73 protein-coding genes and 1 pseudogene are annotated in these 80,841 nt (G+C 36.2%); 31 read left to right on the top strand and 43 right to left on the bottom strand.

Features of this window, described 5'->3' with window-relative positions; genetic code table 11:
• Positions 1–275: pseudogene (locus A2530_RS09100) on the bottom strand (flagellin); the annotation flags it as partial.
• 179 nt (positions 276–454) lie between these two features.
• Here A2530_RS09100 and topA point away from each other — a divergent pair.
• Genes topA through A2530_RS09075 form a run of 5 tightly spaced genes read left to right on the top strand, consistent with a single transcriptional unit; the run spans position 455 to position 5,648 of the window.
• Positions 455–2,680 carry a type I DNA topoisomerase gene (gene topA / locus A2530_RS09095; RefSeq protein WP_294882871.1) on the top strand — a complete coding sequence of 742 codons (2,226 nt, stop codon included), beginning with the start codon at positions 455–457 and terminating at the stop codon, positions 2,678–2,680.
• 4 nt (positions 2,681–2,684) lie between these two features.
• Positions 2,685–3,209 carry a YfcE family phosphodiesterase gene (locus A2530_RS09090; protein WP_294882874.1) on the top strand — a complete coding sequence of 175 codons (525 nt, stop codon included), beginning with the start codon at positions 2,685–2,687 and terminating at the stop codon, positions 3,207–3,209.
• Positions 3,202–4,047 carry a biotin synthase gene (locus A2530_RS09085; RefSeq protein ID WP_294882877.1) on the top strand — a complete coding sequence of 282 codons (846 nt, stop codon included), beginning with the start codon at positions 3,202–3,204 and terminating at the stop codon, positions 4,045–4,047. Before A2530_RS09090 ends, A2530_RS09085 begins: the two co-directional genes overlap by 8 nt.
• 17 nt (positions 4,048–4,064) lie before the next feature.
• Positions 4,065–5,225, top strand: a complete 1,161-nt coding sequence (locus A2530_RS09080) for a cation:proton antiporter (protein WP_294882880.1) — start codon at positions 4,065–4,067, stop codon at positions 5,223–5,225.
• A 39-nt stretch (positions 5,226–5,264) separates the two neighbouring features.
• A complete protein-coding gene (locus A2530_RS09075; RefSeq protein WP_294882883.1) occupies positions 5,265–5,648 on the top strand; it encodes an AMMECR1 domain-containing protein in 384 nt (127 codons plus the stop codon).
• Here the strand turns inward: A2530_RS09075 and A2530_RS09070 are convergent.
• The gene (locus A2530_RS09070) at positions 5,629–6,582 is read right to left on the bottom strand and encodes an NAD(P)-binding domain-containing protein (protein ID WP_294882885.1); all 954 of its coding nucleotides are present in this window, start codon (positions 6,580–6,582) and stop codon (positions 5,629–5,631) included. The two genes, A2530_RS09075 and A2530_RS09070, sit on opposite strands and share 20 nt — an antisense overlap.
• Before the next feature lie 135 nt (positions 6,583–6,717).
• Between A2530_RS09070 and A2530_RS09065 the strand changes: the two genes are divergently transcribed.
• Together A2530_RS09065 and asnB are read left to right on the top strand one after the other, a co-directional pair.
• A complete protein-coding gene (locus A2530_RS09065) occupies positions 6,718–7,308 on the top strand; it encodes a class I SAM-dependent methyltransferase (RefSeq protein ID WP_294882888.1) in 591 nt (196 codons plus the stop codon).
• Positions 7,308–9,113, top strand: coding sequence for an asparagine synthase (glutamine-hydrolyzing) (gene asnB / locus A2530_RS09060; protein ID WP_294882890.1), 1,806 nt, complete (start codon positions 7,308–7,310; stop codon positions 9,111–9,113). Before A2530_RS09065 ends, asnB begins: the two co-directional genes overlap by 1 nt.
• Here asnB and A2530_RS09055 read toward each other — a convergent pair.
• From A2530_RS09055 to A2530_RS09010, 10 genes are all read right to left on the bottom strand, one after another.
• The gene (locus A2530_RS09055; RefSeq protein WP_294882891.1) at positions 9,105–9,767 is read right to left on the bottom strand and encodes a carbonic anhydrase; all 663 of its coding nucleotides are present in this window, start codon (positions 9,765–9,767) and stop codon (positions 9,105–9,107) included. The two genes, asnB and A2530_RS09055, sit on opposite strands and share 9 nt — an antisense overlap.
• A gap of 88 nt (positions 9,768–9,855) precedes the next feature.
• Positions 9,856–10,737, bottom strand: a complete 882-nt coding sequence (locus A2530_RS09050; protein ID WP_294882892.1) for a cyclopropane-fatty-acyl-phospholipid synthase family protein — start codon at positions 10,735–10,737, stop codon at positions 9,856–9,858.
• Between the two features lie 58 nt (positions 10,738–10,795).
• Positions 10,796–12,112 (bottom strand): aminotransferase class V-fold PLP-dependent enzyme, encoded by a 1,317-nt coding sequence (locus A2530_RS09045; RefSeq protein WP_294882894.1) that lies wholly within the window; start codon positions 12,110–12,112, stop codon positions 10,796–10,798.
• The gene (locus tag A2530_RS09040) at positions 12,105–13,664 is read right to left on the bottom strand and encodes a nitrite/sulfite reductase (protein ID WP_294882896.1); all 1,560 of its coding nucleotides are present in this window, start codon (positions 13,662–13,664) and stop codon (positions 12,105–12,107) included. The genes A2530_RS09045 and A2530_RS09040 overlap by 8 nt, the downstream gene beginning before the upstream one ends.
• Before the next feature lie 8 nt (positions 13,665–13,672).
• Positions 13,673–15,079, bottom strand: coding sequence for a sulfate adenylyltransferase subunit CysN (cysN, locus tag A2530_RS09035; protein WP_294882898.1), 1,407 nt, complete (start codon positions 15,077–15,079; stop codon positions 13,673–13,675).
• Between the two features lies 1 nt (position 15,080).
• Complete coding sequence (cysD, locus tag A2530_RS09030; RefSeq protein WP_294882901.1) at positions 15,081–15,992, bottom strand: sulfate adenylyltransferase subunit CysD; 912 nt, start codon at positions 15,990–15,992, stop codon at positions 15,081–15,083.
• Between the two features lie 22 nt (positions 15,993–16,014).
• Positions 16,015–16,716, bottom strand: a complete 702-nt coding sequence (locus A2530_RS09025) for a phosphoadenylyl-sulfate reductase (RefSeq protein ID WP_294882903.1) — start codon at positions 16,714–16,716, stop codon at positions 16,015–16,017.
• A gap of 12 nt (positions 16,717–16,728) precedes the next feature.
• Complete coding sequence (locus A2530_RS09020) at positions 16,729–16,959, bottom strand: DUF2061 domain-containing protein (protein ID WP_294882906.1); 231 nt, start codon at positions 16,957–16,959, stop codon at positions 16,729–16,731.
• Positions 16,960–16,964: 5 nt separating this feature from the next.
• Entirely contained in the window at positions 16,965–17,888 is a 924-nt protein-coding gene (gene cysK, locus A2530_RS09015) for a cysteine synthase A (protein WP_294882909.1), read from the bottom strand.
• Complete coding sequence (locus A2530_RS09010; protein ID WP_294882911.1) at positions 17,885–18,331, bottom strand: DUF4395 domain-containing protein; 447 nt, start codon at positions 18,329–18,331, stop codon at positions 17,885–17,887. Before A2530_RS09010 ends, cysK begins: the two co-directional genes overlap by 4 nt.
• Positions 18,332–18,562: 231 nt before the next feature.
• Here A2530_RS09010 and A2530_RS09005 point away from each other — a divergent pair, with 231 nt between their 5' ends.
• Positions 18,563–18,967: an Rrf2 family transcriptional regulator gene (locus A2530_RS09005; protein ID WP_294882914.1), complete on the top strand. Its 405-nt coding sequence runs from the start codon at positions 18,563–18,565 to the stop codon at positions 18,965–18,967.
• Positions 18,968–18,983: 16 nt separating this feature from the next.
• On the opposite strand, the gene upp is transcribed toward A2530_RS09005, so the two are convergent.
• On the bottom strand, positions 18,984–19,613 hold the full coding sequence (gene upp, locus A2530_RS09000) for a uracil phosphoribosyltransferase (protein WP_294882917.1): 630 nt from the start codon (positions 19,611–19,613) through the stop codon (positions 18,984–18,986).
• A gap of 107 nt (positions 19,614–19,720) precedes the next feature.
• Here upp and A2530_RS08995 point away from each other — a divergent pair, with 107 nt between their 5' ends.
• The gene (locus A2530_RS08995) at positions 19,721–20,146 is read left to right on the top strand and encodes a DUF4395 domain-containing protein (protein ID WP_294882920.1); all 426 of its coding nucleotides are present in this window, start codon (positions 19,721–19,723) and stop codon (positions 20,144–20,146) included.
• Between the two features lie 3 nt (positions 20,147–20,149).
• On the opposite strand, the gene A2530_RS08990 is transcribed toward A2530_RS08995, so the two are convergent.
• The 4 genes from A2530_RS08990 to A2530_RS08975 form a co-directional block, all read right to left on the bottom strand.
• Complete coding sequence (locus A2530_RS08990; RefSeq protein WP_294882923.1) at positions 20,150–20,545, bottom strand: hypothetical protein; 396 nt, start codon at positions 20,543–20,545, stop codon at positions 20,150–20,152.
• 258 nt (positions 20,546–20,803) lie between these two features.
• Positions 20,804–21,346, bottom strand: coding sequence for an iron-sulfur cluster assembly scaffold protein (locus A2530_RS08985; RefSeq protein ID WP_294882926.1), 543 nt, complete (start codon positions 21,344–21,346; stop codon positions 20,804–20,806).
• A gap of 2 nt (positions 21,347–21,348) precedes the next feature.
• Positions 21,349–21,786 (bottom strand): dCMP deaminase family protein, encoded by a 438-nt coding sequence (locus A2530_RS08980; protein ID WP_294882929.1) that lies wholly within the window; start codon positions 21,784–21,786, stop codon positions 21,349–21,351.
• Positions 21,787–21,788: 2 nt separating this feature from the next.
• Entirely contained in the window at positions 21,789–22,625 is an 837-nt protein-coding gene (locus A2530_RS08975; RefSeq protein ID WP_294882932.1) for a SurA N-terminal domain-containing protein, read from the bottom strand.
• Positions 22,626–22,714: 89 nt separating this feature from the next.
• Between A2530_RS08975 and gltX the strand changes: the two genes are divergently transcribed.
• A complete protein-coding gene (gene gltX / locus A2530_RS08970; protein ID WP_294882935.1) occupies positions 22,715–24,112 on the top strand; it encodes a glutamate--tRNA ligase in 1,398 nt (465 codons plus the stop codon).
• 87 nt (positions 24,113–24,199) lie between these two features.
• The gene (locus A2530_RS08965) at positions 24,200–25,240 is read left to right on the top strand and encodes an SO_0444 family Cu/Zn efflux transporter (protein WP_294882938.1); all 1,041 of its coding nucleotides are present in this window, start codon (positions 24,200–24,202) and stop codon (positions 25,238–25,240) included.
• Between the two features lie 11 nt (positions 25,241–25,251).
• Here A2530_RS08965 and A2530_RS08960 read toward each other — a convergent pair whose 3' ends face one another.
• Positions 25,252–26,640, bottom strand: a complete 1,389-nt coding sequence (locus A2530_RS08960) for an HD domain-containing phosphohydrolase (protein WP_294882941.1) — start codon at positions 26,638–26,640, stop codon at positions 25,252–25,254.
• A 113-nt stretch (positions 26,641–26,753) separates the two neighbouring features.
• Between A2530_RS08960 and A2530_RS08955 the strand changes: the two genes are divergently transcribed.
• The gene (locus tag A2530_RS08955) at positions 26,754–27,287 is read left to right on the top strand and encodes an alpha/beta hydrolase (RefSeq protein ID WP_294882945.1); all 534 of its coding nucleotides are present in this window, start codon (positions 26,754–26,756) and stop codon (positions 27,285–27,287) included.
• On the opposite strand, the gene A2530_RS08950 is transcribed toward A2530_RS08955, so the two are convergent.
• From A2530_RS08950 to A2530_RS08935, 4 genes are read right to left on the bottom strand one after another with little or no spacing between them, the layout of a single operon-like run.
• Positions 27,280–29,415 (bottom strand): alpha/beta fold hydrolase, encoded by a 2,136-nt coding sequence (locus A2530_RS08950; protein WP_294882947.1) that lies wholly within the window; start codon positions 29,413–29,415, stop codon positions 27,280–27,282. The genes A2530_RS08955 and A2530_RS08950 overlap by 8 nt on opposite strands.
• Before the next feature lie 9 nt (positions 29,416–29,424).
• Positions 29,425–31,812: an acyl-CoA dehydrogenase gene (locus A2530_RS08945; protein WP_294882950.1), complete on the bottom strand. Its 2,388-nt coding sequence runs from the start codon at positions 31,810–31,812 to the stop codon at positions 29,425–29,427.
• Between the two features lie 3 nt (positions 31,813–31,815).
• On the bottom strand, positions 31,816–33,924 hold the full coding sequence (locus tag A2530_RS08940; protein WP_294882953.1) for a 3-hydroxyacyl-CoA dehydrogenase NAD-binding domain-containing protein: 2,109 nt from the start codon (positions 33,922–33,924) through the stop codon (positions 31,816–31,818).
• A complete protein-coding gene (locus A2530_RS08935) occupies positions 33,924–35,213 on the bottom strand; it encodes a thiolase family protein (RefSeq protein ID WP_294882956.1) in 1,290 nt (429 codons plus the stop codon). Before A2530_RS08935 ends, A2530_RS08940 begins: the two co-directional genes overlap by 1 nt.
• A 176-nt stretch (positions 35,214–35,389) precedes the next feature.
• Between A2530_RS08935 and A2530_RS08930 the strand changes: the two genes are divergently transcribed.
• Positions 35,390–37,222 (top strand): ABC-F family ATP-binding cassette domain-containing protein, encoded by a 1,833-nt coding sequence (locus A2530_RS08930; RefSeq protein WP_294882957.1) that lies wholly within the window; start codon positions 35,390–35,392, stop codon positions 37,220–37,222.
• 17 nt (positions 37,223–37,239) lie between these two features.
• On the opposite strand, the gene A2530_RS08925 is transcribed toward A2530_RS08930, so the two are convergent.
• The 3 genes from A2530_RS08925 to A2530_RS08915 are packed head-to-tail and all read right to left on the bottom strand — an operon-like array spanning position 37,240 to position 40,378.
• Positions 37,240–37,752 (bottom strand): YgjP-like metallopeptidase domain-containing protein, encoded by a 513-nt coding sequence (locus A2530_RS08925; RefSeq protein ID WP_294882959.1) that lies wholly within the window; start codon positions 37,750–37,752, stop codon positions 37,240–37,242.
• Entirely contained in the window at positions 37,740–39,110 is a 1,371-nt protein-coding gene (dbpA, locus tag A2530_RS08920; protein WP_294882962.1) for an ATP-dependent RNA helicase DbpA, read from the bottom strand. Before dbpA ends, A2530_RS08925 begins: the two co-directional genes overlap by 13 nt.
• Positions 39,098–40,378 carry an EAL domain-containing protein gene (locus A2530_RS08915; protein ID WP_294882965.1) on the bottom strand — a complete coding sequence of 427 codons (1,281 nt, stop codon included), beginning with the start codon at positions 40,376–40,378 and terminating at the stop codon, positions 39,098–39,100. The genes dbpA and A2530_RS08915 overlap by 13 nt, the downstream gene beginning before the upstream one ends.
• A gap of 98 nt (positions 40,379–40,476) precedes the next feature.
• Between A2530_RS08915 and A2530_RS08910 the strand changes: the two genes are divergently transcribed.
• Positions 40,477–41,706 (top strand): DNA recombination protein RmuC, encoded by a 1,230-nt coding sequence (locus A2530_RS08910; protein WP_294882967.1) that lies wholly within the window; start codon positions 40,477–40,479, stop codon positions 41,704–41,706.
• Here A2530_RS08910 and A2530_RS08905 read toward each other — a convergent pair.
• From A2530_RS08905 to A2530_RS08885, 5 genes are all read right to left on the bottom strand, one after another.
• On the bottom strand, positions 41,703–43,361 hold the full coding sequence (locus tag A2530_RS08905) for a GMC family oxidoreductase (RefSeq protein WP_294882969.1): 1,659 nt from the start codon (positions 43,359–43,361) through the stop codon (positions 41,703–41,705). The two genes, A2530_RS08910 and A2530_RS08905, sit on opposite strands and share 4 nt — an antisense overlap.
• Positions 43,358–43,861 (bottom strand): gluconate 2-dehydrogenase subunit 3 family protein, encoded by a 504-nt coding sequence (locus A2530_RS08900; RefSeq protein WP_294882970.1) that lies wholly within the window; start codon positions 43,859–43,861, stop codon positions 43,358–43,360. The genes A2530_RS08905 and A2530_RS08900 overlap by 4 nt, the downstream gene beginning before the upstream one ends.
• 89 nt (positions 43,862–43,950) lie before the next feature.
• Positions 43,951–44,235, bottom strand: coding sequence for a hypothetical protein (locus A2530_RS08895; protein ID WP_294882971.1), 285 nt, complete (start codon positions 44,233–44,235; stop codon positions 43,951–43,953).
• 101 nt (positions 44,236–44,336) lie between these two features.
• Positions 44,337–44,786 carry a DoxX family protein gene (locus tag A2530_RS08890; RefSeq protein WP_294882972.1) on the bottom strand — a complete coding sequence of 150 codons (450 nt, stop codon included), beginning with the start codon at positions 44,784–44,786 and terminating at the stop codon, positions 44,337–44,339.
• A 55-nt stretch (positions 44,787–44,841) separates the two neighbouring features.
• Positions 44,842–45,138, bottom strand: a complete 297-nt coding sequence (locus A2530_RS08885; RefSeq protein ID WP_294882973.1) for a hypothetical protein — start codon at positions 45,136–45,138, stop codon at positions 44,842–44,844.
• A gap of 100 nt (positions 45,139–45,238) precedes the next feature.
• Here A2530_RS08885 and A2530_RS08880 point away from each other — a divergent pair, with 100 nt between their 5' ends.
• Positions 45,239–45,469 carry a hypothetical protein gene (locus tag A2530_RS08880; RefSeq protein ID WP_294882974.1) on the top strand — a complete coding sequence of 77 codons (231 nt, stop codon included), beginning with the start codon at positions 45,239–45,241 and terminating at the stop codon, positions 45,467–45,469.
• Positions 45,470–45,511: 42 nt separating this feature from the next.
• On the opposite strand, the gene opgB is transcribed toward A2530_RS08880, so the two are convergent.
• Complete coding sequence (gene opgB / locus A2530_RS08875; RefSeq protein ID WP_294882977.1) at positions 45,512–47,830, bottom strand: phosphatidylglycerol--membrane-oligosaccharide glycerophosphotransferase; 2,319 nt, start codon at positions 47,828–47,830, stop codon at positions 45,512–45,514.
• A gap of 132 nt (positions 47,831–47,962) precedes the next feature.
• Between opgB and A2530_RS08870 the strand changes: the two genes are divergently transcribed.
• From A2530_RS08870 to A2530_RS08860, 3 genes are read left to right on the top strand one after another with little or no spacing between them, the layout of a single operon-like run.
• Complete coding sequence (locus A2530_RS08870; RefSeq protein WP_294882980.1) at positions 47,963–48,877, top strand: DUF234 domain-containing protein; 915 nt, start codon at positions 47,963–47,965, stop codon at positions 48,875–48,877.
• The gene (locus A2530_RS08865; RefSeq protein ID WP_294883481.1) at positions 48,873–50,969 is read left to right on the top strand and encodes a Tex-like N-terminal domain-containing protein; all 2,097 of its coding nucleotides are present in this window, start codon (positions 48,873–48,875) and stop codon (positions 50,967–50,969) included. The genes A2530_RS08870 and A2530_RS08865 overlap by 5 nt, the downstream gene beginning before the upstream one ends.
• Before the next feature lie 6 nt (positions 50,970–50,975).
• A complete protein-coding gene (locus A2530_RS08860; RefSeq protein ID WP_294882982.1) occupies positions 50,976–51,527 on the top strand; it encodes a GNAT family N-acetyltransferase in 552 nt (183 codons plus the stop codon).
• Positions 51,528–51,532: 5 nt separating this feature from the next.
• On the opposite strand, the gene A2530_RS08855 is transcribed toward A2530_RS08860, so the two are convergent.
• The 10 genes from A2530_RS08855 to A2530_RS08810 form a co-directional block, all read right to left on the bottom strand.
• Positions 51,533–52,285 carry a TIGR04219 family outer membrane beta-barrel protein gene (locus A2530_RS08855; RefSeq protein WP_294882985.1) on the bottom strand — a complete coding sequence of 251 codons (753 nt, stop codon included), beginning with the start codon at positions 52,283–52,285 and terminating at the stop codon, positions 51,533–51,535.
• 100 nt (positions 52,286–52,385) lie between these two features.
• Positions 52,386–52,889 carry a thiol peroxidase gene (tpx, locus tag A2530_RS08850; protein ID WP_294882988.1) on the bottom strand — a complete coding sequence of 168 codons (504 nt, stop codon included), beginning with the start codon at positions 52,887–52,889 and terminating at the stop codon, positions 52,386–52,388.
• Between the two features lie 114 nt (positions 52,890–53,003).
• Entirely contained in the window at positions 53,004–53,981 is a 978-nt protein-coding gene (gene tsaD, locus A2530_RS08845) for a tRNA (adenosine(37)-N6)-threonylcarbamoyltransferase complex transferase subunit TsaD (protein ID WP_294882990.1), read from the bottom strand.
• 2 nt (positions 53,982–53,983) lie between these two features.
• Complete coding sequence (locus tag A2530_RS08840; RefSeq protein ID WP_294882993.1) at positions 53,984–54,982, bottom strand: DNA adenine methylase; 999 nt, start codon at positions 54,980–54,982, stop codon at positions 53,984–53,986.
• A 21-nt stretch (positions 54,983–55,003) separates the two neighbouring features.
• Entirely contained in the window at positions 55,004–56,605 is a 1,602-nt protein-coding gene (locus A2530_RS08835) for an Eco57I restriction-modification methylase domain-containing protein (RefSeq protein ID WP_294882995.1), read from the bottom strand.
• Positions 56,605–57,705 (bottom strand): AccI family restriction endonuclease, encoded by a 1,101-nt coding sequence (locus tag A2530_RS08830; protein ID WP_294882997.1) that lies wholly within the window; start codon positions 57,703–57,705, stop codon positions 56,605–56,607. The genes A2530_RS08835 and A2530_RS08830 overlap by 1 nt, the downstream gene beginning before the upstream one ends.
• A 108-nt stretch (positions 57,706–57,813) precedes the next feature.
• Positions 57,814–58,875 carry a 1-deoxy-D-xylulose-5-phosphate reductoisomerase gene (gene dxr / locus A2530_RS08825; RefSeq protein ID WP_294883000.1) on the bottom strand — a complete coding sequence of 354 codons (1,062 nt, stop codon included), beginning with the start codon at positions 58,873–58,875 and terminating at the stop codon, positions 57,814–57,816.
• A complete protein-coding gene (locus A2530_RS08820; RefSeq protein WP_294883003.1) occupies positions 58,876–59,631 on the bottom strand; it encodes a phosphatidate cytidylyltransferase in 756 nt (251 codons plus the stop codon). It lies immediately after the preceding gene.
• Positions 59,632–59,669: 38 nt separating this feature from the next.
• Positions 59,670–60,095 carry a hypothetical protein gene (locus A2530_RS08815; RefSeq protein ID WP_294883005.1) on the bottom strand — a complete coding sequence of 142 codons (426 nt, stop codon included), beginning with the start codon at positions 60,093–60,095 and terminating at the stop codon, positions 59,670–59,672.
• A 14-nt stretch (positions 60,096–60,109) separates the two neighbouring features.
• Positions 60,110–61,435, bottom strand: coding sequence for an NFACT family protein (locus tag A2530_RS08810; RefSeq protein WP_294883008.1), 1,326 nt, complete (start codon positions 61,433–61,435; stop codon positions 60,110–60,112).
• 211 nt (positions 61,436–61,646) lie between these two features.
• Between A2530_RS08810 and A2530_RS08805 the strand changes: the two genes are divergently transcribed.
• From A2530_RS08805 to A2530_RS08785, 5 genes are all read left to right on the top strand, one after another.
• Positions 61,647–62,927 (top strand): nitrate/nitrite transporter, encoded by a 1,281-nt coding sequence (locus A2530_RS08805; RefSeq protein WP_294883011.1) that lies wholly within the window; start codon positions 61,647–61,649, stop codon positions 62,925–62,927.
• A gap of 210 nt (positions 62,928–63,137) precedes the next feature.
• The gene (locus A2530_RS08800; protein WP_294883013.1) at positions 63,138–64,517 is read left to right on the top strand and encodes a CmpA/NrtA family ABC transporter substrate-binding protein; all 1,380 of its coding nucleotides are present in this window, start codon (positions 63,138–63,140) and stop codon (positions 64,515–64,517) included.
• A 285-nt stretch (positions 64,518–64,802) separates the two neighbouring features.
• The gene (gene ntrB / locus A2530_RS08795; protein ID WP_294883015.1) at positions 64,803–65,618 is read left to right on the top strand and encodes a nitrate ABC transporter permease; all 816 of its coding nucleotides are present in this window, start codon (positions 64,803–64,805) and stop codon (positions 65,616–65,618) included.
• Complete coding sequence (locus tag A2530_RS08790; protein ID WP_294883017.1) at positions 65,618–66,412, top strand: ABC transporter ATP-binding protein; 795 nt, start codon at positions 65,618–65,620, stop codon at positions 66,410–66,412. The genes ntrB and A2530_RS08790 overlap by 1 nt, the downstream gene beginning before the upstream one ends.
• A 57-nt stretch (positions 66,413–66,469) precedes the next feature.
• Complete coding sequence (locus tag A2530_RS08785) at positions 66,470–68,107, top strand: bifunctional protein-serine/threonine kinase/phosphatase (RefSeq protein ID WP_294883019.1); 1,638 nt, start codon at positions 66,470–66,472, stop codon at positions 68,105–68,107.
• On the opposite strand, the gene A2530_RS08780 is transcribed toward A2530_RS08785, so the two are convergent.
• Together A2530_RS08780 and A2530_RS08775 are read right to left on the bottom strand one after the other, a co-directional pair.
• Positions 68,100–70,004, bottom strand: a complete 1,905-nt coding sequence (locus A2530_RS08780) for a ferredoxin--nitrite reductase (protein WP_294883021.1) — start codon at positions 70,002–70,004, stop codon at positions 68,100–68,102. The genes A2530_RS08785 and A2530_RS08780 overlap by 8 nt on opposite strands.
• 86 nt (positions 70,005–70,090) lie before the next feature.
• Positions 70,091–72,070 (bottom strand): molybdopterin oxidoreductase family protein, encoded by a 1,980-nt coding sequence (locus A2530_RS08775; protein ID WP_294883024.1) that lies wholly within the window; start codon positions 72,068–72,070, stop codon positions 70,091–70,093.
• Between the two features lie 184 nt (positions 72,071–72,254).
• Here A2530_RS08775 and A2530_RS08770 point away from each other — a divergent pair, with 184 nt between their 5' ends.
• The 8 genes from A2530_RS08770 to A2530_RS08735 all read left to right on the top strand — a co-directional run bounded on the left by A2530_RS08770 (position 72,255) and on the right by A2530_RS08735 (position 80,839).
• Complete coding sequence (locus A2530_RS08770) at positions 72,255–72,845, top strand: cytochrome C oxidase subunit II (RefSeq protein ID WP_294883026.1); 591 nt, start codon at positions 72,255–72,257, stop codon at positions 72,843–72,845.
• Entirely contained in the window at positions 72,845–74,482 is a 1,638-nt protein-coding gene (locus tag A2530_RS08765; RefSeq protein WP_294883029.1) for a cbb3-type cytochrome c oxidase subunit I, read from the top strand. Before A2530_RS08770 ends, A2530_RS08765 begins: the two co-directional genes overlap by 1 nt.
• Positions 74,483–74,492: 10 nt before the next feature.
• Positions 74,493–75,089: a hypothetical protein gene (locus A2530_RS08760; protein WP_294883032.1), complete on the top strand. Its 597-nt coding sequence runs from the start codon at positions 74,493–74,495 to the stop codon at positions 75,087–75,089.
• A 157-nt stretch (positions 75,090–75,246) separates the two neighbouring features.
• Positions 75,247–75,825: a GNAT family N-acyltransferase gene (locus A2530_RS08755; protein WP_294883035.1), complete on the top strand. Its 579-nt coding sequence runs from the start codon at positions 75,247–75,249 to the stop codon at positions 75,823–75,825.
• On the top strand, positions 75,826–77,898 hold the full coding sequence (locus tag A2530_RS08750) for a TonB-dependent siderophore receptor (protein WP_294883037.1): 2,073 nt from the start codon (positions 75,826–75,828) through the stop codon (positions 77,896–77,898).
• Entirely contained in the window at positions 77,899–78,522 is a 624-nt protein-coding gene (locus A2530_RS08745) for a hypothetical protein (RefSeq protein ID WP_294883038.1), read from the top strand. It abuts the gene before it with no gap.
• Between the two features lie 16 nt (positions 78,523–78,538).
• The gene (locus A2530_RS08740) at positions 78,539–80,470 is read left to right on the top strand and encodes a bifunctional diguanylate cyclase/phosphodiesterase (protein ID WP_294883040.1); all 1,932 of its coding nucleotides are present in this window, start codon (positions 78,539–78,541) and stop codon (positions 80,468–80,470) included.
• Positions 80,471–80,518: 48 nt separating this feature from the next.
• Positions 80,519–80,839 carry a hypothetical protein gene (locus A2530_RS08735; protein WP_294883042.1) on the top strand — a complete coding sequence of 107 codons (321 nt, stop codon included), beginning with the start codon at positions 80,519–80,521 and terminating at the stop codon, positions 80,837–80,839.
• The last annotated feature ends 2 nt before the right edge of the window (positions 80,840–80,841 follow it).

Raw genomic sequence — 80,841 nt, 5'->3', positions numbered from 1 at the left:
ATTCTTTTCATGATATTGCCATACTCTTCCATAGCACCGTCAGCCGTTTGAATAAGACCGATACCGTCGTTTGCGTTTTTAATTGCTTGACCTAAACCTTGAGACTGAGCAGAGAGTTTATTTGCGATAGCCAAACCTGCAGAATCATCAGCAGCTTTATTGATGCGAAGACCTGAACTCAAAGAGTTAAGACTTTTATCAAGTCCCACATTGTTCATAACCGAATTTCTATGTGCGTTCATCGCACCTATATTTGTATTTATTCTAAATCCCATCTTAAATCCTTTTCGGGTAAGAGCCTTTTGCTCTTTTAAAAAATTTCAACAGCTTCCATGCTGAATACTACTATATCGTCAATGCAAAATTTTACTTTAACGATATTTTCATTATTTATACTTTTTTTGATACACTTCCAAACTTAAAACAACTATACTACTATATATAGGAAAACTATTTGAATTTAATTATCGTCGAGTCACCTGCTAAAGCAAAGACTATTAAAAACTTTTTGGGCAAAGATTATGAAGTCGTTGCATCTAAAGGACATATAAGGGATTTACCTAAATCCCGCTTTGGAATCAGTGTGGATGAAGAGAATCATCTTGTACCTGCGTACAGCGTTGCAAAAGAAAATGCTGCAACCGTAAAAGAGATAACGGCATTAGCTAAAAAGAGTGACACGATATATATAGCGACCGATGAGGACCGCGAAGGAGAAGCAATAGGATGGCATATAGCTCATGCGATAAAAAAAGATCCGCAGACACTTCCCCGCATTGTTTTTCATGAGATAACAAAAACTGCAATAAATAATGCCCTTTTAAATGCAAGAAAAATTGACATGAACATGGTAAACGCACAGCAAGCACGCCGTATCCTTGACCGTGTCGTAGGATATAAACTCTCTCCGCTTCTTAGTTCAAAAATACAAAAAGGGCTTTCAGGAGGACGTGTTCAATCCTCAACTCTTAAACTTGTCGTTGACCGTGAGAGAGAGATAAGAGCGTTTGTTCCCGTTGAGTATTGGAGTATCGATACGATTTTTAAAAAAGATATAGAAGCTACTCTAATATCGCACAAAGAAGATAAGCTCTCAAAACTCTCTATTACAAACAAAAATAGTGCAGATGCTATAACGCAAAGCGTAAAAAACGACTCATTTATTATCTCAAGTATTGAAACAAAAGAGAGAAGAAGCCAAACACCTCCACCGTTTATGACTTCAACTCTTCAGCAAGTTGCTTCAAGCAAACTGGGTTTTACTCCTAAAAAAACTATGATGGTAGCACAAACTCTTTATGAGGGCGTAAAAACACCAAGCGGAACAAGCGGTGTTATTACCTACATGAGAACAGACTCTCTAAATTTAGCACATGAAGCACTTAGCGCTGTTCGCGGCGTAATTGAGAGCAGATTCGGCAAAAAATATCTACCAGACGAGCCTAAAGTATATAACAAAAAAGCAAAAGGTGCGCAAGAGGCTCACGAAGCTATCCGACCAACAATGTTGCAGTTTACTCCGGAAGTAGCATCTTCATTTTTAAAACCCGATGAGATTAAACTTTACCGTCTAATTTATGAGAGATTTATGTCATGTCAAATGAACGATGCCGTTTTTGAGCAACAAAGTATTCTCTTTAGCAGTAAAGAGAACGAATACAGAGCAAGCGGGCGAAAACTAATATTTGACGGTTTTTATGCACTTACCGGAGCTGAGGACAAAGATAAACTTTTACCTGTGTTAAAAGAGGGCGATACGATAGATATACAAAGTATCAAACCTGAGCAGCATTTTACTGAACCGCCTGCTCGCTACTCTGAAGCTTCTTTAATTAAAAAGCTTGAGTCTGAAGGCGTTGGACGCCCTTCAACATATGCTCCGACTATTGCAACCCTAAGCGGACGTACATATGTGACTATCGAGAAGAAACAGATTATTCCAACGGATATGGCATTTACGGTTACCGAAATACTGGAGAAAAATTTTGCAGATATAGTAGATATCTCTTTTACTGCAAATATGGAAGAAAAACTTGATGAAGTAGCCGAAGGAATCAATGATTGGCAAAAACTTCTAAGTGATTTTTATTTTCCGTTCTCAGAACAAGTAGAAGATGGCAAAAAAAATATAGTTTCACTTAAAATGGCAAAACCTCTGGGTCGTGCTTGTCCTAATTGCGGAGAAGAATTGCTTCTTCGCTCTGGAAGATTCGGAGAGTTTATAGCATGCAGCGGTTTTCCAAAATGTAAATATACAGAACAAGTCGAAGGTGCAGAGAATAAAACGCAAGAAAATACAGAGCCAAGCGGAGAAGTTTGCGATAAGTGCGGCAAGGATATGATTGTAAAAAGCGGTAGAAACGGGCAGTTTTTAGCATGTAGCGGCTACCCTGAGTGTAAAAATACTAAAAGCATAAATATTGAAGAGAAGATAAGTACAACTCCATGTCCTGAGTGTGGCGGAGAAATAAGTCTTAAAAATTCAAGAAGAGGAGCTTTTTGGGGATGTGCCGGTTATCCTAAATGTAAATTTATCTCTAAATTTGAACCTACTACTATAAGGTGTAAAGCTGAAGGATGCGGCGGTGTTTTAGCCCAAAGAGTATATAGAGGCAAAGATGTTTATGAGTGTATCAAATGTAAAACCCGAACACCTATAGAAGAGATACCTGCTAAGTAATATTATGAAAATAGGCATACTATCAGATACACATACAAAAGCTAAAAAGACTCTGCGTGCAATTGACACTCTAATAAAAAACGGTGCAGAATTTATAATACATGCAGGTGATATAGTCGAAGTTGAGACTCTTGAAGCGCTTCATAACAGCGGCGTTAGGTATGTCGCGGTTTACGGTAATAACGATTCGCATCTAGCTGAGCATCATGAGAGATTTAATTTAGTGCAAGAACCTCACTACTTTAAAATAGCAAATACAAAATTCAAACTTATGCACCTTCCCTTTTACATGTTGCCGGATGCGGAAGTCGTTATATACGGTCATACTCATCAATTTTCTATAGAGTTTTTAAACGACACTCTTTTTTTAAATTCTGGCGAGGTGTGTGCAAGAAACAAACCTCTATCAGAGTGGGCAATGCTTGAAATTAAAGAGGATGAATTTTTGGTTACAAGATACACAAGAGCAAATAAAAGCGATGAAATTAAAGAAGAAGAGTTTCGATATAAACGAGAATCAAATGATTAAAGAGATTTTTTTATGTTCTATCTGTAATATAAACAGCGGTACATGTAACGAGGATTGTAAGTTTTGTTCTCAAAGTGTTAGGTATAAAGCTGATATAGAGCGCTATAAACAAAAAGATATGGCTCTTATTTTAAAAGAAGCTATCTCGGCGAGAAACAACGGAGCGCTTGGTTTTTGTCTTGTTAGTTCGGATAAGGGGCTAAATGGCAAAACTCTTGATTTTGTATGCAGTGTTGCTGAAGTTTTAACTAAAGAGGTGCCGCAACTTCGCCTTATAGCTTGTAACGGAACGGCAACAACTGAGCAGCTTTTAACTCTAAAGGCAGCAGGCATAAAAGCATACAATCATAATCTTGAAACTTCAAAAGAGTTCTATCCATCTATCTGTACAACTCACTCTTGGGATGAGAGATATGAGACATGTAAAAATGTAAATGAAGCAGGACTAGTTCTTATTAGCGGTGGCATATTCGGACTTGGAGAGAGCCAAGATGATAGAATCTCTATGCTTGAATCTCTAAAATCTCTAAACCCATCGTCCGTACCCATAAATTTTTATCATCACAATGAAGCTTTAGAGCTAAAACCAAACTCGCTGAGTGTTGATGAAGCATTAAATCTTATAAAGCTCTCTCGCGAAATGATTCCTGAGGCACAAAGAATAATGGTTGCAGGAGGAAGAGAGATAATGTTTGGAGATAGACAAAATGAGATTTTTGCTTATGGAGCAAACTCTATTGTAATAGGAAATTATCTTACTACAAACGGACAAGATTCAAGCAGAGATTTAGAGATGTTAAATTATCTCAACTTGAGTGTTGCAAAAAAAGTAAAATAGATTATAAGGAGAGATAGATGAGTGAAAATGTCGTACTAATCATAACAATTTCGCTTATAATCGTCTCTTCGCCTTTTTTTGCAAAACTTTTAAGAATCCCTGTTACGCCCGTTGAGATTATCTTTGGCGCAATTTTAGGTTATTTCGGTTTCTTACATGAAGAGCATCTTTTTAGAATAGTCTCTGAGTTTGGATTTTTATATCTGATATTTATAGCCGGAACAGAGATAAACCTCAAAAACACACTCAAAACTCCCAAAGATTTGATAAATAAGGTAATTATATATATCATCCTTTTATACGCCTTTTCTATTGCTCTCTCGCTCTATCTCAACCTCGGAAAGATATTTATAGTTCTTCTGCCGCTCATCTCGGTGGGGCTGATTGCCACTCTCTCAAAAGAGTACGGAAAAACTCCATGGCTTTCAATATCAATGACCGCAGGAGCTATAGGCGAGATTGTGAGCATAGGATTCCTTACGCTTACCTCTTCTGCGCTTCATTCCGGTCTTGGCTTCGCACTTGCAAAAACAATATTTGCGCTTGCCCTGTTCTTGCTGTTTATGTTTTTGCTATTTCGTGCAATGGAACTTATATTTTGGTGGTTTCCTGAAGTTTCAACATCTTTGATGCCACATGAGGACAACAAAGAGCAGGACATAAGACTCTCAATGGGGATATTTTTTCTTCTTGTAGGAGCCATGCTCTATTTGGATTTAGAACTTGCCTTTGGAGCATTTTTGGCAGGTATCTTTATACCTACTTTTTTTGAACATAAAAAAGAACTGCCAGAAAAGCTCTCCTCTTACGGTTTTGGATTTTTAATACCTATCTTTTTTATTCACATCGGAAGCTCATTCAATCTCGAAGCTCTTTTTATGGACGGTCTTATAGTCAAAGCTCTCTTTATAACAATAGCCATGACTGCTATGAGAGTTATAGCATCACTTGTATTTATCAAGGAGCTTCGCCTTATAGACTCTATACTTATGGGACTCTCCCACTCTATGCCGCTAACACTTTTAATTGCGATGGCAACACTCGCCTTTCATGCGAAAAGCATAGATGAACTCCATTACTATGCGCTTGTCCTAGCATCTCTTTTTCAAGCAATCTCCATAATGATAGTTATTAAACTGATAAACAATTACAAACTTAAAAAAGAGCATTTAAAATAGTGTATAATATAGCAGAGTGAATATAATAGGGGGTTTTGAATGTCTCGTTCCGTTTTACTGCAACTTGCTCGCGACTCCATACAAGAAGTTTTAGAATCTGCAAGAACGATAAACAAAAGAAAACTTTTGGACGAGCATCCTCTTTTAAACGACAAAATAGCCACAACGGTAAATATTTATCTTGATTCTAAATTAAGAGGCTCATCATCAACAAAAATTCCATCCTTCTCACTGCTTGAAGATATTATAAGAAATGCTAAAATAGCCGCTTTTGAAGATAAAAACTTTACACCGCTCACGACTTCCGAGTATCTTCACTCTGAAATAGAGTTGATTATCACTACTCAAGAGGGTATTATGAGCGAAAAAGACCCCTCTATTCTTAGAAATAAAACCCCTCTTCCTAATGATGCTTCTGAATAAAACAAGCTATCGCATATCCGTGATTTAGTCCAAGAGCAATACTTCCGCCGGATTCTTGAGTTATGTCGCCTGCAACAAAAAGACCTTTGATATTTGTCTCATAGTTATCGTCATGAACAGGCCTTCCGTCCTCTTCATTTATTCCTGAATTTGCCAAAAATGCACTCGGAGTCGTTCCGCCTATCGCGTAAATAACTCTATCGTAAACGCGAGGTTCTATATCGCTAAAGATTACTTTTACTTTATCTCCTTCAACCGCCTCTAGCGAGTCTATATCAACTCCTAAAATAGCCTCTACCTCTTTATGCATAATGGCATTTGCTATATCTCTTTGATTTGTCGGGTTTGCACGTCTAAAGGTCTCTCTTCTGTAACAAATTGCTACCTCATTGGCAACGCTTAAATCAACGGCGTACTCTATAGCGCTGTCTCCGCCGCCTACTACCAATACTTTCTCGCCGCCCATGCAGTCATCAAGCGTATATCCTACTCTTTTTCTTATTTCCGGCGGTATCTTATAGTCGGGTTTATTAGGCTTGCCCATTCTTCCTATCGTAACTACTACATATTTAGCGGTTATACTTTTTCCTGCCATAAAAACCTCGAAATAACCGTCCTTTTTCTCTATACTTTGTACTTCTACATGTGTTTGAAGTTCAACCGAATGGTTATTTAAAATCTCGTCAAAAAAGTCTAGAGTCGTCTCTTTTGTTCCGTCAACAAAATAGATTCTGCCGTCAAGCTCAACTTTTTGACCCTTCCAGTCTTTATCTACTCTTTTGTTATCTTTATAATATTTTCGTATGGTGGAGTTATGATTTTGATCTTTTTCCAATAAAACTATATCTCTTATCCCTTGCATATAACTCTCAACCGCAGTAGCGATTCCGGCTGGTCCTGCGCCTATGATAGCAAGATTGTACATGTGACTCATAACAACTCCTTATTAATAACTGCGGCTATTTTACCACACCAAAAAAGAATCTAAATATAATTTATATTATAATTCAAAAATTAAATCTATTATTTTGGAAAACTATCTTATGAACTTCTTTGGTACTCTTTAATTATGTCCCGTGTCGATAATGAAAAATTTTATTCAACCGCAATAGACAAATACGGCATTACTGCAAAAGGGGTAAACTGGCACTCAAAAGAGTCTCAAAAAATAAGATTTGATATTATTTTAAAGATGCTGCCAAATAATATAAATAAATACAGCATAGCGGATGCGGGATGCGGATTCGGTGATTTATACATCTACATGTTAAAAAAGAAAAAAGCCCCAAAAGAGTATATCGGTATAGACTCTCTGATTGACATGTACTCTATCGCTTCAAACAGAACAGGGTGTAAAATTGTACTGGCGGACATTTGCAAAGATACGCTTCCGATGAGCGATTACTATATTTGTAGCGGCGCTATGAATGTTCTTGATAGTTTTGAGACTCATCTGTTTATGCGAAACTGTTTTACTTCATGCAATGTCGGTTTTATATTTAACATCCTTCACGGCGAACAAGAAAGCGAAACATACAACTATCTTACAACAGCGCAAATAGAGAAGATTGCAGCCGATTTGGGCGTTAAAAAAGTAATCTTTAAAGATGACTATATGCAAGGTGATATAACAGTCCTTTTTCTAAAAGAAACTATTTAATGTGTGCTGTTTTTGGCATAATCGGGGAATATGACGAAAAAGTCGCAAAAAAAGCACTAGCACTTTTAGCTCACAGAGGACCCGACTTTTGCGGTCTTATTCAAAACAAAAACCTTTTTTTTGCACATCAAAGATTAAGTATAATAGATACTGATTTTCGCTCAAATCAGCCTCTTTCTCATGAGAAAATTTTACTCTCGTTTAACGGGGAAATTTACAACTTCAAAGAGTTAAGACAAGAACTTACATGTGAGTTTGAGTTTAAAACAAACAGTGATAGCGAGGTTATAATCGCCGCATATTTAAAATGGGGAGTGGAGTTTGTATCTCATCTTCGCGGAATGTTTGCCATAGCCCTGCTTGATGATAAAACACTCTATCTCTTTCGCGACAGACTGGGCAAAAAACCGCTCTTTTATATGCACAAAAAATCTTTTATATTTGCTTCGGAGATAAAAGCGCTTGTACCTTTTTTAAACAAAATAGAGATGGATGAAGATGCGCTCCTTAGTTATCTCTCTTTTTTAGCTCCCACACCGCCCTTTACTTTTTTTAAAAATATCAGAAAATTAGCAGCGGGAGAGTATCTTACATTTAAAGATAACAAAATAGAAATAAAAAGATATTTTGATTTGCTTGATGCAAAACCAAATCTTATAACAGACAAAAATGAAGCGCTTTACATGTTAGAAAATCTGCTTGAAGAGTCGATAAAAATCAGACTAAACTCTGATGTACCGATGGCTTCGCTTCTCTCAGGCGGAATAGACAGTGCGGCTATAAACGCCTACTCGCTAAAAAACGGTGTAAACTTACAGACTTATACACTTGGCTACAAAGATTTTGCAAAATATGACGAGAGGCAAAATGCCAAAGAGAGTGCAGAACTTTTAGGAGTAAAAAACAGACAGATAGAAATATCTCAAAATGAGTTTTTAGATGCTATGGATAAGACGCTTGACACACTTGACGAGCCGTTAAACGACCCTGCTTCAGTTCCTCTGTATCTGCTTTTTGAGCATATTAAAAAAGAGGGTTATAAAGTCGTATTAAGCGGAGAGGGAAGTGATGAGCTATTTTTAGGATATAGACAATATTTTGAGTTTCTAGACATTGAAAACCTAAAAAAACTCAAAAACAAAAATTGGCTAAGCGGCTATTTTCACTCAAACTTTTCAATGAACAGAGAGTGGGAGAGATATAAAAGAGTTTTTGACGATACCCTGCTCTTTAGAACCTCCGGCGAAAATTTTACCGATTTGCAAAAAAACGTCTCTATGCGAAGAAATGTAAGAGACAATGAGTCATTAAAATATCTAAAAAGTTACAGAGATAGGTTTGAAAACTCTCTACATGTAGATGAGAGTATCTGGTACAGCTATATAGATTTGCATCTTTTTCAAGCAGAACACTTCTTGACAAAACTAGACCGCGTAAGCATGGCTCACGGCGTCGAATCGCGAACACCGTTTTTAGACCATAAACTTTCATCTGCCGTCTTTAGCATTGACCCTAAATTGCGCTATGAAGACGGTGTTACAAAAGCACTTTTAAAATCAATATTAAAACCACATGTAGATGAAAAGATACTCTCTCGCAGAAAAAAAGGTTTCTCAAATCCATACATGGAGTATCTCATAGAGAGTAAAAAGATAAATCTTATAAAAGAGGTAAATGAGCAAACTGGTATTTTTAAAAGAGAGATTTTAGAACAGCATATACAAAAAGCCTCATCGGGAGGCTTTAAACAACATATCTGGGGTTTATATGTTTTGAGCGTATGGATTAAAAAATATCTACTCTGATTTCTCTTCCCTAAGTGAACTAAGAGGAACAAACTGTGAAATTTCAGGGTCGTAATACTCTATTTCACCGCTCTCTATATCATATATCCAGCCGTGAACCGATATTTCGTTGCTATCGATTCTTGTTTTAACAGATGGATACGTTAAAAGATTTTCTATCTGGGAAATTACCGATAATTTTTCGGTTAAACGATATAAAATATCTTTATCGGCATTTAGTCCAAGAGCCAGCAGAGCTTGAGATTTTGCACTGTCTCCAAGAGTAAGCCATGTTTTAGTATGAACCAGTTCCGGGTCGTCTGAACAGCTTTTATTGTGGATAGCCTCTATCGCTCCGCATTTTGTATGTCCGCATACTATTATATTTTTTACTTTTAAAACACTGACTGCGTACTCTATCGCCGATGCGGTCGAGTGAAAATCCTCATCTGGTTTATAAGGAGCAACAAAATTCCCTATATTTCTAACTACAAACAAATCCCCCGGCGCGCTATTCGTCATCAAGTCCGGTACGACTCTTGAGTCAGAACAACCTATGTAAAGAGCTTTTGGCGTCTGACCTTTTTCTGCAAGCTCTAAAAATTCTTTTTCATGAGCTTTAAAATAGCTCTTTTGAAACAGTTCATTTCCTAGCATCAGATTATAATTGTCCATATATAAACCCTCAGAAATTTAATTTCAAAAGTATATCCCAAAACAAACAACATAAATGAAATTAGTTAAAGATATATATGGGATAAGTTTAGACTATTTTTCTAGCCGTTAAAAATAGATAATCCTTGCCTGTAACCGTTACTCTGTATCTCTTTTGCTGAAGATATTTTTTACAAAAATGTATATCTTTTAGAACTAAACTAAGTTCACTAAAACCGTAGTTGGGAGCTTTTGCTCCATAAATCATTTCACTATCAATCCATCTGCAGTTTGGAAATCCAAGTATCATGGCTCCGCCGTTTTGCAGATGATTTTGATATATGGACATAAACGTAGAATTAAACTCAATATTTGAACTTTGAAGCGTACCTATTGATATTATCAAATCAAACTTACCCAAATCAAGCTCATCAAGCTTATTTATATCATGGCATATAAACTCTACATTATTTGTATCTAAAAAATTTTCTCTAGCATACTCAATTGCAGAAGATGAGTAGTCAATCCCTACGAAGTTGATATTTTTAAACTCTTTACATGTAAGCATATTTTCTATGACTTTAAACTCATCGCCTCTGTTTACGCCCAGATTTAAAACTCTTTTTTTACTCTTAATATCTATAAATTCCAACGCTTTTTGATAATGGTACAAAAAACTAAACTGCATGGTTTTGTCAATATTAAAAAACTCACTCTCTACACCGTATTTTTCACTGCCGCTATCACTTTTATGAAAAGAGTTCTCGGTATCGAGTTTTTGGAATCTTAAAAGAGTAGTTGTCTCATCTTTTTTTATCGGTGTTAAAAGTTTCATAAAAAATAGCTGTGCCAAATCCGCATAGGCTTTATATCCAATGCTATCAACATCGGAGTCCAAAACCTCAACCTCTACTATTTCTTTGCTGCTAATCTTCAGCATTTCAAAGCGGTTTAGAACTTCAAAAGATTTTTTTCCTCTTAAATCAAGCATAACAATCCTACAAACTACTTTTACTTGTGATTGTACAGTTGTACCAATTTAAGAAGACTTAATTTTCAAGAGTTTTAACCCCTTTTTTTATCGCCTCAAGAAGATTTTGAATATCTGATTTTTTCTGAGTAAAATGCATACCTATCCTAATCCAGCCAGGTTTTTCTCCAAGAACAAGCTGATCTTTAAGTCCAAGTAAATCATGCCCGTAAGGACCTGCACACGAACATCCAGCCCGTGTCTCAATACCGTATCTTGATGAGAGTGCTTTGCATAAATCGTATGGATCTAAATTCCCGATATTAAACGAGACTATACCTATATTTTTCTCTCTTTTATTTCCGTATATTTCACAGTTTGGTATCTTTTGAAGCTCGTCTAAAAAAAACTTTAATAATTTATCTTTCTCTTTTTTAATAAAGTCAAAACCTATCTCGTTTCTTAGCTGATATGCCAAAGAAGCTCTAATAAACTGCAAAATACCTGGTGTCCCTGCTTCTTCTCTTACATGTAAATCAGTGTCGTAGGTATGTGTTGTTTTGCTCACGTACGAAAATGTTCCTCCGCCGGCAAAAGTAGGAGGCAGTGTGTCGTCTATTATGTTTTTTCTTACTATCAATAATCCGCATGAGCCTGGGCCGCCTAAAAGTTTATGAGCAGAGAGAAACATTGCATCATAAAGAGTACAATCAACATTCATATATGCAGATGATGCCGCAGCGTCAAAACATACTATAGCACCGTATTTTCTTAAAAGTTTTGATATCTTTTTATATGGAGTTATAATGCCTGTTACATTTGAAGCTATGCAAAAAGAGCCTATTAATTCTCTATGTGAATTCTCCCTTAAAAGCTCTTCAAACTCAGCAAAGTCTATAAGCCCATCCTTGTCAAGTCCTATTCTTACCACATCGCAAAAAGCCTCTCTGTAACTTATCTCATTTGAGTGGTGCTCGTATGGTCCTACAATGACAAGAGGCATATCATCTTTTTTTACATCTATTTTATATCTTTTTGCCGTCGCCGGAGGAATATATATTCCGACAAGCTCTTGAAAACGTTTAATAGCCGCCGTTGCTCCGCATCCGTTTGGAATAATAACAAAGTTATCGTCTATTTCTAGATTTTCATAAAGCTTCTCTCTTGCTTTCTCGTAATACTTACCGGTCGTAGCCGCCATACCAGCCTCTTTTGAGTGCGTATTAGCGTAAGTTTGTAAAACTTCCAAGATTCTATCTTCTATAATTTCATAGGCAAGACCTGAAGCGGTGTAATCAAAATAGTTTTTTTTATGCAGACCTATCGTGTATATGCCAAGCTCCTCTTTTACATCGCCTCTGCATAGTAAAATAGGACGAAATATATTTTTAGCCATCTGTTTTTTCCAAAGCATAATCATGAAAATTTCTATGAGAACTTAAAATATACTCTTTGATAATTCCCTCTACTACGCTCTTTGCTCTATCTGGAGTAAATTTTATACCGCTTTTCTTGCCAAAACTACTTTTCTCGCCACAAAGACGACCTCCTAAAATAAGCTCAAATCCCGTGCGGATTCCATCTTCTGTTTCGACTTTACACCCCATAAGTCCAATATCTACAATATGTGGATGTGCACATGAGTTTGGGCATCCGTTTACGCTAATTGATATTGGTTCATTAAAATCAGCAAACTTCTCTTCTAAATGCTCTACAAGAGCATCAGCTAAAGCTTTTGTCTCAACAATCGCAAATTTACAAAAATCAACTCCCGTACATGAGAGTTTTTTTGCCCTAAATGAAGATGGATTTGCCAAAATCCCAATCTCTTCAAGCGCATCTGACATTTTGGATGCATTTTTACTATCTACATCCGTTATAACAAAATTTTGTGAAACACTCGCTTTTATGCTAGAAGCGTTATACTTTTTCATGATTTTTACAAGTCCAAAAAGCTTATCCGCCCCCAGTTTTGCTCCTTTGCTAACACATCCTATATAGCTATCTTCATCAGAGATACTTTTATGAATACCCAGATGCCCTCTTTTTTCATGCGGCGTACAAATCGGTTCTTCACTCTTTTTTATAACAAAATCAATGTTTTCATGCAAAACTTCAACAAATTTTTCAACCCCAAACAAATCTAAAAGATGTCCGAGTCTTGCCTTATTTCTATTGTCTCTGTTTGCATAAACTCTGTAGATATTTGTCACGGCTTTAACAACCGCCAAAACATGTACTGGTCTTACATATCCTATATAAGAAGCTATACGCTTGTTTGAAGCGAGCCCGCCTCCTACGCTCACGTCAAAAAATACTTCACCGTCCTCGGTCTCTCTTGCGTTAAAACTCAAATCCTGTATCTCATGTGAAATACAATGCTTAGAGCATCCACTAATACCGACTTTATATTTTCTTGGAAGATTAGATAGCTCTTTATCTGTCTCAAAATATCTGTTTACGTTTTGGACAATTGCGTTTACATCATATATCTGCTCACTATCAATTCCGTTTAGGGCACATGTAACCACATTTCTTGGAACGTCTCCTGCCGCAAAATATGTACTCAACCCCACATTTTGCAAAGATGCGAATATTTCCGGCAAATCTGCAATTTTTATAAAGTGAAACTGTATGTCCTGCCTTGTCGTAAACTCTGCCGTACCTCTTGCATACACTTTTGAAATCTCTGCTATCGTCTCTAGTTGCTTAATATCAAGCTTACCTTGCATAAGCTTTACGCGAAGCATAAAATAAAGCGTAGAATCTTCTTTATCTTGAAGATTTCTGTTTTGCGTATAAAGTCCATACCATTTAAAACGATCTATATCTTCTTGATCTATCTTTTTTTTTGTCTGTGCATAACGGTATATATCGTTTAACACCTCTTGAGGTTCTTTCTCTTTTTTTATCCGCTCAGCTCTTTGAGCTTTTGTCTCTTTTGCCATTTTCTTTCCTAAAAAATCTCTCTGCTTTGCCAATGAGGAAAATGTTTTCTCACCAGTGCATTTAACTCAACTTCAAATTCACAAAATTCAAAAGACGTCCTACTATCTTGCGATTTTTGCACAATCATTCCAGCTCCAAGCGTATTATTTGTTACTCTGTCTATGATGATAAAACTTCCCATTGATTTGTTTTTACTGTACGAATCATAAGCAAAAGTACTCTGAAGCTCAAGTTTTGCATGTCCTATCTCGTTTAGATTAAGCACTTCTGCACCTTGTTGTTCTAGCGTGTTTACATCTGTTTTGTAGTAAAATTTATCTATCCTTCCGACACTCAAAGACGAAGCTCTTTTTATAAAATACTGTTTATGTTTTACCAGAGGTTCTTCACTCATCCAGACTATATTAACATCAAAAGCGTCGTTGATATCTGGTTGTTCATCGCTTTTTACTATGATATCGCCCCTGCTTATATCTATCTCATCTTCCAAAGTTATAGTAACTGCCTGTTGTGCGTATGCGTAATTTAAGTGTCCATCATAAGTCACTATCTCTTTTACCTTTGAGCTCTTTTTTGAAGGCAAAACAGTAATATTATCTCCGACACTTACAATGCCCGAAGAGATAGTTCCGCAAAAGCCTCTAAAATTGAGATTTGGTCTGTTTACATACTGCACACTCAGTCTAAAGTGAACTAAATCTCTGTCGTTTCCTATCTCTATATTTTCTAGCAGATGCAAAAGTGTCTCGCCTTTATACCAAGGAGATTTTTGGCTTCTCTCAACAACATTATCGCCATTTAGCGCCGAGAGCGGTATAAGCGTAATATCATCACTAAGCCTAATCTCTTTTGCAAAAGAGAGATAATCTCTTGATATCTTCTCATAGACATCTTGACTAAAATCGACTAAGTCCATCTTATTTACAGCAACAACTATGTGTTTAATTCCAAGCAGTTTTGCTATAAAAGAGTGCCTTTTTGTCTGCGTCTGTATGCCATATCTTGCATCTATTAGAATTATCGCCAAATCTGCCGTGCTCGCACCTGTCGCCATATTTCTTGTGTACTGTTCATGCCCCGGTGTGTCGGCAATGATAAATTTCCGCTTATCGGTTGTAAAATATCTGTACGCAACATCTATGGTAATACCCTGTTCACGCTCACTCTGAAGACCGTCAACAAGCAGCGAGAGGTCAAACTCTCCCTCAGTTGTGCCGCTTTTTTTGCTATCTTTTTTTATGGCTGCTAGCTGATCTTCAAAAATCATCTTTGAGTCATGCAAAAGTCTTCCTATTAGCGTGCTTTTGCCATCATCAACACTTCCACATGTAATAAATCTCAAAAGCTCTTTATTCTCATGCTCCCTTAAATAACTCTCTATATCCGTTGCTATTTTTGTCTCTAATACCGACATGTTAAAAATACCCCTCTATTTTTTTCTTCTCCATTGAACCCGTTGAATCATTATCTATGACTCGTCCTTGCCTCTCGCTTGTTTTTGTCAAAAGCATCTCTTGAATAATCTCTGGCAGAGTCGTTGCATTTGACTCAACCGCTCCAGTTAGAGGATAACAACCAAGAGTTCTAAAGCGAACACTCTCTTCTTTTATCTCTTCGCCCTCTTCAATCGGCATTCTCTCATCGTCCACCATTATCTTGACTCCGTCTTTTTCAACGATTGGTCTTTTTTTTGCAAAATAAAGAGGAACAATAGGAATACTCTCTAAGTATATATACTGCCAAATATCAAGCTCCGTCCAGTTTGAAAGTGGGAAAACCCTTATACTCTCGTCTTTATGGACTCTTGAGTTATACAAATTCCACAATTCAGGTCGCTGATTTTTCGGGTCCCATCTATGGTTTTTATCTCTAAAAGAGTAGATTCTCTCTTTTGCTCTGGACTTCTCTTCATCGCGTCTAGCTCCGCCAAATACAGCGTCAAACTTGTATTTGTTTAACGCCTGCTTCAGCCCTTCGGTTTTCATAATGTCGGTATGAACCGCCGAACCGTGAACAAAAGGATTTATATTTTTCTCTATTCCCTCGGGATTGGTATGAACAAGAAGCTCAAAACCCTCCTCTTTTGCCCTTTTATCACGAAACTCTATCATCTCCTTGAACTTCCATTTAGTATCTACATGTAGAAGAGGAAATGGGAGTTTTGCCGGGAAAAAAGCCTTAATCGCAAGGTGTAACATCACGGCAGAATCTTTTCCTACCGAGTACATCATTACCGGATTGTCAAACTCTGCAACTACCTCTCTTAATATATGAATCGATTCAGCTTCAAGCTGTTTTAAATGTGTCAATCTTTTTGTATCTAACACTGTTTTGTCTCCTTTTTATAACTTATTGTTTATGCAGTCCGCACTCTTTATGCTCTGGGTTTTCCCACCACCATCTTCCGCTTCTTATATCCTCGCCATCTTTTACGGCTCTACTGCAGGGCGCACACCCAATGCTAGGGTAGCCTTTGTCGTGCAGAGCGTTGTAAGGAACTTTATTTTTTTTGATGTAATCCCAAACTTCTTGTTCGCTCCATAAAATAAGAGGATTGAGCTTGATAAGATTATTTCCCTCATCCCACTCGCAAAGATACATATCTTCCCTTGTTGGGCTCTGCTGGGCTCTTAAACCTGTAATCCATAAATCAACACCTTTTAGGGCTCTTTTTAGAGGTGCTATTTTTCTAACATAACAACACTCTTTTCTATTTTCAATCGACTCGTAAAAACCGTTAATTCCCTGTTTCTTGTAGAGCTTTTCAACATCGCTGCTCTTTGGAAAATAGACCTTTATTTTTGTATTGTATTTTAAATTTGTTCTTTCCATCACATCATATGTTGATTGTGGAAGTCTTCCCGTATCTAATGTAAATATTTTAGCTTTTTTGTCAAGTTTGCAAATCGTGTCTGTTAAAACCTGATCTTCAGAACCAAAACTTGAAGATAGTGCAATACGTCCCCTATACTCTTTTAAAAAATACTCCAGAAGCTCTTCAAGCGAAGTATCTTTAAATTTTTCGTTTAATTTTTTTATTGTCTCTTTCATAACTTATCCTTGCTATATATGATAATCGTTTACACCAAGCTTGTGTCTTCCGAAATCTGTTTTATTCCATGCTCTTTCATGGTAATAATACAAAACCATTTTTGTAAAAAGTTCGATGGAACCTATTGATGCCGCCATTGTAAGACTTCCCGTTATTATGTACGATATGACCATCGTATCCAGAGTTCCTAGCGTCCTCCATGAAATTGTCTTTACTATCGATCTGTATGCTTTTTCTTGCATAAAATTTATCCTTCACTCTCATACAATCCACAACTCAAATACCTCTCTGCAGTATCACATAGAATCGTTACTATTGTTTTAAACCTATTATTAGGTCTCTTAGCCACTTTAGTTGCGGCAAATACGTTAGCGCCCGACGATATTCCGACAAGCAAACCCTCTTCTTTTGCAAGATACCTTGAGGTATTTATCGCATCTTCATTGCTTACTGCTATTATCTCGCCGTATATTTTTGTATTTAAAACATCAGGAACAAATCCTGCCCCAATCCCTTGAATCTCATGCGCTCCCGCCTCTTTGCCGCAAAGTACCTGCGAATTTAGCGGTTCAACTGCAATTATTTCTATATCTGGATTGTGAGCTTTTAGAATCTCTCCTATTCCTGTTATAGTTCCGCCTGTTCCAACACCTGCAATTAGTATGTCAATTTTCCCCTCGGTATCTTTTAGTATCTCAAGAGCCGTAGTTTTTCTGTGCACATCAGGGTTTGAAGGGTTTGAGAACTGTTGCAAAATAAAACTGTTATTTGTAGCGGCACTAAGCTCTTTAGCTTTTCTGACTGCACCTAACATTCCCTCATTGCTGTCTGTTAAAACAAGCTTAGCACCTAGTGCTTTCAAAAGTGTTCTTCTCTCCATGCTCATGGAATCAGGCATGGTTAAAATAAGCTTTAAACCTAAACTTGCACATACGCTTGCAAGCGCGATGCCGGTGTTTCCGCTTGTTGGCTCGATAATCGTGCTATTTTCATTTATCAGCCCCTCTTTTAGTGCCGTCTCAATCATATTTTTTCCGATTCTGTCTTTAACGGAGTGTGTAGGGTTCATAAACTCACATTTACCCAATATCATGGCATACTCGTTTGCTATCTTTAACTTTATCAAAGGCGTATTGCCTATAAGTTCCGTGACGTCTTTTGCATATTTCATAATGATTCCACCTCTATTTTATTTCTTGCAAGCATCTCATAAAACCTGCATGCAAAACAGATATCTTTAAGTGCTTCAAAAATCTTCCATACGGTAAATGAAACAAAAAGTAAAAGTGCGACGCTGCTTTGAAAAACAAGCTCTGTAAAAAGTGCTACCAAAAGCATTGTCAAACCTACATGTAAGGCAAACTCTTTTGCTCTTGTATCTGCAACCCTTTTTTTGAATTCAATAAGATTTACTAATATCAAAGATATTATGTAAATAGGACTTAAAAAAGGTGTCATATATATTCGCACTAGCAAGTCATAAATCAATATATAAATAACCTGCTCATTCGTGCTAAACAAGTATGCGCACATTAAAACAACAACCAATGCGGCATCTATTTTCGTCTGATTTTCATCTACTTCATTTTCTATTTGATGTTTTATCTGTGACATCTTCTCTCCTCTTTTTAATTAGTTGAGCGAAGTATAATGAGTTATTTTTATAATGTCAAGTGATTTCGTCGTGTTTATCTATACTGATTTAATCAAGATACTTAATAAGCCCCAAAATCTAGGCTTTTTGTCTTTTAATAAAATATTTCTAATTACAAGTAAATTACTTTACATTATTTATATGATTAGTGTATACTCTCTTTTATAGAATAGTTTTACAAAGGATTTATAATGTCGCTTTTATCAACCAAGGGGTCTTACGGTTTGGCTGCAATATGCGAACTTACCAAACACAAAGATGATTCTCCGATGCATATTAAAGATATTGCTCAAAATGCAAATATTCCGCAAAACTATCTTGAGCAGCTGTTAGGAAAACTAAGACGTGCCGGAATCGTAAAGAGCATACGCGGTGCAAAAGGTGGTTACGTTCTTGCAAAAGATCCAGAAAATATAAAAATACTAGATATTTTAGTAGCACTCGAAGATGAGCTTAAAATTGTGGACAAACAGGTTGATCACCCTGTTATTAATCTATTTTTTGGAGATATGCAAGATAGCATAAAAGAGCTTTTTGACATAAATATACTTAAGCTTGCAGAATATAAAAATAGATTTTTAAACTATACAATATAAAATAAACATTAAGGGTTCAAGAACGTTTTAGCGTGTTGTATGAACGGTCTCCTGCATCGCCAAGCCCTGGTATTATAAATTTGTCGCTGTTTAATTTCTCATCTATCTGCGCTATGTATATATCAATATCCGCATAAGTAGAACTTACGACTTCAAGCCCTTGCGGTGAGCCTATTATGTTTAATGTGATTATCTTTGACGGCTCTCTTTGTTTAATAAGCTCTATAGCATCAACCATTGAGCCTCCGGTTGCAACCATCGGATCAACCAAAATAACGGTTTTACCTTTGCAATCAGGCAATCTGTCGTAATACAAAACGCTTTTATGCGTTACTTCATCTCTCTTCATTCCCAAAAAACCAGCCGACGCTCCGACTAAAAGGTCAACCGCGCTATCTAACATCGGCATACCTGCTCTAAGAACCGTTGCAACGACTATATTATCTTCGTCAATAACATTAAAGCTCTCTTTTCCTCTCCATGTAGTAATGCTTTTTTGAACTAATTCAGAGTTTTTAAGAGCTTCATACATAAGCTGTTTTGTAATTTCTTCAACGGTATGTCTAAAACGAAGTGCATCGCTACTATAATCCCTAAGATGAGTTACGAGTGTTTTTGTAAGAGGGTTTGAAAGTTCATATATCATAAGTAACCTTTATACTATAAAACAAAATTCTTTTTTTAATTGTACTCTGTTTTTTTCAAGATGGCAGTATAATTGCGAAAAAGAGATATCAAAAATTTTGGAGTATAATGAAATCATGTCCTGTCGTATTTAAAAAAGTTGATGAGAACGTCTTAAGAATTTTAGCAGGATTTATATCTGCACTCGGAATAATATTTATAGCAAGTTCGCAAATCTTTGTTCTATTCCTACTTTTGTACGATTTTTTTGTTCGCGTATTTAACTGCCATAAAATAAGTCCGCTTTTTTACATAAGCATACTTGCTACAAAGGTTTTAAAACTTAACAAACGCGAAGTCGATGCAGGGCCGAAGGGATTTGCTTCAAAACTTGGACTGATTCTTGTTTTTTGTGCACTAAGTGCATCTGTTTTAGGATTTTCACTAACTGCGGCAACACTTATAGCAATTCTTGTCATTTGTGCTCTCTTAGAAGCGCTTTTTAGTTTTTGTATTGGATGTCAAATCTACTTTATCATTAAAAAATTTATGTAGCTCTTAAGAGAGGATTTGTCTTAGCTGCATAGCAAACCATAGTATTGCTAGATTTAAAAAAAATATCATTAAAGAACTTCCGCGCGATACTATTTTTTGTATTATTGAGCGTTCTTGTTTATGTGTTTTAAATGCTATTTTCATATGAATAATGGTTAAAATTGTAATTGCACCGACATAAAAAAGTTTATGACTCATCATGTATCCCAACCGAGATTCATTGATATCAAGTGTCAATACATCAATTAGGTTAAAATGAAAAAACATAAAAGAACCCGTAGCCAAAAGAACTGCAAGCCATACGCTCTCAAAATAACCGTAAAGCGGTCCTAAATGCTCATAAGTTTGAGCTTGAGCCTCTTTGCCTTTTAAAAATATTCCAAGTAAAAACAGTAGCAAGGTACCGCCTATCCATGCTGTTGCAGCCAATATGTGTATATATAAAACTATATCTATAATGTTATCTTCTTTAATTGGTTTTTAATTTTTAGATTATATTGTAAAATAGCAACCATACAAATTGTCTTTATCAAGTTAATTGACAAATTTAAAAAAATCAGGATTTAAAAATGAATAAAATTACAATATGGCACAACCCAAAATGCTTAAAATTGAGCCAAGAGAGCTTATGAGAACAAAAGAAGAGTTTATAAACTCTTAAGCCTCTTTAGAAGCTTTTTGAACAAAATGACATTCGGTAGTAGAGTATGGGCATGTCTTTGATATGCTCAGTTCAAACTGCTCCTCTTCTATACCGCCTTGTTTTCTATCATAGTGACGCATTGCCGCTCTAAAGGCAGTAAGAACCATATTTGCACTGTCTTGATGCTCGGTTGAAACTCTCTCAACCTGCTCGCCTTCGGGCTTTGACGTATCGACTTTCGGTACAGGTATAGCCGCATAACTATCATGTAAATTTTTTTCTAGGTTTGCAGTAGTTTCAAGAGCACTCTTTATCTCATCGCCTTTTATCATCTCGGTAAAAAGAGAGCCTAAAGTAGTAGTATCTTGAGTTCCGTTTGTACCGAATTTTACATCGACTATAGACTTCTCGTCTCTTTTGATATACATAATCACATAACTTTTTGTCGCATGGTCTATACCGACTCCGATACAATCCGCATCTTCAAGCTTGCCGTAATTTTCAGGCTGCATAAGATGTTTTCCTATTTCAGCTTTTAAATCTTTATCTTCGCTCATTTTTATTCTCCAAGTTGTTCAATGCTTACGCCGTTATCTTTGATAAATTTTGAGATGATAGCGGAGTGGTTGTGTTCGTATGGTTTAAGATATACGATTCTCTTTATTCCGCTTGCTATGATATTTTTGCTACATTCACTGCAAGGCTCAAGAGTTACGTATATCGTGGCATCTTCGATACAGATTCCTTTTCTTGCCGCCCAGATTATTGCATTCATCTCTGCATGTATTTCATAAGTTTTTGACCACTCATGATGATTGGATGTATATTCGCCGTCCCAATGTTCACGGCAGTTTATATATCCGGCAGGTGTGCCGTTATAGCCGGTACTTAATATTCTTCCGTCTTTTACAATAACTGCGCCTACTTGTTTTGAGACACACTTTGAAGCGGTAGCTAACTCTTGTGCTATATTTATAAAATTTTTATCACTTAGCATCTCTACTGGGCATCTCTTATAATTTGGATATCTGCGTTATTTCTTAGTCTTGCAAAATAATCGCTTAAAACCTGCTCTCTTTTTTGAGCCATTAGAAGATTTGTTATCTGCTCTTTTAAACTATTGTAGTCTGTTTTTTCATTACTATATGTCTGTTTTAGGTAAAAAGTCGTATAAAAACCCTTTCCTTCAGAGAAAATCGAAGTAAAGCTGTTTGGCGCTGTTTTTTCCAAAAGCTCTGCTAATTCTGGAGAAATTTTATCATAAGGAAGAGTCTGCTCATCTTTTTTAATATCTAGTGAGTAAAATATAGGATTTGTTATTTTTTTTTCAAGTGCCTCTTTGTTTCTTGAGGTATAGATTACTACTTTAAATGCACTCGGATGTAGAAATTCTGCTTTGTGCAGCTCATAATACTCTTTTGTTTCATCATCACTGGAAGGCTCCATAGAGGAGTAGGCTATTGCCGCATACAACTTTTGAGACAAAAGTCTCTCTTTTGTTTTCTCTTTAAACTCTGCAGAATTTAGTCCGCTAGAGTTTCTAACAACTTCATAAAACTCGTTTATATCCATTTTGTTCAAAGATGCCGTTTTTTTGATTTCATCATAAACATCACTATTTGAGACACTTATTTTTCTCTCGTTTATCTCTGCAACTTCAAGCTTTTTTCTTATTAAAATATCTGTTGCTATATTAGCACTTGCATTTGTTTTTCGCATCTCTTCTTTGATATCGTAAAGAGTTATGACTTCTCCCTTTACCACGACGCTAACGCCGTTAATCAACTCTGCACTAAGCAAGGTACCGAGAATAAGGGATAAAAATATTTTATACATCTGTTTTTCCTATAAATTAAAAATAGTATTTTACCCGCTTTTAACAAATGATAGCCTAAAATTCGACAACTATTTTATAAAGGCTTTTTATGATTGTCACTCGTTTCGCACCAAGTCCTACGGGCTATCTACATATCGGCGGCTTAAGAACTGCTCTTTTTTCATATCTTTGGGCTAGAAAAAACGGCGGCAAATTTCTTCTTCGTATTGAAGACACCGATAAAGCTAGAAACTCGCAGGAGGCTGCAGCGGCAATACTGAAAGCTTTTGAGTGGCTGGGTCTTGAACATGATGGAGAGATAACCTACCAATCACAAAGAGACGATATTTACGCAATCTACATCAAACAACTTTTAGACGAAAAGAAAGCCTACAAATGTTACATGTCAAAAGAGGAACTTGCAGAACTTCGTGAAACTCAAATGGCAAATAAAGAACGTACCAAATATAACGGCAAATATCGTGATTTTGAAGGAGAAATGCCTGATGACGCAGAGTGTGTTATCCGTATAAAAGCACCTCTTAGCGGCGATATAATCGTTAGAGACGGCGTAAAAGGCGATATAACTTTTAAAGCAGAAGACATACTTGACGACTTTGTAATAGCTAGAGGAGACGGTTCGCCTACATATAACTTTGTCGTGGCGATTGATGATCATTTAATGGGAGTAACGGAAGTTATCCGCGGAGACGACCATCTCTCAAATACACCTAAGCAGATTGTTGTTTACGAGGCTTTGGGATTTGAAGTGCCTAAGTTTTATCATGTACCTATGATTCATAACTCTGAGGGCAAAAAACTTAGCAAACGTGACGGTGCAACGGATGTTATGGCTTACAAAGAAATGGGCTACACTCCCGAAGCTCTGCTAAACTTTTTAGTACGTCTTGGCTGGAGTCACGGGGATCAGGAAATTTTTTCAATGGATGAGATGAGAGAACTTTTCAATCCAAAAGACATAAATAAATCTGCATCGATTTACAATACCGAAAAACTTGACTGGCTAAACTCTCACTACATAAAAAATAGCCCAAATAACGCTCTTGCAAAACTACTTGAGCAGTACGGTTTGGTTCTGACTTCACATGATAAAAAAGAGATTTTACTCGATGCTCTTAAAGAACGTGCAAAAACATTAAAAGAGATGGCAACACTTGTAAATGAAATAATTTTGGCTCCGCTGTCTTATGATGAAAAAGCGGTTGAGAAGTCATTTAAAGCAGATGCGATAGAGATTTTAAATGCTTTTAAAGAAAAAGTAATATCATCAGATGAACTTCATCTGCCAAGCGATTATCATCATCTTATGCAAGAAGTAGTTAACGAGATGGCAATAGGCTTTGGGAAAATAGGTCAACCTCTACGCGTTGCACTTTTAGGAAAAATGAGCGGCCCGGGACTTGATAGCGTCATGGCGATTATCGGCAAAGATGAAACTATCCTTAGGATTTCAAACGCCATTGCCGCAAACACTGCTAGTGTGTAAAAGGAACTCGTTCCTTTTACTTTGCTAAGGTCGCTCTGCCACTAAAGCTTAATTTCTTACGAAATTAGAAATATGTAAGGAAAACAAATGGAACTTATCACTCTTTTTTTTATAGCACTGCTTGAACTTAGCAATGCCATGTCTTTGTATATTCTCTTAGGTTTGTTGTTTGCGGGTATTTTGCATGAGCTGGTATCCGAATCACTTGTTACAAAGCATCTTGGTCGCGAGAACATAAGTTCAGTTATCAAAGCAACCGTTTTTGGTATCCCTCTTCCGGTATGTTCATGCGGCGTAATACCTCTTGCCTCAAGCATCAAAAAAAGCGGAGCGAGCAAAGGCTCTACTCTCTCTTTTCTTATCTCTACACCCATAACCGGAGTCGATTCTATCCTTGCTACATTTGGCATGTTTGGATGGATTTTTACGATTTACAGAGTCGTAACCTCTATGATAATTGCCATGGTTGCCGGAATATTAACAAATATTTTTGATAAAGATATAGTTCAAAAAGATATAAAACTTACAGAAGAAGAAACCCACTGCTGTTGCTCATCGGAGTCATGTTCTACAGATAATAAAAAAACAAAATTCTCATTAACCAAAGCTCTGCATTATGCTTTTGTGGATTTGCTTGAAGATATAGCAAAACCTCTTTTTTGGGGTTTGATTTTAGGCGCATTGATAACGATAGCCATACCTCAAAATTTAAGCACTATTTTAACAGACAACGCTTGGATATCATACTTTATTGCTATCATTATAGCCGTACCGATGTATGTTTGTGCAACCGCTTCACTACCTATTGCCGCGGCACTTATGTTAAGCGGAGTTAGTGCGGGTGCTGCTTTTGTATTTTTAAGTGCCGGTCCTGCCACAAACACTGTTACTATAGGTGTAGTTAAAAAAATGTTAGGTACAAAATCTCTGTATATCTACTTATCAAGTATAATTCTGGGAAGTATTATTTTTGGTCTAGGGCTTGATTATATATTTGACATTAACAGCATCGATGTAAAGTCTTTAATTCACACACATGAAGAATCGGGTATTTTAGAGATACTAAGCAGCATTGTTTTATGGGGGCTTATGCTATTTTTTATAACAAAATCATACTTGAAAAAATAACACAAACTATACTACGATAAACTTTTAAGCGCTTCTACGTATTTATCTATATTTTTTAACAATATATCTACTAACTTAGGGTCAAAATGTTTGCCTCTCTCATCTTTAAAAACAACAACAGTATCAGCTATCGACCACTCTTCTTTATATACTCGTTTAGACAAAAGAGCATCAAAAACATCAATAATAGCAACAATACGTGCATATATGCTAATATCTTCTCCTTTTAACCCTTGCGGGTAGCCTGTTCCGTCATATCTTTCATGATGTTCATATGCGATAATAGCAGCAATTTTTAGTATCTCACGTTTTGAATTTTTTAATATACCGTATCCAAAAAGTGCATGTTCTTTCATATTTTCATACTCTTCTTGCGTTAATTTTCCCGGCTTATTCAAAATAGCATCCGCAATCCCTATTTTTCCTATATCATGAAGAGGCGATGCTATCTCTATAAGCTTAAGTTGTTCATCGCTTAAACCATACTCTTTTGCAAGCATCCTGCTAAGTACAGCAACGCGTTTAGTATGCATTCTTGTAGAATTCGAGCGAATCTCCTCTATCTGCCCTACTGCAAGCATTGTCTCTTTTAGAGTCAATTCTATCTCTTCGTTTAAAAGCTCCAACTCTATATTTTTCTCTTTTAGTTCATTCTCTTTTTCTATAACTGTTTTGTTAAATTTATTTACGCTTGATGCAACATCTTCAAACTCTTTGCTCTCATATTTTTTACTGTCTATATTTTTATGCGAAAAATATGCCATCCTTGCTTCATCAATAATACTTAAGAGAGGTTTGCTGATATAACGCTCTATTACATGGAACATATTAAAAACAACAATCAAAGCAAATAGAAGTAGAGCCGTAACAATCATATAACTGTTTTTTAGTACAAATTTCTGATATGAATCAATATCCATGCCTATTTCTACCGCACCCAAAACACTACCGTCTTTTACACGATGACACTGCAGACATTCTGTATTTGCAATGTATGGAACAATAGATTTAACCTTACCGAGCCTGTCGTTCCAGCTTGTATAAACCTCTTTTTTTTCTAAAATAGCTCTAATATTATCATCTAGTTTTTTCTCAGATAAAGTAGCCTCGCCATACTCTTTTATAACAGCATCGGCGCGGATTATTTTAATAGTTTTTATATCATGAACAGATGAGATTTCATCTAAAAAATATCCGCGTTTGTCCATTATGCCGGCTTTCATATGTGACGTGAGACCTGCTTGTATGATTTCTGCAATTGAATGAATTTTATTTTCTACGATAAACTGAAAAAAAGCTCTGTAGCTTAAGAGTATTATAGAGATAATAACCAGTGTGGAGACAATAAATACTTGCAGTAAGCGAGTTACCGTTATAGTTTTAATACTTCTCTTTTGCAAACTGTCGCCTCAAGTTAAAATAGTTTTTCGTTTTTGATTATAGGCTTCTTTAGCTTATCTTGTTCTTTTATTATATTTGCTATACTTTTTACAGATTTTAATAGGAGCATATAGTGAAAAAAAGGGTTTTAGTTTTACACGGCTTAGGCGGAAGCGATTTCCCTCACTGGCAGAGCTGGTTATCGGCGGAAGTTGCGAAAGATTATGGATGTGTAAGTTTTCCAAAACTACCAGATTTCAATTCTCCTAATAAAGATGCATGGATGGAGCAATTAATTAAAGAGTTAGAGGATTTTAAACCTGATATTGTTATTTGCCACTCTTTAGCAAATATTCTATGGTTTCATGTTTGTAATCAATTTAAACTACATGTAGTAGAAAAGCTCTACCTTGTAGCTCCGCCTAGTTTAAAATGCGATATGGATGAACTAAAGAGTTTTTACCCTTGTGAAGTACCGAAAAATCTATATGCCAAAGCATCATTGCTTATTACTTCTACAAATGACAATTATATGAAGAAAGAAGAAGCGATATCGCTTCAAAAAATGCTCAATATCCCTATGAAAATCATGGAAAATGCAGGACATATTAATGCTTCAAGCGGATATGGAGAGTGGTCATGGATATTAGAAGAAATTACTAGTTAGATTTTATGAACTCTGTGATTTTTTCAAAAACTTCCTGATTCACACTGTCATCTAAAATGACAACATGCTTACTACTGTTTACTAAATACTTCTCTTTTTGAGTTGAGCCGACTCTATCATAAATTAAATCAGCACTCTTTGGATTAACTATAGGGTCTTTATCTGCTTGAATTATAAGAGAAGGTATAGAGATATCCTTTAATTTTTTTTCTGTAGCGTCAATTAACTCTTTCCACTCCCCTATTGATGAAGTATAGTGTTTTTTATAGCTTATCTCAGGGTATTCAGGTTCACTCTCATACATGTCATATTCAGAATCAAACAGCGATAAAAAACTATCAATTACATTATGATTAGGCGAAATATAATTTGCATGTATATCATCAAGCGATATAGCACTGTTTATGCAGACCACTCCGTTTATTTTTCTTGTTGAGTTAGCTGCTTTTAAAAGAGCTATTAAACCACCTGTTGAAAAACCGCATAAAAATATCTTTTTGCTTACACAAGATAGTGCCGTGTAACCTATATCAAATGAGTCATACCACTCCTTATAAGTTGTATCTCTTAAATCTTCGGGCATAGTTCCGTGCCCTTTTAATCTTATGGCATATACATTAATTCCGTTTGCAAAAAGATACTCAGCCAAAGGTTCTACCTCGCGTGACGCAGACTTGTAACCGTGAGATAAAACACATCCCGTAGTGTTTTTTTCATCATACAAAATAAAGGGTTTTCCTATCTCCTTAGGCTTAGTGTCAAAAACCGAATAAAACTTATTATAGTCATGATTGAACTGTGCCGTATCACGATTGTAAATAATATAAAAAACCTCTTTATAAACTATATGCATATCTTTTTGAACATTGTGTTTTGCACACTCGTGAAGCTCATGCAGTATTATCGTCTCGTTTATTAAAACACGAAGAATATTTTTAACTCTTATAGTATGAAATGTATGCTCATTTTTAAAATTATCCCTATTTATAGTATATTTATCACTATCGGCAACGATAATATTCTGTTCTAGCGCCACTTTGAAAATATTATCAAACAGTACATTTGGCTCATCATTTAATAATTTGCATAAACTTGCATCCAAAGAGCTATCAAGATGATATATCGCCAACCTCTCAAGTTCTCTTGAGAGAAGATATATTTTTGCTTTTAACTCTCTAATGCTAAACTCATCATTTAACATGTACTCCAAACAGAGTCCAAAAAGATGGTCAAAAGTAATTAGAATATTTTTATATACCTCATTCATCATCATATTAGTCAAAGCTACTCTGCCTCGCTCAATAACACTCTCCTCATTAATCTCTAAATTATCTTTCTTTAAATCCCGTTTTATATGAAATAAAAAAGCTTTAACGTCAATAGGCTTTGAAAAGTGTACATGTACTTGAGAGTTTAGAAGCAGATTGCTCTCTATATCAATCTCCTCTTCTACGGATTCTCCTTTTGCGTCTATATATTTATGAGCAAAGTTAGAAATACTGTTTTGTCCTTTTCTTATAGGAAAATAAGATACGTTTATCGGGATAATCAGCGTATTGTTATATGAGAGTTCCTCTTTTTCGTCAATAAAATAGTTCTCTTTAAACTCTCTTATAGCTTCAACATCGAAACGGTTATTTGCTTCAAAATATCTGCTTTTTTCAAGCTCACTTTTAAGCGCTAAAACTGCCGAACCGGTAAAAATATCGTGAAGCCCTTTTGGATTTTCCACCATAAAGGTATCTTTGGATAGAAGCACTTTTTTACTCTTTATCATAAATCCTTCAGGATAAATCAGCCAATTATCACGTCCTGTAAGCAAATCCCCCAATATTTTCTCATTTCTATATCTATCTTTTGTAGATACCGTACCGACTGCATTTAAATAATCTATCGTTGCGGTTGTAAAGATAGTATGATCCGCCAATGAACGCACTTTAAAGCCTAGTTTTTTATAAATAACATAAGGCAGTAAAAAAGTTTCTATTCTTGTAAAATGGTTAGCGACAAAGAGAGTCGGGGCATTTGTATTTAGATTTTTCTCACCGCTAAAAGTGATTGAGTTTGCCATAATTTTTTCTACTATGCTTAAGACAAATTGAGAAGCTTCATACATTTTATTTCCCATAACAGACCTTTATATTTCTCTTTTTAAATACTCATCAATCATAAAACCATCAACTTGAACTACCGCTTCTTTAGCATCTTTTGCTCTCTCTAATAGATTTTTCTCATCCGCAGTAATTATGCCTGTTTTGAGTGCCTCATCTATAAGTGAGTAAACACTCTGCTTTGGAAGTTTAGCGTTTTTGATAGCATTTTTTATTTTTTGTACTATACCTGCCGACTCTTCATTCAATCTCATAGCATCTTCAATCTCTTGATATCTTTTTGAGTAATAGATTCCATCTATCAACCTATCTCTTATCTCGCCTCTTGAAGCGATACTATGAGCCAAATCACGAGATAGTTTATCACTGACACCTCGCCCAAGCGAATTAATAGTCATATACCATTTAACCGGTTTAAACAAAAAGTTTACTAGTGGATTTGTAAAGAGATTAGCCGCTATTTCATTATAGGCATTTTGCATAATTCTTAACTGCCAATCGCCGATATAGCTGATAAAAATATCATCGGCTTTGTCCGCATCCGCTTTGTAGCGGCGAAGAGTAGCACTTAGAAGATACATGCTAGAGAGTATATCCCCGAAACGCCCCGTAATTTTTTCTCTTTGTTTTAGACTTCCGCCGTAATATGCCATGATAAAATCGGATAAAAAGGCAAAAGTAGCACTGCTCCACGCAAGTTTTTTCTCATAATAACATCCGACTCCGCTAGAAGTTGATTTATGCAGATAACCTCTTGTTAAACTCAGCAGTGTCATCTTAAGCATATTTCTAAGAGTCAATCCTACATGTGAAAAAAATGCTCTATCAAATGCTTTTACGTCTCCTGATTCAACAGCCGTTATTTCACTATAAACGTGAGGATGACATCGTATAACACCTTGTCCGTATAAAATTAGCGTACGAGTCATAATATTTGCACCCTCGACCGTAATGGCTATAGGTGCTCCCATATATGCATGTCCTAAAAGATTTCTCTCTCCTAAAGATATTCCTGCACCGCCTACTATATCCATAGCATCGTTAATAGAGCGTCTAAACATCTCCGTTGAGTGATATTTCATAACCGCATTAATTACTGAGGGTTTTTTACCGCCATCTATTGCTCCAAGCGTAAAAATTCTTGCCGCATCTAACATGTAAGCATTAGCGGCAAGTCTTGCCAAAACATCTTCAATACCCTCAAACTTTGAGATAGACAACCCAAATTGCTCTCGCACGCTCGAATATGCACCTGCGACCGCGGCAGAGAGTTTGACTCCGCCGCAGCTTACCGAAGGAAGCGATATCCCGCGCCCGACGGAGAGTGACTCCATCAGCATCTGCCAACCTTTAGATACTCCGTTTATCCCTCCTATAACATCATCTATCTTTATTATCACGTCTTTACCGCTAATTGGAGAGTTTATAAACGGAATATTCAGCGGATCGTGGCGTTTTCCTTGAACTACACCCTCTAGTTTGGCATCTATAAGAGCACATGTAATTCCAAGCTCTTTGCCTTTTTTAAGCAGCTCTTTGGGGTCTCTTAACACAAATGCCAAACCGATAACGGTTGCAACTGCTCCCAAAGTAATATAGCGCTTATTAAAATTGAGTTTTATAAATATCTCGCCGTTTTGCTCGAATAGCTCTCCGCTTGAGGAGATAGAAGTAGCATCACTTCCTGCAAGCGGTTCGGTAAGCGCAAAACACGGTATTTCTCTACCGTCGGCAAGGCGAGGAAGATAGTAATCTTTTTGTTTTTGCGTGCCGTAATGAAGAATCAACTCTGCAGGTCCAAGCGAGTTTGGAACCATGGTAGTAATAGAGAGAACTTGAGAACATGATGCCTGTTTTTGTATAACGGCAGAGTGTGCCAATGCAGAGAAACCAAGTCCTCCATACTCTTTTGGAATAATCATTCCAAAAAATTTGTTATCTTTTAGATATTGCCAAACTTCAGGACTCAAATCTCTTTGTGCAAAAACCTTAAAATCATTTGTTATCTCACAAACACGCTCGACTTTTGTATCTAAAAACTCCTTCTCCTCATCCGTTAATTTCGGGTATGATTCACTGAGTATTTTTTCAAAATCGGGAGAACCGGAGAAAAAATCTCCCTCTATCCAGACATCCCCTGCACGAAGAGCAATTTTTTCGGTATCTGATATGCTCGGCATAAGACGTAATTTTTTAACAGCTAAAAGTAAAGGCGATGATATGATCACAATCCTCAACAAAGGAATAAGCAAAACAAGATTAAGCGGAATATATATCATCCAAAAAACCAAAGTCGGTGTAAAACAAACGGCTATAACGCCTATCATAAGAGCGGAAATTATCCAAAACGACATACCTCTATACCAACTAACAAGCAAAGCGGTTACAAATACAAATATTAAAATTAGTTGCATAAATTATCCTTTATAAAATGCTTCATTATTTGCTGCCATATTTACAATCAGCTCACACGGTTCAAATCTTTTTCCGTATTTCTCTTCTAAACCTACCAAAGAGATATAAACCTTTTCTATTCCAAGTGAGTCGGCATATTTAAGCAATCCGCCGCGAAACGGAGGAAATCCTGTTCCCATTATCATTGCCATATCAAGCTGCGAGGCATCTTTTACGATGTTCTCTTCCAAAGCTCTGGCTGCTTCATTTATCATTATCATCATTGCTCTATCTATAATTTCAGGTTTGCTGTAAGCTCTTGAGCGAGGCTGAATGGCAGTTACCTCTTTGTTTATCTCTTTTTCTTTGCCGCTATAAGTATAAAAACCTTTTTTATTTTTTTTGCCTATAAGTTTCATATTTATAACCTCTTCCAAAATAGGCGCTACCTTCATCCTCTCGCCGTATGCCTCTTCTAATACCTTTGATACTTTATACCCGACGTCAAGTCCCACCTCATCTGCAAGAGAAAAAGGACCCATCGGCATGCCGAACTCCTCTATGGTTTCATCTATAAGCAAAATACTAGCACCCTCTCTAAACATCCTAACAGATTCATTTATATATGTTATAAGAATTCGGTTTACTAAAAAACCTGCGCAATCTCCGACTAAAATAGCAGTTTTACCTGCATCTCGTGCCAATTTAACTACAGTTGCAATTGTTTGATTGGAAGTTTTTTCTCCTGCAATAACCTCAACAAGCGGCATACGTGGCACGGGATTAAAAAAATGCATTCCGATAAAACGTTCAGGCTTTTTCATACCCTCAGCTAACATCGAAATAGATAGCGATGAAGTGTTTGAGGCTATAATGCACTTCTCATTTACTACACTCTCCAAATCTTTATAAACATCTTTTTTAGTCTCTATGTTTTCAACAACCGCTTCGACTACCAAATCAATATTATTAAATCCGTTATATTTATCCGTATAACTTATATGCCCTATTTTTAACTCAACTTCGCGCTTAGTTATCCGCCCTCTCTTTAAAACATCATCATAAAACTTACTAATCGACTTAAACGACTCTGCAATAGAATCGTAACTTCGCCCCTTTAATCTAACGGCTTTATCAATTTTACTAAAAAGCCACACTATACCTCCGCCCATTACGCCAGAACCTATAACTGAGATGTCATGTACATCAAGAGGCAGCACCTCTTTTTCGACAAAGGTGTCATGCTTTAACCTCTCGGAAGCAAAAAAAATAGAAATTAGATTTTTTGAAACATTGCTAACGCAAAGTCTTGCAAAAGCGTAAGCCTCCAAAGAAAGCGCCTCGTTTAGCGGAATCTTCTCCGTTTTTTTAAACAGCTCTATTACCTCTAGCGGTGCAGGATAACGTCCTTTTGTCTTTTTCATAACCTCTTTAAGAGCAAACTTATAGATAAGTGATGGAGCGAACCTCTCAAGCAGATTCATCTTGTAACGCGTTGCATCTATTTTAGCACGCTCTTTATCATCTAAAATAGCTTTTATAAAACTCTCTAGCTTAAACTCCAAATAACCTTCCGGTACACAAGAGTCAACCATTTTAAGTTTTTGGGCTTTTAAGCCGTTAATAAGTTTAGCACCAAGTATAAGCTCAAGTGCTTTTTGTTTGCCGATAAGATGTTTTAGATTTTGCGTTCCGCCAAATCCGGGTAAAACCCCCAAATTAACTTCAGGAAGACCTATTTTGGTTTTGGGATTCTGTGTTGCTATGCGATAATCACAGTTAAGAGCTAACTCAAAGCCGCCTCCAAGACAAGCTCCGTTAATAACTGCAACAGTATAAAAAGGCAACACTCTGATTTTTGATAGAATAATCTGTCCGTTTCTAACTACATCATGCGAGGTCTGTTCGTCTGTAAGAGACTCTATCTCAGATATATCGGCTCCTGCTATAAAAACACCCTCTTTAGCGCTTTTAAAGAGCATTATATCTATGTCTTTGCGATTCTTCAACTCATCAAGTTTAGCTTCAAGTTCCCTCATAACCGATATTGAGAGAAGATTAACGCTAGAGTTTGGCATATCAAACAATAAAGTAGCTATTTTATTTTCTACATGTAAGCTAAAAGCACTCATTATTCTACCTCCAGTATTAAAGATGCACCCTGTCCGCCACCAATGCACAGCGTTGCTAAACCTACATTTTTATTTCTGCGGCGCAACTCTTTTAGTGTGTGAATAACAAGCCGTGTACCAGTCATTCCTACCGGGTGTCCGAGTGCAATTCCTCCGCCGTTAACATTTAGTATATTTGTATCGATTGCACCCAAAGCTTCATCTCTGCCAAGATGAGTCTGTGCATATTTTTTCGACTCAAATGCAGCCATGTTTGCTAAAACCTGCGATGCAAAAGCTTCATTTAGCTCAATTAGCTCAAAATCACTCATCTTCATTTTTGTCATTTCTAAAATCTTTGCAGTAGAATACGCAGGTCCAAGCCCCATTCTAGCAGGTTCAAGACCTGCATAAGCATACTCTCTTAAATATCCAAGCGGAGTTAAGCCCATCTCTTTTGCCTTTGATTCACTCATCAAAACAACCGCCGCCGCCGCATCGGAAATTTGGGCAGAGTTACCTGCAGTAACAGTTCCGTTTCTCTTATCAAAGAAGGGTTTTAACCTTGTTAAAGCTTCAATACTCTGAGCATAACGAATACCGTCGTCATCGCTCATAATAAGTCCGTTTTTTGCGTCATATACAATAGGTGCTATTTCTTGCGCAAAGATACCCTCTTTTTGGGCGCGTTCTGCTTTTTGATGTGAAGCAAGTGCAAAATAATCCTGCTCTGCTCTGCTTATGCCGAAGTCTTGAGCCAATATTTCGGCGGTTGAGCCCATAATAAGCCCTGAGAGAGGGTCGGTTAAACCCTGCATAAGTCCGACGATAGGTTTTAAATACGAGGGAGTAAAGCGTGAGAGAGTTTTTATTTTATCTATAAGTGATTTTGAACGAAGCATCGCTTCAATGATATCTGACATCCCTTTGGTAAAAAGAAGAGGAAGATTACTCATCGACTCCGCTCCGCCTGCTAGATAAATCTCTCCGTGACCCGATAGAATTTTACTAGCAGCCGTAGTGATCGACTCCATTCCGGATGCGCAGTTTCTATGAACCGTGTAAGCCGACGTTTTATCGCTAAAACCTGCCCTTAGAGCTATGACACGCGCAATGTTTACGGCATCTGAGGGCTGCCCGACATTGCCGATTATTACCTCATCGTACATGTCAAAATCTATACCCGTTCTAAGAACAACCTCTTTGACTATATGCGCACCCAGCAAGTCGGCACGCAAATCCTTTAATTTACCCGAAGCTTTGGCTATCGGGGTTCTAAGACCGTCTATTATTGCAACTCTTTGACTCATTATTCACCTCTTCATAGCAAGTTAGTTTTTATAATTCAACACTTTTTTTAAGGAGACACAACATTTAAGTTTCAAATACTATATCACAAATTTACCTAATATTGTATTTAGTTATATTTACCATATAGAAGGTAAAAGAGTTATAATACGGCAATTAAATCAATTGAAAGAACTCTATGATACAACTCACAAATATCTCAAAAAATTTCGGCAAACAAGAGCTTTTTAGTAATCTAAACTTTAAGCTAAACTCAGGCAACAAAGTAGGTCTAGTAGGTCGCAACGGAAGTGGAAAGTCAACGCTTTTTAAGCTTATTTTAGGCGAAGAAACACCCGATAGCGGAGAAGTAATTATCCCTCGCGGATATAAAATAGGCGCGCTTAAGCAGTATCTTGAGTTTAGCGAGGAAACGCTTAGAGAAGAAGCAGCGCTGGCACTTGAAGAAGATATGAAATATGATATTTACAGAGTCGAGAAGATTCTCTTTGGTCTCGGATTTACACAAGAGGATTTGGAGAAGAGTCCTCTTTCATTTTCAGGCGGATATCAAATAAGAATAAACCTTGCAAAGCTTTTGGTGACAGAGCCGAATCTACTTCTTTTGGATGAGCCTACAAACTACCTTGATATTCTATCTCTTAGATGGCTGAAAACTTTTTTAAAAGCTTTTGAAGGAGAGATTATTTTAATTACTCACGATAGAGATTTTATGGATGCCGTCACTACTCATACAATGGGAATAGTGAGAAAAAATCTAAGAATAATTCAAGGAGATACCCATAAATATTACGAGCAGCTTCAAGCCAATGACGAACTTTACGAAAAACAAAAAATTGCACAGGATAAAAAAGTAAAAGAGCTTGAAGATTTTATCGCCCGCAACAAAGCGCGTGCTTCAACGGCAGCTCTTGCTCAGTCAAAAGTAAAACAACTTGAAAAGATGGATTTGCTTGATGATTTGGGATATGACTCGACTTTGAAATTTAATTTTAACTACAAAGAGACACCTGCTAAAGTTTTGCTTGACGTTAAAAATCTAAGCTTTGGCTATACGCCTGAAAATATTCTTTTTAAGGATATCTCTTTTGTACTGCAAAAAGGCGAACGCGTAGGTATTATAGGTAAAAACGGTAAGGGTAAATCAACTCTTTTAAACAATATCGCAGGAGAGCTAAAGCCGCTTAGCGGAGATATTCACATGCACCCAAGCACCGCTTTTGCACACTTTGGTCAAACAAACATTGCAAGGCTGCATCCAAGCAGTACAGTGCTTGATGAAATTCACTCGGCAAACACAAAACTATCGGCTCAAACCATACGTGCTATTGCGGGTTCTATGATGTTTAGCGGAGACAGTGCAGACAAAAAAGTATCTCTTCTATCAGGTGGAGAAAAAAGCCGTGTAATGCTCGGTCAGATTTTAGCTCGCGATGTAAATCTTCTCTTTTTGGATGAGCCTACAAATCACTTAGACATGGACTCAATCGAAGCTCTAACCGTAGCAATTCAAGATTTTCAAGGCTCGGTTATCATTGTAACCCACTCCGAAGAGCTTCTTCGCCGTACATGTGACAGGCTTATCATCTTTACAAGAAACGGTGCCGAATATTTTGACGGCGGATATGACCTCTTTTTAGAAAAAATGGGCTGGGAAGAGGAAGACGGCGAGGAAAAAGTTAAACAAAAACCAAAGACTTCATTCAAAGACAATAAAAAACTAAAAGCCGATTTAATCAGAGAAAAAAGCAAGCTTACCTCACCTATGAAGAAAAAGATAGAGAAACTTGAAGCTTCTATTATCAAATCAGAAGAGCTTTTAGCCTCTCATCAAAAAAAATTGCTTGACGCTTCAAGCAAAGGAGACAGCTTTAAAATAATAGAGTTTTCAAAACTTGTCTCATTAGAGCAAAAAGAGGTTGAGAAGATGTTTGAGCTTTTGGAGATTATACAAAATGAGTTTGACGAAATTACAAATGATTACGACAAAAAAATTGCGGATTTTGAATAATAAAAACAGCAGTGTAGTTAACTATACTCCTCTATCTTTCCAAATATATCTACATGTGTAAGATAGAGTCTTAAATCAAACTCTACTTGATGGTAAGAGGGCTGCATATACTCACAAAGTTTATAAAAAGCTTTGTTATGCTCTTTTTCTTTAAAGTGGGCAAGTTCATGCACTACTATCATCTCTAAAAATTCCAAAGGCACATTTTTAAACATAGAAGCTATACGGATTTCATTTTTGCTCTTTAGTTTGCCGCCTTGCACCCTTGAGATAAAATGATGAGTTCCCAAAGCATTGTGAATAACGTTTATTTTTCCGTCATATACCACTTTGCTAAGCGAAGGGGCATTTTTTATATGGGCATTTTTTAATTCGTTCACATAATTAAAGAGTGTTTTGTCCGTTTTTTTATCATGTGAAGAGGGGTATTTTTTAAGAATATGCTCTGCTAGTTTTTTCTCTTTTATCAGCTCTAGCACCTGCTTTTTTATACCCTCAGGATAATGCTTTATATATTTTAAAGAATCCACACAGAGAACTTTTTACCCTTGATTTTTCCGTTTTTGAGCTTCTCGTAAGCTTCATCTATTTTAGCACTTTTGATTGCCACATAACTCTGTCTGTCGTAAATATCTATCTTACCGATTTGGCTTCCTTGCAACCCTGCTTCACCCGTAAGTGCGCCTAAAACATCTCCTGCACGAATCTTGTCTTTTTTACCGCCCTCAATAACAAGCGTTATATTCTCTGGTCTCATTTCAAAGCCGTTTACGATTTTTAACAAAGATGCATCTTCAAAAAGTGCAGTACCGTTATTATACTCATCTGCATCTCTTGCCTCGTTCGGCTCATAAAGCGTAAATGCCAATCCTTCGGCTCCAGCGCGTCCTGTTCGTCCGATTCTATGAGTGTAAGTCTCTTCTGAATGAGGGATATCATAGTTGACTACCATTGAAAGTTCTTTTATGTCAAGCCCTCTTGCCGCCACATCCGTTGCCACTAAAACACAACAGCTTTTGTTGGCAAATTGAACCAGAACGTCGTTTCTGTCATACTGTTCCAAATCTCCGTGAATCGCCAAAGCATCTATCTTTTTATCTTGAAGAGTTTTTGCGATTTCATCTGCTTCAACTTTCGTATTGCAAAAAACTATAGCATTTTGAGGTTTAAAATTACTAAATATCTTTACAAGAGCCGCCGTTTTTTCTCCGTAACCCACCTCGTAAAAACGCTGAATAATTTTGTTTGCGACTTCGGTAGAGACCGTTTTTATGCTTATAGCATCTTTTTGGATTTTGGCACTTATGTCTAAAATCTCATCGTTGTAAGTAGCCGAAAAAAGAAGTGTTTGTCTCTCCTTTGGCACAAAACCCAAAACCTCGTTTATCTCCTCGCTAAAGCCCATATCAAGCATTCTATCGGCTTCATCAAGAACAAGAATCTCCATATCGCTAAGCGATAACGACTCCTTTTTTAGGTGTTTTAAAATTCTACCCGGTGTTCCTACAACTATATGCGCACCGTGAGCAAGTGAGCCTAACTGCGGACCAAAGGCAGTTCCGCCGCAAAGAGTCAAGATTTTGATATTGTGAATTGAGCGCGCCAACATACGAAGCTCTTTTGCTACCTGGTCGGATAGCTCACGTGTAGGACAGAGTATAAGCGTCTGAACTCGAAACTTCTTTACATGTAGTCTGTGAAGCACTCCTATACCAAACGCCGCTGTTTTACCGCTCCCCGTTTTTGCCTGAGCTATTACGTCTTTGCCCTCTAAAATATGCGGCAAACTCTGAGTTTGTATAGGCGTCATCTCTTTATAGCCTATCTCCTCTAAATTATGGAGCATCTCTTTTGAGAGAGGAAGTGTTGAAAATTTTACAGCATCCATGTTGAATCCTTAGTTGAAGATGAAGAGAGTGCATTTTCAAATGCGGTAACTTTTCTCATACTTTCTAAAAGTAGATTATCAAGCACACCGCTTTGGAGATTATGCTTTTTTTCAAAAAGAGCTACGCTTTTTGTATTAAACTGCTCAACATCTCGAATCAACATGTAGATTTCTCCTAAAATACCCTCTCCCTTTAAGAGTGCGTTTCGCACTTCGTCTTCTATATTCATACTGTTTAAAATTTTCACAAGAGGCGTACTGAAAATCGTATCTATCAAGGATAAAACTCCTACAAAATATGCTTTGCCCAGAGTATTGCTCCCCGAGTCGTGTTTTACTTTTTTTAGTATAGAAACCATTAGTTCAGTACGGTTTTTTATCATAAGCATAATAGGAGACACATCACTCTCTTTTGAAACCGATTTTGCATAAATCATAAGCATAAGCCATTGCGCAAGAGGCTTTCTACCTACAAGCGTTAAAACATGGTGTATAGAAGATATAGTGTTTGTAAACTCAAAAGCTCCCGAATTTATATAGCGTAACAGCTGAACTGTCAGTGCATGGTTTCTCTCAAACTCCGCAGTTATCTCATCTATATTCGTATCTTCCATCAACAGACTGTATAGTCTTAAAATATTTGCTCTTGTCGGGTCATACTTTGTGTTTTCTAAAATTTTCGGTTTTGAAAAGAAGTAGCCCTGAAATAATACGCATCCGAGAGCTTTAGCGGTATCGTACCTTTTTTCATCCTCTATTTTCGTACCTATTACCTTGATTCCTCTGGCTTTTATCGTCGTAAGAATACTTTTAGAACTCATATCTTTTACAAAATCCGCATGAAGATTAATTTTTATAAACGATATCTCATTCCATGCATCTTTATACTTTGTAATCGTGTTTCTATCGATTTTTATCTCATCAAGCGCCAATACGTAGCCTTTTTCTTTTAACTGCTGAAGCCTCTCAACGACTCTCTGGCTCATCTCTATCTCTTCTAGGAGCGAAAAGATAAAAAATTCACGCGGTATCGTAAAGATGATATCGCTTAGAAGAAATTTTTCGCCTACTTTAACAAGTGCGCGGCGAGAACCCAAAACCTGATTTGTGCCGAATTTATTTAACAGATTGCTTATTATTGCCGCGGGTATAAAATCATTCTCCCCGTAACTGTTAGCTTTGTCTTTTTGACTGTATAAAACTTCATAAGAATCAAGATTTCCGCTTATATCAAGAATCGGTTGACGTCCTAAATATATATTATCCACGCAAAATTCCCTTTTTTATAATAATTGAGCAATTGTATTATATTTCTACTTACACTCTGTTTCTGCTACAATACATCAATGGTTTTTTTGGAGAATATATGGGAATATTTGAGGCTGTTTATGTGATAATAGGGCTATTGTTCGGTGCTTTTGGAGTATGGATTACGACGGTAAAAAGTTTAAAAGATTCGCTTAATAAAACAATTGAAAAAGCCTCAAGTCTGTTAAATGAAAATGCAGTTTTACATGAACGCATAAACGGCATAAACGAAAAAAATCAAGAGAAATTTGAACTGCTTGAAAAAAATAAAGAGCAGATGAGACTTGAGTTTAAAGAGCTTGCAGACAAAATACTAGAATCAAATTCACAAAAATTCTCCGCTCAAAACCAAGAAAATATAAGCAAGATGATAAACCCGATGAGGGAGCAATTTAACGAGTTTAAAAAGCAGATAGACGATGTTTATATAAAAGAGGCAAAAGAGCGTTCAATGCTTCAAGCGGAGATAAAAAGCATAAAAGAGATAAATCATCAGATGAGTCAAGATGCAAAAAACCTTACAAAAGCACTAAAGGGCGATAGTAAAAAGCAGGGCGTCTGGGGAGAGATGATTTTAGAGAGAGTCCTTGAGACATCAGGGCTTAGACCTGGACTTGAGTACAAGCGTGAAGTAACACTCGAACATAACAGCAATAACAGCCGCTACCGCCCAGATGTTATTGTTCATCTTCCAGATACGAGAGATATTATAATTGACGCAAAAACTTCACTTGTAGCTTACGAACAGTATGTCTCATGTGAAGATGAAAAAGATAAAGAGCTTTTTGCCATAGAACATGTTGCTTCTATTAAAAAGCATATAAAAGAGCTTAGCGAGAAGGATTATATAAATCTAAAAGGTATCCAAACACTTGATTTTATCTTTATGTTTGTACCTATAGAGAGTGCGCTGCTTATGGCGATGGAGTATGATTCTACACTGTTTGACCATGCTTTTAAAAAGAGTGTTATTTTAGTCGGGCCTACGACCTTGATGGTTTCGCTTCGCGCCGTTGAAAACAGCTGGAAATATGAAAAACAGCAGCAAAATGCGCAGGAGATAGCAAAAAGAGCAGGTCTTTTGTTTGATAAATTTTCAGGTTTTTTAGAGAGCGTAGATAAACTCGGAAAACAGATAACGACCGTTCAAAAAACCTACGATGAGACTTTTTCAAAAATGCACTCGGGAGCAGGAAGCATCACAAGCCAGTTTCAAAAACTAGAACAGCTAGGAGCAGCAAGTAGCAAAAAACTCCCTGAGCATATTATAAGAGCGCTTGAAGATTAAGACTTTAACTTTTTAAGAATTACATCCGCTACTCTAAAAGAGTTTGCGTATATCGTCCATGTATATGGAACACTCCCGCCTGTGGGCATAAAAGAGGCATCCGTTACATAAAGATTATCCAATTCATGTGCTTTGCAGTTTGAATCAAGTACAGATGTTTTTGGGTCGTCTCCAAACCTACATCCACCTGCAACTAGATTTGGAGGCGGGTCTGATGAGATATTTACGGAGATTTCAGTCGCTCCCATATCTTTTAAAACGCTCTTTGCTTTTTCTGATAGATACTCGCCGACTTTTATATCATGCGGATGTCCAAAAAGATTTATTGCCGCCACATTTACACCGTATTTGTCTTTTACGGTTTCATCTATCGTTACATTGCAATAATCACTCGGTAGCCAATCATTAAAAATCTCAAATACTATAACTCTTGAAGTTGTGAGATTTTTGTGAATCTTTTCTTGAAGTTTTGTACCCCAGATAAGATTGCCCTCTTCATCATACATCTCTCTTGCCGTGCGGCTTATAATGTTTGAGTGCTCAAATAAAAAGTCTATCGTTCCGCCTTTATATTTTTTGCCATCTTGCTCATACTCGTACCACTCCTGCAAAGAGCGGTTAAAAAAAAGTCCCGGTTGCATCAACTCTTCTTGCTGTTTTTTAATTAGAGTCTCAAACCTCATACGTCCTTCTCCGCTTCCCCCTGCCGAGAAGATAAGATTCTTTCCTACTTGAGCATTGTTGTTCGTCAAACCGTTTGGAAAATAGCTGTTTTTAGAGTTTAAAAGAAGTCTGGAACTCTCTATCGCCTGCGCCGCAACTACAAATATTTTTGCCTCAATTACATGGCTTTTTAACTCTTTATTGTAATAATAAGCCTTTGTAACTCTCTTCTCATCACTATCAAGTTTATAGACAAAAGCGTCTGTTATTATTTTTGCATCACATTTTTGAAGTAGAGCGGCTCTGGCACTCCCTTTTGCTCCTGTTGAGCATCCGTAGCTTCCGCAAAAATTTGAGTATGAACACCCTTTTCTATTAAGTGCATTATGAGGCAAAATAGCCCGCGGTGTAGGAATACTCTCGTAACCTAGAGCTTTACATGTAGCGTCAAACCACTTTGCCGCAGAGTTGACTTCAAGCATAGGATGGGGGAAATTTTTTGTTGAACGAGGCTCTAAAAATTTATGCTCTACAACATCCCCGGATACTCCGACAACCTTTTCAACTTTTGTATAATAAGACTCCAAATCTTCGTAAGCTATAGGCCAGTCAGCAATATTTGCACCGTCTATTTTTCCGTATTTGCTCATAAGATTAAAATCATCAGGCTTTAGACGATGAAAATAACCGCTCATCAAATTTGACGACCCACCAACCATTGAGCCGTTCCAAAAACTCCAGCCGCTCTCTTCGCCACTGTATCTAGTCGTAACACCATCTTTATCCCGCTCATTTATTACATGTTGTTCATCTTTTAAAAGAGGAGTAAAAAGTTCTCTTCTACTGACTCCAATCTCATCTTTACTGAAATCTTCCTCTTTATAATTAGCACCTTTTTCCAAAACTACTACTTTATATCCGGCGCGTGAGAGTTCATAGGCAATGGGTGCCCCGCCTGCTCCGCTTCCTACTATACAGACGTCATACATCATAAAATAGCCTTTGTCGGTCTTGGAAGTCCTGATGTATGATTTAACCATTTCCAGCCGCTTTGATTTTTATTTCCACCGTAAATCGGGTCGCCGAGCATCGCTTCAAGCAGGTATGTCATTATTGTTATAATCCAATTCTCGCCCCATCCGTTCTGAGATATCTCTTTGAGTATATTTTGCCGCTCTTTTGCCGAGAGTTTTGTATAGATTTTTTTGTATTTTTCTACAGATGCTTCATTTAGCCATTTTGCACCGTCTTTGATAAAAGATTTTGTTTTATCTGTAACTCGAGAATGATTAAGAATTGTATAGAGATAGTAAGATGCGTTTATATCGCTGCTTTGGGGGGTATGAAGAGTATCTGGAAATAGGTCTTTTTGAACGAGGGCAATTGTCTGCATCGGTGTAACTGCCGCAAAAAGTTCGCCTGAACATGTTATAAATATAACAGAAGTAAGAAAACTATTTTTTAAAAAAATTCTGCGGGACTTGAAAATCATCTCTTATTATACTTCTTTTAAAAAATAGTTTTTAAAACAGTCTCAAGTTAAAACCCAAAAAGAGTTTTAACTTTTAATGTTGTTTAATATCAACTGCACTTAGACGGTTTTTTTGACATATCCATTTTACCGTCACATTTTGACGATTTGTCCATCATCTTCTTTTCACCGCTACATTTTGCAGATTTATCCATCATATTCATTTTTCCGTCACACTTTGAAGATTTGTCCATCATCTTCTTTTCACCGCTACATTTTGCAGATTTTTCTTTCATCTCCATTTTTCCGTCACACTTAGCTAGCAACGACGTAGTACCTAAACCCGTAAAAAGTGCTGCACCTAAAAACAAAACCGCCATACTCAACTTTCTCATTTTTTATCCTTTAGTGTATAAGTTCAAGTTATTATATAACTTATACATAAGTTAATTCTTTATAAGTAAAACTAATTTTTAAAAGCAATGTGATATTAAGCTTAAGCTACCTGATTTTTTTTGTTAAATATAACTTCATCAAGACTAAACTTTCCTGCTCCATGCGATAAAAAAATGAGTAAAAACAACATGTAGTAAAACGGTATTTCAAAACCGTTATCCCCTGCCGAAAACCCGTTTGGAAGGTGTACTGTAACTATGGCAACAATCATAACAACGATAAGAGGTATAGAGATAACTCTTGTCAGAAATCCAAGAGTAAGCAAAACAACACCTGTCATCTCTGTTGTTGCCGCCATATACGCATTTAACAAAGGCATCGGTATTCCAAGAGAGCTAAACCACTCCGCTACGGAGTTTATATCTGCCCACTTATTCATAGCAGGCTGATAAAACCCGTAAGCAATAGTTAACCTCGCAAAAAACAGTGCAAACGACTGCAAATAAGAACTGATTCTGGAAAATTCCAGATATATTTGTTTAACTTTCATAACACACCTCTTCATAATTTCAAATTACATATTTAGAGCGTATTCAGTTTTTTAATTAGTTGTTTACGGGAGCCTTCATTGAACTTCCGCATTTACCGGAACCGCATTTCATAGCTTTGTTTTGAGCTTTTTTAGACTCCTTCTTATGTTCACAGTTACAATCGGCTCCGCAAGTACACTTACCGTCTTTATCTTTTGTGCATTTTTTTTCATCACAAACTTTTGGAGATTTCATTGAACTCCCGCATTTTCCTGCACCACACTTCATAGCCTCTGCATTTACGGCTACAGCACCTACGCTTAAAAATAAAACTGCACCTAAAAACAGCGACGACAACTTGATTCTTTTCATACATTTTCCTTTTTTTGTTAATTTACTAGATTATACTAAAAAAATTTGTATAATTTCAAAAAATTAATAAACTAATGTTAAAATCTAAAAAAGGAGTCTTATGATTGATACGACAGATGTGTTTGATACGGTAGAAGAGCTAGAAGAGGCACTAGAAGCGACATTTAGTAAAATGGAAAATATTGCCGCAAGAGTATATGAAAAAGAGATAGACGCATATCAGGGCTTTATGGAGTCCGAGAAGTATAAAGATGAAATCGTAACAATAGGTAATAAGCTTAAAGAAAAAGGGATAGATATCACTAAAAGAATCAGTGATACTTTAGAATAGTTTAAACTAAAATACAAAAAGGGCTATCTTAAGAGGACAAAATTAAAATCTATCTTCAAGATTGATTATTTTTAAACTCACCAAAGAGAGTCCGACTTCTCTCTTATTTTTTCCCTCTAATTTTTCTTCTAAAACAAACGATTTTGGCGGTACTATCTCTATCGTGTTTGAGCTATTTACATTCTCAAACGTAAGCACATATTTTCTGGGATTTTTATGTTTTGGTATAAATTTCTTCTCACTATCTCCTACTATGACCTTTACCGCATTTCCTACATTTTCGCCGTATGCTCCGCAAACTATTTCAAGTTTAAATTTTTTAGGAAGCGGATTTACAAATGTTAGCAGTGCACTCGGATGCAACCATGCGTCAGTCCATCTTCCGACTTTATCTTGATATGAGACACCCTCTACATTTTTTAAAAAGCTTGGAAAACCCTCTTTTTTAAATATTATGGCATCGCTTATAGCGGCACTGTATCTTAATCCGTTATTTTTTATCATATTGATATTTTCAATTATCTTTTGGTTATCATAATTATTATTCAAACCGTTTCCAAGGCTATCTATTTTATAGTCCGTTGGTAAATTAAGTTCTTGAACTCTAAAGCTAGAACCGATTGCACCCTCAACCGCACAATATTCACCTGATGCATTGTTATCAAAAATATAATTTAAAAGATTGCACTCATCAATCCATAAAAACCTATCATCCTTACTGAAATGTTCTAGCTGTTCGTAGAGCCTCCAAGCGTTGTTAAATTGAAAATAAGGCTCTAAATTGTTTTCTAAAATCTTAAATAATACAGGAAGCGTATAGTGATTTTCTCCGACACTTACCGACATCTTTTCAAAATTAGGTTTAAAACTCTCCGACATCTTTGGAAATTTCCAAAAACTAAGGATATCCTTTCTCCATTGATTTAATCTCTTGCCAAAATCATCAAATGAGCCATAAATAGACTCTTTTTCCGTTAGATTTCTGCCTAGTCCCAAATCTGTATTTATATTGAGAAAAGATAAAACTGTTGACGCAACATCAAAAGGGGTTCCTATGTTATCCACCGACTCATATTCACTTTGACTAGGTTCAAAAACAACGAAAAGGTTTTTTCTGTTTTGTGATTTGTTAAGCTTGTCCGATGCCGTATTTTTCATAGCCAAATGATCGGATGTAACCACAATAATCGTGTCCTCTGCATATTTTGAGTTTTTGACTTTTTTTATAAACTCCGATATCAAAATATCCGCACATTTAACACTGTTTAAAATCTCATTAGAACCATCCATATATAAATCTTTTGAACAAGAGTTGGATAGATGTCCGTTTGGATGATGTGTGTCCAGAGTGTGTGAAAACAGAGCAAACCTCTCTTTGGATGAGGATAAATTTTCAAACTTTTTATATGCTATATCAAGAAGCGTGTCATCATATAAACCCCAACCGTTAACATATCTTTTGTTTTTTACTTCTTTTAAGAGTTCTTCCCTTCCTATTACACTATCAAAACCATGAGTTTTGTAAAACTTGTCAATACCTGAAAATTTAACACTGCTTCCCTGCATCATACTTAAATAGTAGCCCTCTTTTTTTAGAACATCTCCGATACACACTGCCTTTGGATAAAACTTATCTATTCCCTCCATAGAGTTACCGCCTGAAGTTGTAAAAAGAGGGATTCCGCACTGAGTAGAGACAGTACCTGCGATTGTGTAGTCTGTTCCGCTAGTTTGAACAATATTTGTAAATTCTATACCGCTTTCATCTTGTATAAGCTTTCTAAGATTGGGCATTAAATTAGGAAAAATATTTTCATCAAAATATGTTCTCTCAAGACTCTCTGCATATAAAAAAATTATATTCTTCTTATATACGCTAGAGCTTGAATTATTGGGAACTTTATAATATTCATAAAAATCATTTGCTTGTTCCATAGTCATAGTTAAAAAAAGATTTTTAAAATTATTCAAAGCAGGATGAGTTAAAAAAGCTAAAATCAAAAATCCGTTATGCAAAAAAGCTTTTATTTTTTGCGGCTTTGCTGCTACTACGCTACTTAAGTGACGATGGTAAAAAAAAGCTGCCGCAAAAAGAGTGACAAAAGCAAAAAATGCACCAAAAATAAGCAATAGATACTCTTCAAATCCGGCTTCGCCTAGTCCTAAATTTAAAGTAGCAATAATGGTCTCGTTTATTCCTGCACCCGTAAAGTAGCTCGCTACAAAATAGATTATACTAAATAGCCCATATATAAAAAATACAGAAGCATCAAAAAAGAGTCTTCTTGGATGCTTCTGTTTGTGCTTCATCGTAAAGATTGCAAAAATAAAAAAGAGAAGGGATAACAAAATCATATTCATATATAAGAGTTCCAATAAAATATTTAGCTACTAATTTTTATATGATTGTAGTGCTAAAACCATTAGTATGAGATAAAGCCCTATTTTTCTTTTATTGAAGTATAATTTCAAAAATGACTTCAAGGCTTTTACATGTCAAAAAAAACAACACTATTGCAACAGTTTCGCTCTTTTTACTTTCAAAACAATCCTCAAGATATTGAACGGGCTATAGAATATTTTGCGGTTTTTGGCGGCATGAGTTGGAGTATTGACATGTCAAAAAATCTTGAAGAGCTTATAGAGAGCAAAGTTTTAAAAAACTACACTTATATTCACGGCGATATTACAAAGATAACCCAAAGCGATAAAATAAGCCACTCACTTTTGAGTGCCGTAGCAGTTGGAGACGGACGAGTTCACTCTGCATTAAAAAGAGCGCGTATTTCAAGAGCAGAAGGCGAGAGAGCAATTGAGACTCTTGAGAGCAAAAACATTATAAAAGCCGAATATTCACTAGAGTCTCCGCCAAACTCCGAAGATAAAATTGATGAAAAGCTAAACTTCAACACCCCTTTTATGCGTTTTTGGTTTGCTTTTGTATCTCCATATTTTAAAACCATAAAAGATGGCGATTTTAAAGAGGCAAAAGAGTCGTTTGCCAATCGTAAAAGTGAGTTTTATGAACTTATGTTTTTAAAACTCTCACATGAACTTATAAAAAAGAGTTTTAAAGATGACCCTATAGTTGAAATCGGAAGCTACTGGGATAGAAATACACAGATAGATATTTTGGCAAAAACAAAAAGTGGAAAAATTGTTGCGGGTACATGTAAATACTCAAACCAAAAAGCAAAAAAGAGTGAGCTGAGTAAACTACATGAGCAGTGCCACCAAGCAGAGCTAACCCCAGACATAAGCGTTATCGTCTCAAAAAGCGGTTTTTCAAATGAGCTAAAAGCACTAAAAGGCGAGGATGTTAAATTATTTGCGCTTAAAAACTTTAAAACACTTGTTGAAGAATTAAGCAAAAAAGATTTCATAGAGTGTGAAGGAAAAAAATATTAATAATCTAGTAAATTTACTAACAAAAAAAACAGCTCTTAAACGTGAACATGTAGAAAATATTTTAAAGCTTTTAGATGAGGGTTCAACCATTCCTTTTATAGCACGTTACCGCAAAGAGATGACCGGTGGAGCCGATGATGAAGTTCTTCGTGAGTTTGAGACAATTTATGTGAGCGCAAAAAAACTGCTTGAGCGAAAAGAGGAGATATCAAGGCTGATTGCCGAGAGAGCGACTTTAACCGAAGCAATCAAAAAGAGCATAGAAGAAGCTGACACTCTGCGAATTTTAGAAGATATATACCGCCCGTACAAAGAGAAAAAAAGTTCTCGTGCGGCAACTGCCATTGAAAATGGACTCACACCCCTTGCAGATATTTTAGAAAAAGCACGACTTAGCGAAGCCGAGTTCAAATCAAAAGCAAAAGAGTTTGTAAAGGGCAATATTGTTTCAGTGGATTATGCCGTACAAGGGGCGCAGGATATTTTAGCAGAGCGTTATTCAGATATGCCCAAAGAGCGTGAAGCAATCAGAAACAATATGTTGCGCCATGGGGTTTTAGAAGTTAAAAAAACAAAAAACTTTGATGAAAACGGAGTCTTTAAGAACTTTGTCGGCAAAGCAGAAAAAGTTGCTTTTATCCCGTCTCACCGCTATTTGGCAATTATGCGCGGGGTAAAAGCCAAAGAGCTAAGCGTAAAAATAACGCTTGATATACAAAAGATTGAAGCAAATATAAAAGAGTACAAAATCCCGCGCAACGCTTCATCTTCAAAAGAACTCCTTTTTGAGGCTTACAAAGACGGTCTTATGAGACTTCTGCTTCCGTCACTTGAGAGAGAAGTTCATACCGAGCTAAAAGAGAGAGCAGACACTGCGGCGATATCTGTTTTTGGCAAAAATCTAAACCAGCTTCTAATGACTCCGCCTGTTACTTCAAGAGTTATTTTAGGAGTTGACCCTGCTTTTAGAACGGGGTGTAAACTAGCGGTAATTGATGAAAACGGCAAATATCTTGAGTCATGCGTTATCTATCCTACAGAGCCTCAGAGGGATTATGAAAACTCCAAAAACAAGGTACTTCTTCTTGCAAATAAGTACAACATTAAGGGTGTAGCTATCGGAAACGGAACCGCCTCACGCGAAACACAGGAGTTTTTTGCACGTCTAAACCAAGATGAAAATGCAAAGCTAAACTACACGGTTGTCTCGGAAGCGGGGGCATCTGTTTATTCTGCTTCAAAAATTGCCTCACAAGAGTATCCAAACCTTGACGTAACCATTAGAGGAGCAATACAAATAGCTCAACGCTTGCAAGACCCGATGGCGGCACTTGTTAAAATTGACCCAAAATCTTTAGGAATCGGACAGTATCAACATGATGTTGACCAGAGGCTTTTGGAGAAAAAACTCACAGACGTAACGGTTGATTTGGTTAACCGTGTCGGCGTTGACATCAACTCGGCATCTGCCTCACTCCTATCTTACGTTGCGGGAATCGGTGCAAAAATCGCCCAAAATATCATCGCTTTTAGAGAAGAAAACGGCGTTTTTAAGACTAAAGAGCAACTCTTAAAAGTAAAAGGGTTAGGCAAAAAAGCTTATGAACAAGCTGTTGGATTTATCCGCATAAAAGATGCAAAAAATCAATTTGATAACAGCGGAATCCATCCTGAGAGCTATGAAGTTGCAAAAAAACTCATTGGCATTGATTTGGCAAATATAGATATAGAGGCAAAAGCAAAAGAGTTACATGTCGGAGTAGAAACTTTAAAAGATATCATAAGAGAGCTGCAAAAACCGGGTTTTGACCCCAGAGAAGAGTTGCCGCCTATTCCGTTTAAGGATGGCATAACCGATATAAAGATGCTTCGTGTTGGAAGTTTTGTCTCGGGAGTCGTTAGAAATATCGCGGATTTTGGCGCTTTTGTCGATATAGGACTAAAAAATGACGGCATGATTCACATCTCAAAAATAAGCAGTTCAAGAATCTCACATCCGCTTGAAGTTCTTTCGCTAAACCAATATTTACCGCAAATAGAGGTAATCTCAATAGATGAAGAAAAAGGAAAAGTCGGACTTAGTCTGATATAAAACACAATGAAACCAATACTATATTTTCTAAGATCATCCGAACAAAAAATCGCAACCGACATGCTCCACTATGCCTACCGTCTTGATGAGCTAGGCAAGAGTCTTGAAGATTTTTCACAACTTGAAATCTTTAGCAGATTTTACGCCTTATCTTCCAAAGATTTAGGGCTTTATGCTTTGGATGAGCATACTATAGCAGGTGCTGTGTGGATAAGATTGTTAAAAAAAGATGATAACGCAAACGGTTTTGTGAACGAGACAACACCCATTCTTACAATAGCAGTAAAACCTGAATTTAGAAACAAAGGCATAGGTTCTGCTATGCTTGAACAGCTCTTTTTAGAAGCAGGAGCAATTTTTGAACAAATAAGTGTTAGTGTTTTAAACAGTGAAAAAACAGTAAATTATTTTAAAAAATTCGGATTTGTTGAAGTTGAAAACTCCCAAAAAACAAGCCCTGTTGATGAAAGCGAAGTTATAACAATGGTTAAAAAAATATCAAACGAGAGAGTCGTAAGACCGAGTGACGGCTACGACCCAAGAAAATGGATGGACTAAAAAGCTTAAAAACGAAGCATCAAACCTGCATAAAAACCTGAAAAGTCGATATCTAGTTTTGCATCAACACTGCTCTCATCAATATCTAGTTTTTGAACTCTGTAACCTACCTCCAAAGCAGGTTTCACAACAGAAACAAAATCAAACGTATAATCAACTTTCGCTCTAACATCATACACGGTAGAATCACCCGTCGTAATGTACTTTATATCGGCTTCTACTCCTATTTCAGTCGATGGAATTTCAACTCTTGCTCTTGCATACAGAAGCGGTATCGGAAATACTGCACTATCGCTATATCCGGTAAACGGCACTAACGGTGCGGCAGTATATGAAGCATCGACTATTTTAATATCCAAACCTAAATCAAAAGTAATCCAACCAGTGTTATCCAAAATATTATAATACGGAATAATATCGTACTGTTTCATATCATAAGAGAGTGAGGTTGTAACAGCACCGATATCAAAATCTTTAAATCTTCCAGTTGCAGTACCATCGTCCTCTATACTTACATATTCAAGTCTTAAATTTGGAAGAGCAGGAAGAGGATGTTTAATTATTGCCCAAATATAAGGCTTTGTATTATCTTTTTTTGCCGATACATAGCTTCCGTTAGCTCCACTCTCAGTATAAGTTGCACTGCCATTTGGAGTCTGCATCCAAGCTCCCGTACCCACCTCAACTCGCGTAAAATCAGCCATAGCACAAGAAGCTAAAAGAGACATACATGTAAGTGAATATAAAATCTTTTTCATAATAAAAACCTTTTAAATAGATGTGGTAATTATATCGGAAGTAGGCTTGAATAATAAAGGGCGCGAAGCCCTTAAGAAAGAAGGAAAATTATTAAAATATTTAGCTAACTGCAGCGATTGCAGCATCGTAGTTTGGCTCTTCAGTGATTTCAGGAACAATCTCTTTATAAGTTACGATACCTTCTTCATTTACTGCAAAAATTGCTCTACATGTAACACCTGCAAGAACTGAACCGCCAAGTAATACACCGTAAGCATTAGCAAAATCTTTGTTTCTAAAGTCAGATGTAACAGTTAGGTTAGTGATACCTTCAGTTGAACAAAAACGCCCCGCAGCAAACGGAAGGTCAAGAGAAACTATAGTCGGTCTAACACCTTTTAAAGAAGATGCTCTTGCATTAAAGTTACGAGTCTCAGCAGCACACACACCAGTGTCAAGTGAAGGAACAACGATAATTAGCTGCTTATGCCCTTGAGCACCGCCAACTACAACGTCACCTAGTCCGTCTGAATTTACAACAGTAACCTCCGGCGCTTTATCACCGACATTAACTTCATTTCCTAAGAGTTGCACTTGCGTACCTTTAAATTTTGTAGTTGCCATTTAAATTCCTTTTGTTTGTTTTGTTTTATTTTTTTATATGTAGCAGTATATTTGAAATCGGATAATTTTACTCTTAGTTAGAAAAAAAGGGCTTTATGCTAAGAACTTCTTAAGCTAAATGACACTTTTGGGACAAACTTCTAAATCATCCAACGAACTAAACATCTTCTTATCATACATCTCAACTGCTACCCGACCAATCATCGCAGCATTGTCCGAACAATATTTTAACTCACTTAAAAGTAAATCTGCCTTATACGGTTTTAAGAGTTCTTCTATCTGAGAACGAAGGTAAAGATTTGCACTTGCACCCCCTACTATGGCAAAGGTTTTGGGAGGAACTTCTTTAAAATATTTTTTAAGTTTTTGGATAATATGAGCAGATGCGATATGCTCAAACGAAGCGGCAATATCTCTGTAGTCACTCTCATCGGCTTTTTCAACGGCAAGCCTTACCGAATTTTTTAGCCCCGAATATGAAAATGCGATAAGCGGAGACTGATGAAGAGGAACCGTAAAGTTATATCTTTTTCTGTCTCCGTCCTTTGCAAGTTTCTCTATAAGCGGTCCACCCGGATAGCCCAGATTCATCATTTTTGCCACTTTGTCAAAGCTCTCTCCAAAGCTGTCGTCCATACTTTTTGCGATCGTCTTTATATCATCTAGGCTTTTTACTTCCATAACCTGCGTATGTCCGCCCGATACCAAAAGTACGGTAAGCGGAAACTGTGTCTCTTTTTCTATAAAAAGCGAGTATATATGGCCTATAAGATGATTTACCCCGATGATGGGAATACCAAGTGCGATAGAGATAGCTTTTGCCATAACTACACCCTCAACTAGAGTAACCGCAAGTCCAGGAGATGAAGTAACCGCAACCGCTTTTAAACCTGCAAAGTATGGTTTACACTCCTCTAAAATCTTAGGAAGAGCCTCTGCATGAAGCCTAGCTGCGAGTTCAGGGACAACTCCGCCGTAAATGCTATGCTCTAACTCCTGAGATATTTTTTTGTGGAAAATAAGCTTTTTTGTAGCAATCTCGGTAATTGCTATGGCGCTGTCGTCACATGAGCTTTCAATAGAAAGTATCAACCCTAATCCTTTTGTAAAATATGCAAGTACTCATAAGTCAAATCCGACTTTTGTTTTATACTCTTTTTATCGGTCTTAAATTTTTTGTATGCTTTTACTTTTAAATCGTACTTTCCGTACTTTGACATGATGTATTTTACCTCATCTTTGCTCATAATCCCCTCATTGTTATAGCTCAAGAAGATATACTTAAAGTCTGCATTTTTTATAAGCTCTTCAAAACTTTTTCGCACTCTGTTTTTTTTGCAATACACGGAGCGGTTATAGACTCTCATGCCTGTTTTTCCCTTTGGCGCAAAGTCGTCATAAAGAGCTATCGTGTTTAAAATATGATAGTTTGCACCGTATTGTCTGTGGTTGTAGGGCGGGTCAAGATAGAGAATATCGCCTTGTATCTTATTAATAAGAGAGTTGCCGTCTTCTTGATAGACATCATGTCTGTTGTGGCTTTCTTGAAACTCTGCGGGTTCTAAAATAAGCTTCCTTTGTGCAGGTTTTTTTAGGGTTTTTAAAAATGCGGCGTACATTGAAGCTGTATTTGCAACTCTGTCCGCACTCTCGATAAGCGAAGCAAGTAAAAAATAATACATGTCATTGTTTATCTCTTTAGTGCTTTTAAACTCTTCTATTTTTGTCCTTATGGCATCTATCTTTTTTCCGTTATCATCGCTGAAATATTGCCTGCCGCTTCCGCTTCCCATACAGTAATGGCTGTAAATAAACCCTTCTCGCAGAGGCAACTCGTTTAGCTCTTTGATGTAACTCTCTTTATCCGAAAGTTTTGCGGAGTTTTGTATATAGTTTTTGTTCAGCACATAACTGTAATGCTCCAAATCATTGCTGATAACCTTTTTGACATGTTGTTTAAAAATTCGCCCTACGACTCCGGTTCCCGCAAACATATCGCAAAAGACTTTATCGCCCAAAGAGCCGCCGACGGCAGCTTTTATCTCCTTTTTTAAAAAAGCTGAAAGTCTGTGTTTTGAGCCGATGTAGTTCATTTGTTTTCTTCTTGATTTTTTTTATTGATAAGATGAAATGGTGAAATTTTCTATTAAAATTTTATCGATTTCACCGATACAATCAAATCCTTGTTTATATAAGTTATAAAAATATAAAATTTTATTTACAGAATCATTATCTAACAGATTTATATTTAGCATAAGTGCTTTGTTTAGATCATTAGGCTCAAACTTTTGCAAACCGTTTCCATACTCTCTTGCTTGATCTGTAAAAATAAGTTTTGCCGTATTGCTCAATAGATAAGCAAAAAGCAAATCAATATTTACTTTAGAAAATAAATCAGATTCTTTTAAATAAACACAATGGAATGAAGTCAAATTGGAAATATTTGCTTCATTTCTAATAAATCGCAAACCTGTTCTATTAAACACAGAAACCCAAATTGGCGCCGGTTGTCTATTTTCAATTGAGTGCCAAGGCTTTCTGCTCGCTGTTAAATACTTTTTATCTATTTTATCACTTTCACCTTTTTTAATATAAGATACAACATTTTTATCATTCAAATTTTGAGCATTAAAAAGAAAAATAGCTTTATCATTTAGTTTTAACTTTTCAAAATCTTGCGATGTAAAAAAAGAATTTTTTACATCTTTTGCACTGCATATGCAAGGCAATAAATTTTGTTCATCAATGGAATACTCTTTTGCTTTTGATATATTGAAAGTAAAATATCCATTTGAGCCTGTAGCAATGCCACGCACTACTTTTGCATAAGTTGAAAAAGGAACGAGGTTTTTAAAATTTATGCTATTTTGTTTTTGATAGTAAGCTTTCCATTTAATATCTGGATTTAAATCTGACAATAAATAAACTTGTTTTGTATCTGAAAGGTTTGGATATTCTCGAATAAGTATGTCTATTTTATTTAAATCTTGCATGGATTTAATATTACTAAATTGCACTTTCTCTGTTAAATTATCATTTGCACAGAGTATAATTGAGGCAGTCGTTAAAGCATCATCAAAAATATTTTCTTCAAAATCAATAACAATAATATGCCTTAATGTTTTACTTTTTATCAAATATTGTTTTACTAATTTGCCATAATCAGAATTTAAAAACTCAGAAGGAACGATATAAGCACAACGACCATTTTGACTTAATTGATGAATTGATTTTAATAAAAAAAGTGTGTAAAGATTTGTAAAACCATTTAATTTGCATTTTAAATTTGTTTCTATTTCTTTTAAAATATTTTTATTGTCATAATCATGAAATTTAAAATAAGGAGGATTACAAATAATTCCATCATACTTATTTTTCCAATCATTATACATATAATCTTGTAATATCAGATTGCAATTTTTGGTATTATTAAAATACTGTTTTGCATTTTTAAAGATAATTGAATCAACCTCAAATCCCTTAATCTCGACATCTTTCTTACGGTTTAAAATTGCCCTTGAAAATACACCGAGTCCAAAAGCAGGTTCTAAAATTGTTTTTAGATTATCATTGCCTAAAATCCATTTTGCCATTAAATCCGCAATAGGAAAAGGTGTGAAAAATTGTGCAAACTCTTTACGATGAAGAGTTGAAACTGACTCTGAATAACTATTTTCTATTGAGTTATCAGTAATATAACGTTTATTGGTTATCATTAAAAATCATTATCTTGAATATCTAAAATTGTTTTTAAACTCTCTATATCAAGGTAAGCAGTCCCGCCTTTGAATGTTACATAAAATAATAACCTGCCTCTATCCATCTCCTTTCTAACGCTTTCATGTAGGGGTTCATCAACTTTTGAAGCAATTTGGATACCTGATTTTGAGTTAATCTTTATAGTTGTTTTATTTTGATTTTTTGTATCTGTCTCAACTGAAAATACTACACCGTCATTATCAGGATTTGAAATGATTTGCAAAATTTGTTCAAATGAAATACCATAAACTTTGTCGAAAAATACTTGAAAATAAAAATGAGGAACATTGAAAGTTTCAATCCATTTGTAAACCACTTTTATATCTTCAACTTTTGGAGTTATTGAAAGATAATCTCTTTTTTGAATCTCTTTTATAGCAGTTTTTAATTCTTTAAAAAGATTCTTAACTTCTATCAACTGAGGCGATGAACTCCAACTAGGAACTCTAAAATCTGTTACATTTAAAGTTCTTATATTAATGTTTTTTAAAATTTCAATGTAGCTTTCTCTAGCAGGATGTTGTAAAACATCTAAAAATTCAGTAAGTATTTTATTTTTTGTTTCTAATGCAATTTGAACAAACTTTTCAGTTCTTGCTTGCATCGCTTCTTCGTATCGGTCAATTAAAAAAGCACTTGAACGAACTTCAATTCCTGCAATGGCTTTTTTTACATATTCCGTGATTTCATTATGTGGAATTTGACTAATATCAAAACCTAAATTGGTGTCGAAATTAGTTTTGTGAAAAATTAGTAAGTCAGGTCTTTTACCAATGGCATCAAGCTCATTTTGAAACTCTTGATAAAAAGTATCAAAACCATCTTCTCCTGCAACTAAATCATCTGATTTACCATATTTTACTGCTACGAAATAATTGGAAGTTTCATTTATTGCTCTTATAATAAGATTTTCAGCCCAATCGCCCTGCTCTTTGTTAGTGATAAAATTTGAAGATGCTTGAGTGGGTGTTCTTGCTTTATCTCTTAGTTGTTCAAAATCAACTAATTCTATAGGAACTTTTTTTGTTAATTGTCTAATATTTTCATAATATGTCATAAACATTTCCTTTTTGTCATTTATAAAAATTCTCTAAACATTATTAAAACTAAAAAAGTACAATATTTCAAGATTTTATATGATACCATAGTATAAAAATAAAGCTTTTTATACTATAAACTCCCTAACCTCTCTATCTAACGCGAAAACATCATCCACATTTTTTGGCAGAGTATCAAATTTCTCATACGCTTTTATGATAGTTTTTGCTATATCCATAAAGCCTATTTTTTTATCTATAAAAAGTTCTATCGCCGCTTCGTTTGCGGCATTTATGATTACGCCTCTTGCAGGATTTTTTAGAAGTTCCTCTTTTATCTGCCACACAGGGTATCGCTCACATGTAATCTCTCGAAACTCCAAAGAGCCGACTTTTAGCAAATCTACATGTGGGAGTATATTCTCATCCATCTTAGCGTTGATTGCGAAAGCTATGGGGAGCTGCATACTAGCATTTGCGAAGTGAGCGGTGGTTGAGCCGTCTTTAAAGTCTATAAGAGCGTGGATAAGCGATTTTGTCTCTATGATAGCGTCATATTTACCCTCGCCAAATAGCCATCTTGCCTCAAGGAGTTCAAACATCTTGTTTACCATAGTCGCACTGTCTATGGTTATCTTTTGTCCCATCGACCAGTTTGGGTGTTTTTGAGTGTCTGCCAAAGTCGCGTTTTGAAGTCTTGCTATATCCCAGTCGCGAAATGCCCCACCGCTTGCAGTGATAATCATCTTCTCAATGGGTCTGCTTTGCATTAAGTACCAAAGTCCAAAATGTTCGCTGTCTATGGGCTGAATTTTTGAGGTGTCTATAAAAGCTCCGCAAGCAACTAATGACTCTTTATTTGCAAGGGCAACTTTTTTGTTACATGTAAGAGCCGTAAGTGTAGGACGAAGTCCTAAAAATCCTACAAGTGCATTTACGACTAACTCGCTTGAAGAGTCTTCTATAACTTTTAATATAGCCTCTTGAGAGTAAAAAACATTAGTGTGATTTACTCTTGCTACATCCTCTTCTTTAGCGACAACAACTACTTTTGGATGATGCTCTTGTATCTGTTTGTTTAAAAGTTCTATGTTGTTGCCAGCAACCAAAACCTCTACATGTATAGAAAATTTTTTGGCAATCTCAAGCGTATTTACGCCTATGGAGCCTGTAGAACCTAGAACTATCAATTAAACTAGTCCGCGAAGAAGTACCAGCATCACGATAGAGCTAAATAGATAACCGTCTATTCTATCAAGAACTCCGCCGTGCCCCGGTAAGATATCTCCGCTATCTTTTACGCCTGCACTTCTTTTTAGAGAGCTTTCATACAAATCACCGAAAATTGAGCTGACTGAGACCATAAAAGAGATGATAAACGCTACACCCAAATCAACTATGCTAAGTCCGACAAACATACCGCCTATCGTTGCAGCAGCTATTCCGCCTACCACACCTTCCATAGTTTTATTTGGAGAAGTCGGGCTAAAAGGAGTTTTGCCTATGCTTTTGCCGACTGCATAAGCTCCCACATCGGTTAATGCAACGATTACCAAAAGCCATAAAAGAGAGATTACTCCGTACTCTTCATACATAGTCAAAGTAAAAAGCAAGCCTGCCGTAGGATAGATAAACGGAAGAAAATTTTTCCAGCCTAAATCTTTGTTAAAAGCGACTGCACTTGCATAAGCGACACCTGCCAAAACAAACAAATCATCGCCGTAAGGATAGATTGCGGCTAGAAGCCAGATACCGATAGCATAATATATCAAATCACTATTTTGTATATCAAAAAGATTCATCGCCTCTTTAAAAGCTAAAATATAAACCGCTCCCAAAAAAAGCCACATAAGAAAAAAATTGTCTATAAATCCTATAATAAGCACCCCTGCAACAAGTGCCAAACCGGTTGTTACCCTCTCTTTGGAAGCCGTAAATATACTCATAATAATCCCCTATAAATATTATGAGCGATTATATCAAATCAGACTTTAATATCTAGTATATGCAAAGGATGTTCATTTCGGCTTTCTTGTTCTTCTTCGTTCTCTTTATGCTTTTTATTTCTTGCTGTCTCTTGATCGGCTTCATTTTTTTCATGTTCGCGGTCAGGGTCAACTTCGTGATTTTCCTCTGTTGGACGTACTTCAAGAACCTCTTTCTCTTTCTCCTGCGCCGCGGCTTGAGCTGCCATATTTTGAAAATCAACACGATTATTATGAGCATTTTGCACCGACGACACGCTTGCCGTCTGCTGATTTACGTAAATTGCATTTGCGACTAAACCTACTGCCATAACAACCCTCCTTAATTTTACTTTGTAAAATGAAGGAAACCCCTCATTTATCTGTCCGTAAAAGGAACAAGTCCCTTTTACTTCGCTAGCCGCTGAGGCACTGAAGCTTGACACTTTAGTGTCAGAATTTATCTATTATCGACTTCTATAGTTTTATACTTATTGTAAAGTACATTCGCACCGCTTTGAATGGTTACTTCTCTTCTGGGAGTATAATCGACCAAATACCTATCTTTTTGAAACATCGTAAAATCAACACACAATCTTGCGGCTCCTTCTATGACAGACATAGGAACATTTTGTTTGTCTGTCGTAATAATTACATGTGCGGATGGACGCTCTTTCATATGAAGCCAGATATCTTTTGCACGCGCATTTTTAAGCAGCTCAACATTGCCTTTTTCGTTTTTGCCCAGACTCACTTTATAACCCTCTACCAAAAAGGTCTCGATAGAGTCGTTTTGTTTTACTTTTTTGGTTTGAATATTTTTCGGAAAAAGAAGCTGAATTTTTGCTATATCTTTTGCATCCTCAACGGTGTGAATAAAAAGTTTCATATGCTCAATTTTTGAGCTAAGAGAGCTTTTTTCTATATGCATGTGAAGAGCTCTTTGTTTGGCTTTTTTGCTTCTTGAAAAAAGTGAATTTGCCATCAATGCGACAGATGAGAACTCTTTGTGAAGCTCTATGCAAACGCTTTTTCCATCATAGTCATCTACATGTAAAACCTTTTGATAAGGTTTGATATTGTGCATATTTGCCAAAAGCAGATTTCCGTAGTGCTGATATTTTACTGCCTCTTCTTCAAGTTCTTTCTCATCATCTAACTGTACATAAAGTTTTTGGAGTTTTTGGAGTTTTTTATTTAAAAAAGAGATTTTTTGCTTTTTAAGAGAATTTAATTTTTCCTGCTCTTCTTTAGCGTACTCATCATATAAAAACTGCTCGACGTCATCTAGCGGATACTCTTTTGCTTCAAATGGGGCAGATGGAACGTCAAGCAGTTTCTGCCCTACTCTTACTTCACGAAAAGATGAAAACAAGTCCACATGTCGAAGTGCTTCAAGAACAACATTTTCTTCATCCAAAATAATTACATTTGTATATTTTCCAGTAAATTCAAACTGTAAAAAGGTAATCTCCTCTTTATAAGCAGATGCAACGGAGGTTTTAAATCTCATAATTTTGTCGCCGCCTAAAAGCTCTACATGTAAGATATTTGCACGGTTAAATCTTTTTGCCAAAACTACGTCAAATGGCGCATTATAGACTTTTGAACGGGCATAAGAGGCGCATTTAAAAATCCTTGAGTTTGAGCGCTGCATCTCAAAATAGACTTCATCGTCTCTATCGAATGCAATTTTTACAATAGTGTCGCTGACTCTGTAAATTGCAGAGATTTTTTTAAATTTTTGTAAATAGATGATAATTTGTTTTAAATGTGATAGTTTCATAAAAAGATTTTATCATATATAAAATAACTATTTTTCAGAACTGTTTCTCCCTTTAGAATTTCAGCTTATATTAAAGAAAAATAAATTAATTGTAATGAGTAATTTTTACTCAAAAAATATTTTGCAATTGACTATTATTTAAACAATAATAGATAAAAATATATACTTAATATCACTATAATTCTATTATAAGTTTATTTAGGAGATTTACATGGCTGGATTTAAAGCATTAAAAGGTCAAGGTCACTGGCCTACACTTTTAGCGGCATTTTTATATTTTGATTTTAGTTTTATGGTTTGGACAATGCTTGGACCGCTATCTACGGAAATCACGGAAGCACTTGCCATAGGCGGATTTATAATGAGTGCCTCACAAAAAGCGACTCTTCTTTCCATCCCTATTTTAGCAGGGGCACTGCTTAGAATAGTTCTTGGCTTTGGTGTTGATAAGTTCGGTGCCAAAAAGACGGCTCTTGTATCTCAAGCTATAGTTATCAGCGTTCTTTTTTATGCTTACTTTCGCGGTGCGGGTATTACGTATAACGAACTTTTAGTCGTTGCTACTGGTCTTGGTTTTGCGGGTGCTTCTTTTGCGGTTGCACTTCCACAAGCAGGACAATGGTATCCGCCGAAACTTCAAGGAGTTGTTTTAGGAATAGCGGGTGCAGGAAATATCGGCGTTGTAATCGACTTTTTGTTTGCTCCTAAAATTGCCGAGCTATGGGGTTGGGAGTCAGTATTTTTAGTCGGCGGCGTACTTTCTACTATTATATTTGTAACTTACATGTTTATGGCAAAAGATGCTCCCGCAGAGGTTTACACGCCTCGTCCTAAAAAATTAAAAGATTACGGCAAACTCTTAAAAGACAAAGATACTTGGTGGTTTAACCTTTTTTATGCGGTAAGTTTCGGCGGTTTTGTAGGCTTTGCAGGATATATGAAAGTCTATCTTATGAACACCTATCAGGCGGATATGAGCGCTTTTGGCTTGGATGTTATTAACGAGGGAAATGTTAAAGTAGTTGCAGGTTACTTCGGTGCTTTATGTATCTTTGCAGGTGCTATTCTTCGTCCCGTAGGTGGAGCGATTGCAGATAGGCTAGGCGGTGTAAAATCACTCTATATCTTCTTTGGAGCGGTTATTCTCTTAGCAATTTTAAATGCTACTATGACTCTTCCTTTTGGTGTTGCTATAGTGGTTCTGTTTTTAATTATGGCAAATCTTGGAATGGCTAACGGAGCTGTTTTTCAACTCGTACCTCAAAGATTCGGCAAAGATATAGGAATCATGACTGGCATAATCGGCGCGGCAGGCGGCCTTGGCGGTACTGCTCTTATAAAAACTCTCGGCTGGAGCAAAGGCGTATTTGACGGTTACTCTGCAGGATTTATGATATTTGCCGGAGTTGTTCTTCTGGCTCTTATGGGAATAAGTCTGGTAAAAACTAGATGGAGAACTACGTGGGGCGTTGCTGCTGGAGGGAGAATCTAAACTAAATCTCTTTTTAGATTGCTTCGTTATTGCGAACTAAGCGAAGCAATCTATATTTAATCAAAGCAACCAATCATCAAAGAATCTTCATTAAAAAAACACTCATTTTCAAGAACAATAAATTGATTAAAAATCATACAATAATATGTCGCAATTTTGTCATTACTGCTATATAATTTTCCTATAACAAATTAGATTTAGGAGATTTACATGTTAAAACAGATGATAAGTATCGGTTTAGGATTGTCAGTTGTTGCCGCTTCATTGTCGGCCGATGTGGAGAAAAAAAAGTTAACTATCGGTTTTATAGCCCTTACTGACTGTGCTCCTATCGTAATTGCGAAAGAGAAAGGTTTTTTTGAAAAATACGGACTTGACGTTAAAGTCGTTAAAGAAGGTGGCGGATGGCCTGGAATACAGCAAAAAGTGATAAATGGGGAGTATGATTTTTCGCATGCTCTAGCAGGTATGCCAATTGCGGCTACACTTGGGATTAACGGGGATGCCAACCTTCAAGCGGTTCTTAGCCTTGACTACAACGGTAACGGTATTACTTTTGGAAATAACATAATAGAGAAGATGAAAGAGTATGGAATGGATGAGAAAAAACGTCCTCTTGGCTCAGAGTCATTGAAAAAATATATAGATGCAAAACATAAAGCTGAGGGTTCTGCATATCAGCCGCTTAGTTTCGGGATGGTGCATCCTGTATCAACTCACAATTACGAACTTCGCTACTGGATGGCAAGTTCTGGAATTGAGCCAGATGCTGATGCGACTATAAAACCGTTTCCGCCGCCGACGATGCCTTCAAACCTGATTGCGGGAAATATAGAGGGTTATTGTGTCGGAGAGCCGTGGAATGAGAGAATAGTTATGATGAAAAAAGGCTCAACTCTTGTAACAAACTATGACATCTGGAATAACAACCCTGAAAAGGTTTTGCAAACAAGAGCGGACTTTATCACTAAAAACCCAGAAACTACAAAAGCTGTAATGAAAGCGATTATCGAAGCTCAAATGTGGCTTGATGCTTCTTGGGAAAACCGCAAAGAAGCGGTAAAAATACTGAGTCAAAAAAACTATGTTAATGCTCCGATAGACATACTTGAAAAGTCGATGATTGGAACATTTCAGTACTTAAAGGATCAAAAATCAGAAGCAAATCCGCAGTTTAACGTGTTTGCAAACTATTATGCCGCTTATCCGTTTTACTCGCACGGGATGTGGTTTATTACACAAATGTACAGATGGGGGCAACTTGATAAAGCGGTGGATATGAAAAAAGTGATTGAGAGCGTTTATAGACCTGATTTGTTTGCAGAGGTTGCAAAAGAGGTAGGCTACACTCTTCCTCCTAGCCCATGGAAAAAAGATGGTGTTGATAAATACAACATGTTTATGGACGCTAAAGTATATGACCCAAACAAAGCGGTTGATTATATCTTTGACTTTAAAGTGACTAATTCAAAAGTATCTAAAGAGGAGCTTTTAAAAGCTAATAAATGGAGTGTAAAAACCGAGCAACCTGATTATGTATGTCCTTATGGCGTGGCAGGATGTGCAGACCCTAAGTATGTGACAAAATAAGGATATACATCACAAAGTTAAAACTTTGTGCTTTAGTGACCATAGCGGTCTTAGCGTAGAAGATTTGAACTTGTTTAAATCTTCGTCCTAATAGATAGTGTCCTTACGGAGAGGCAGGATGTGCAGACCCTAAGTATGTAACTAAATAAGTTATAAAACAGACTTGACATGTAAAACACAATACATGTCAAGTGCTTTATATCCGTAAGTACCTAATTTATTCCCTCCCTAAAAATAAATACTTTAGGTACTTACTGATGTAAATCAAATATTTGGAGAAAAAAAATGAATAACGATACGGTAAAAAAAATAGTACTTCCATTATTGGTTTTTGTACTAATAATCCAATTTTGGTCAGAAATATCAAATATAGTAAACGGTTTTCCCACACCTAGCGAAACTTACAAAGCGGCTTTTGGCGGTACGAATGAAGACGGCGAGATAATCAAGGGAGTACTTTCAGACCCGTTTTACGTCAACAATCAAGACGACAAAGGTATCTTTTGGCAGATTATAGAGTCTCTAAAGAGAGTTTTTGCAGGTTTTGTTTTAGCTATTTTTGTAGGTATCCCAATCGGTCTGTTTGTAGGAATGAGTAAAAGTGCGCAATATGCGCTCAACCCGTTCATTCAAATATTTAAACCTGTTTCGCCTTTGGCATGGTTGCCGCTGCTTTTGTTTATATTTCAAGATATAAATATGACGGCAATTTCAACCATTTTTATCACTTCCATCTGGCCTATAATTATAAATACGGCTCTTGGGGTAAGAAGCGTTTCGCAGGATTATATGAATGTGGCAAAGGTTTTACAATTTTCGCCGCTAGAAAAGATTGTTCAGATTATATTACCGGTTTCAGTTCCCTATATATTTACGGGGATGAGACTCTCTTTAGGAATAGCATGGCTTGTAATAGTCGCCGCAGAGATGCTAACGGGCGGTATCGGCATAGGATTTTGGATTTGGGATGAGTACAACAACCTTAACTACCATAACATCATCATCGGTATTATCGTTGTAGGTTTAATCGGATTTTTCCTAGATATCATAATGGGGAAAATCGCAGATTATTTTGATTATACTAAAAAAGGACGGGTCTAATGAGTGAAAAATTTTTAAGTTTAAATAACATTGAAAAAAGATTTCCGATTCCAAATAAACCTGATTATGTAGCGGTTAGGGATGTAAACCTTGAGATAAAGAAAAATGAGATTATCTCTATCATCGGACACAGCGGATGCGGTAAAAGTACGCTTTTAAATATGATTTCAGGGCTTGATGCACAAAGCGAAGGTCATATTTTGCTTGAAAACAAAGAGGTAAAAGGTCCTGGACCAGAACGCGCGGTTGTTTTTCAAAACCACTCGCTTCTGCCTTGGCTAAGTGTCTATCAAAATATAGAGATGGCTGTAAAAAAAGTTATGCCTGAGTTAACATCTGCCGAGCTTAGAGCGCGGGTTGAGAAGTTTGTAAGCATGGTAAACCTTGATCATGCAAAAGACAAGCTTCCGGGTGAAATAAGCGGCGGTATGAAACAAAGAGTGGGAATTGCAAGGGCACTATCTATCAAACCGAAAGTTTTACTGATGGATGAGCCTTTCGGCGCGCTTGATTCATTAACAAGAGCAAATTTGCAAGAGCATCTTATGAGGATTCAGCAAAGCGTTCAAAATACGGTAATAATTATTACTCACGACATTGACGAGGCAGTGCTTCTAAGCGATAGGGTCATAATGATGACAAACGGTCCTGAGGCAACAATAGGCGAAATTTTAGAGGTAAATTTAGAGCGTCCCAGAAATAGGGTTGAGCTTCAAAGCGACCCAGAATATATCAGATGCAGAGAAGCAATTTTGAGCTTCTTGTACGAAAAATTTGCAAAAGACGATGAGTAAAAACAGATGGATATATCGCTATAATATATCCGCTATATCCAAATTTAAAGATTGATAATGGTTCAAAACAGTATAAAAGTATCGGGATTTTCGCTTGCAAAAGGCAAAGAGCTAACAGGCGATGATTTTTACGATACTAGAAATCTCGGTAACATGACAATAGCCGTTGTATGTGACGGAGTAGGAAGCGCCGATGGAGGTGCAGAAGCCGCAAAACGCACTACAAGCTACCTGATAAACAACTTTAAGATACGCCCAAAAGCGTGGAGTATTGAAAAATCTATAAAGACCTTTATAAAATCAATCAATTCCATACTCTATCAAGAATCAATGATAAACTATGAAAGAGCCGAGCTTGTTACTACTTTGGCTATGATTGTCATTGAGGGGAACAGGCTTTACGGCGCAAATGTCGGGGACAGCAGAGTTTATCTCTGTAGAGATAAAAGCATAACCAAACTCTCTTTTGATCACAACATGCAAGAAGCGGGTTACGAGAGCGTATTGACACAAGCTATAGGCATAGACAAAGATATACAACCATACTACTTTGAAAATATAATACGCAAAGACGATAAAATCCTGCTTTGCAGTGACGGTCTTTACAACGTTATGAGTGAAAATCGCCTTGAGAGCGGTATAGCTTTTGGTGCTCACTCACTTGTTAAAAAAGCAAGTCTTCTTATGCAAGATAATCTGCCGGACGATACCACGGCAGTAGTTTTAGAAGTGTTAGAGACAAGTGAATTTGAGATACTAAAGCATCTAAAACTTCCTGTCTCCTCACATGTAAAAAAAGAGCAAATCATAGACGGTTACAAACTTGAAAAATCTCTAATTGCCAACGACAGAACTTGGTTATGCTCAAAAAAAACAAAACGCTATGTGATTAAATTTCCGCCGGTTGAAGCGATTGACGATGAAAAGATATTGGATTTTTTTGTTAAAGAGGCGTGGAATGCAAAAAGATTAAAAGCAGATTTTTTTCCAAAAGCCGTTATTCCTAAAAACAGAACTCAAAGATACTACGTTATGCAGCATATAAAAGGCGAAAATCTTGATACGGCATTAAAATCAAAAACTCTCTCGATAGACGACGCAGTCAAACTAGGCGAAGTTTTGCTTGACATGTCACAGTATCTTTTAAGACACGACCTTGTTCACGGCGATATAAAACCTCACAATATAATGCTTGAGATAGATAAACAAAACATATCTTTTAAAATGATAGATTTCGGTTCTATTACGGAGATTTTCTCCATTAGTTCAAAAGCAGGAACTCCAAGTTTTTTATCTCCAGAGCGGTTTTTGAGTGAAGCTATAAGTGAGTCTAGCGAAATATTCTCTATCGGTGTTACTCTTTATTTATCACTTACAAATAGATATCCTTACGGGGAGATAGAACCATTTCAAACCCCTATATTTAAAGAGCCTAAGAAACCAAGCTTTTACAATAAAAATATTCCTCACTGGCTAGACAGCGTAATCCTTCGCTCAATTGCACTTGATAAAGACCACCGTTACATGCACTATTCGGAGATGGCTTATGAGCTTAAAAACCCGCAAAAGGTGGAACCGTTTTTTGCAAAAAACAGCTCTATTTTAGAACGCTCTCCGCTTACTTTTTATAAGACCGGATTTATAGTTATGGTAGTTATAAATCTTATATTGCTTATCCTAATGGATGCTAGATAGCTATAAAATCAACCACTTCGGAAAATACAACCGCTCTGCGAGACTCTTTTGTGTCTAAAATTTTCTCACACATTAAAGCAAGATTTTCATCTACATTAGGAACTAACGAGCTAAGGCTTTCAAGTTTCTCATTTTTTAAAACATTTGTAAATCTCTCATAACCTGAATAAGCCTCTTTTGCACATAGTTTAAAATAGAGTTTACGCCCTATCTCAAAAAGTTCAAACTCCTCATTTTTACCCGTATTTACCCGCTCGCTAAAGCCTATATCTATATCGATGTTTTTCTCTCTTAAATATGCCCCTAGTTTCATAATAAAACCTACGGCGGCAGGAGTATAGTTTTTTAAAACTCTCTCGTTAAACTCCTCAAAACTCTCGCCTGCATATCTTAGTTTTTTATACTCAAGCATCAGCGTCTCTACATAATAACGTGCAAATCTAAGCGGTGCGGATTTCACGACGGCATAACCTTCAACGCCCTCACATGTCAATTTTCCGCCCAAAGATATATTTACGCCGCCCTCAATAGCGTCATTTATTTTAACTTTACACCCTTCAAACCCTATATCTCCAAGCCCGTGCAAACCACACCCTTTTACACAGCCCGACCAGTACATTCTTACCCTGCCATACTCAAGTGGTACTTTTTGCTCTAAATACTCCGCCATCTCTATAGCATCGCTTTTATTCTCAATCACTCCAAATGGGCAATGCTGCGAACCTGCACAAGCAATCAGATGGTTTTTATAAGGAGTGTCAACACTTTTGTATTTGTCAAAGATTTTCTCATCCAAGAGAGAGTTCACATCTTTTACGGCTAACATGTAAATACTCTGCTCTATATCAAATCTTATCTCTCCGTTTGCATATTTTTTACTAAGCTCTGCAACGTTTATCAAATCACTTCCGCTAAAAATACCGGCAGGAACAACTACATGTAGAGCAAAACTGCCATCACGAAGCTGAACTTTTCCATGTTCGGGGTCATTAAAATCAAGCTTTGTCATAGTCTCACCTGCAGTTGCAAAATCTATTTTTGCATTCTCTCTTATTGCTTTGGATATCTCATCCATGCCTACCGCATCTATCAAGAAAGAGAGTCTGTTTTTGTTTCTGTTATCACGAAAACCGAATCGTTTAAAGATATCTATAATTGAGCCGTACGCCGCTTCAACCTCGCTAGGCAGAAGAAATATATTTGCACTTTTTGCAACTTTGCCTACTTTTCCGCCAAGATACATGTTATATCCGTAAACACCGTTTTTTTGAGCCAATACAAAACAGCAATCATGCCCGAATGCATTGCATCTGTTTGATATCGAACCGGTAATTGAGGTGTTAAACTTTCTAGGAAGTGCGGATATCCACTCATAGTTATGCAAAAATTTACTCTGCAACTTCTCAAGCAGTTTAAATGACGGCAGAACATTATCAAATCCTTCGCTATCAAGAGGGTCTGTAACTATATTTCTAAAGTTATCGACTCCTGTTTGATAGGAGTCAATCCCCACACTGCTCATTTTTTCAAATATAGCAGGTATATCTTTTATATCGATAAATCTAAGCTCTATCTGCGCTCGTGTTGTTATGTCGATATAATCTTCTCCATACTCTTTTGATATCTCTCCTAAAACACTTGCTTGAGAAGCATTTAAAAAACCGCCTGGTATGCGAACACGTATCATAAACTTCTGCGGCGTTGTAGAGTCTTTATCATAAATGCCGAAACATTTTAAAAAGTAGCTTTTATCTTCATCAGGTATAGAATCATAACCCTCTTTTGCATACTCTTGAAGTTTCTCAAACGCTTCTTTAGGACTTTTTAGTGCTTTTATATCTTCAATTTTGTTAAGTTTTTTTGCTCTTGCTTCATAAGCACTCTGTAACGCTTCCATTTAAAGCTCCAGTTATTATTTAATACTATAATAATAACTTTATCAGAGGGCTATTTGAGCAATTTAATGATTAATTATTAATCAGCTTATAGTTTAACTACTATTACTGCACTATGATTATAATCAGGCTGAAATGACTCTACATCAAGCAAATCATTTGTCAGGTAATTTATTTCACGGTTGCTTATCGGGATAAAGATTGTTTTTTCCAAGATACTATCCGTAATTGTCGCTTTTGTAAGCAGTTCGCCTCTTCTTGAGACAACTTTTATCTCTTCGCCGTCTGTTATATTTAACTCTTTTGCATCGTTAGGATGAATTTCGCAAAAATTTAGCTCTTTGTATTTAAGCAGCGACGGAGCATTTGTACTTTTAGTTCCGCTATGCCACTGGTCTCTTGTTCTGCCCGTTAGTAATATAAAAGGGTACTCTTTGGTTGGTTGTTCGCTAAGCTCTTTGTTTTGTACGAAAAACAGATTCCCTTTTTTATCCGCTGTTAAAAAGTTTTTGATTTTTTCTCCCCACACAAAGGGCTTATACGAGAGTTCATTATACGAGGCTTCGCTTATATCCATATAAGGATTTAGTTTTGTCATTCTCTGATACTCCTCAAAAATTTCTTTGGGATTTTTATAGTCAAACTCTTTTTTATGTCCAAGTTCTTGTGCTAAAAGCTGAAATATCTCCCAATCAGGCTTTACTCCATCAGCAGTTTTGATTAGTTTTTCCTGCTTTGTAATAGTTCTGTCAAGGTTTGTCTGAGTTCCCTCTTTCTCTCCCCAAGGAGCTGCCGGAAGTCTTACATGTGCAAATTTTGATGTCTCTGAGTTATCATAAGCGTTTATCTCCACGACAAGCGCTATTTTTTTCATCAGCTCCTCGGTTTTGTTTCTGTTAGGAAGATGATAGATTGGGTCTGTATGGCAAATTATCAAAACCTCAAGCCCTGCATCCATCATCTGCGTAGCACTAAGTCCTGCTTTATTGTCTATCTTGTTGGTGTTCCAAAATTCAGACACTTTTTTAATGCTCTGTTCATCAAAACCCAGATGAACTCCAAGCATAGTCGCAAGTCCGCCGACTTCGCGTCCGCCCATCGCATTTGGCTGTCCTGTCAGGCTTAAAGGTCCGTTTCCTTCTTTAAATATTTTTCCGCTAAGCAGATGCGTATTTATAAGTGAGAGATTTTTATCGACGCCCTGAGAGGATTGGTTAAGCCCCATAGTCCAAGCTGTGATAATGTTTTTGCTCTCTTTATAAAGGTTGAAGAACTTTTCAAACTCAGCATAACTCAACCCTGTTCTCTCCAACATGTCATTTACATGTAGTCTGTCCAAACCGCTTTTAAGTGCTTCAAAACCGTTTATATGTTTTTGCACAAACTCTTCGTCGTATAATTTTTCATCAATAAGGCGTTTTGAGATAAGATTGAAAAAGTCTATATCGCTCCCCGCTTTTATCCCCAAATACAGGTCTGCACTCTTTGCCGTGTCCGTAAAACGCGGGTCTATTACTACAACTTTTAAGCCGTTTTTCTTCGCTTTTTTTATTCTGTTGTGAAAGATTACATGTGATTCTGCCGTATTTGAACCTGCGAGTATAAGCAAGTTTGCTTTATCAATATCGTCCATTCTAAGAGGAACAAAATCCGCCCCTATTGATTTTTTATATCCTACAACCGCGCTAGACATACATGTACGACTGTTTGTATCCACGTTGTTTGTACCGATAAAGCCTTTGCCCAGCTTGTTTGCTATGTAGTAATCCTCTGTCAGCATTTGACCGGATAGATAAAAAGCGACTTTGTCTTTAGGTACTTGCTTTATTTTATCTGCAATTTTTGATATGGCTTCTTCCCATGTAGTCGTACTGAAATCATTATCTATATTTTCTCTTATTTGCGGCTTTAAAAGTCTTGTAGATGTTTGAATAGTAGTAACTCCTGAAGCTCCCTTTAAACAAAGATTGCCTCTGTTTATCGGGTACTCTTTATCTCCAATAAGCTTATTATCAATAAATCCTACTTTGCAACCTACACCGCAATATCCACATACCGACTTTAGCATTTAAAACTCCAAATATTTAAACTATTAATTATGACTATAAATTATACAATAAAAATAATTATACAAAAACTGCCTCTTTTATAATATTCCTTGTTGATTAATATTTATACAATGAACTGGTTTTAAAAATTAAAATTAGTGCTAAAGTTCTAATACTAATTTTTTTATTTAAGGAGAGGGAAAAATGACTGACTCGGTTGACGTATTAAATATGTTAAAACTTGTATATACAATATACACTTTATCGGTTATTTCATTAATCGGCTGGTTTGCAATGGGAGTTGTAAATCCAAAAGGAAAACCGCGTTTGGTAAAACCGTCCACGTTTTACGCTTATGTAGGTGTTTTAATTACAGTAGGTGTCGCAATACACATTGTGACTTTTAACAAAATTCCATGGGTAGAGATTGACTTTAAAAGGGATTCTATACAACCCGCACAGATAGTAAATATAACTATTGAAAAACACGAATTTATACTTCCTAGCCCTAAGATAGAGCTAAAGTGCAATGAATACGTACTTTTTGACGTAGTATCTAAAGATTTGACATACGGATTTGGAATTTTTAGACAAAACAACTCTATGGTTACTCAGATGCAAGTACTTCCGGGAAGTAAAAATGATTTGATGTGGAAGTTTCATAAAAACGGAGTTTATCATTTAAGATCGACTGAGTATTCGGGACCAAAAGGCGCTCACATGTATATAAAAGATGTTTTTGAAGTATCGGGATGCGATGAAGACGACAAATATTCACAAAAAGGAGGCAACTAATGAGTTTTTTAAACACTTTGATAAATGGTAATGAGGGCGGGTTAAAAACCGATGGTTTAACGCCTACTCAAAAAGTTACCCTAAGAGCCGTAATAGTAGGGATTCTCTACTATGGTCTATCGGCGTTAGAGGGTATGATGATGAGAGCACACGCTATTACGCCTCTGCCGATGCTTAATGATTCTCACTACTTCTCTGTTATGACCGTTCACCCGATTGTCGGAATATTCGGCTCTACTTACTTAGTCGTCTTTGGTGCATTTACGTTTTTAGTACCGTATCTAATGAAAAAACCGCTATACAGCATTAAACTCGCTAATGCAACATGGATGCTTATTGCACTAGGTGCGCTTATGTCTTGGCTTGGAGGATTTATTTTTCACTATGCCCCGCTTTATACACTTTACTGGCCTCTGCCTGTTGACTTTTCTCAATACGATGCGGTTGGCGGTTTAGTATTTATCCTTGGTATCGCACTTATCATGATAGGAACTTTGGGATTTATCTACAATATCTTTGCAACTGTTTTTTACACCGAAGAGGGACATGAGAAACGACCGATGAAACCGCTGCTTATCTCTGGACTTGGAATTGACGGTATGTTAAACATTATCTATAAACTAAGCGGTCGTGAGCCGTATGCAAAAGAGCCTGCTGTTTCACTTCCTGTTGTTGCCATTTTTCGTGGAACAATCGATACTTTTTTAGATGCACTTGTAATTCTTACATGTGGAGTTCTGATTTTAGTTTATATTATCGGTGATTTATCCGGTGCTACAATGGATTACACATCTGTAAATGCCCTACTTTATAAAAACTTTTTCTGGTGGGGACTTGACCTTATCGCAGACGGTTTGGTTCTTATTTATATAGCGGGTTCATGGTATCTTTTAGCTATGTTAATTACCGGCAAAAAACTATTTATGCAAAATATCGCTAGAGCGGCACTTTTACTAGAACTTATTGTTTCTTGGGCAGTTTGGTCTCACCATCTTTTAGCTGATCAGGGACAAAACAACATGATGAAGCTTGTCAGCGGCGAGATGGTAACGGCATTTGAGCTTGTTACTCAAGGTATAGCTATTTTTATCACGCTTGTAACACTTTGGAGTGCAAGACCTCTTAAGATGAGTAACGAATTAAAATTTTTACTCGGCGGTATTTTAGGTTTTATGTTGGCAGTTCCCGCAGGAATCATTCAAGCAGATATGGGATTAAACAGAATTCTGCATAACACGCAATGGGTGGCAGGTCCGCACTTTCACGTAGCTATTTTAGTAGGTCTTACTATGACGCTTTACAGCGCCGTTTATATCTTATGGCCGACACTTACTAACGGTGTAAAACTCTATAGTCAAAAAATGGCCTCTTATCATTTTTGGGCGCATTTAATCGGCGGAATCGGGATGGGTGCGTTTATGGGCATGGCGGCGATGGACGGTGCGCTAAGACGTACTCTCTACCTAGAAGGAGAATATCAGACATACATGATATTAGCGGGTATTTGCGGTCTTTTACTTCTGTCTGCATGGGTAGTATTTTTGGTAAATGTCTTAATGAGTGTCGGAGTAAAAGGTCTTATAGGCGTATTTACAAAATCAAAATTAGACACAAAAGCTTTGGTACCCGAAGCGTAAAGGCTATCTTATGGTAAACATAGAAAAAGTATCCCATCAAATCTTAAATGATGCTCTTTATAACACACTTCTCTTTGAAATCAAAGAGAGGTTGTCTGCTCAAAATATCACTCCAAAAATGGTAGAAAATCTCCTAAAAGAGGATTCGTCATTTATTGATGAGTATAAAGAGATAAACAGACAAAGCGAACTCTCAAGCATACATGTAAAAAAACTAGACATAAAAGAGAGTGACGAGAAGGATGTTGTCGCCTTAAAAACAGAGATAAATGAAAACATACAGATACTAAAAAATCTTGAAAATTTTGAGACGGACTCTAAAGAAAGTGCATACTCCATCTGGATTGGAAGTGTCGGGGTTATGGTTGTTTTTATAGCACACAATGTTATAGCACTATTTAGTGAGCTTTATACTACACATGCGGCACTTGTTTATCTGTTTTTTATTTTCATACTAGGGCTTACCTATCTCGGATATATTAAAATGAAAATAAATCATGATAATCGGCACCTTATTTATCAAAGAGTATATACCTCTACTAAAGAGATGTTAAGAATCGGATTAAATGATTCACTCCTCACATACAGCGAAGTTTACGAACTCTAAAAATAATAACAAAAAAGAATATGAGTAGTATTGAAACAAGAAAATATGTTTTCTGATTCTTTACTTTTAAACATTAGGCGTTTGAAATTATTTAAATTAAATTAAGATACACTTTTTGATAATTAATATTTAATGATGTTATATTAAGGAGAGTAGTGTGAACTTTACCTTTTTAGAAATTATAGATTATAGTATGTTGCAAAAAGTATTTGAATTTAGATACAAAGTGTTTTTAGAAATATATCCACAGTATCTACAAAATTCTGGATTTACGGATAATATCGAGTATGACAGATACGACTCTTATGCAATACATTTTGCCGCTTTAGATGAAAAAAATGCCGTTTGTGCAACCGTAAGACTCATACATCATTCGCCTATCGGATATCCTACAGAAAACGGTATGATTTTTGATAAGAACATGTTTGAGAGAGATAAACTTGCGGAGATGTCGAGAATATTTGTAGATGCAAAATATAGAAACCTAAAAACAACAAAATTAATCATTGAAGAAGTCAAAAAGTTTATGTATGTTAAAATGCTAAAATTAGGAATCGAGTATAGTTACGGCTCTTTGGAAAAAAGCTTTTTAAGACTCCTTAGGATATATAAAATGCGTTACGACATTATAGGTGAGGTACAGAATCACGGAGAGTTTGGCTTACGCTATCCGTGTATTTTATACACTAAAGTGTTAGGCAACGACAATCCTGAACTACTTAAATTTTGGAGATAAATGAAACATAAATTTTCTTATAAGCGCTGTGGCTTTATTATTACTTTTTTTCTAACCTCTTGCGTAAGCAATTCACATGCTACTACGGACGATATAATGGCTTCTATATCCGGCGATATGGCTTACTTTAACGAAGTTGCAACTGCTACAAAACAAAACGAACATTATCAACCTTATATCATATCAGTCTTTCAAGGTAAAGAGTTAGAAAAACTAGGTATTTCAAACCTTAAAGAGGCACTAAGGCTTGTTCCGGGTGTTGATATGGCTACCGATAATTTTAACAATCAAACACCTATTTTTAGAGGCTCAAACTCTCTTGCTTACGGACAAAGCAAACTTTTTATAGATGATGTACCGGTAAATAACCTATTCTTTGACGCTTATTCAGAGTATCTTGGAATGCCAATAGAGATGATTAAAAGAATTGAAGTCATAAGAGGTCCGGGAAGTAAAACGGACGGAGTAAACGCTTATGCAGGTTCTATCAACGTTATAACTTATGCGGAAGAGTTTGAAGGATTTGAAACAAATGATAATGTTGTAGCAAAGTACGCTTCGCACGATTATAGAATGGGCGGATTTATGAAAACCTATAAATCAAAGGATTTAAAAGTTTTTGTAGATTTTTACTACCAACAAGATGATAAAAAACTCCCTTCAGGTCCCGATGGTCTATCTCGCGGAGCACTAGGAGCAAACAATATACCGCTTTCTCAATCGGGAGACGCCCCGTTATGGCTTAAGGACTACTCTCTTGGTGTCAATATAAAGTATAAAGATTTTTCTATAAAGTCAAGATTACTTGAACATACGCAAGGTAGTGCTTATGGTATAAATCTTGCACTTCCGCTTGAGAGCGACAGACTCAAACTGCCGAGCTACTATCTTGAAGCCGGTTATGACAAAGAGATTAACGATTTTAAAGTCGATATAAAAGCCGGAGTCAAATATGACGCATTTGACTCCTATTCAAAATTGGCTCCGGACGGTTTAGTTCTTGGTCCTAGCACATTTTTAGATGGAATTTACGGAGAACATTATGCGCTTCAAAGAACACTTTACCAATCATCTTATCTCAAGTATAGCGGCATAAGCAATCATGTTATTACTACGGGATATCGTCTGATAAATGAAGAAACTATAGATATGAGTTCAAAATTATCAAACAGAGCAACCGGAGATGTCGCGCTTGTTGACTACACAAACACCTTGCCGTTTTTTGATGCTGATGCTAAACGTGATATTGCAATTTTCTCATTGCAAGATGAATTTTCGTTTAATAATGATTTGAGTTTTATCTACGGATTTAACTATGAACAGACATCGTATCAAAATGCAGGTTTTGAACCTAGAATCTCTATGGTATATCAGCTTGATACAAAAAATATATTTAAAGCTATATACAGTCGCTCACATAGAAATGCCTCTTGGCAGGAGATGTTTACTATGAACAACCGTGCAAGAGTCGGTAGCAGTGATTTGGAGCCTGAGAAGGTAGATGCTTTTGAAGTAGCTTATATTAATAAGTTTTCAAACGATTCATACCTTCAAACAAATCTCTTTTATCTGCTTAACAAAAATCAGATACACAATTCGACAACCGACCCCGTATATAAAAATATTGTAGATACCGATATTTACGGTCTTGAACTTGAGTATAAGGGTCATATTTCATCAGTTGATCAGTTATATATGAACTACTCTTACGTAACAGGCACTTCCAACATAAGAGATATTGCTAAAAGTGAAGCTCTCTCTAACGTTGCACACCATCTTGCAAAAGGGTATTATATATATAATTTAAATCCCTCCTTTTCCCTTAGCGGTTTAGCCTATTATGTAGGTTCAAAAAATAGAGTTTCTACCGATGCGCGGGAGAAGGTAGATGCGTACACCTCTTTTGACACTGCATTGCAATACAAAAATTTACAAAATGATTACACATTGACATTTAGCATAAAAAATATATTTGATGCAGATATAAGATATCCTTCTGCTCAGAACACATATTCGCAAGATTATGCTCAAGAACGTAGAACATTTTTAATATCGTTAAAGAAAGAGTTTTAAATGAAGAAAATAATTTTACTTTATTTAACTCTTCTTAATATAGCTTTTGCGTACAATTATGATGATGTTCTTCTAAAGGCACAAGCTTCCATATTTCCTAAAATTATGCTGCTTGATAAAAAAGTTGAAGATAAACTTATAAGGGGAGAGATTGTATATACTATTGTTTATGATAAATATGATTACAATAAAGCCTTAGAGGTAGGCGGGTATATAAACGAAACCTATAAAGGCTACTTCCATAAATACAAATACAAAATTAATTTTGTTGATGTTTTAGAGCTTAGCGACAAAACAGAAGCATCCGCAATATATGTCCTTAATGTAGAGAAAGAGACTCAAAAAGTAGCTGATATAGCCAAAAAAAAGGGTGTTATATCTTTTTCCTATGATATCGGCAATTTAAAAAATGGTCTTATGTTCTCATTAGTGATAGAAAAATCAACGGTTTTATATCTTAAAAAAGAAAATCTGTACAATCAAAAGGTAGAGTTTGTCGATTCGCTGTTACAGATAGTCAGGTTTACAGAGAGTGACAACATAAAAAACAAAGTTTTGCTAAATAACGGGTCTGAATTTGACATAAAATATGCCAAAACTGTTATCGATATCTTTTATAATTAATAAGCGTAAATTTTAAATGAAAAGAAAAATAAGCTCTCTTTCTACAAAAATAGTATTACTTATCGCGGCGGTAGCATTCCTTATTACTTTTGTGATTTTTGTAGTCTCTGTTAAAATAAACAAAGAGGCTTTTTATGAGATTGAGATTGAAAAAGCAAATCTTATAGCAAGAACAATTGAGCCGTTAATAGCATTAAATATATATCTTGAGATGCAAAGTAATATAGCTCAGATAACGCACCAGCTTATAGAAAATCCAAATATACTTGCCGTAAAGGTTTTAAAAGAGAACAAAATAATAGATGAGATAAAATCCAAAGAGTATGATGAAAATATTGACAACTCTTTTGTAGTAAAAAGGAGTATTTTAGAGCCTACTTCCAAAAAAGAGATAGCTTCACTTGTTCTCGTCTATTCAAATAAAGGTCATAAAGATTTAGTAAATAAATACAAAAATCTTGTGGTCGTTCTTCTTTTTGTCCTTTCTATTTTATTTATACTTTTTGCTTCTTATGTAAAGTATCTTCTCTCTCCTCTTAAAACAATTGCATTATCACTAAAAAACTACTCTCCCAGCCAAGAGATAGAGATACCTTTTACATCACAAAACAATGAAATCGGGTTAATATCAAATGCTCTACACAATATGCAAGACAAAATCAGACAATACTCAAAACAACAACAAAACATTAATAAATACCTTGAAGAAAAGGTAAATGAAAAAACATTAGAACTTCGCAGACAACTCTATATCGATACTTTAACCGGACTGCCAAATAGATTTAGTCTGCTTAACGATGTTGCAAATATCACCAACGGCGCACTGCTGATTTTAAATATAGACGACTTTAAAGAGATAAATGACTTTTACGGACATGTTGCGGGTGATCAAATATTAAAAGATTTTTCAAACAAACTCACCGATATGTTTTGCAACGATTTTAATGTTGCTGTAAATCGCCTCTCCGGTGATGAGTTTACTCTGCTTTTTATGCAAAAACCGTCATTAGAAAATTTTACACAAATTGCAAAAAAAGTAATCTTTGATATAGAAAAAACACTCTTTTTATATAAAAACAGCGAGGTAGGCATAAGAGTAACTATAGGCGGTTCTTATGAAATAAAAAGAGGGCTAGAAAGAGCTGATATTGCCCTAAAATCAGCAAAAAAACAGCAAAAACCATTCTTACTTTATGATGAAAATTTAAATATTGAAGAGCAGTATAAAAATAATATGGGGTGGGTAAAAGCACTTAAAATTGCTATTAAAAAGAGTATGATTGTTCCATATTTTCAGCCTATATTTGACAATAAATCAAATAAAATCATAAGTTACGAGTGTTTGGTGCGACTGATTGATGAAAATAGCAATGTTATCGGTCCTTATAAATTTTTAACCGTGGCAAAGAAAAGCAAACTCTACAGTAAACTCACAAAAATTATGGTTGATAAGAGCTGTAAATTTTTTGAACATCTTGATTACGATTTTTCAATCAATATATCGATAGATGATATTCTTAATAAAGACACGGTAGCGTTTATAAAAAATAAAATTGTAAAATACGGTGTTGAAAAAAGAGTAGTTTTTGAAATCTTAGAAACCGAAGAGATAGGAAACTACAAAGAGATATCGAATTTTATAAATGAGATGAAGGAGTTAGGATGCAAAATCGCGATAGATGATTTTGGTTCCGGATACTCTAATTTTGAATATCTTCTTCAACTTAATATCGACTATATAAAAATTGACGGCTCTTTGATAAAAAATATTGATAAAGATATACATGCGCAAATAGTAGTAGAAACTGTTGTTAGTTTTGCAAAAAAACTTCATCTTATAGTAGTAGCAGAGTATGTTCATAATGAAGAAGTTTATGAAAAAGTTAAAGAGCTAAATATTGACCGCTCTCAAGGCTTTTTCCTCTGTGAACCACAAGCACAGATATAGAGAGTTTTGGCTATACTTGCAGAAAAATTATACATGTGAGAAATATTTGTGAGACTTCCAAAAGGTTTTGGTAAAAACTACTTTACTCTAAGAGCAATTACGGCAACTACTAATCAAATAAGCCTAAATGCAAACTCTTCCAGAGTGCAGTCCTTTCACATGTTAAACTTTAAAAGCGACGAACTAGAAGCCGAAGCAGAAGATGAACTAGCCGCCGAACTCTGCTTACTTGAGCTACCTAGCAAAGCTTGTCATTGTAACTGTTACTTTTTAAAAAGAACGCGCAAAACCCTAAAAACATATCACTCTCAAAATCTATTTTTCAACTACTTTAAAACTCTTAATAACTCTATATCTCCGCCATTTTAAGC

Source organism: Sulfurimonas sp. RIFOXYD2_FULL_34_21, from assembly GCF_001830805.1.
Lineage (GTDB): Bacteria > Campylobacterota > Campylobacteria > Campylobacterales > Sulfurimonadaceae > Sulfurimonas.
Note: the sequence above shows the minus strand (reverse complement) of the source record. Positions and strands in the feature narration are given on the sequence as shown.

Bases quoted from the DNA above. Each gene is read 5' to 3' on its own strand.
- A2530_RS09090 (WP_294882874.1), top strand. From the start codon at position 2,685: ATGAAAATAGGCATACTATCAGATACACATACAAAAGCTAAAAAGACT.
- A2530_RS09085 (WP_294882877.1), top strand. From the start codon at position 3,202: ATGATTAAAGAGATTTTTTTATGTTCTATCTGTAATATAAACAGCGGT.
- A2530_RS09080 (WP_294882880.1), top strand. From the start codon at position 4,065: ATGAGTGAAAATGTCGTACTAATCATAACAATTTCGCTTATAATCGTC.
- A2530_RS09075 (WP_294882883.1), top strand. From the start codon at position 5,265: ATGTCTCGTTCCGTTTTACTGCAACTTGCTCGCGACTCCATACAAGAA.
- A2530_RS09070 (WP_294882885.1), bottom strand. From the start codon at position 6,582: ATGAGTCACATGTACAATCTTGCTATCATAGGCGCAGGACCAGCCGGA.
- A2530_RS09065 (WP_294882888.1), top strand. From the start codon at position 6,718: ATGTCCCGTGTCGATAATGAAAAATTTTATTCAACCGCAATAGACAAA.
- asnB (WP_294882890.1), top strand. From the start codon at position 7,308: ATGTGTGCTGTTTTTGGCATAATCGGGGAATATGACGAAAAAGTCGCA.
- A2530_RS09055 (WP_294882891.1), bottom strand. From the start codon at position 9,767: ATGGACAATTATAATCTGATGCTAGGAAATGAACTGTTTCAAAAGAGC.
- A2530_RS09050 (WP_294882892.1), bottom strand. From the start codon at position 10,737: ATGCTTGATTTAAGAGGAAAAAAATCTTTTGAAGTTCTAAACCGCTTT.
- A2530_RS09045 (WP_294882894.1), bottom strand. From the start codon at position 12,112: ATGGCTAAAAATATATTTCGTCCTATTTTACTATGCAGAGGCGATGTA.
- A2530_RS09040 (WP_294882896.1), bottom strand. From the start codon at position 13,664: ATGGCAAAAGAGACAAAAGCTCAAAGAGCTGAGCGGATAAAAAAAGAG.
- cysN (WP_294882898.1), bottom strand. From the start codon at position 15,079: ATGTCGGTATTAGAGACAAAAATAGCAACGGATATAGAGAGTTATTTA.
- A2530_RS09025 (WP_294882903.1), bottom strand. From the start codon at position 16,716: ATGAAAGAGACAATAAAAAAATTAAACGAAAAATTTAAAGATACTTCG.
- A2530_RS09020 (WP_294882906.1), bottom strand. From the start codon at position 16,959: ATGCAAGAAAAAGCATACAGATCGATAGTAAAGACAATTTCATGGAGG.
- cysK (WP_294882909.1), bottom strand. From the start codon at position 17,888: ATGAAATATGCAAAAGACGTCACGGAACTTATAGGCAATACGCCTTTG.
- A2530_RS09010 (WP_294882911.1), bottom strand. From the start codon at position 18,331: ATGTCACAGATAAAACATCAAATAGAAAATGAAGTAGATGAAAATCAG.
- A2530_RS09005 (WP_294882914.1), top strand. From the start codon at position 18,563: ATGTCGCTTTTATCAACCAAGGGGTCTTACGGTTTGGCTGCAATATGC.
- upp (WP_294882917.1), bottom strand. From the start codon at position 19,613: ATGATATATGAACTTTCAAACCCTCTTACAAAAACACTCGTAACTCAT.
- A2530_RS08995 (WP_294882920.1), top strand. From the start codon at position 19,721: ATGAAATCATGTCCTGTCGTATTTAAAAAAGTTGATGAGAACGTCTTA.
- A2530_RS08985 (WP_294882926.1), bottom strand. From the start codon at position 21,346: ATGAGCGAAGATAAAGATTTAAAAGCTGAAATAGGAAAACATCTTATG.
- A2530_RS08980 (WP_294882929.1), bottom strand. From the start codon at position 21,786: ATGCTAAGTGATAAAAATTTTATAAATATAGCACAAGAGTTAGCTACC.
- A2530_RS08975 (WP_294882932.1), bottom strand. From the start codon at position 22,625: ATGTATAAAATATTTTTATCCCTTATTCTCGGTACCTTGCTTAGTGCA.
- gltX (WP_294882935.1), top strand. From the start codon at position 22,715: ATGATTGTCACTCGTTTCGCACCAAGTCCTACGGGCTATCTACATATC.
- A2530_RS08965 (WP_294882938.1), top strand. From the start codon at position 24,200: ATGGAACTTATCACTCTTTTTTTTATAGCACTGCTTGAACTTAGCAAT.
- A2530_RS08950 (WP_294882947.1), bottom strand. From the start codon at position 29,415: ATGGGAAATAAAATGTATGAAGCTTCTCAATTTGTCTTAAGCATAGTA.
- A2530_RS08945 (WP_294882950.1), bottom strand. From the start codon at position 31,812: ATGCAACTAATTTTAATATTTGTATTTGTAACCGCTTTGCTTGTTAGT.
- A2530_RS08940 (WP_294882953.1), bottom strand. From the start codon at position 33,924: ATGAGTGCTTTTAGCTTACATGTAGAAAATAAAATAGCTACTTTATTG.
- A2530_RS08935 (WP_294882956.1), bottom strand. From the start codon at position 35,213: ATGAGTCAAAGAGTTGCAATAATAGACGGTCTTAGAACCCCGATAGCC.
- A2530_RS08930 (WP_294882957.1), top strand. From the start codon at position 35,390: ATGATACAACTCACAAATATCTCAAAAAATTTCGGCAAACAAGAGCTT.
- dbpA (WP_294882962.1), bottom strand. From the start codon at position 39,110: ATGGATGCTGTAAAATTTTCAACACTTCCTCTCTCAAAAGAGATGCTC.
- A2530_RS08910 (WP_294882967.1), top strand. From the start codon at position 40,477: ATGGGAATATTTGAGGCTGTTTATGTGATAATAGGGCTATTGTTCGGT.
- A2530_RS08905 (WP_294882969.1), bottom strand. From the start codon at position 43,361: ATGATGTATGACGTCTGTATAGTAGGAAGCGGAGCAGGCGGGGCACCC.
- A2530_RS08900 (WP_294882970.1), bottom strand. From the start codon at position 43,861: ATGATTTTCAAGTCCCGCAGAATTTTTTTAAAAAATAGTTTTCTTACT.
- A2530_RS08895 (WP_294882971.1), bottom strand. From the start codon at position 44,235: ATGAGAAAGTTGAGTATGGCGGTTTTGTTTTTAGGTGCAGCACTTTTT.
- A2530_RS08890 (WP_294882972.1), bottom strand. From the start codon at position 44,786: ATGAAAGTTAAACAAATATATCTGGAATTTTCCAGAATCAGTTCTTAT.
- A2530_RS08885 (WP_294882973.1), bottom strand. From the start codon at position 45,138: ATGAAAAGAATCAAGTTGTCGTCGCTGTTTTTAGGTGCAGTTTTATTT.
- A2530_RS08880 (WP_294882974.1), top strand. From the start codon at position 45,239: ATGATTGATACGACAGATGTGTTTGATACGGTAGAAGAGCTAGAAGAG.
- opgB (WP_294882977.1), bottom strand. From the start codon at position 47,830: ATGAATATGATTTTGTTATCCCTTCTCTTTTTTATTTTTGCAATCTTT.
- A2530_RS08870 (WP_294882980.1), top strand. From the start codon at position 47,963: ATGTCAAAAAAAACAACACTATTGCAACAGTTTCGCTCTTTTTACTTT.
- A2530_RS08860 (WP_294882982.1), top strand. From the start codon at position 50,976: ATGAAACCAATACTATATTTTCTAAGATCATCCGAACAAAAAATCGCA.
- A2530_RS08855 (WP_294882985.1), bottom strand. From the start codon at position 52,285: ATGAAAAAGATTTTATATTCACTTACATGTATGTCTCTTTTAGCTTCT.
- tpx (WP_294882988.1), bottom strand. From the start codon at position 52,889: ATGGCAACTACAAAATTTAAAGGTACGCAAGTGCAACTCTTAGGAAAT.
- A2530_RS08840 (WP_294882993.1), bottom strand. From the start codon at position 54,982: ATGAACTACATCGGCTCAAAACACAGACTTTCAGCTTTTTTAAAAAAG.
- A2530_RS08835 (WP_294882995.1), bottom strand. From the start codon at position 56,605: ATGATAACCAATAAACGTTATATTACTGATAACTCAATAGAAAATAGT.
- A2530_RS08830 (WP_294882997.1), bottom strand. From the start codon at position 57,705: ATGACATATTATGAAAATATTAGACAATTAACAAAAAAAGTTCCTATA.
- A2530_RS08820 (WP_294883003.1), bottom strand. From the start codon at position 59,631: ATGAGTATATTTACGGCTTCCAAAGAGAGGGTAACAACCGGTTTGGCA.
- A2530_RS08810 (WP_294883008.1), bottom strand. From the start codon at position 61,435: ATGAAACTATCACATTTAAAACAAATTATCATCTATTTACAAAAATTT.
- A2530_RS08805 (WP_294883011.1), top strand. From the start codon at position 61,647: ATGGCTGGATTTAAAGCATTAAAAGGTCAAGGTCACTGGCCTACACTT.
- A2530_RS08800 (WP_294883013.1), top strand. From the start codon at position 63,138: ATGTTAAAACAGATGATAAGTATCGGTTTAGGATTGTCAGTTGTTGCC.
- ntrB (WP_294883015.1), top strand. From the start codon at position 64,803: ATGAATAACGATACGGTAAAAAAAATAGTACTTCCATTATTGGTTTTT.
- A2530_RS08790 (WP_294883017.1), top strand. From the start codon at position 65,618: ATGAGTGAAAAATTTTTAAGTTTAAATAACATTGAAAAAAGATTTCCG.
- A2530_RS08785 (WP_294883019.1), top strand. From the start codon at position 66,470: ATGGTTCAAAACAGTATAAAAGTATCGGGATTTTCGCTTGCAAAAGGC.
- A2530_RS08780 (WP_294883021.1), bottom strand. From the start codon at position 70,004: ATGGAAGCGTTACAGAGTGCTTATGAAGCAAGAGCAAAAAAACTTAAC.
- A2530_RS08775 (WP_294883024.1), bottom strand. From the start codon at position 72,070: ATGCTAAAGTCGGTATGTGGATATTGCGGTGTAGGTTGCAAAGTAGGA.
- A2530_RS08770 (WP_294883026.1), top strand. From the start codon at position 72,255: ATGACTGACTCGGTTGACGTATTAAATATGTTAAAACTTGTATATACA.
- A2530_RS08765 (WP_294883029.1), top strand. From the start codon at position 72,845: ATGAGTTTTTTAAACACTTTGATAAATGGTAATGAGGGCGGGTTAAAA.
- A2530_RS08760 (WP_294883032.1), top strand. From the start codon at position 74,493: ATGGTAAACATAGAAAAAGTATCCCATCAAATCTTAAATGATGCTCTT.
- A2530_RS08750 (WP_294883037.1), top strand. From the start codon at position 75,826: ATGAAACATAAATTTTCTTATAAGCGCTGTGGCTTTATTATTACTTTT.
- A2530_RS08745 (WP_294883038.1), top strand. From the start codon at position 77,899: ATGAAGAAAATAATTTTACTTTATTTAACTCTTCTTAATATAGCTTTT.
- A2530_RS08740 (WP_294883040.1), top strand. From the start codon at position 78,539: ATGAAAAGAAAAATAAGCTCTCTTTCTACAAAAATAGTATTACTTATC.